The following is a 110,676-nucleotide window of genomic DNA, read 5'->3' as shown; positions in this document are numbered from 1 at the left end:
CTATGGCTTTTATTATTTTCGAAATGCTCTTTGATGAAACATTGATATCATCCATTGCCTTGAGCATATACTTCATTTTCTCATTGCCAATTTCCGCGACCTTCTTTGACTCCTTTGTGATGGTATCAACTTTTCCGGCGTTCTCGGCGTTAAGCTTGGTCTGCGATGCGATTTCCTCAATTGCCGCTGTAAGTTCTTCGACAGAGCTTGCCTGCTCGGTCGCGCCCTGCGAGATTTCCTCGCTTGATTCTGAAATCTGTACGGCGCCCGATGCCACCTGCTCGGAAGCTATTCTTATATCAGAAAGCAGCTCGCTCATATTGTCTGAAACGGTAAGAAGAGTATTTGCGAGCGTTCCGAGCTCGTCTTTCCTGTCAAGCGAAATTTGTATGTCCAGATCGCCTTTCGCGAGCCTTTCCGAAACTCCGACAAGTTTTTTTATCGGTTTCTGAAAGCCTTTGGCCAATATCATGGCGGCTATGATACCTAAGATTACAAGAACGATACTGCACAGGATCATTATCAAAGTCAAAGAATTGATTTCCGCAAAAACCTCTTCATGCGGAGCCGAAAGAGCGATTGACCATTCTGTTCCTTCAATAGGCGAATAGCCGAGATACTTTATGACACCTTTATATTTATAGCTGCCTGTTCCGTTTTGGCCGGACATCATCTTGCGTGTGAGATCGGCCAGCTGTTGCATATCTGCATCTGTTTTTGCTTCATTAATCGTGTTGTAGAATGAATCAACAAGCGAAGCATCTTGATGTCCGACTACTGTTCCGGCTTTGTTTGTTGCGTATGCATAACCGGTTTTGGCATATGTGATTTTACTCAATATGTCCGAAAGCTCGTGTCCGCTTCTGACTATTGCTATTATTCCGATAATGTTTCCGGATGCGTTTTTTATCGGAGAAGTGAACACCATTATCATTTTTTTATCGGTGTTCCTGAGAATTGGATCGGAAACAAAGTTATTACCTTTTAACGCTTCCTGAAAATAATTTCTATCGGAAATATTTGTTTCTACGTTATCGGCCGAAAATGTATTGCCTTGAATATCTGAAACCATGATATCCAGATGGCCTTCATCGTTCTTTACCTGCTTTAAAAGCGTGATGATCTTTTCTTTATTCAATGTAAGATCGTAAAATATTTCGTTTTGCGCAAGAGCGGTCAATTCACTGTAGTATGTTTTAATTCTTTCTGCTACCACCGCGGATGACTGTTCGGTTATTTTAAGAAGAGATTCGTTGAGCGAATTTGTCAACGCAGACTGAGAAAGATTGGTGGCTATGAAGCAGAAAATTACGCATATACATAATATAAAGACTGAGATGTATACGCATAATTGGGTCATAATACTTTTGAATTTCATTTTTTTACCTTCCTTTTCTTTTTCAGCCTTATGTTTAAAGTGTTCTTCCGTGAATAGAATAGCCAAGGCTGGATGTGAATTTACTGATTTCTTTGGCACTGTCGGCAGTTCATTTGATCGCTTTGCGAGTTATAGTTACAGATGCAGAAGAGATTGGAGCGGACGAATTGCGTATGGTCTCTGTTATTAAAACGGAAATTAAATAATACTTTTATAAGAAATAAAAGCCTACATACTGGAGCATTTTTTCTCTTTATAGAGGTAATCATATAATTGCCGCGTTAAATAAATACGGAAAACCGGAAAAGTTGTCGGGAACTTGTAATATGTTGATTGTTGTTAATCTGTATTGCTGAGCATAAGTTGTGTTGTAGTCTTTTTAATTATGCTTTAATAACTGCTTGAGTACTAAAATAACAATGATTTCCAATTCTAAGCTTGTGATATAATTCACAGACCGGAATTTTGAATTGCTTTATGCCTAAGCGAAGAGATATGAAATAAAGTTGTATCACAAAAAAGTATAAATATATGTCGATAAAATCCGCATTTGGGAATATGCCGAGAGTCATTACTTTTTAATCTTATATCATATTTCGTCAAATGTGAAAAAATATTAACCTATTTATGAAATAATTCGTGAATAAGTTAAAAATTATGTTATAAGGTATTGAAAAAAGAATAAATATGTGCTACAATTTATAACATCTTGATGAATAATTGATTATAAATATTTTATTTATATCTTCAAGATTGATTTATATAAAAATGCGTTGTGTTTTTATAAAATGTTTAAATTCAATTCTGACAATAATATTGAACCAAATAATACATTATTTAACATTTACAGTAAGATGGAGAAGTACAAATGAGCGCAGCTGCAGATAACGTAAATATTGCTCTGCTACAGAAGAGTCTGGATTTAGTGTGGTACAAACAACAAGCTACGCAAAATAATATAGCAAACCACGATACCCCTGGATATAAAAGGAAATCGGTAGAATTTGAGGATTTGTTGAAATCTGTTCTTGATTCGAAAACGGGAAGCGAAGAAGAGCTTGTCTCTGAAATATATAAAATAATGCCCGGTATTTCCGAAGACAAATCGACATCAGCGAAGGAAGACGGAAACAATGTCGATCTGGAACAGGAAAATATCGAGCTTGCTAAAGAGCAGCTTCAATATGAATATCTTGCGAACTCACTGACCTCTCAGATAAACAGGCTTAAATATGTAATAAATGAAGGGAAGAGATAAAATGGCTTTTTTACGTACACTGGATATAAGCGGATCGGCTCTTACTGCTCAAAAGCTCAGAATGAAAGTAATAGCTCAGAATCTTGCGAACGCAAGTACGACAAAAACCGAGTCTGGGGAAGCATATAAAAGAAAGCTTGTGGTTTTTAAAGAAAAGTCAGATGTGAATAGCTTTGAAAATGAGCTTGGCTCCTCATTGGCCGGAGTTGAAGTCTCTGCGATTGTCGAGGATAATGACGATTATAAGCTGGATTACGACCCGCAGAATCCAAATGCCGATGAAAACGGTTATATAAAAATACCCAATGTAAACACGCTGGAAGAAATGATCGATATGATGTCGGCATCAAGATCGTATGAGGCGAACATTACCGCCTTTAACGCGATCAAGCAAATGGCATCCGCGGCTTTAAACATTGGAAAGTAAATTATCGCAGGATGGAATTTTCATATCTCACCGCAGACAGTATTAATTTAATAAATACGGCAATTTGTGTCTCGCATAAAAGGCATTATTAATTGCCGTTTTAATAACCAAATAATCAAAAAACGGAGGGCATATCATGTCAATATCCGCGATAAACACGTCACAGTTTATTGAAAGTATAAATATAAATAAATCAGAAGATGCTTCTTCATCTGATTTTATGCCGTTTGAGGAGCTGCTCGGCAAAGCTATCAGCGCGGTCGGAGAAACGAATTCAACTGTCAATTCGGATATAATCAATCTTGCCCTGGGCGATTCGGATGCGCTTCACAATATAACAATAGACGCCGCAAAGGCAGATCTGGCTGTACAAACGCTTGTGGCTGTAAGGAATAAGGCGCTTGATGCATACAATGAAATAATGCGTATTACGCTATAGATGAAATTGCATATAACATATAAACAGCTAAAGTATATCGAAATATGGTTGGAAGGTGCGATGTGAGTATGAATATGTCGATTTCAGGCTTTTTTAACCAAATAGGCGGATATTTTGGCAAAATGAGTAAAAAAAAGCGTATAACAATTATATCGGTTATTTCGGTTGTCATTGTCGGAGCCGTTATTGTCGCCGCAGTATTAAATAAAAGCAGTTATACAGTTTTATACAGAGGATTGTCATCATCTGAAGGCGCGGAAATTATGCAGATTCTCGACAAATTGAATACTGACTATAAAGTTGACGCGAGCGGTGCAATTTTGGTACCATATAAGGATGAAGCTGTTTTGAAAATGCAGCTTGCCGCTGAAGGATATCCGAAAAATTCGCTTTCATATGACTTATTCACAAATGCATCCAGCTTGATTACAACCGATTTTGAAAAGAAGCAATATCTGATTTTTCAGCTTCAGGACAGGCTTCAGGACGCAATAAAAACCTTAAACGGAGTCAACAACGCAATTGTAACGTTGAATATATCGTCTGACAGCTCGTTCGTGTTAAAAAAGGATGAGACCGAATCGACGGCATCGGTTGTGCTTGATTTAAGCCCGTCGGCGCAGCTTTCTTCAAAACAGATCAGAGGTATAGAAGCGCTTGTATCGAAAAGCGTCTCCGGGTTAAGCGCTGAAAATGTAGTGATAATCGACGGCGACGGCACGATATTAAACAATAACAACGAACCTGGAATCGGCGAGGCTTATACTCAGCTTGAACTGATAAACAATATAAACAAGCTTTATGAAGATAAAATATTTTCCCTGCTTGAGCCCGTACTTGGCAAAAATGGATTAAGCGTTTCAGCAAACGTTGTAATTGATTTCACCACGAAATCAAAGGAAGAAACCGTTTACACTCCTGTGACGGGAGAAAGTGGGATTATTTCACACAGCGAATTTGATAACAAGAGCACAAACGGCGGAACGGTTGCGGAAGGCGCGGCCGGAACGGAATCGAATACCGGAACTCCGACATACAAGGAGGATGACGGTACTGAATCCGGCTCAAGCGCGAGTGCAAGCGGTTCGACTGATTATCTGGTAAATCGCATGATACAGACGATAATTGACAACGGCGGAACAATCAAGGATATGACTGTCGCTGTAATGATAAATAAAAGCGATCTTTCCGAGGAGACGGAAGAACAATACCGTGAGCTTATCGCATACGGTACGGGCATATCATCACAAAAGGTTGCGATAGCGCATGCTCAGTTTCTTTCCGCTGATAAAGAGCCAGAAAAACCCGCGGAGGATAATCCGAAAACCATAGCTGATCTGCTGGGCATCGATGAGCTTATGCTGTATGTGATAATTGGCGCTGCTTTATTTATTATCGTTGTGTCGATAATTATTATCTCAGTAATAAAAAGAAAAATAAAAAACAAAAAGCTGCAGCAAATAATGGCTGAAGCCTCAAAAGCGGCTCCCAAAAAAGTAACGGATATTCCGGGCGAAATAGTTCTGGGCGATACGCGGGAAAAATTACTTAAAAAACAGATTAAAGACTTTTCAGCGTCAAATCCTGAAATTGTTGCGCAGCTGTTAAGATCCTGGATGAAGGAAGATGACGCAAAATGACGACTTCAAGAGTTAAAAAATCAGAATCATTGAAAAAAGCAGCAACCGTCGTGCTTTCTCTGGGCGTTGATTATGCGTCCAAGGTTTATAAATACCTGCATCCGGATGAAATTGAGCAGATTACAATTCAAATTGCCACATTGGATAATCTTTCGGCTGAGTCCGTTGAGTCCACGATGGATGAATTTTATAACCTTTGCCTCGCGCAAAAAATAGTAACCGAAGGCGGAATCGAGTACGCAAAGGCCGTCCTTGAGAAAGCAATGGGCAGTACGACCGCGGCCGGCGTTATCGAAAAGGTGACAAAATCGTTAAGAACGAAATCATTCGACTTTCTTTATAAGGCTGATCCCAAGCATCTGCTAAGCATCATTCAGAATGAACATCCGCAGACCATTGCTTTGATCCTCTCATATTGCACATCCGAGCAGGCTTCAGAAATACTGAGTGAGCTTCCGAGAGAAGTCCAGCTAGATGTGGTAGAGAGAATAGCCATGATGGACAGCACCTCGCCTGAGGTTATCAAGGATATCGAAAAAATGATAGAGCATAAGCTTTCGATAGGCGAGTCTCTGGGCACGACCGAGATCGGCGGAATAAAGTACATAGCGGAAGTGTTAAATACGATAGACCGAAGCACCGAAAAATTCATAATGGAAAAGCTAAGCGAAAAGGATCCGAAGCTGTCGGAGGAAATAAGGAACAAGATGTTCGTATTTGAAGACATCACGACGCTCGATCCTATGTATATCCAGAAATTTCTTCAGGCCGTCACCAACTCGAACGATCTGCTTATCGCGCTTAAGGGCTCTGCCAAGGAAGTGGCCGATGTATTTTATGAAAACATGTCGCTCCGAATGAAGGAGACAATGGAAGAAGAAGCAAAATACCTGCATGGTGTAAGGTTATCCGACGTCGAAGAAGCGCAGCAGAAGCTTGTTGCTTTGATCAGAAAGCTTGAAGAGGCCGGAGAAGTAGTCATATCCAGAGGACGGAGGGATGAGCTAATTGTCTAAGCTTGTTAAATATGATCAGGTTAACCTGAACCCGCCTTATTATGTATGCGAAAACAGAGAAGGCAAAACCGAGAAAGCAGTAAGCGAAACAACCGATGCCATTATTGAAAAGGCAAGCCGTCTTTCGGAAAAAATTATTAAAACTGCAGAAGAGAAAGCAGCAGAAACGCTAAAAAAGGCATATGAAATCGGGTATTCCGAAGGATACGGCAAAGGAAAGGAACAAGCACTGAGCGAGGCTCAATGCTCTTTGGACAGCATAGAAAGCCTATTTAAAAATATAGACACAAAAAAATCCGAAATAATTAAAAGCAACGAAAAAAACATTATAAAGCTTGCCATTCAAATAGCGGAAAAAATAATAAACAAGGAGCTTTCCGAGGACGAGGGAGCTTTTACCGGTATATTCAAGAAAGCAGTTGAAGATTTATTTGATGAAAAATGGATAAAGCTGACTGTTTCTGAATACGAGACCGGCTTTACGACTTCAAGCGGTGAGTCTTTGCTCGAAATAGCAAACGGAGCTGACAGAGTGGATGTTTCCGTCAATAAAGGCGCTCCTCGCGGAACCTGTGTAGTTGAAACAGAAAGCGCGGTTATGGATGCGAGCGTCTCGGTTCAGTTAGATATAATCGAAAAAGCGCTGTTGAGCGTTTAGATCAGACATATGGATTTTGATGTATATTTTAACAAAGTAGATAAAACGGACACTATAATCCACAGCGGAAAAATTGAGAATATTGTTGGCATGGTTATCGAGAGCACGGGACCGAATGCTGATATCGGAACAGTCTGCAGGATATATAATTCAAAAAGAAATTCATATACATATGCGGAAATCGTCGGCTTTAAGGAAAAAAGAGTATTGCTGATGCCTTATGAAGAGCTTAACGGCATCGCAAAGGGGAGCATTGTCGAATCAACCGGTGATATTTTAAAAATACCGGTCGGAGATCAAATAATCGGAAGAGTTGTAGACGGATTCGGGAATATCATCGACGGAAAACCGGGCGTTGTGTGCGGCGAATATTATCCTGTATACAACAAGCCTTCAAATCCGTTTGAAAGAGAGCGCATCAGTGAAAGAATTACTATAGGAGTAAAAGCAATTGATTCGCTTCTTACCTGCGGAAAAGGGCAGAGAATGGGTATATTTTCCGGAAGCGGAGTCGGAAAAAGCACTCTAATGGGTATGATATCCAGAAATATAGAAGCTGACGTAAACGTAATCGCTCTCGTGGGAGAAAGAGGCAGGGAAGTAAGGGATTTTATCGAAAAAGACCTCGGCGAAAGCGGAATGAAGAAAACCGTGCTTGTTGTTGCGACATCAGACCAGCCGGCAATGATGAGGTTAAAATGCGCCCTTACCGCAACGACTATAGCCGAATACTTCAAGGACAAGGGCAAGGATGTGCTTTTAATGATGGATTCTCTTACCAGGTTTGCGATGGCGCAGAGAGAAATCGGGCTTGCCGCAGGCGAGCCGCCGGTGGCGAGAGGCTATACACCTTCGTTGTATTCCATTCTTCCTAAGCTGCTTGAGCGCACGGGGAATTTTAAAAACGGTTCTATTACCGGCATTTATACGGTGCTGGTCGAAGGAGACGACATAAACGAACCTATATCCGACACCGTAAGAGGTATCATAGACGGTCATATTGTTTTATCGAGAAAGGTGGCAATGCGCAGTCACTATCCGGCCATAGATATACTTGCGAGCATCAGCCGTATAATGAATGAAATAGTATCTCCGGAGCATATACGCACGGCATCGGCGATACGTTCACGGCTTTCAGCCTATTATGACAATTTCGATCTGATAAGCATCGGCGCGTATAAAACCGGAACAAACACAAAAATTGATGACGCCATTAATAATATCGACAGGATTAATGATTTTTTAAGGCAAGGCGTAGAAGAAAGATTCAGTTTTGATCAAACATATAAAATGATGAACGAAATCATAAAATAACTGTATAAATTTTTGTATAGGACTGAAGCTGAATATGAAAAAATACAATTTTCCGCTCGAGAAGGTTCTCGAATATGACACACATTTGCAGAATAAGGAAACAGACAATCTGAATTATATAAAAAATGAATACCGTTTACTCGAGATCAAAAGGTCATATTTACAGGAGAATTATGAATTTTCAAAGAATAAATATCAGGAATACTGTGCGGATGGAATAACACTGCAAAAAGCTGCCGTTTTGAGGACTTTTATAGGCAGACAGCAACAGCAGCTTCTCAGCCTCGAAGCAGAAATGATTGATAAAAGAAAGCAAATTGAGCAGCAGATTGAAAGGCTTCTTGAAGTTACAAAGGATAAAATGACAATAGAAAAGCTCAAAGCTAGCTCAATTCTTGAATATGATGCTATGGTCAGAAAAAAAGAGGAGGTAATGATAGAAGAATTCATAGCAAATAAAGCGGCAATTGTCAATACCTAAAACAGAGGAAAAATAGTGAAGGATGTGATATTATATCTGAACTTGCTGTCAAAACAACCATGCCGGCGATTCCGGCGGTTCCCTCGACAGGATCCCCTGAAGGCGCAGAGACTGAAATAAACTGTGTGTTTTCCGCGCTTTTAAAGTGTATTCAGGATTGTTCCGATAACGGCGGGCAGCGAACCGATGAAAGCGGCGAAGGAGAAGCCAAGCAGAAAAAAGATGCGAAAAATGTCGGATTTAGCGGATGCGAATATTTGGCCTATACTATGGCATTTGCTGGACCGCCTGAGTTTCTGCCGGAAGGTGCTCCTGATTTTCAGCCGGAAAGCATAGCCATCGATAATCTGCCGGATTCTACGACACCGGTTCCTGCAGATACCGGGGAAAAGCAAAAAACCGATGGAGAGCAAACCGTATTCATGCAGACAAGAGCAAATGTTTCGGCGCAAAATGCAGCTGAGCGGGAATTAAAAATGCCGGTGGCTGCGTCCGGAGGACAGGCTTATAGCACGGCCATGTTAAAAAAATCAGATACCATTCCTGGGGAAACGAAGTCTGTAAATATACCGGATTCTAAATCGGAAGAAGCCGCAAAAAAGCTTGATCAAACCGAGACAGCTGCCGTAATTAACGGGTATTCGAATCCGGCGGAGCTTCGCATATATAACGGAAATAAGATTTCATCAAAGCTCACCTCGGAATCATTAACATCACAAGCGTACGAAAAACCGGGAACAGCGGAAATACATAAAAAAATCATATCAGAAAAAGAAAACGCCGGTCAAAAGGAATTCAAATCAACTGATGCCGATCCCGGTTTTGCGTATACTGAACAGGAAAAGAAAGCAAAGTCCAGCGAAACAGGATTTTCGTTACCTATATCACTTGAGCGAATGCGAAACACCGGTAATCCGGAATCAATTTCTGAAAAACCAGGTAACACATCAGAAAGCCCGGTAATTCAGATCGCTGATTCAGTCAAAGATAATATCACGGCCGGAAGAGACAATTTCACGCTTCGCCTTAAACCCGAAGGACTCGGAAATGTGACAGTGACAATGTCGTTCAAAAAAGAAAAAATAGAAATGAGAATCAAAAGCGATACCGCCATGACAAAAGAGCTGATTGCCACTCAACTCGGTGAACTCAAAAACGAGCTCGAGTCAAGCGGATATAAGATCGATACGCTTAATGTTGAATCTCAGCCGCATCAACAGACTCTGTCGGATCCCAATACGGGTTCATATTCCCATCAGCGTAGAGATACCGAATACAGAGGCAGCGAAAATGAAAATGGTAAAAGGAAAAACCTTTATGAATCCGATGAAACGAGCAACCGGATTCCGCCGCAGCTTATTTATAAAAACAGAACGATAAGCTACAAAATATAGAGCAAAAATACTATTCAGCTTTTTTCATATAGCGGTTTTATAAAAATACAGCTTATAATAACCGATCAATATTTTAATTAAGGATAAATTTATTTATCGCAAAGAGATAAATGAATCAACGTAATAAAATGAGTGTTGATGCCATAAGCTCGCTTGTTAATAACATAAATATAAGTAATAAGGAAAGCGAAAAGAAGGGCGTGGATGCGCTGTCGATCAACGATTTTTTTCAGTTAATCGCCGCGCAGCTCGAGAATCAGAGTATGTACGATACGGTCGACAATACGCAGTTTCTATCTCAGCTTTCTCAATTTACATCCCTTTCTCAGATGAAAGAAATGACCTCTGCCATTAATTCCAATTATGCGGCTTCTCTGCTTGGAAGGCCCGTATGCGTGAACAGCACAGATCAATTCGGCAATAAGAAAACCGTTACCGGGACAGTGGAACAGATAACCTTCAGCGGTGGTATTCCATACCTTTACGTGAACGGCGATTTTTTTGCGCTCGGAGACCTTACGGATATCGGCATTCTTTCAGAGAATGCAAATGAAGAAGCTGCCGAACAGGGAGCGGGCAACGGAGAGGAAATTATAGAGCCGACCGAAACATCGGATACTTCTCAGGACGCAGCAACCGCGGTATAGGAAAACGATAATTCAATTAAAAAAATAATTTATTTAAAGCTTACGGAGGGCTATAAATGATCAGATCTATGTTTTCGGCAGTGACCGGACTAAAAAGCCACCAGACTATGATGGATGTTATAGGTAACAATATAGCAAACGTAAATACTGCGGGATTTAAGTCGAGCCGCGTGCTTTTCAACGATCTTTATTACCAGACTTTATCAAGCGCGAGCAAGCCATCGGCCGGTATGGGTGGCGTGAATCCATCACAAATCGGATATGGCGCCGCTGTCGGCTCGGTACAGGTCCTCAACACGAGAAGCGGATATAAGCAGACCTCCAGAGCTCTTGATATGTACATATCAGGCGAGGGATATTTCACCACCAGCGATACGACAGGCAATATGAATTATACAAGAGTTGGCGCGCTGGAGTTTGACACGGAAGGTAATTTACTCGATTCCAACAATAATTATATCATGGGGATCACCGCCGGCTCAATTCCTCCCTATACTGCCGCCTCACTTCAGAAAATAAAAATTAATAACTTTTCAAATTACAACGAAATTTCTATTTCCGCCGACGGGACCTTGACCGGAATGAACACTCAAACATCGACTATCGATGTTCTGGGTCAGCTGGCAATTGCCGTATTCAATAATCCTGACGGGCTGTCGCAGGAAGGCAGCCAATATTTTAGGCAAACGGGGAACTCAGGTGTGCCGACATATACTACCGCAGGGGGCAAGCTTGCCGGTCCACTCATTTCCGGCGGACTTGAAATGTCAAATGTGGATCTTTCCAATGAATTTACCGACATGATAGTTGCCCAGAGAGGATTTCAGGCAAATTCCCGAGTTATCACGACTTCGGACCAGATTCTTGAAGAACTTGTAAACCTCAAGAGATAAGAAATCAGCTTCCGGCGGGTTTGTTGACGCGGCAATTAAAAGATACGCTTAAAGAGAGAAAAGGCTCTGATATATGGGCTTTTCTCTCTTATAAATAATAAATTATTCTATTGCCGTTTGATATTACCGCCTGAAATATGGAAATGCCGTTTATACGGGGAGAAAAGAAAACATGATTGAACTTACGAAATTTAACAAGGAAAAATATTTTCTTAATTCTGATCTTATAGAAATTATTGAAATAACCCCTGATACCATGATAACAATGACAAACGGAAAAACTCATTATGCACTTGAAACTCCTGATGAAATTATAACCAAGATTGAAGAATTCAAAATAAAAATATTAAAAAATGCGAACACCGCAAATAAGCAGATATCAAAACGTAAATAAAATCCAAATTCATTTAGCGCTTATTGGTTGTAAAGGGAATAAAAAATGCCGGAAATATTATCTCAAAATCAAATAGACGATCTTTTAAATGAACTGATGGGTGAAAGCTCGGAAAAAGAAATTGATACGGGAGATAAAAATATAAAGCCGTACAATTTTAAAAATCCGAAAAAGCTTTCGAGAGATCAACAAAAGGTGCTTACCGGTATTCACGAGATTTTCGCGAGGCATCTGGCTTCATATTTTGCCGGACTTACAAGAAATTATTGTGAAATAAGCGTTGCTTCGGTGGAAGAACATCCGTATTACGAGTATAACAACGCGCTGCCGGATATTATGATGACTGGAATTATCGATATCAATATTTTAAAAGGTTCAATGCTTCTCGATATGTCCAACTCAATAACCTTTGCTCTCGTCGAGCGTATGCTCGGCGGCAATATTGAGGAAAGAGAAATACCGGAGAGGGATTTTACGGAAATAGAATATTCGCTTATTGAGAGGATTTTCAAGAAAACGACGACATTTGTCGAAGAAGCCTGGGCGCATATTCCGGGTGTTTCCGCTTCTGTGAGGCAAATAGAAACAAATACAAGATTTATCAAGTCGATTGCAATGGACGAGGTAGTCGCGGTCATTGTGTTTGATGTTAAGATAAACACGGTCAAGGGTACAATAACCTGCTGCATTCCGTGTTTGAACATAGGTTCAATACTTGACTCGTATAACTCCGATCAGATCGAAAAACATGACGAAGATGCTGAAACATTAAAGCAGAATAAGGATGCTATATTAGATAAGCTGAACGAATCTGTTATCAACGTGTGCGGTATTCTGGGAACGGCTACAATTACCATGAAAGAAACTCTCGACCTGCAGCCGGGTGATGTTTTAAAGCTCGATCAGCATATTGACAGCCCCGTTTTATTGACGGTAAACGGGAAAAAGTGGTTTTATGGTCAACCTGGCATAGCAAGGAATCAGATAGCCGTCAAAATAAAAAAGAATTATTGCAAGGAGAACCCTTTCCGTGATTAACACCAAAGCAAACGACGTTATGGAAAATACAAGTTTAAGCCCGGACGAGACAGACGCGATAGGCGAAATTTTAAATATAAGCATGGGCGCCGCCGCAACGGCGATATCTATTATGCTTGACCGTCAGGTTAATATAACTACGCCAAATGTCAAAGTGGTGCAAATCAATGAGCTTGAATACAAAGAGCTGGAGCCGGCAGTTGGTGTTGAAATAGAATATATCGAAGGCTTGTATGGCTCAAACATCATGATCATGAGCATAAGGGACGTAAAGAAAATTGTCGATTTGCTCATTGGCAGTGGAGGAGACGAAAGCATTACCGACGATAATCTTGATGAAATACAAAAAAGCGCGCTCGGAGAAATCATGAACCAGATGATGGGCTCATCCTGCACGGCTTTGGCGTCGTTTCTGAATACGACTATCAATATTTCGACTCCTAAGCCGCTGGATGTTTCGCATATAAAGGAAAAATTACAATCATCGAGTAAATCTGATCACATAGTGAGTATATGCTTCAAATTACAGGTAGAAAATTTGCTTGACAGCGAATTTATGACGGCGTTTCCCATTGAGTTTACAAAGGAGCTCATACAAAAAGCATCTGTCTTTGATGAATCCGGTAATAATACCCCGTCTGATTCCGACAATAAGGGGGATACGGAGATTCCTACGGTCACAGGTCATGTGCAGGTTCCTGATGCCGCCTTTTCCGACGAGAGAGTTCCGGCGCAGCCTGCCGCCAAGGTAAATACCGAGCCGCCTGCCGCGGCAAAAAAACCATCCGTTAATAATCCTCAGCCGGCGGCACGAAGCGTTCGTGAACCGCCAAAAAGCACTAAAAATGTGTCGCCTTTGCAGTTTGGTTCTCTGGGAGATGAAAATTCAGACAAGGACACTTCATCTCAGGTTGATCTCGGACTTGTTTTAGGGGTTGAGCTAAATGTTACTGTCGAAATTGGGCGTCAGAAAAAGCTTTTAAAGGACGTGCTCGCGCTCAGGCAGGGCTCTGTTGTGGAGCTTGATAAACAGGCGGGCGAACCGGTGGATGTGATGGTAAACGGACAGCTGATAGCAAGAGGCGACGTTGTCGTTATAGACGATAATTTCGGAGTCAGGATAACAGAGATCATCAATAAACCCGAAAATTGACTGTATATAAAAATATTATATTAGGTGAGTGAAAATTATTGGATGACATATATTCTCTTTTAATGCCGCTTCTCGCTGCGTCAGCTGTGATAATCGGAGCATATCTGACCGCAAGGTGGCTCGCAAAAAAGCAAAAAGGCTGTATGTCAGGAACAGGATCAAACATAAAAATATTGGAACGAGCTGTCATAGGAAAAGAAACGTATCTTTCGATAGTAAAGGTCGGAGATAAAACTCTATTGCTTTCCATGACGGGTCAGCGCGTGGAAATGCTCTGCGAGCTCGATCCTGACTCATTGAAGACGAACGAAAGCAAACATCCGGAAACGGGTTTTTTCAATGTTTTATGTTCTTCTTTGCAATTACCGTCCATGAAAAAGCATCAGGATGCGAAATCGTATGACAATCGGGATGATCGGGGCGGCGAAATTAAATGAAAATAAAGAGAACATTTAAAATAATATCTCTTTCCGCCTTAATGGCTCTTGCATCAGCAATCGGATCTGCTGCGGCGGATGACACGCCCGCGGGAATATCGGTGAATCTCGGCGGAAGCGATACCTTAGAGATACTTCTGACGCTCACGATTATCGCGCTTATTCCTTCGATTTTAATAATGATGACAAGCTTTACACGCATCATAATCGTGCTGTCCTGTTTAAGAAACGCTTTGGGCCTGCAGCAGACGCCGCCAAATCAGGTTTTGATAGGTATTGCGCTGTTCCTGTCGCTGTTTATTATGACGCCCGTATTGGATAAAATTAATACTGATGCATATCAACCTTATAAAAGCAAAGAAATAACGCAGGAGCAGGCGGTCGACGCGGCTGTGAAGCCGCTGCGCGAATTTATGCTTAAAAACACGAATAACGACGACCTTAATATGTTTTTGGATCTCGGTGGTTACGGAACTCCGGAAACATTTGATGAAATTAAAACGACTGTAATTATCCCGGCGTTCATTACCAGCGAACTGAAACGCGCTTTTACAATCGGATTTTTACTTTATCTGCCTTTTCTTATAATTGATATGGTTGTTTCAAGCACTTTGATGTCACTTGGAATGATGATGCTGCCCCCTTCGATGATATCGCTGCCGTTCAAGCTTATGCTTTTTGTGCTGGTGAACGGATGGGATCTGATCATAAAATCACTGGTAATAAGCTTTAATTAAAGGTCTATAGAGGAGAAGGAATGTCGCAGGGAGATATTATTTCGATAATAAAGGACACTGTAATGACCGCGCTTCTGATATCGGCTCCGTTTTTACTCGTCAGCGCCGCAATCGGGATAATAATTTCCGTGTTTCAGGCAGCGACTCAGATACATGAGCAGAACATAAGCTTTGTGTTCAAAATCGTCGCCATAGGAGTGATGCTCGTATTGCTTTTCTCATGGCTCAATACGACTATGATCGATTTTACCAACAGAACTTTTGCGAGCATACAAAGCCTTGTATAGCCTGCGGTGTTAAAGTATGTGGGAGAGCATTTCATCGTATTACATATTATTTCTGCTTGTATTAACGAGGATGTCAGGAGTTTTCCTATTCAATCCTTTTTTCGGACGTAAAAATGTACCCGCCATTATAAAAATCGGACTGGCTTTGCTTATTTCAGTTTTAATAACACCGACGCTCGGTTTGAAAAACCCGGAAATAGGCTCACAGATAGTATTTATAATAATGCTGATCAAAGAGCTGTTTATCGGATATGTGATGGGCTTTGTCGTAAATCTGCTTGTTGCCTGGGTTCTGATGGCCGGTGAAATGAGCGATATTCAGCTCGGGCTTGGTATGTCAAAGCTTTATGATAATCAAACGAACGTTTCGATGCCGGTTACCGGAGCTGTATTTAATATCATGCTGACGCTGGTGTTTTTTGCTCAGAACGGTCACCTTAACCTGATAAAAATCGCATCGCTTTCCTGTATGGCTTTTCCTCTCGGTTATGAGCTTGTAAATCCGGAAATAGGCAGTTATCTGACGCTTCTGTTCGGAAACATACTGCTTATGACCGTGAAGCTGGCGGCTCCGATAATAGCTGTTGAACTTCTGACGGAGATCGGAATGGGCATATTTATGCGCAATGTTCCTCAGGTGAACGTGTTTGTCGCAAGCATTCAGGTAAAGCTCATGGTCGGGCTGATAATTTTTATTTTTGTTTTGCCGGTTTATTATGAGTACCTGGGTAAATCCATCGATTTCATGTTTGAAAAACTTGAACAAAGCATAATTCTGATGTTGAAAAGCTGAGGCGGCACCGAAGGAGGCGATATTATAACTGACAGCGGAAAAACAGAGAAAGCAACCCCTAAAAAGCGGGAAGACGAACGAAAAAAGGGCAATATTTTTCAAAGCAAGGATGTTATAAACTCGCTTTCGCTTATTGCCGCTGTATTTGTAATCAAAATTTCCGCTTCTTCCATATACGGATCAATAAAGGATATAATGAAAAACGGCTGCTCGTCCACGCTGTCAGCCGATAATATTAATATAAATTCTATATCGCGGATTATGACCGGCTTTGTATATGACACGCTCCGGATAATTCTGCCTGTATGTGCCGCCGCAATGCTCATATCCGTTATACTGAGCGGAGTTCAGACAAGATTTAAATTCACCTTCAGTCTGCTCCGGCCAAAGCTTTCGAGAATAAACCCTATATCTGGGCTTAAAAATATTTTCTCCGCAAAATCCTTTGTAGAGCTTTTAAAATCCCTGATTAAAGTTACCGTGATAGCGATTGTTTTATATACAGAGATCAAGACGGATATAAAGCAGATAATTAATTTACCCGCGTCGGAGACAGAAGAAATAATAACATGGATCGCGAAAACCGCATACGGAATCGTAATGAAAACGGCGGTGATAATGGGGATTTTCGGAGCCGCGGATTATCTTTATCAATGGTGGTCATACGAGCGCAAGATACGTATGACAAAGCAGGAAGTAAAGGATGAATATAAAAAACTTGAAGGCGATCCCCAGGTAAAAGGCAGGATCAAAGAAATACAGCGAAAATTATCGGCCATGCGTATGATGCAAATGGTTCCGAAAGCCGACGTGGTCATAAGAAATCCTACTCATTACGCGGTCGCATTAAAATATGAGCAAAAAAAAGATGCGGCGCCGATAGTCATCGCAAAGGGTAAGGACTATGTCGCGTTTAAAATTATAGCAACAGCTGAAAAAAGCGGAGTATATATAACCGAAAACAGACCTCTTGCGCGCGGATTATACGAATCCGTTGAATTGAATCAAAAAATACCGGAGCAGTACTATAAAGCTGTGGCTGATATCCTGGCTTTCTTATACAAATTAAAGAAAGAAAAAGCGTAAACAACCGCGGATTTGGTAAAGGCGAAAATGAAAAAAGCATTCGACAACATTCTTACAATTTTTATTATCGGCATAATATTTCTTATTATTATACCGTTGGGCACTATGCTGCTTGACGCTATGCTGATCATAAACATATCGCTGTCGATGATAATACTGCTTATCACGATGCATATCAAGGAGCCTCTTGAATTCTCCGTATTTCCGTCCGTTTTGCTTATATCGACATTGCTTAGAGTTTCGCTTAACGTGTCCTCGACAAGGTTGATTCTCGGAAACGGCGGAAACGCGGGAAATGTCATAAAAGCCTTCGGGCAGTATGTAATCGGAGGGAATCCTGTAGTTGGATTTATCATATTCCTCATAATCGTCATCGTGCAGTTTATCGTAATCACAAAAGGAGCGGAAAGAGTCGCTGAGGTGGCGGCGAGATTCACGCTGGATGCCATGCCCGGAAAACAGATGGCAATCGATGCCGACTTGAATTCCGGACTCATAGACGACCAGACGGCAAAGTCAAGGCGCGTAAAAATTCAGCGAGAGGCGGATTTTTACGGATCTATGGACGGCGCCACAAAGTTTGTAAAGGGCGACGCGATAGTATCGATAATAATTGTTCTGATCAACAGCATCGGCGGCATAATTATCGGGATGGTTCAGGGAAACGGATCATTTAGCGAGGTGCTTTCTATATACATAGTCGCAACAGTCGGCGACGGACTTGTATCTCAGATTTCATCGCTGCTTATTTCGACGGCAACGGGTATGATAGTGACAAGGGCATCGTCGGAAAACAGCCTCAGCATGGATCTTAAGACGCAGATAGTGTCATATCCTGTCGTTCTTCTTATAACCGGCATAATAGTGATAACAATGTCGGCGATTCCCGGATTTCCCATAGCGGTGCTTCTTGTGGTTGGCGGATCGTTGACCGGCGTGGCACTGTATTTAAGAAACAAGCAAAAATTGTCTGATAAAAAGCCGGACGAAGCTCTTCCGCAGAGCGAAACAGAGTTTTACAGAAACACCGAAAATATATATACTCTTTTAAATGTAGAGCCGATAGAAGTCGAGGTGGGATACAGCCTGATCCCAATTGTCGACGAAAGCAAGGGCGGAAACTTTATCAACAGAGTCGTGATGCTCCGCCGAAGGTTTGCGGAGGAAATAGGGATCGTTATTCCGTCAGTTACACTTAGGGATAATTCCGAGCTCGGCGTAAACGAATATGTTATAAAGCTGAAGGGCGAGAAGCTGGCGGACGGCGAGGTGCTGGCCGATCATTTTCTTGCAATGAATCCTATTGACGGTGCCGATGAGATAGAAGGCATCGATACTGTAGAGCCCGCCTTTGGAATACCTGCAAAATGGATAAACGCAGATAAGCGGGAAACGGCGCAGATGAGCGGCTATACAGTTATAGATCCGCTTTCCGTAATAATGACTCACCTTTCTGAAATGATTAAGAGACACGCGCATGAAATGCTTGGCAGAAAAGAACTGAATTCTTTGCTTGATAATTTGAAAAAAGCAAACAAAGATTTTGTGGATGAAATAATACCGTCAATGATCAGCAAAGGTGATCTGCACAGAATACTTTGCAACCTGCTTTCCGAGGGTATACCAATCAGGGATTTACAGACCATCATAGAAACAATAGCCGAACATGCGCAGACGATAAAGGACACAGATATACTGACTGAATACACACGGCAGGCACTGAAGAGGACAATAACAAGAAAATACGCGCATGATGGCAACATAAAGGTTCTGACAGTAACTCCTGATACAGAAAATATTATTATGAGCAGCGTAAAGAAAAACGCGAACGGCTCTTATGTATCTTTGGCCCCCGATGTCATGCAAAAGCTTTTGACTTCGCATATGAAAGAAGAAAAGAAGATGAAGGATCTGGTCGGCGACGTGGTCGTGCTGACTTCTCCGATCGTCAGATTTTATTATAAAAAGCTGATAGAACAATTTTCATCAGACGCAGTTGTTCTGTCTTTCAACGAAATAAATTCAAATGTCAGTATTCAAGCACTGGGAACCATATCTGCGTAAGAATACAGAAAAGAGGCTTAAGCGGTGGTAACAAATTACAGAAAAGCACAGACGGGCAATATTGATGCTTCCGTTTGGCAAAGATATGAAGCAACCAAGGATATCGGACTCAGAAATGAAATTCTGATGTCGTATCTCTATATCATAACCTGTAATATTAAGAAAATGCAGTCGATTACTAAAAGCCGCGACGATCTTGAGGATATGACCAATCAGGGAGTTCTGGAGCTTATCAGCTGTATTGAACGGTATGATTGGAAAAGAGGAATACAGTTTGATTCATATGCCTCGATAAGAGTAAGAGGATCAATAATTGACTACATAAGAAAAAAGGACTGGATTCCAAGAGACACAAGAAAAAGGGTCAAGCAGCTTGAAGAAGAATATAACGCGCTTGAGAATAAACTCGGAAGGCAGCCAAGCGACGTTGAACTTGCCGAAAGGCTTGGCATATCGGAAGCTGAAATTAACAAAATACGATATGAATCAATGACCTTTAATGTCATGGCATTCGAAGAGCTGCTTGCCGACAACGACATGACTCTTTTGGATATCACGGAAAACGATGACGCGCAGTCTCCAGACGGTATGCTGATCGAAGAGGAGCTGAAAGAAAAGCTCGCAGGGTATATTGACGAACTTGGTGAAAAGGAAAAGACCGTCATCTCGTTGTATTACTACGATGAGCTGAAGCTGAAGGAAATCGCTTTTGTTATGGGGCTGACAATATCGAGAGTATCGCAAATTCACTCCAAAGCCGTTTCAAAGCTGAGAGAAAAAATGCAGAAATATATGGACATATAATATAGCGGCAAAAGCTGTTTATTATTAAAACGGCATCTAAATAAGTCGTGTTTTATAAGAGAGAAAAGCCCATATACCAGAGTCTTTTCTCTCTTTAGCGGTAATTATTTAAATGCCGAGTTAATAACTTCACGAAAATTCGCGTTTTTAAAGGTTGCCTTTACAATAATGAGCCGTAACGGCAGTGAAAGGATTTTTTATGGATAACGCAATATATTCGGCGGTTACAGGAATGCTTAATCGCGCAAGAACGCTTGATATCACCGGAAATAATATCGCTAATATAAATACCACTGGATATAAACAACAGGATATGACGACATCAGCGTTTAATGAGTTTGTCACATACAGAATATCAAACGGTAAAAAGACAGAGATAGGCTCGTTGACACACGGCTGCATCGCCGATTCGGCTTATTCCTTAATAACGCAAGGGACGCTTGATCAGACCGGCCGGGCGCTTGATTTTGCCATAACAGGCGATGGCTTTTTTAAAGTTTCGGATGCGTCCGGAAATGAAGGTCTGACAAGAGATGGGAATTTCTATGTTAATGCCGACGGATATCTGACCGCCTCGTCAGGCGCGTTTGTAATGGGAAAGCAAGGCAGGATAAATATTGGATCAGCTGATGGTATAAGCGTCTCAGAACAAGGAGAGATCATGTCAGACGGCAAATATATGGACATCCTTGATATAATCTCACCTGAGGATATCACCGCTTTACAGAAACGGCAGGATGGGACATATTCATACGCCGGAAATGATGCAGGCTTTGGCGGAAAGGTCATACAGGGAAGCCTTGAGCTTTCCAATGTAAATATCATAAGCGAGATGACATCGATGATTGAAGCATCGAGAGCTTTTCAGTCGTGCAGTCAGGCTGTGAAGATAATTGATCAGATGAATCAGAAAACTGTGAATGAAATCGGAAGGGTTTGATGAAAGGAACATATTGTTATGATTAACGGTTTTTATTCGGCCAGATCAGGCGCCATCGGTTCTCAGAACAGTCTTGATATCACAGCCAACAACATAGCCAACGTAAACACACAGGGCTACAAGACTCAAAGAGCTGTTTTTTCCGAGCTCATGTCCACAACTGTCAATGGCAGCGATATATCGGTCGGAAACGGAAGCAGAGTTTCGGCGGTGAACAGAGACACAGAAAATGGCGCTCCGGCCAATATGGGATTAACCCTTGACGCGGCCATACACGGAGACGGATATTTTGCGGTAAAGGGATATGACGGAGAAATATCATATACACGCTGCGGAAATTTTCTTTTATCTGAAGAAAACGGCGCGAATTATCTCGTGACTTCATCAGGAGAATATATTCTAGGCGCAGACGGCGGTAAAATAAAAGTTGAGAACGGCAGCGAATCGGACAGCATATATAAAGCCGCGCTTTACAGATTCGACAACCCGGAGGCAATGATGTTATTGGGCGGCGGCAAATATGCGGTAAGTGAAAATTCGGGAGAAGCTATACCAGACAGTGAATCAGAAATCACGGTACACACGGAAGAACAGTCAAACGTAGAGATCATATCCGAGATGACGGATATGATCCGCGCGCAGAGAAGCTTTCAGTATAATATAAAAATGGTTCAGACTGCTGATGAAATCGAGCAAACGGTAAACAGTCTCAGAAACTGAACGTTAAATTATAAAAATCTAAAATTTTCTCAATAATTGCCGATATAGACTGTGTAATTCAAGAGGTGATATAGAATGAAAATAAACCAAATCAAAGAAGATAAAATTTACAATTCCATTATAAAAGAAAAGGCTCTTGCTCCGGAAAACGGGCATGGCGTTTCGGGCACGGCTCAATGCGCAAAGAAGGACAGCCTTGTTATTTCTGAAAAAGCCAAAAGCCATTCGGAAGTCAAAGGCATTGTAAGCGCGGTGATAAACAAGGCTGAAAAGCCGGCATCTTCCGAAAAGCTGATGCGTCTGAAAAGTCAGATAGCAAGCGGCGAATACAACATATCCAGTTCGGATATCGCGGAAAAAATATTAAGGCAAAAGAACGGGAGTGGTATAATATGAGCCCGGCTGATCTGACAAAGCTTTCAAAGCTGCTTGATAGCCTTTCCCGTCATTATTCAAAGCTTCAGGATATGGAAAACGAAAAAACGAAAGCTCTGATGTCCGGAGATATAGACGCTTTGAACAAGCTGATGAACGACGAACAGGCAGTTCTTATGGAATGTCATAACACCGAAGAGGCCAGGAAAAAGCTTTGTATAAATTCAAAATATAAAACGCTCGGTGAGCTGATGGAAAGCTCTGAGGAGTACGGATGCCTTCTTGGGCCCGTTTTTAAAAAGCTTTCGGACACGCTTAACAGTGTTAAAAAAGCAAACATGCTCAATATGAGACTTTTGGAGGTAAGAAAATCCACCACTTCTTATTTACTTGAGCATATCGGAATATCTGATCAAGAAACCGGGTATAAAAAATCTGTTCGGGTAAAGGCCTGACAGTACTGATACGGAGAAGACATGAGATCAACTTTTTATGGGTTTGAAATAGCGAAGAGCGGGATACAGGCCGCCCAGACAGGTCTTGACGTGACCGGTGAAAACATGGCGAACATATCTACGGAAGGGTATTCCAGACAGGTTGTCGATCAATTTGCAAATCGTGATAATTCTGACAGCTACAAAATATCTCAGAATGCGAATACTGTCGTCGGAATGGGCGTTACCGTTAAAGGGATAAAGCAGATACGCGACAATTTTCTTGATATAAGATACCGCGACGCAAATTCTGAATATCAAGCTTTTTCAAAAGGCGCATCAGTCATGACAGACATCAAGAATATTTTGGACGAGACACAGACCGACGGGCTGAATGTCATGCTTAAGGAGTTATATAGCAATCTTCAGGTGCTATCGCGCAACGCGGGAGACGTTGAAATTTCGAGCCTTGTGCGTTCATCCGCCCGGAAGGTGACCGAAACACTTAATCAATATGACAGCCAGCTTGACACCATAACCGCACAGCAGACATTCGATATGAACGTTGCGGTGGAAAATGTCAATACTCTTCTCAGTAAAATAGACGGCTTGAACGATACCATGAAGACGGAAAAGCTTCAGGGAAATACGACAAACGAACTCGAAGATCAGAGAAATATATATCTGGATCAGCTCTCTTCATTTTTAAATGTTTCGGTTGAAAAAAACGCGGACGGCTCCGTCAGTATTAAAACAGGCGGCACATATCTGTTAAACGCTCAGACAGATACTGTATCAACACTTTCCGTTATAGCTGATCCGGGAAATTTACATATAGAAAACGAAAACGGCGCGACAATCGGAGTCACCGGCGGATCGTTTTACGGACTTATGGAGGTATTAAACGGCAAAGGCTGTTATGCCGCAAGCGGGGAGAATTCATACCGCGGAGTTTTATATTATAAAAGCGCGCTTGACGATTTTGCAAAAGCCTTTGCGAATACCATTAATACATTGAATGGTGTCGGAAAGCCTCTTTTTGACGGGACTGCGGCAAAAGATATTACCATATCCGATGACTGGATTGCGGACGCGAATTATATTACCGCAAGCCAAATCGGAGGCAACAACGGAGCAAACGACAATATTCTTAAAATGATCAGTGCGATGGATAGTATAACCGGTGTATCACCTTACTTTAATGGCACCTTCGGCGATTACACTCTTTCATTGATGAGTGATGTAGGGATCGATCTTGATTATAAAAATGTTATGTCAAAATCAAGCAATCTTGTGCTTGCTTCAATATCCAACCAAAGGGAATCTATCATGGGTGTTTCTTTAAATGAAGAAACTGCAAGCCTTTTACAGTATCAGAAAGCCTTTGAGGCTTCTTCGAGGTTTATGACGACGCTTGACGAGGCTCTTGATGTTATTATCAACAGAATGGGCGTCGTCGGACGTTGAATCAGCTTGCGCAAATAATAGGAATATTATTAACTCGGCAATTAAATAATTACCGCTAAAAGAGAGAAAAGGCTCTTATGTACGGACTTTTCTCTCTATAAAGACAAGACTTATTTAATTGCCGTTTTAATTATCAAGAGGTATTGTTAATATGAGACTGACAAACAAGCTAATATCTGGCAATTATGTGAAAATGCTTAACAACAGTCTTTCCGATCTCAATGAAGTGTCGGAAAAAGTGTCGGCCGAAAGGAAATTCCTGAGTATTTCAGAGGATCCCGCCACGGCAATAAGAGCGTTCAGAATCAGAGACAGCCTTGCCCAAAATGAAGTTTACAAGAATAATCTGTCAGATGTACAGGGACTTTTAGACGAAGCGGAGAGCACGATATCAATAATAAACGATGTGACTACGGAAGCAGTTGCTCAGGTATTACAGGGTATTACCGGGACAAGCGATCCCTCCGCTCGCAAAACAGTGGCAAATGCGCTCAGAAGCTTTCAGACGACAATAATGAGCGCGGCAAACGCGAAATATTCTGATGATTATATGTTCGGCGGTGAAGCAACGGATGCCATGCCTTTTACGCTCGGTGTTGGCGGAGCTCTCCTGTACAGAGGACAGGATGTTGATACAGCCACGTTTTCAAAGGAATATAAATTTATAGATATCGGTATAGGATTAAAAATTGACGGGAGCGGAGTGGTATCGCCGGATTCCGCAATGAACATCGCCTTTTCCGGCGCGGAAATTCTCGGCACTGGAGTCGACGCAAACGGGATAACCAATAATCTTTACAATCTCCTCGGCAATATTGCCAATAAGCTTGAAAGCGGAGATCTCTCAAATATAAAGCAGTATTCGGATAAATTAAATGACATAGCCGACAATGTAAGGTTGAATTATGTAAGCATAGGTGAAAAAAGCAATTTTGTTACATATTTTAATGACAGACTTGCAAACAGAAAATTGACCGATTCAAAAAAGCAAAACGAGCTTGAAGTTCTCACGCTTGACGAAGGTGCGCTTATGTACAGCGAGCGTGAGCTTGTATACAATGCGTGTCTCCAAATGGGAACGAAAATCCTTCAGCCGTCTCTGCTTGATTATTTACGATAATATATGTTCAGTTATCCTGTTTCGCTTAAATTCAATATAACAAGAGCAAAGGCATTGATCGAATCGAAGCGAGCCGAAATAAATATCAGAACTACAAAAAACGGCTATACCATGGAATCGCATCCGATAAAAATGAATATCGACAACGAGCAGTTTTTCGATTCAATAGGAATTAAATCCAATAGAAAACAAGCCGAGGAAATTGTTCAAAAAGGCAAACAGGCTGTATATGAATTCATGGAGCGGAAGGCGGAAGAAAAAAACGCACTGCTCGGACCGCATAAAATGACAATTGCGGAGGCGCGCTCGGGAAGATTTATTAAAAATCCGCAGTTGTTTTTGGAATTCATTCCTGATGCGAAGCCTGAAATAAGTTGGACCGAAGGCTATAATGATATAAATTACAAAAAAGACGATCTGGATATTTCATGGAATCCCGGAAGCGTAAATATAGAATATGTACCATATTCCGTTGAAATCAGCGTGGACAGATGGTCGGATGGCTGAAACAAGCTACGATTTTTGGAAAATAATAAATTCGAATAAGGATAGATTTTTAATCGTCTGCGATTATTAATCATGGTAATTAATATGATGATAAATACAAAGGATTATGGCATTCTTGATATAAATGAAGAAGACATTATTTCATTTCCGAAAGGCGTGTATGCTTTTGAGGAAAGCAAGAGCTTTGTTATAATCAATTCCGGGAATAAATCTGGCTTTATGCAGCTCCAATCGATCGAGAACGAAAATCCCCGTTTTATCATCCTTCCCGCTGAAAATATTATTAAGGATTATAATCCGGATATCCCAGAGGACATGATAAAAATACTAAAAGCCGACACTGCCGATGATTTGTGCTTTTTTGTAATCGCCGTAATACCGAGCAATGTAAAAGCTTCAACAGTAAATTTAAGAAGCCCGATCGCTGTGAATTTTAAAGAAAGGCTCGGAGCGCAGGTGATACTCGAAAACGGAGAGTATCCCGTCAGATTCAAATTATTTGAAAACGAAAGGGCGTAACAGCTATGTTGATCATTAGCAGAAAACCCGGAGAGAGCTTTACCGCCGGAGATGAAATTAAAATTACCATTCTCGAAATCAGCGGTGATAAGATTAAAATAGGAATTAAGGCTCCGCCTGATATAAAAATAATGCGAACAGAGGTCATAGAAACCGAGAGAAGCAATATGGACGCGGTATTATCTGAAGGAATGGCCGATTTGGAAATATTAAAAGATAAATTGCGGGAAATAGGAATAGATAAAAAATAAAGAAATAAAGCGGTGAGCAATAAGCTCGCCGCTTTTTGTAAAATATATATTAAAAAAACGATTTGATAAACGATATATAATGTAAGAGCAAAAGCTCCGAAAAGCTTAGACAGAATAGGCTTTTAAATACAGGGAAAGGAATCCCGTATGAAAATTTCAAGGAGGAAATGAAATGAGAATCAACCACAATATCTCAGCAATGAACACCTACAGACAGTATAATGTAAATACTGCCAATGCCAACAGCTCAATGGAAAAGCTGTCGAGCGGATACCGAATCAACCGCGCCGCCGATGACGCCGCAGGTCTTTCAATTTCAGAGAAAATGAGAAGCCAGATCCGCGGTCTTACTCAGGCAACCAGAAACGCAGAGGACGGCGTATCCTTCATCCAAACCGCAGAAGGCGCTTTGAACGAAGTTTCAGATATGCTTACAAGGCTAAAGGAGCTTGCGGTTCAAGTTCAGAACGGAACCTACAGCAACGATGACAAAGCAAACATCGGCGCAGAAATGAAAGCTCTCGGCACCGCGATTACCGGCATCTATGTTAATACAAAATTCAATGGAATTGCGGTTTTTGGAGCACAATCAGGCACAGATACTCTTGCAGAAGTCACTTCCGGTACTGCGGCGACAATAGCGTACGGCGAAAACGGAACTCAGACCGTTACAATCAACTCCGCAATTACAAGCGAAGTCAACGACTTGACATTACTCACCGCGGCGGCAACGACCGGTGCTGATGCGGCTACGAAAGCCGCCAATGCGGCTTTGGTGTCGGTAACAGCAGTTGAAGACGCCATAACCGAGGTCAATACGACAAGAGCAGGATACGGCGCACAGCAGAACCAGCTTGACCATGCCGCAAACAACCTTTCGACCACGAAGGAAAACCTCCAATCAGCGGAATCCCGCGTGCGCGATGTGGACATGGCGGAAGAAATGATGGAATACACGAAGAACAACATTCTTCTTCAGGCTGCACAGTCTATGCTCGCTCAGGCAAACTCACAGCCGCAGGGCGTTCTCCAGCTTCTTAAATAATAGGAGTTAAAACTAAAATCAACAGGAATGGAATCCTGAAAAAATATTCACGGAGGAATGAAAAATGAGAATCAACCACAATATTTCGGCGATGAACACATATCGCCAGTATAGTGTCAACACCTCGCATGCAAACAGCTCTATGGAAAAGCTGTCAAGCGGATACCGAATCAACCGCGCAGCAGATGATGCCGCAGGCCTTTCGATATCAGAGAAAATGAGAAGCCAGATCCGCGGGCTCACACAGGCGACCAGAAACGCAGAGGACGGCGTATCCTTTATTCAGACCGCAGAAGGAGCTTTGAACGAAGTTTCCGATATGCTTACAAGGCTCAAGGAGCTTTCAGTTCAGGTATTAAACGGAACCTACAGCGCAAATGATAAAAATAATATCGGCGCCGAAATGAAGGCTTTGGGCACTGCGATTTCCGATATATATGTCAATACAAAGTTCAATGGTATAAAGGTTTTCGGAACACAGACAGCTACGGGCGGTATACTTGCATCGAACGACGGATCAGCTACGGCAGCAGCGATAAAGTACGGAGAGGACGGCGGACAATCCGTTAATATTCTTGATGCCAAGACGTCATCTATGTTCGCACTTACAACGGCGACAGATGCAGCAAATACAACTCCGGCTGGTGTAACAGTCACGCTTGTTGAAGACGCCATAACCGAGGTCAATACGACCAGAGCCGGATACGGCGCACAGCAAAACCAGCTTGACCATGCCGCAAACAACCTCTCAACCACAAAAGAGAACCTCCAGTCGGCAGAATCCCGTGTACGCGATGTGGATATGGCGGAAGAAATGATGGAATACACGAAGAACAACATTCTTCTTCAGGCTGCGCAATCAATGCTCGCTCAGGCAAACTCACAGCCGCAGGGCGTTCTCCAGCTACTTAGATAATAGAAAATAAAATAACAGGAACGGAATCCTGTAGAAATATTCACGGAGGAATATAAATGAGGATCAACCATAATATTTCGGCGATGAACACATATCGCCAGTATAGTGTTAATACCTCGCATGCAAACAGCTCTATGGAAAAGCTGTCAAGCGGATACCGAATCAACCGCGCGGCTGATGACGCAGCAGGCCTCTCAATATCCGAGAAAATGAGAAGCCAGATCCGCGGACTTACCCAGGCAACCAGAAACGCAGAGGACGGCGTATCCTTTATTCAGACGGCAGAAGGCGCGTTAAACGAAGTTTCCGATATGCTGACAAGGCTCAAGGAGCTTTCAGTTCAGGTATTAAACGGAACCTACAGCGCAAATGATAAAAATAATATCGGCGCCGAAATGAAGGCTTTGGGTACCGCAATTTCCGATATATATGTCAATACTAAATTTAACGGAATAACAGTTTTCGGTGCTCAGGAAATTATTACCGATGTTGCAGACGGTGTTGTGGGGGCTCTTTTAACCAATGCCGGAACAGATACGGCAGCTGCGATAAAATACGGCGAAGACGGCGGTCAAGCAGTTAACATTCTTGATGCCAAGACTGCGGCAATAAATGACCTTACGGAAGTGACCATTGCCGCGGCTGGAACTCCGGCTGGTGTAACAGTCACGCTTGTTGAAAATGCCATAACCGAGGTCAATACGACAAGAGCCGGATACGGCGCACAGCAAAACCAGCTTGACCATGCCGCAAACAACCTTTCCACCACTAAGGAAAACCTCCAATCTGCTGAATCCCGCGTACGCGACGTTGATATGGCGGAAGAAATGATGGAATACACGAAGAACAACATTCTTCTTCAGGCTGCACAGTCTATGCTTGCTCAGGCAAATTCACAGCCGCAGGGCGTTCTCCAGCTTCTCAAATAAAAATAATAAATAAAATAACAGGAATGGAATCCTGTAAAAATATTCACGGAGGAATATAAATGAGAATCAACCATAATATTTCGGCGATGAACACTTACAGACAGTATAATGTAAATACTGCCAATGCCAATGGTTCAATGGAAAAGCTGTCAAGCGGCTATCGAATTAACCGCGCGGCCGATGACGCAGCAGGCCTCTCAATATCAGAAAAAATGAGAAGCCAGATCCGCGGACTTACCCAGGCAACCAGAAACGCAGAGGACGGCGTATCCTTTATCCAGACGGCTGAAGGAGCTTTAAACGAAGTTTCCGATATGCTTGTCCGTTTGAAGGAGCTTGCTGTTCAGGTAAAAAACGGTACTTACAGCGCAGATGATAAAAATAATATCGGTGCTGAAATGAAGGCTCTCGGCACTGCTATTGGCGATGTTTTAACCAACACGAAATTCAACGGTATAGCGGTGTTTACTACAGGCGCTGCAATAAAATACGGCGAAGACGGAACTCAGACCGTTACAATAGCGGCCGCGACGACAACTAATTTTACACTATTGAAAGCTGAGACAGATACAGCTAATACGGCTCCCGCCGATGTAACCACTGATCTTGTGGAAAATACAATTACGGAAATGAATACAAACCGCGCGACCTACGGCGCACAGCAAAATCAGCTTGACCATGCCGCAAACAACCTTTCCACCACGAAAGAAAACCTCCAATCGGCGGAATCACGTGTTCGCGACGTTGATATGGCAGAGGAAATGATGGAATATACGAAGAATAATATCCTTCTTCAGGCTGCACAGTCTATGCTCGCGCAAGCTAATTCACAGCCGCAGGGCGTTCTCCAGCTTCTTAGGTAAACAGCGTCTTGCTATAAAATTAAGTCTGTAGCATAATGAAATTTTTAAAAGCAGGGGCTGGATAAGTAAGGTTCATCCCCTGCTTTGAAAAAATAAATACGGAAATATTTTAATCATAAAAAAAGTATAAAGAGACCGAGAAAAATGAGATTCGTACAAACGGACAAATTAAAACCGGGCATGATTCTCGGCGCCGATATACGGGGGCCGAAAAACGAGCTTATGCTTGCGGCGGGTCAGGTGTTGACTTTACAGCAAATCACAAGGCTCATGAATAACGATTTTGCCGGATTATATATAACCGATGTGTATCCTCAGAAATCGCCGGAAAAGGGAATCATAAGCAAAAAATTGAAGGATAATACGGTAAGCGCTCTGTCGTCATTTTTGGAAATGGTCAGTAGCAGAAAAAGCGAAAGCGCTGTTCGTGTATATGACGAGCTCAAGTATTATCTGAACGAAATTATTGACGACATATCAAGCGATACAAACGTAATGGCAAATATTGTTGATCTCAAGGTTTACGATAATTATACATATTATCATTGTGTAAATGTCGCGGCGCTGTCAATTATGGTCGGGGCTGCGGCAGGACTTAACAGGAGCGGGCTCTATAAGCTCGGAATGGGAGCCATTCTCCATGATTTGGGCAAAATATTCATTCCAAAAGATATACTCAATAAGCCCGGGCGACTTACAAATGACGAATATGAGCAGATAAAAAAACACTGTCAGCTCGGAGGCGATTATCTCCGTAAAAATTGGGAAATTCCTGTCGAATCTGTCGTGGGCGTATTAACGCATCATGAAAGGTGCGACGGCTCCGGATATCCTTACGGGCTTCCTTTAAATAAACAGACCATTGAAGGAAAGCTTATCGCCATATGTGATGTATACGACGCCATGACATCCGAAAGGCCGTACAGAGCTTCGCTTTCTCCGTCCGAAGCCATAGAACACATTATTGGAAATTCCGGGACAATGTTTGATCCGGAATTGATTACAATTTTTATTAAAAAAATTGCGCCGTATCCGATCGGCTCAAGAGTAGTGCTTAGTAACGGAATTAAAGCTACTGTTGTGAGAAACTACCCTAAAGGTCTGACCAGGCCTATGGTAGAGATTGACGAGCCGTTGAATGTCGGCGGTTCCTTTGAAAGGAACATCTTGGATTTATTTAACGATGTTTCATTGCTTAATATAACGATTATCGGCCTGGATAAGTAAACGTGAAAATTCACTGGAGAGGTTATTTCATATGATAAATGTTCTGATAGTAGATGACGCTGCATTTATGAGACTTGCCATTAAAAATGTACTTGTAAAAAATGGATTTATGGTAGTGGCAGAGGCAAAAAACGGACAAGAGGGAGTAGAAAAATACCTTGAGTTCAAACCTGACGTAATAACAATGGACATAACAATGCCGGATATGACAGGAATAGAGGCATTGAAAAAAATTCGGGAAATAAATCCGAAGGCAAAGGTGATTATGGTTTCCGCAATGGGGCAGGAAAGCATGGTAAAGGAAGCGATAATAAGCGGAGCGAAATCCTTTATCGTAAAGCCGTTTAAAGAAGAACACATTACACAGACGATTCTGAAGGTTGCCGCGACCAGCTGAAAGAGCAGGCATAAAACTTAGCAGTAAAAATGAAAGGCATGGTCATAAAAATGTCTGAAAATACCGCAAATGATTCCCTTGTTGACATGTTTATATATGAGACTTCTCAGAACACCGAGCAGCTTGAACAGATTATACTCAACACAGAAGCAGCCGGGAGCTTCGCGGAGAAGTCAATAAACGAAATATTCCGCATAATGCACACAATAAAGGGCTCCGCGGCAATGATGTCATATGTCAATATATCGACAACCGCCCACAGAGTTGAGGATTTGTTTTATTACATAAGAGAAAACCCCGGGGCAAAGTATAATTGCTCCGATATATCTGATCTTATTCTGTCTTGTATGGATTATATAAATAAAGAAATCGATAGAATACGGAGCGGCAGCGAATCACAGGAAAACGACTGCGCTCTGCTCGTTGACAGAATAGAAAAAACTTTAAACGCAACAAAAAACGGAGCTATTACGGAGGAGATTGAAACAAAGACGGAATCAGCTCTTGTAATAAATAAATATAAAGCCGTTATTTTTTTTGAGCAAGGCTGCGAAATGGAAAATATAAGAGCCTACTCGATCATTCTGGCGCTTAATGAATTTACCGATAAGGTAACTTATGAGCCGGCGGATATAATAGACAACGATGAAACCGCCAAGCAGATAAGAACAAACGGGTTTATCATACATATAGAAACAGAAAAAACATATGACGAGCTGTTTGCTATATTGAAACAGACGACATTTCTTCGCGATATGGAGCTCACTGATGAGAATAAACCTGCTCCGGCAGATAACGAGCAGAAGCAGATCCAAAACGTGGATCCGATTGTAAAAGTAGAAAAATCCGATGTTAAATCCGAAAAAGATGAGGATAACGATAAGTCAGCAAAAGATTATCATCAGCAGCCGCAAAGCATAATCAGTGTCGGCGTATCAAAACTTGATAAACTGATGGATCTTATGGGAGAGATAGTTATCGCAGAAGCGATGGTTGTAGAAAATCCGGATCTTGCCGGCTGCGAGCTTACCAATTTCAGAAAAGCTGCGGTTCATCTCAGAAAAATACTTCTTGAAATGCAGGACATGGTTATGTCGCTGAGGCTTGTGCCTCTTGCCACGACCTTTCAAAAAATGCATCGTATAGTAAGGGATATGAGTAAAAAGCTTGGCAAGGATGTAAGGCTTCAGTTGATCGGAGAAGATACAGATGTCGATAAAAATATAATTGAGCATATATCTGATCCTTTGATTCACCTTGTCAGGAACAGCATAGACCATGGTATAGAAAGCATGGAGGACAGGATAAAAGCCGGGAAACAGCCATACGGTACGGTTACCCTTGAAGCGCAAAATGCCGGCAGCGATGTTTTGATATTCGTCAGCGATGACGGACGCGGGCTTGACAAAGAAAAAATATTGAGTAAGGCGAGAAAAAACGATCTTATACACAAGCTCGAAACAGAATTGACCGAAAAAGATATTTACAATATGATTTATCTTCCGGGCTTTTCTACAAATGAAAGCGTTACGGAGTACAGCGGCCGAGGCGTAGGAATGGATGTTGTCATGCAGAATATTACTTCTGTCGGAGGCTCCGTTTCTGTAGACAGTGTTGAAGGCAAGGGCATGACGGTAATGCTTAAAATACCGCTGACGGTGGCTATCATCGACGGCATGAATATCGGAGTTGGAAACGCGAGATTTACAATACCTATAACGGCAATCAGAGAATCATTTAAGCCCTTAAAGAAAAATATCTTCAAAGATACGAGCGGAAACGAATTTATAATGGTGCGGGGTGAGTGCCTTGCTATAATGCGTCTTCACAGCCAATGGGATATAGAAACAAAAGTAACCGAGCTTGACGACGGCATACTGATAATAATAGAACAGGATGATAGAAAGCGCTGCATATTTGCGGATGCTCTTATTGGACGGCAGCAGGTAGTGGTTAAAACGCTTCCTCAATATTTAAAGGGGATAAAGAACCTCGAATGCCTGTCGGGATGCACTCTGCTCGGAGACGGAAGTATTAGCCAGATACTTGATACAAGATGGCTTGTAAACGCGGATATTAATACAAAGGAGATAGAGATATGAACAGAACTTTGGCTCCCGAATTGGTTGAGATGGAAGAAGATACTCAATACGGAAGGTATCTGACATTTAATCTCGGCACTGAATATTACGGCCTGGAAATTAAGTATGTTACCGAAATAATCGGAATGCAGCTGATAACCACGCTTCCCGGACTTCCGGCGTATATTAAAGGAATTATAAACCTTCGGGGTCGGATAATTCCGGTGATGGATGTAAGACTGAGATTCGATAAGGAACAGCTGGAGTATAACGACAGAATATGTATAATTGTGGCATGCTTCGACGGTGTCGACATTGGTCTTATTGTCGATAGGGTATCGGAGGTTCTTACGATTCCCGACGCGGATATTGTACCTCCGCCGGAGATAAACAAAACGAGCAACAAGTTTATCAAGGGCATTGGAAAGGTCGGAAATGAAGTCAAGCTTTTACTCGATTATCAGAAGCTGATTGACCATGACGATATTTTAGCGATTATCACAGATTAAAACAAATTTTTTATATGCTTTGAAAAGCTCCGTAAATCCGGTTTGAATATTAAAACCGGATACGACGGAGCGTTTTATATAATGCCCGCTCTAAATTGGTCGACTCCCGACCAATTTAGAAAACAGGCGGCAATCAATGAATGCTGAACTCCAAAATCAATGATTCTGGAGGGCTTTGGCTGGTTTTTCAACTGCCAAAACCTATGCCGTTCAAAAACGGCATTATTCAGTAGAGTATAAGCTGGTTTTCACAAAAAGTTGGGATTGGGAAAAATAAAGAGATTGTTTCTTCAAATATTCTATGGTATAATCTGTTGTGATTTCTGATAAGGAATGTCATGAGTTGCTTGACGGAAATGAGTTATCAAACCAAAATCTCTTGAAATCCGTGATAATTCATAATATGGTAGTCGCGGTTGTATTTTACTTTGTGACTGTCGGCCGGCTAATTATAGTTATTTTAAAGCTATACAACTAAACTGTTTTAGGTTTACAACCGATATATTATACAGCGCAGAATATTGTTCTGCGGTATAATAGCGGAAGTATAAAAAATATTTATTAATTCGGCAATTGAATAATAACCTCTGAAAGAGAGAAAAGGTTCTGGTGTATGGGCTTTTCTTTCTTTTAAAACAAGGATTATTTATTTTCCGTTTTAATAATAAAAAAACAAAAACCAAAAATAATTAAGCTTAAAGCTTATATGAAAGGACAGTTTATCATGTCGAGTAAAGTATCATCAATTTCACGTTTAACAGGGCTTGCTTCGGGTATGGATACCGAAAGCATTGTCGCAAATATGATGAGCAAAAGCAAAGCAAGAATAGATAAAGTAAAACAGCAGAAAACAAGACTTGAATGGAAACAGGAGTATTATAAAAGCACATTGACAAAGCTTAATAGTTTTCAAACCAAGTCCTTCGGCACCTCAGACAGTAATTTAAAATTATCGCTCAGCAAGCTCAGCGCCACATACAGTTCTCCGTATGTGTCGGTGACACCCGGCTCTGATGCGGTGAAGGGAAATATTTATATAAGCGATATCGTAAGCCTCGCGAGTTCCGCCTCAGTAAAGAGCAGCAATACAGTCAGCTCGGATCCTGTTATATCGGTAAATACCGGAAATCTTTCTGAGCTGTCTGGGAAAAGCATTGATGTGACTCTTGACGGCATTAAAAAAACACTCACCTTTTCCGAAAAAACTTATCTTTCTTCTCAAGATGTCGTAAACGAGCTTAATTCTCTTCTGAGCGCTTCTTTTGGAGCGGGCAGGGTTGATTTGTCCCTTAACAACGACAGCGTCACACTCAGTTCAAAGAACAGCATATTGTCAATAAGCCTTACTGAAACAGCCGAAAACAATCCGACCGGAATACTTGATTTTGGCGGATATGCTACAAACAGGCTTGATTTAGTTTCGGCGCTTGCGTCGTCCGGCTTTTCTTCTTCTCCGGCCTCAGATCCGGACACTGGAATTGCGTTTAAAATAAATGGAGTTTCATTTTCGTTTTCTTCCGATGATTCTGTAAGCAAAATAATGAACGGAATAAATTCAAGCAGCGCGGGAATCAAAGTATCATATTCTCAGCTTGAAGATAAATTTACACTTGTCTCAGACGATACCGGGGTTGCTTCTTCTGTCAGCTTTGAGGATACAGCAGGTTCATTGATGAATTCAATGTTTGGCACCGGAGTGTTAAAATCAGGAACCGATGCCGTAATAAAGCTTAATATGTACGGCTCGTCAGAGCCAAGCGATCAAATCACCGTGACACGTAGCACAAACGCATTTGATCTGAACGGAAGCACGGTAAAGCTTCTTGGAAAAGCAGCGGGTGATACCGCAGAAAATATCAGCATCGGCCTGAACTATGATGTAGATTCTATTGCCGATAAAATTTCATCATTCATAAGCGATTATAATGAGCTTTTAGGTTCTCTTACGACGCTTACATCAGAAAAAGTTTACAAAGATTATGATCCTCTGACAGATGACGAGAAAGAAAAGCTATCAGAAAATGAAATAAAAACATGGACAGAACAAGCTAAAAGCGGCACTCTAAGGAACGACACATATCTGACTTCGATTGAAACAGATCTCAGAAGCAGTATGTATTCAACTATAAGCGGCCTCGGATCACTGTCATCAATCGGTATCACAACCGGCCTATATTCCGAAAAAGGTAAATTATACATAGATAAAGACAAGCTGCGCGCGGCTTTAAGCAAGGATGCCGAAGGTACGCTTGAGATGTTTACAAAAGAAAGCGATATATCATATTCTTTGTATTCGACACCCGAGCAACAGGAAACGCGTTTCAATGAAAACGGCGTTTTATCGAGAATTTCGGATATTATTAAGAAAAATCTAAGCAATGTCGGTAAAAAAGGCGCGCTTATAACGCTAGTCGGAAGTCCCGATTCATCTTATAACGCTGAAACGGAATACAGTAAAAGAATCAACGCTCTCGACACTAAAATTGATTTCATGGAAGAAAAGCTCACAAGCGAAGAAGACCGTTATTGGAGACAGTTTACCACCATGGAAAGCGCGATTGCAAAGATGAATTCGCAAAGCTCATATATAACACAATTATTTAGTTCAAATAAAAACTAACCGTATAATGCGAGAGGTGGATTTTCTATGACTTCATCAGCATCACAGTGCCAGAAATACAGGGAGCAGTCGGTAAATGCGATGACTCCGGGAGAACAGATTATTCTGCTGTTCAAACAGGCAACCGTGAATATATCAAAAGCAATAAAATGCATAAACGAAAAGGATATTTGCGGAGCGCATAACTCTATTGTTAACGCGCAGGACATATATGCATATCTTTCAGACATACTCAATATGAGCTTTGAAGTTTCAAAAAGCCTGTATGCTTTATATGATTTCATTGATGATAGACTGCTGCAGGCTAATTTAAACAAGGATGTCGCTATCCTCGATCAGGTTTTATCAATGACCAGAGAATTATGCGCGACCTGGGAAAAGGCCGAGTCTGAAAGCCGCAATGCTGCCGCTCTCAAGGAAAAGAGCCAAAAAGCATGAACGGAGAATTACCTAAGCAAATATCAGAGCTTGAACAGCTTGTGCAAAGAAAGAATGAATTGCTCAGGAATTTCCCCGTAATATGTATCAGCGGTCTTAACCGGCTTGAACAGGATGATATAGAAGGCTTTTCAAAAACGCTGGATGACCGTCAGCTTCTTATTGACAAACTGATTGGACTGGATGACGAATTCCGTAATAAATTTGATCGTCTGAGCGATGAATACAAAAAAATACTCGATAATTTAATGAAGCCGGAATTTGAAAATATATCGTTTCCCGAATGGTGCGGAGAGCTTCGAAAGAAACATGCCGAAACAAGACAGCTTATTAATACATGCAGGTCGATTAATGAGCGATTGAATCAACATGCTTTGGCATATAAAGATAAAATTATATCAAATATGCATGCCGTGAAGGAACGCGAAAAAGTATCCTGTGGGTATGATATGACCGAAAAAACAGTCAAAAACTCAACTTTTTATCTTAAGAGCGATTAAGTTTTAAGACAGTCCTTTTTTTACAAGAGTGAAAAGCCCACATACCAGAGCCTTTTTCTCCTTTAGTGGTAATTATTTAATTGCCGAGTTAATAATTATAGCCTTGTGATAAGCTCCGATATTTGGAGCTTTTCAATCACATATAGTTATTATTTAATTGCAATTATAATAATTACCGTTTTATGATAATCTCTGTTGAAAAATGTCGTCTCGGGAGTTTATATAATGGATATAGCAAGCATACTTGGACTTATTATCGGATTCGGCAGTATAGCCGGCGGATACGCAATGGATGGCGGAAACGTCGGTAAGCTTTTAATGGCCAGCGCATTTGTTATAACACTCGGCGGATCATTAGGAGCCGTATTTGCCTGCTACGGAATGAATCAGCTGAAGAATCTTCCCAAAATGCTTATAGAAGTACTTATTAAGCCTAAATCCACAATTCGGAGCACAATGGATTATTTATTATTCCTTTCAAAAACCGCGCGCGAAAGCGGACTGCTTAGTCTGGAAAAGTTAATATCAGCGGAAGATCCCAAAAAGAAAACTGATCCGTTTCTAAAACGCGGTATACTGATGGTTGTGGACGGAACAGATCCGGATAAGATCAGTGACATCCTAAGCAATGATATATATGTCTTTGAGCAAAACAGAAGCCAGAATATTCAGATGCTTGATTCATTCGCGGCGTTTTGTCCGGCATTCGGAATGGTTGGAACAATTATAGGACTTATTCAGGTCCTTGCGGCGGGAATGGAAGATCCGAACGCTCTTACAAAAGCGATCGGCGTTGCCTTTATTACAACTTTATATGGTGTTCTTCTTGCAAATCTTATTTTTATACCGACAGCAACCAAGCTCAGAAGCAGACTCGCGAATTACAGACTTGAAAAGGAAATGATTATCGAAGCTGTCTGCTCAATAAGAAATAGTGTGAATCCTAGATTGCTGAACGAACAGCTTTCATCGTACCTTATTATAGAAGGAAAGAATAAAACAAAAGCGTCTAAAGACCAATCCGATAACAAAGGTCAGATGAAAAAATGAAAAGACGAACCAACAGCTCACCCAGTATTGACGGCGGAAGATGGCTTACTACATATTCTGATTTAATGAACAATCTGCTTGTTCTTTTTATCGCGCTTTATGCAATGAGCGCAGTGGATGCCGAAAAATACAAAAAATTAATGTCGAGCTTTTCGGAAAACTTCGGCGGCGGAACAGCCATAGTCGAATCACAGCCTACAGACACTTCTCATACAGATGAAAGCGATTATATATATGTGCCGCCTTTGACAAAAACTGATCCTACTGATGCGGTTGATATTCCAGAGGATTCTGCGCAGACAGGAGGCAATGTTGTTCAAAAAGATGAATTTGACGAGTTGTTCCATAAGATAAACACAATTTTGAGCGCACGAGGATACGAGGATAAAGTATCCGTTGAAAAAATGGACGGGTATATTTATTTCCGCTTTGTTGAAGGAGTGTTTTTTTACCCCGATCAATCGGTATTAAAGGAGAGCAGCTATCCCATAATAGAAACCATTGGCCAGATATTGAATGAATCGTACGATATGATCGCTAACATTGATATTGGAGGTCATACGGCGAATATAACATCAAAACCACAATCTGACACAGATTTCTTTTCGTGGGAGCTATCATCTGGAAGATCGTTGTCTGTGTTAAAATTTCTGGTTCAAAAATGCGAGCTTCCGCAAGCAAAAATGTCAATTACCGGATATTCGTGCAATCGTCCATATGTTGAGGGAAATTCCGAAGAATACTGGGCGCAGAACAGGCGAGTAGAAATAAGAATATCAAAGAAGAATTTATAATTCTAAAAAACCAGCCGAAGTATAATCGTATCGGTTGGTTTTTTCAAATTGTGCATGATTCCAAATTATCGTCAATCAAAGCGGTTTTCCTTTGTAAAAATTATGTTGACAAATATTTACTATTGTATTATAATGACATACGAACTTGGGGACGGCACCCATAAATAAAAACGGCAGTTCAGCAGATTTATTAAATAATTCGACAACAGGGGGAAGACACCCATAGAAAAAAACATTTTTGTTATCGATGAAAAAGGCAGCAGTTACGAAGCGACCTACCCGAAACGGGCAAAAGGTCTTGTTAAAAATGGCAGGGCACGCTTTGTTGATGAAAATACAATATGCCTTGCGTGTCCGCCAAAAAACATTTTGGAGGAACATAAAATGAACGATAATATAAACAACACAGAGAATAAAAACGAAAAAAGCAAAGAAACGGCGACTCAGGATCAAACGTTTACGCTTGAATATGTGCTTAAGAAAATAGATACGATCCGTATGGATACAGAACATATTCATGAAGCAATCAATACAATAGGAAAAATGCAAAACAATGAGAGTGTTAACGGTGGCTTTGGCGACCAGGCAAAAGCTGAAGCAGTTGCGGCAGCTGTACAATCAAGAGAGACGACCAACCAGCAGCTCTTAAAACTTTACGAAAAAATGTATGATGACTTAAAGCCGCAACCACAATCTCCATTTAAAGAAAAAGCTTTAGCAATGGCGATGACAGCTATGGATAATGGTTGCTTTGATGAATTCAGCAGCTTATTGGACACACTTCGGCACAGTTAAATAGTTATTGCGCCTGCTTTATGGCAGGCGCTTTTTAATACATTTTCAGCGGTCATAATTCATTATAAATTAATAAAAATCCGCTTCCATTTTATTATATGGAGGCGGATTTTTTAAAGTCAATGCTGTATGGGTTTTGCCCCTTCCTTGCCGGATTTTGCTTTACCCTGGATTTCGGGAACCGGGGGAACATCGTTTTTCGGTATATGTGTTTTCCGGTTGCTCTCTGTGCCGTGCGGATCCTTCGGATCAGGTCTTCTCATGCCTTGCTTTGCCATATTATCACCTCGGGAAATAGTATTTCGTGTTCGTATGTTTTTATTCAAATGATCTCGGATTTTATTATTAACTCGGCAATAAAATAATTAACGCTAAAAGAGAAAAAAGGCTCTTGTATATGGACTTTCCTCTCTTATAAAACAAGGCTTATTTAAATGCCGTTTTAATAATCGGGAAATACTCATAAAAAAGACGTTTAAAGCTATATTTGTTAAAGGAGTTCAAAAAACATAAACATATTTATTATTTTCGGCATACCATATTAATAAATATAATTAAGAGGTATGCCAAATGAGAGAACTGAAAGACGATAAAGTGTTTGCACAGTACAGAGATACAATAAATCCATATGAGCCTGTAATAGGAAGGAAATATACCATAACACATTCTGATATAACAGCGGATCTGTTTGTTTATATAGCTTCGGATTATGCTGAGGATAAGGTCAGTAAAATGCGTGATGAAGTGAGAATTTCCTGGACTCAAAAGAACAGAGGTTTTATTTTAACAGGTTCTGTTCTTGTAGACGGCAAAGGCGTTATCGGAAACCCTTTTATCCGAAACAAAATTTTTTATAATGAAATGCCGACTGCATTACAGGCTTTGCGTCGCGCGGATCGGTTTTTATTCGAGAAATACCCGACGCTTGATAATTCGCCTGTTTTGATTCATTTTATTTCAAATAATCCGAATTATGACAAAACATATAATTTCAAAACTATCGGAGATTATAAATAAATTTTCTTCAATGTATAATATTATGCTCCGCTTGCATCATCGGATAGAGGGTAATACCCGCAAAATATTTTATTAACCTGCTTACATAACAAAAAAAGCCCATAAGCAATAACGGTATGTATATACCGGCAGGCGTATGGGCTTTTATGTATGAAATTTTATTGTTCAGGTATTATCGTTTTACCACATCAAAATTATCTTTAATTAATAGCCAGTTCTGAGGGAAAGGAATACCCAGTTTCCAATAGCTGATGCCTCTGAGAGCAAGCTCTTTTATCAGATTGAATTTTGCCTGAATGGATCTCGCGTCTTCAAACCAAACGGTATGACGTTTTCTGTTGGTATCCATATAATCAAAATAGGGTGCCTGAGCTGTGGTATCATAGCTGATCGAAACTTTATTATCGGCAGCCAGTAAAATAGCTGTCTGCGGGCTTATTGCTCTCGCCGTGCTGCCTTTTACAAAAGGCAGAGTCCAATCATATCCATACAAATTTTGTCCCATCATGATCTTTGAAGCGGGTATTTCCGTCAGAGCGTATTCAATGACACGCTTTACCTGCGGCAGAGGAGAAACAGGCATAGCGGGTCCGCCGCTGTATCCCCATTCGTAAGTCATAATTACAACAAAGTCGGAAACCTGTCCGTGAACTTTGTAATCATGTGCTTCATACCATGAGCCCTTTTGGGTGGCGCTTACCTTTGGCGCCAGAGCTGTTGACATCAAAAATCCTTTCGGGCTTAATCTCGCCTTGGCTTTTCTGAGAAAGGTATTATAGTCTTCGCGTAGTTCGGGAGGCAAATGCTCCAGATCAAAATGAATATCTTTAAAGTCCAAACGAGTTGCGGTAGATATAATATTATCAATGAGTGTATTTTGCAGAGCATCGTCAGTCAGGATGACCCGGCCAAGCTCTGTACTGAACTGGCCGTCTTCAATATTGGTTACCGCCATTAACTGAATTGCGCCGCTATTATCCGCAATTTCTCTGAAATTGTTTAGCGGAGGCTCTTTCAAAGAGCCGTCTCTTTTGATTTGAAAGCTGAAAGGTGCGAGATATGTCAACAGCGGGGCCGCTTCTCTCACGGATTGCTCCAAAGAAGACGAGACAATCCCGGTTGCAGGCTCCGCGTAAGCGTTTATTTCCGCGCTCCTTTTCGGAAGAGGAGGAATGTATAGTTTAAATCCGATAGAAAGCGGTTTTTCAGGTTTAATATTATTTATTTTTGCTATTGTCTGATAAGTCGTTTGAAAACGTAAGGCGATTTTGTAAAGGCTGTCACCAGGTTGAACCCAATAATAGCTTCCCACTATGGGTATCACCAGCGCCTGACCTGTTACAAGACGGTCAGGATTAGGCAGTTCATTAGCCAATGCGATTGCTTTTACTGTAGAATTATATATTTTTGCAATGCCCGTTAAATTTTGCCCGGCTTGAACAACATGAATCTGCATATTGGCTCCTTTAATAAATTGGTGTTTACATTATTTATGCGGCAAATATTAAAAGCTCTGTTATATAATATTTCTATTACTTGATTGCCATTTAATAATAATCATATGAGTTATTGCCGTAATGTATTACATAATGCAGATGCTTATGATTTTAATAATACATTTTCGGGAAAGAGGCTGGCTTAATGCATTTCACTTAATCAAGCTAAAATCTTGTTATATTAAAATATAATTTTAATGGTTTATATTGACATATAAGCAATAATATGTTAATATATCATGCAGCGGTATGGATTTTATTGGACATGATTTAAAAGTCTTCATTAGAAAAGAAATTAAATACGAGGATTTATAACGATTAAAAATGAAAACAGTTTAACCGTTATCATACAAATCTTGATAAATGCAACTTACTTATACCGAGAAGACATATCCCGGATATCAACCATAATTAAAACGGTAATTAAATAGTATTATTATTTAATGCCGGGTTAATAGAAAAATATTAAGTGAGGTAAATTGAAAATGAAAATCAAAAAGAGCTTATTTCTTATTCTTGCGCTTTTATTTGTAATGGCTTCATTTCCGTTTGCGGTTTCAGCAAGTGTTGAAAGAATGCAGGATGCGGCATGCGTCCGGAAATTCGACGCTAAACCAACTGTTGACGGCGTGATTTCCGAGAGCGAATGGGGCAAGCCTACCCGTACAGTTAAAGACGACGGTACGCTCTGCAGTGTAATTTCAATGAGAGTCGGAAATACAGGCAAATTTGCCGATGCACCCAAAAACCCCGATCAGACATATGATATTTGGCTGCGTTGGGATAATGATTTCTTTTATATGGCAGTTAAAACTGCAGATAAAACCCATTTTAATAAATATGCAGATAAAGCCGATAGCGGAAACGTCTGGAATGGCGACGCGCTTCAAATAAGCTTTGATACCTTGGGCGCGGGAAACGCATTTGCATCGGATGCCGATAAAATAATGTTTGCTCTTGCCACAGACGGAACACTTTATAAACATTCATGGTCATGTGTTTTTTCAAATGTGGAAGGCAAGGATACATTACTTAAAATCAAGAATGACGGAAGCTATACATCGTATGAAATTGCTATTCCGTGGAACGATCTTATGAGCGGCGATTTACTTAAAAAGGTCAAAGCAGATTCAGTATTCGGTCTTACCACAGTTGTGCTGTCCGCAACAGACGGCGATTATGACGGATGGCTTTCATGGGGCGACGGTGTCTGCGCACCTCAGGAAGACAGTTCACGTGTCGGTTTTAATAAAATCATTCTTTCGGATTTATCTGCGTCAGATACCTCCGCGGATCCGGCATTTTCCAGATACACAGTTACTTTCAAGAATGATGACGGTTCTGTCATTTCCACACAGAAAGTATTTGCTAACGAAGCGGGAATCGCTCCGGCTGCTCCTAAAAAAGACGGCTATAAGTTTTCAAAATGGGATGTTTCTTTTTCAAAAATTACAGCTGATACGACAGTCACCGCTCAGTTTATAAAAATTTACAAAGTAACCTTTGCGGATTATGACGGAACAGAGTTAAAAGCAGTAAATGTCGGTGACGGAGAAAAAGCAACACCTCCAAAGGATCCGGCACGTGAGGGATATACATTTACGGGATGGGATAAAACATTTGATGCGATAAATTCGGATACAACGATAACAGCGCAGTATACCAAGGTTGAAGAAGCGAACAATGAACAGACCGGAGAAGTAATAACAACCGATGAGGCAACTGCTACAAACGAAGCGCCTGTAAACAATGAACAGCCTGTTGAAGAGGATACTCCGGATAATACATGGCTTTACATAGTGATCGGTGTTGTCGTTGTTGCGGTTGGTATCGGTATTTTCTTCGGAGTAAAGAAGAAAAAGGCATAAGCATAAACAGATTATTATTTCGGCAATAGACTTTTAAATCAAAAATAATCATTTGTCAAAATTCAAATAAGCCGCTTGATACTATTATCAGGCGGCTTGAGTTATATTGTCATAATCATTATAATGGAAAACTTAAACAGTGTTTTCCTAAAAAGGCGATCACAACTTTCTGCAGTAGGTTACATTTTTGTTAATAGGATTTTTTATATACTATTGTTTATATATAATTGCTTCCATATTAATTATTCATACAATGGTTAAAGTTGGATGTATAAATGTTAAAACAATCGTTACAATAATTAATTGATATTTCTACAAAATTTGATACAATATAATTGACAATAGGATATCATCTTCAAGTGAGCTTCATCCGCATAAGAATTGATTTGTATAATATGGAAATGAGGCGAATGAGATATGACGTAATAACCGAAATGTAAGTATAGACGCTTTGCTTTGAGGGAGGGTAAACATGGTCTTAAGAAAAATAGGAACATGCATGATAATTGCCGCTATTTTGCTCACCGGTTGCCAGAATAAACCGACAAATAACGACACAGAACAGAATGTTCCGGATATGTTAGAAACTGTTGACACAGAGCAGAGCAAACCGATAAACACTTATAATCAAGAACAAAGTCAAGAATTCGATGAACCTCTTTTAGCATTACCATCCGAAGAAACCATAATATATCAAGGACACGTGCCTGTATCTTCATATGATTTAATAATATGCAAATCACCGACTGATGAATATTCGATTTATGTAACTGATAGAGGTTCTGTTGAGTGTAGAACCTATACAAAAATGAACTTGCAAATACCTGAAAATATAACATATGACTCTTACAGATTGCTTCCGATAGTAATCGGGACTGGTGGAAGTTGTGACGCAGAGGTGATTGTAGAATTTATGAGCAATGGCGTAAAGAGTTATCATGGTTTTGATGCCGGCTTTTTTGAAGACTCATCAAATAATTTCTTTTATTATAGCGAGTTAGATGAAAATGATGTTTTATATTTGTTTGAAATAATAACTGACGATATTAATAATGATTGAAAATTGAAAGGAGAAAAACATAACAAACACAGAATTTCATAAAGAATATACTGTTCTAATTTTATGGAACAGCTTGATAATATATATGATCAGCTTTCCTATACCTCCGTTTCAAATTTAATAATTACTACCAATTATAAACTCTATACATGCGGTACCTCCTTTTCTAACTAACTCATTCCGTAAATTCATAAATATATTTGCAGTGTTAAATGAATAATAATTCCATATTAGTCAAAGAATATTGTATCAAAACGAAAGGAGAGCCGTACCCATGGATAAAAAGAAGAATTCTCATCTCGAAAATGCTATGGACAACGCCCCGGTCGCATCGGTAAATGACCGAACCGGTTATGTAAATACTCCTCCCGAAAGCAAAGCGGAGGCTAATAACATCGCCGAGCTTGTCAATGCGACTGTTACTCCGGGCGAAAAAAAGGATAAGTCCAAAAAAGAATCTAAAGAGAATAAAGAGAAAAAAGAAAAGAAGAAATAACAGCTCAAAGCAAGAAACGACACCCGATTCGATGGGTGTCATTTCTTATACCGGCGGTTTTATGTGAAAAAACAAGTATGAATAATATCTGAATTTTAAAGTGTGACTAAATCACAGTAAATATATATAAAAAGGGTATAATAAAGGCGTACCAAAAAACAGTACACAAATATTAATTGTATTAAAAGGAGATAAAACAATGTCAGTATTAAAAATCACAAAGAAAAATTTCGAATCGGAAGTCAAGAATTCAGATAAACCCGTACTTCTCGATTTCTGGGCAAGCTGGTGTGGTCCGTGCAGAATGGTATCACCAATAGTAGACGAAATCGCCGGCGAGATAACCGATGCCAAGGTCGGAAAAGTCAATGTTGACGAAGAGCCTGAGCTCGCGCAGGCATTCGGCGTAATGAGTATACCTACGTTAATAGTAATGAAGGACGGCCAGATAGTAAAACGCACGGTAGGCGCAAAGCCCAAGGAAGCAATTCTTTCGATGCTCGGCTGATCCAATCCGAATACAGATGATAGTTATATGCAAGCATCCCTTCGGATTCAAAGCTTATAACGCCATTTTTCTCAACCGTTCTTTATCAATTATCTTAACTCCTCCTCTTGAAACCTCGACGAGCTTTTCAGAAGAAAAGTATTTCAGCATACGCGATACGACCTCACGGGCAGAGCCCATATATCTGGCTATCTGTTCCTGAGTTAAATCAACAGTATCAGGCGATGAATCGTTACCGCTTTTTTTGGAAAGCTCGTCGATTAAAAATACAGCGAGACGTTTGTCCATACTCATAAAGAGAATCTGCTGCATTGCCCACATGACATCTGAAAAACGCTCCGTCGCGACTCGCAGCGCAAAATTCTCGACATAAACACATTCGTCAGCAAGCTGAGCCATTACCTGAGAGCTGATTATATACACTTCGCTTTTAACCTCCGCATCCACGAACACGTCAAATGTGATAGTTCTCAATATACATGAGCTGGACAGCATGCAGATATCTCCTGGAAAAAGCCGATAAAGCGTAATTTCTTTTCCGTCTTCGGATAGCATATATGAGCGGGCCTGACCGCTTTTTATAAGTATGACCCCAGTGCATTCACCACTCGCCCCGTGTATATTCTGTCCATTTTCATATACTGCGTACGTTGTATGACGGCATAAAAGCTCACGCTGATCGTTATTCAGCTTTTCCCAAAAAGGAAAGTATTTCCCGAAAAGCTCGGCGCATTTAAAATCAGGCATAAATGATCCCCCGTGTATAAAATTTACAAATGTAATATTAAAAGGATAATAAAAAATGAAGGTTCTTATTATTGGAGGCGTGGCAGGCGGCGCATCGGCCGCGGCAAGGCTCAGAAGACTTGATGAAAAAGCAGAAATAATAATTTTTGAGCGAGGAGAATATATTTCATACGCAAACTGCGGATTGCCTTATTTTATAGGCGGAGAAATTAAAAATCAAGCAGCTCTTCTTTTGCAGACTCCGCAGAGTTTTAAAGCTCGCTTTAATATAGATGTTCGTGTAAAAAATGATGTTGTTGAAATAGATTCAAAAAGCAAAACAATTACGGTCCGTGACCTTTCAGATGGAAGCGAATACATCGAAAGCTATGACAAGCTGGTCCTTTCACCCGGAGCCGAACCTGTAAAACCTCCGATCCCTGGTATAAACTCGGATAAGGTTTTCACTCTCAGAAACATACCCGACACAATAAAAATCAAAAGTTATATTGAAAACTCTCATCCCAAAACCGCCGTAATAACCGGTGGCGGATATATAGGCGTAGAAATGGCGGAAAACCTCAAAAAGGCTGGGCTTGATGTAACCGTTATTGAGCTTGCTGATCATCTTATCGGCGCGCTGGATTTTGATATGGCCGCCGATGTGCACAGCTATATTGCCGAAAGCGGAATAAAGCTGTTATTGAACAGCGGGGTTAAAGAGATTACAGAAAAAGATGAAGGCCTTGATATTGCTGTTTCGACAGCGTCGGGCGACAAAACGATCGGCGCGGATATGCTTATCATGTCTGTTGGCGTACGACCTGACACCGCTCTGGCAAAGAAAGCAAAAATAACGGCCAATGCGCACGGCTCGATAATAACGGACAGCCATATGAAAACAAGCATACCGGATATATATGCTGTCGGTGATGCAATTGAAGTTAATAATTTTATCACCGGAAAGAGCGCGTTTATTCCGCTTGCCGGGCCTGCAAACAAACAGGGAAGGATCGCCGCAGACAATATCTGCGGGATAGAAAGCGAATACAATGGCACACAAGGCTCTTCTGTGCTCAAGCTGTTTGACATGACCATCGGCACAACCGGAATCAACGAAAGTTCGGCAAAAAATTCCGGGTTAGCTTATGATAAAACCTATATTTATTCGGGTTCTCACGCCGGATATTATCCAGGTGCGAAGAACATGTCGATAAAAGTCATATGGGATAAAGATTCTAAAAAGCTATTGGGTGCGCAGATAGTCGGTTTCGACGGTGTGGACAAGCGAATGGATGTCCTCGCGACAGCTATCCGTTTTGAAGCCAAGATTACAGACCTGACAACCCTTGAATTATGCTATGCGCCTCCGTTCGGCAGTGCTAAAGATCCGGTAAATATGGCAGGTTATGTCGCGGAAAACGTCATATCAAGAAAAGTAAAACAATTTTTCTGGCATGATGTCGCCAAATTACCGCGTGACGGAAGCGTTACGCTGCTCGATGTGCGTACCGTGGCAGAATTTGAAAACGGGCACATCGGCGGCTTTATAAACATACCGGTGGATGTTTTAAGATCAAAGCTAGATCAAATTTCCAAAGATAAACCTGTATTTGTTCACTGCCACAGCGGGCTTCGCAGCTATATCGCCTGCCGGATTCTCTCTGGTAACGGATATGATTGTTATAATCTCGCTGGCGGATGGCGGCTTTACGCAAATATAGAAAAAACGCTCAAGTCATCAGGAATAAACAAAATTGAAGATTACCCGTGTTATTCATGCAGATGATCGATGCTTTTTTCACATGTCATAAGAAAATCCCTCATTACAGGCGATAAAAATTTATTCTTGTGATAAATAATGCATAGCTGTCTGTCAAGTCTGAGCTTTTCAACGGTTAGTTCCGAAACCTGACCTAATTTAATATATTGTTTAACAAGCACATATGGCAGCACGGAAATACCGAGGTTGTTGATCACGGCCATGATCAATGCCTCGGTGTTTGTGCTTTCCCACAATGGTTTAACTGTATAACCAAGCATGGCCATGGCGTTCTCAAACATTTCACGGGTTCCGCTGCTTCTTTCTCGGAGTAAAAACGGCTCTGACGCGAAACGTTCGATATCAATGAAGGGTTCTTTAAGCAACGGATTATCTGGTCTGCATACGACTGCAAGGCGGTCAAAAGAGATCGGTCTGCAGATAATATTATCCGAATGAACGATACCTTCGATAATGGCAAAATCAAGCTCGTTTTTAAGAAGCATTTCTTCTATCGTGTCTGAATTATTCACGCATACAGACACAATAAAATCATTATATAATCTCTTAAATTCTGCGATAATTGAAGGCATATAAACCGTTCCGACCGTATTCGATGCTCCCACTCGGAATCCACCGAGGGCATCGGCGTTTTTTACCTGCTTTTCCATTTCATCAAATAACGCCGTGATATGCCGCGCGTAACCGAGAAAGGTTTTACCCTGCTCCGTTATATACAGCTTATGTGAAATTCGGTCAAACAGTGTTATTCCATAGTATTCCTCAAGTTCGTGTATGGCGCAGCTTACCGCAGGCTGAGCCATGTAAAGCTTTTCTGCGGCTCTTGTCATGTTATTTTCATCGCATACATTTACGAATATCTTCAGATGCCTGAGTGTCATACCGCCTCGTCATATTGAAAGCATTATCTTCACTATGTTATTATATTATTTTACTTATATTAAGTCAAGTGTTAAAATTATAATCACATAATGACAAAAAAGCTGCTAAGGACATTTATAAACGATTCGAACAGGAGAATTCATGAAAAAGGATATTACATTTTATTTAAAGCTTTTTTATTATACTTTTAAGCTCAGCGCGTTTACTTTCGGCGGTGGATATGTAATCGTTCCTCTTATGAAAAAACAATTTGTTGACAAGCTTGGCTGGATAGATGAAAAAGAAATGCTTGATTATATAGCCATTGCGCAAAGCTCTCCCGGAGCAATGGCCGTGAATGTGTCAGTGCTTGTCGGCTACCGGCTTGCCGGACTCGGAGGAGCTTTTGTCACAATTCTCGGCACGGTAATGCCGCCGCTTATTATCCTGACTGCGATTTCGTTTTTTTATACAGCTTTTACTTCCAATGTTATCGTTGCAAATGTGCTTCGCGGCATGCAGGCGGGAGTATGCGCGGTCATAATGGATGTAGTATATGATATGGGAAGCAAAATAGTAAAACAAAAAAGTGTATTGCTGATATTTGATATGCTGTTTGCTTTCTTTGCCGTATTCGTTTTAAACATCAATGTTATTTATGTCATATTGGCCGCCGCGGCTTTGGGTCTCGTAAGTATAATAAACCCAAAACGCCAAAAGGAGGATAAGGAAAAAAATGATATATCTTGAGCTGTTTATTTCATTTTTACAAGTCGGATTATTTAGCATAGGAGGCGGATACGCAGCTCTTCCTCTCATACAGGCTCAGGTGGTAGAATTACACGGCTGGATGGATATGACCGAATTTACCAATCTTATCACCATTTCACAGATGACACCCGGACCTATAGCAATTAATTCAGCGACTTTTGTGGGTACGAAAATTGCGGGATTCCCAGGCGCTATAGTTGCTACACTAGGATGTATTTTGCCATCATTTGTTATTGTGCTGCTTTTATATTTACTTTACCGCAAATATAGAAGGTTGAAGTCGGTCGAAGGTATTCTTTCTGGTCTTCGCCCGGCTGTCGTTGGACTTATTGCGGCGGCAGGAGCTAAAATTCTTGTACTTACGCTTTGGAATGAGGGAGCAGTATCGCTAAACATTGATTTTTTACCGGTATTGGTTATCGTAACAGGGTTTTTCATGCTGAGAAAATGGAAGCTGAACCCAATAGCCGTAATGCTTGCCGCAGGCGTGATCGGTGGCGTTGCATACAGCGTCATTAAATAATATAAAATTATTAACTCGGTAATTACACAATTTACAGCTTTAAGAGAGAAAAAGGCTCTGGTATATGGGCTTTTCTTTTTAATTGTCTCGGCATTTAAATAATTATCTTTGAAGAGAGAAAAGCTCTTACAAATGAAGCTTTTCTCTCATATAAAACATGGCTTATATAAATGTTGTTTAAACGTATACTTCAGTCGTTGATGCAATAATAAGGACAGACACATAACCCGTTACCAAATGCAGACATCGCACATGATTTTATTTCCTGTTAAGTGATAATTATAAACTTATTATTGACAACATGGGTATAATATGTTAATATATTTTTGTTCAATATAATATGTATTTCTTAATATTTTAATTTATAATCTTAACGGCAAGTTTATTTATTTGCCGATATTGACTCAAAATATTTATTATAAATACGCGTTATTATTATTTTATATAAAGAGGTACGCCATGAGAACAAAATCAAGCATACGCATAGTTCTTATTCTGCTGATTTCCTCGCTTTTAACCGTCATGCTGTTTATTTCGGGATGTTCTCCTCAGGTTCCCGGAACAGTATCCACCAAATCATCACAAACCTCTACCAAGACAAATATTGAAACCGGTGACAATCAGGCGGAATTTACGCCTGTGAAGGATCTTGATTTCGGCGGTAAAGAATTTGTGATACTCCGTCCGAAATCAGCGGGCTGGGCTCAGTATAACGATTTCACCGCTACGAGTGGCAACACGGATGACCCTATAAACGACGCAAATTACAATCGCATGGAAAAGCTTTCTGAATTATATAAAGTCAAAATTACCGAAATTGTCTCAGGCACCTCTGTCGCCAACGATGCCTCTGCCGATATCAACAGCAACAGCGGCACATATGATCTTATACATATCGAGTTGAGCGATGTTGCGCCGCTCGCTCAGAATGGTTCATTTGTAGACCTTATGTCTCTTAAATCAATGAATTTGTCAAACCCATGGTATACGCAGAACTTCGTAAAGCAGCAATCAATAGCAAACAAGCTGTATTTCGTTCTTGGCGATATCTCCACAGTCGACAATGACGGGCTTTCCGCTTTGATGTTCAACAAGGGGATGGTCAGCGAACGAGGCCTCACGAGTCCGTATGAACATATCAAGAATAACACATGGACAATAGATGTGCTTCATGAAATGTGCAAGGATGTATACAAAGATCTCAACGACGACGGTAAAGGCACCGCTAAGGATCAATGGGGATATCTGACCGATTATTCCGATGCGATAGCGCAGCTTAACGGATGCGGAATGCATATCTGCGAAAAAAGTGCGGATGACCTCCCGGTTTTATCAATATACAGTACAAAAAATATAGAAATCGTACAAAGTGTAATAGATCTGTTTTCAGATCCGACATCAACTTTTCATGTATCTAAGATAGCTACCTCAGATACCGACGGACGCAGCCCCTGGGAATACGGCAATACAATGTTCACCGAAAACCGCCTGATGTTCCGTTCAACTGCAGTTTACAGAATTATTCAATGCCGAGTTATGGAAGACGCATTCGGAATAATTCCTTATCCTAAGTATGATTCGGAACAGGCAAATTACGCTCACAGCTTCAGTTATGCGACTCCCGTTATTGCTATTCCAAAGTATTCCGAAAATGCCGAAGCCGCAGGCGCGGTTATAGAAGCGCTTTCATATTACGGAAGAACCCTTGTGCTGCCGGCATACTATGATCGTGTCCTCAAAGGTATTGTTGCCCGTGATGAGGAAAGCCGTTTCTGCCTCGATCTAATATTCGATACAGCAGATTACGATCCTGGTATAGTTCTCGGCATCGGCGGATTTGATGTAAAATTCGCCCAAATGACTAGTACAGGTAAAAATACCTTCGCATCGGATTACGCCGCCATAGAATCCGCTGCAACTAAACAGATACAGGATTATATAGACGCATATCAAAGCATATTGGAATGAATATTTAAAAATCCCCGTCTCATTGAGTTTGCTCAAAGAGTTTACCTCTTTTTTGAGTCATCTCTTTGAGACGGGGCCACTTAAAATATTTTGGCTTTTTTTATAAAAGCACTTGATTTTTTTCTGTATTTCATGTATACTAATCAAGCTTGATTTAGTCACGGAAAGATGGCTGAGCTGGTCTAAGGCGCACGACTGGAAATCGTGTGAACGCTAATACCGTTCCCAGGGTTCGAATCCCTGTCTTTCCGCCATAACACGCCCTTGATTGGGCGTGTTTTTCAAAAGCGCGGCTGTTTTCCCGGCCGCATTAATAAGGAAGCATAGCTCAGCTGGTTAGAGCGCACGGTTCACATCCGTGAGGTCGAGGGTTCGAGTCCCCCTGTTTCCACCACAAAGGTAGTCAGTCAATGATACAAATTGACTGACTACCTTTTAATTTTGCCTATTAGAAAAGCCCGTAGTACAAGGGAAAAGCGAGACAAGGGGGTGCAAAAAGCCCGTCCTGTCTCGTTTTTTTATTTGATGCTGATTTTTGCTCTTAAGTTTACAAATAAATTTTGCACCCCTCCTCAAGCGGCAACAGAGGCAAAATTAAATTGTATAGGGCAAAATTAAAAGGTTCAAGATCGTCAGGCTAATCTAATTAAAGCCATATGTCACATAGGCTAATTACTTTTGTGATGTCTTTTGCGATGAGTATTTTGTGCTTTTTCGATGCCGTTTTCCATCTTCGCCTATCTCAACATTGGTCCGTTCTGCTTTGGTTGTCTGAACTTTTTCAAAGAGATCAAGCGTTATGATTGGCTCATGGTGGTTTTCACGCTCGTATGTCCCCTTTTCTCCTTTGACCACAGAGAAACCACAGTATTTTTTGTTTGACAGGATGATATCGATGGTACGCTTGCTCCAGTTACTCTTCCCGGTTGGTGACATGATTCTATCCGCCTCAAGCGCAGCCTTAATCTTTAGAACACTCATCCCACATAGGTACATGGCAAATATCCTGCGAACGACAGTAGCTTCCTCAGGCACGGTAATAAATGTAGAAGTCTCATCTATTTGGTAGCCATAGCACGGTCGATCATATATAGGTGATGAGCCATCTTCGATTTTTTTACGTATACCCCATTTGATATTCTGACTAAGATTGAGGTTTTCGGCTTGTGCCAGCCCGCTGAATATCGATATATATAATTCGCTTTCTGGCGATTGGCTATCAATAGATTGCTCCTCAAAATAAACATGAACGCCATGAGACGATAGCGAATGAACGGCGGTAAGTACATCTTCTGCGTTCCGTCCAAACCTGCTAATGCTCTTTGTTACGACTTGATCAATGATTCCCTTCTTGGCGTCCTCAATCATACGATTAAACTCAGCACGGCCAAAAGTGTTTGAACCGCTCTCCACATCAATGTAGATGTCCGCTATTCGCCAACCGATGTGGCTCATCACATATTTCGTCAGATATGATGCTTGTGCAGCAAGGCTATGAAGTTGAGCGCTAGATGGCGAACTGACATGGCAGTATATGCCGACTTTTTTTATTCCCGCAACATCTTTTCTCGCAGAAATTACAGTAACCTTTTTCTCCATAACACCGTTCCTCTACGCAAAAAACTGGATAGAACTTGGTTTTCTATAATTACTCAATATTATCGTGGTTTCGTAAGTTGCACCGTGCGCACATGAGCTGAATATTTGCTGCCGTCATGGATGATCCGCCCTTCGAAAATGGGATGATATGATCTTACAAGTATTACTTGATATTGTAACAACAATTTGATTATTGATTATATTACTATTACTTGTTATAATAAAATCACACCGGTGAACAAATAGTGGAGGTGCGATTATGCAAGTTAATTTAGGAGAAAAAATCAGAGTGTTACGTAAACGAGACAGTCGGACACAGGAAGCACTGGCGGACGCGCTCGGTGTAACGAGTCAGGCCGTTTCGCGCTGGGAGGCAAATGGTGGGTATCCCGATATGGAGATCATTCCGTCGATTGCGAATTATTTTCACATCACGATTGATGAATTATTTGGATATGACAACGACCGCGACAGTAAAATGAAATTAATTATGTGTAAAGCGGACGATTATCTGAATGCGCAAGGGGATATGATGCCATGTGTCGCTCTGCTTCGGGAGGCAATATCAGAATTTCCGTCCGAACCGCAGCTTTTAGTTCGCCTCGGATACGCGCTCACACAGCTTGGATGGCAAAAGTACGGCGCTCGCGGAAAGACAGTAGACGGCAGTGATTACACACAGAATGATATTGAATACAATTCGCAAAATGAATACTGGCAAGAAGCATTGTCTTTGTTTGAACGAGTTCTTGTATTGAATATTGACTCTGAAGATCGGATGGCAGTTATTACAGTTGCTATTCGCTTGTATGCTTCTATGGGCGCAACTGATAAAGCAGAAGCTATGGCTTTGCGACAGGATTCCGTTACAATATGTCGTGAGATTCTGCTTTCTGCCGCGGCCGAAGGAGAAAAGCGTGATTTATACCAAGGCGAAGCGCTTATTGCACTGATAAGGCAGCTTAAAAATGTTATGGAAACTGCAGTTATGTCAAAGCTGTCAATGTGTTGGAGCGAATCCGGCATACAAAAACTTCTTGATGTTGCCCATTTATATGAATCAATTCTTGATGATGGAAACTGCGGAATTTGTCATGCCGATTTACGTGAACTGTATTTGTGGAGCGCAATATTTACCGCCCGGCAAGGAAATACAGAAAGAGCAATGGAATATTTCAATATCGGATTTACACATGAGAAGAAATATGAAGCGATACGCAACACCGGCTTGTATCACTATACAGCGCCACTTGTTTCAAAGGTCACATTTCCGAGTGATAATTTTCCAACCGTACCTGGGGGTTCATGGAAGGGATGGCTTTCAGCCGCGCCCGAAGATCTGATTGAAGCAATAAAAGCTGACGACAGATATTCGGAATGCTTCGTGTAATATTTCAGCCCAGCTTCGGCGGGGCTGTCTCTTTACTCTTATAGTGGGAGTGGTATTCATATTGCCATTATGTTGATTTCATGCTATAATGTACCAGATAGCGAGGTGATATCGTTCAACGATTCAAGTATAAAATCTACGAACTGTCCGTCCGCGCGATACTTGCTAATGCGGAATTGTAGTACGGAGAGTATACATTTCATCTGAGCGCGACTGAAACCGAAAATACAAAAAGTCCGGCGCGTCGCATGAGCAGGATGACAGCGCGCTGTTTTTCAGACGATGTGCGAGCTGCATAAGTAGGACACTCTTTCTGAATGTCCTGCTATATGGTGCGGGTGACAGGAATTAAACCTTATTCCTTGAAGCGTTCCTCATTGAACATTTTAATTTTGCCCCTCGCCGTGCCAACATAATGGGGTGCAAAATGCCAAGGGGGTAATAATAGCCTACTTGAAATTATAGGAATTATTACCTATGTCATTATTCTACACCCAAAAAGCTTAATATACAATACTTTTCACGAATTATGAGTTGGTTTGGGTTCAGACCCTTACACAGCCTACAATAATCACAAAGGTACTCAGTGGACAATACAATTCCACTGAGTACCTTTTTATTTTGCCTATTAGAAAAGCTTGTAATACAAGGGATTTGCCCCGTAGGGGTATTCAAAATCCTTTGTATTGCAGGCTTTTTCTGCGTTATGGGGTTTCCCTAGCACTTCCGGTGTAAGGGAGAATTTGAATACCCCTAGAGGAAAAATAAAATAGTTCTATAAAAAATAACAGGGTTCAATGAAAAATAAAAGTGTATGATTTGCTCTGCCTAAACACCTTGGCTTAACAGTGTTAGTTGGGCTATTCATTCTTTTTGCCGAGTGCTTCGTGGATTTACGGTAATCTAGTCCCTTGAGTCGTCCGGTTTCTGCTATTGAAATCTGCAAAAAATGTTTATTAACAGTTATGGGTTATTCCTCACTTTCAATACTGTCATCTTCACAAGCATTTTTAAGATCATCTTTCAACGTGGTTTTAAATATCTTATAGTCTTCACTCCAACTATCCCATAACTTTACAACATTTGTAGCAAATCTCTTCTTTGACTCAAAAAACTCTATTTTCACCAATGCATTTTTAATTATAGTTGCAGCATTTTCAACAATAAATTTAAAACTTGCACGCTCTTCCCTTTCTAAGATAGAAAGTTCATTTATTGAATTTTCACCGCTGTTAATTATCTCTATTCTGTTTTCAATATCCTCTGCCTGCTTTTTTATTGCTAATAACTCCATACGATCCACACGATAATTACAGATTCCATCATACTTTGAACTGTAGCATGTTAGATAATAATTGTCCTCATTAAAAACCAGTGCCATCGGCTCTACAATGTATCGCTCCTTGCTTTTACGATATACCTTTTCGCTGTGTTCATTAAGGTCAAAATAGTAAAATGACACCCTCTTTTTTTGTTGGAGCGCTTCTTCCAAAAAACCTACAGTTTCGATAGATATCGTAAATTTCAACACCATTGTTAATAGCCATTCTCCGCAAATCGGCAGAAACTCTTTGTACAATGCGTGATCTTGGTAATTCACCTTTGAGTGTCTCATGATAGCTTTCATGGAGAATAACCGCTTCGTATATATCCCACTTGGGCTGCTGCATAGTATCACCTCGGCTATGTCAGACAGAATGGGGCAGTCCTTTAAGAATGCTGAAAAGCTTATACGTACAGAGGCAAGCCATTTTCATAATGAAGCTGAAAAGGCGGCATACAAAGCAGCGGGTGTGAAGGAATATGAATTCATGGCGACGCTGGAAGTCCGTACGTGCTCTGTATGCGGTGATCTGGATGGTAAGCATTTTCCGGTCGATAAAGCGCAGACGGGCGTTAATTTCCCACCTATGCACCCTAGCTGTAGATGCACAACGATTGAATACGATCCGGATGATGAAATGGACTGGTATAATTCAGGCGAGGAAATGCCGCGAAATATGACATACCAAGAGTGGTATGATTACCAGACAGCCGCTTATGGAGAAGGATACGTTGAAATCGAGCGGAAAAAGGTTTATAATAAAAAAGCGGATACGGAACAATACGACTCTTACCGAACAATTCTTCCTTCAGAAGAAATACCTGAGACACTTGAAGCGTTCCAAAATATGAAGTATAAGAACGTTGAAAAATATTCATATATGGCGGCTAAGACTCATTTATATAACAGTGTGTCAAAACGGGAAATACTACCGAATGCAGGAGCAGCGTCTACGCCATCGGAAAAAATCCAGGATTATCTTTTAAATAGTAACCACCCACGCGGAAAAGACAAAGCTCACGTAATAAATAAAGTTTTAGGTTATCATTATCAAAACTGGAATGAATTTTCTGACAAACTATTTAGGGAAGTACAAAAGTCGCCGGCAACTAAGGGCATTACAACGAGATATGGTACCAAATATACAGTTCCTGTTATTATGTACGGAAAGAAAGATCGTTACCTACACTTGAATACCGTATGGCAAATAGATAGTGAATCGGATATTCCACGTCTGATAACCGCAACATTTTACAAGAAAAATAAATGAGGTAAAAGACTATGTTAAAACTATATGATATAGTTGTTTTAAAAGAAGACGATCCCAAAACCAGAATAAAAAGAGGAACAGAAGGAACAATTGTTTACATTCACGGGAATGGGGAGGCTTACACTGTCGAATTCTTTGACTCGGACGGCGACACTTTTAAAACGTCTTTTGATAAGGAATTCACGGAAAGCGAACTTCAAAAAAAATAGAAAACGTCGACCATATGGCCGGCGTTTTCTTATGCCCTTTTACGCAGACTAAGGCGTCACCATTCCCGGTGGCGTCTTTTTCATACACACAAAAGCCGTAACCGTCCGGCGCACAGACGGAGCCGCAAAGCGTGTGGAAGTCACGAAAAAGACAGCGGAGAAAGGAATCTTATGCTAAGCGAAAATATTAAAACTATTCTGGGAACGGAACTTACGACTCAGGTTGAAACAGCGTTGAAAGGCAAGGGTAAGGATGGAAAGGACGTTGACGTAGTAGTCGGAAATGACGGGTCTTTCGTCCCCGCCGAGAAGTACAACGGCGCAAACAGCGGAAAGGCAAGCGCTGAAAACGCTCTGAAAGCTGCCGCCGAAGCTTTAAAGGCAATGGGCGGTTCCGGAGATCCCGCAAAACTCGCCGACGATGTAAAGGCTGCCCAGAACACAATTACTACGCTGCAAACAAACCATACGGCAGAGATCAAGAAGATTCAGAAAAACACGGCTTTGAAAATGGCGCTTGCCAGCCAAGCACATGACCCAGCTGATATCATTTCACTTCTGGATCTTGAAAAGATCGATGTCGATGATTCCGGTAATTTGAAAACTGACCTTGATGGCTTGATTAAACCGATCAAGGAATCAAAGGCCTATCTATTTAAGGAACAGGAACAAAAAACAGACATTAAAGGAGCAAAACCCGCTCCGGGTGGAAATCCGCCGGCAAAAGCCGCTCCGGAAGGCCCGGTTATTTTTTAATAACAACTTAAAAACAGGAAGGATTGATTTTTAATGGCAAGAACAAAAGCGATATCTCTGTTCGAATCCGGTTCGACTAAAGTCGACTTAAAAGATGTTTCCGGCTTCGTAATTGGGAATATCCAAAAAGAAACATTGTCCAGTGGTTTGAAGTCACAGGCTTACACTGGAAACCCCGCCGCTGGTTCTGTTGAATTCAAGAGATTTAAGAACAGCGCTTCAAAGGTATACGGAACAGCAAGAGCCGCTGGAGCTGGCGACAAGCTGAATATTCCGCCTACTACTGTAAACCTTGACCAGCATCGCGAAATCGTTGAAGAAGCCGCAAAGTTTGATCTTGACACATTCGGTGTCGGAAACATTATGACAAGACGCGCAGACAACCATGTTGACACCGTTGTTGCGGAACTTGATGAAGCTTTCTTCCAGACTGCCGTCATCGCCGGCGCATCATATGAACCCGCTTCTGGCATAGATACGATTGAAAAGAAGCTGGAAGACATGATTCAGAAACTTGAAACCGTGAAAAATGACTATGTCAGAGGTATTCCGAGAAGCATTATGCGTCTTGTGTGCTCCCCGTCTTTCTACGGTGAGATCAGAAATTATCTCGATAAAGGCGTAAATAATGCCAACGTAAACACAGCGGCAGAAGAATTCTCTGTTTTTCACAACGTAAAAACTTACTCCAGTGTAAATCTCCCTTACGGGATTGAAGTTATTCTGATGATTGACGGCGCAATCGCTCAGCCTGTTGTGACTTACCCTTACAAAGATCCTGAAAAGATCCCACTCTCCAACGACTACGGTGTGGCCTTCTTCTATGATTATGGAACAAAGGCACTCACCCCTGATCTGATTTTCTTTTATGAAAAGGGCGCTGGTACTCTCGGAACCTTGACAGTTGCTTCTGCCGATGCAGAAGCGGCAGGAAATACTGTAATTACAGTTACAGAAACAGCACTTCCCGGTAGAAAACTTGTATACAAGACTCATGCCACAACCGCGCCAGCTGTCGCGTATAACGATGTATTGACGACTGGTTGGACTGATCTTCCCGCTTCTGGCGAGCTCGCAGCAACCAACGGGTACAAGATCACCATCGCGGAAGTTGATGTCGATGACAATAAGGCAAAGAAAGCCGGAAACGCAACTATCGTTGTTGCTTAATTAAGTTATAGTATAAGGCGGTGAAATACGTGTTAGAACAAATAATGAATTCACTTGAAGGATTGACTGACCTTGAAAAGAACCAACTTTTTCATACTCTTATGTCGCCGACTTATTCCAGACTTGAAAAAATTAAGGTCCTGCTCGGTATAACAAGTATGGATCAGGATGGGGTTCTTGAATTTGTTATTCAAACGATTGAAGATATGGTCTTATCCTATACCGGGCAGGACACGCTTCCAACACCTCTTGAAAAAGTTCTCATTGTCATGGTCGTCAGTTATTATAAAAGCGCGGGACTCGGCGACGCCTCAGCTACTGTGGGTCCGGTGGCGTCTGTAAAGCGTGGCGATGTGCAAACATCATTTGCTAATGCTTCCGGCGCTTCCGGATCGGCGCAAACTTTCAACATGGGGGCTGACGGCGGCGACTTTTTCGGATGGAAGACAGTACTGAACGAATATCGAAAATTAAGGTGGTGATCAGATAATGAGCTTCGGATATGCCGCTGCCGAAAGGGCGGCCATTGAACGAACATACGAAGATACTGCCATAATATCAAGAACAACGCCACAGACAGGAACGAATAAGATCACGAAATCCGTTCCTTCTGTGGTTTATTCTAATATTATTTGCGCACTTTCGAAAGGGTCCGATAAAAGTGAGCAGACGAAAGCGCAGAACAAAATCGACTACGATGCTGTAGTTTTTTCTCCACCTGACTTTTTGATACTCCCAGGTGATAAGATTGCCCTGAAAAGATTTGGACGATCTGACCCAAACAGTTCGATTGTATATAATTTTGAAGTTGTCGGCCGCCCATCGATTTATGAATCCGCAAAAATGGAACACAACCGGCTTAATGAGCATCTTGAACGCGATCACGGTCAGATCGTAGTAAAAAACCATAAAAATGATTAAGAAAACGGAGGTTGAAACCATGGCAAAAACAGCAAAAAGTCTTGTCGATTATTGCAAAGCACAACTCGGTAAACCGTATTGGTACGGTTCGTTTGGGCAGTTTGCAAACACAAGCGATCTAGACTGGTATGCGAAGACATACCCGGTGTACTGGTCAGACACTCGCGTCGCCCTGGCAAGAGAAAAGCATATCGGTCAAAAGGTACACGATTGTGTAGGGCTCATCAAGGGCTATCTGTGGAGCGTTGACGCAAACAGCCCGGCAAAGTACCGCGAAGATCAGGACGTTTCTGCAAACGGCATGCGCACGAAATGCACAGAAAAAGGCGATATCAACACAATTCCCGAAATACCCGGCACGCTTGTCTTTATGTCCGGTCATGTCGGCGTGTACATAGGGGGCGGGGAAGTCATCGAAGCTCGCGGCTTCCAGTATGGCGTAGTTAAAACTCGGCTTGCAGATCGTCCGTGGAAGTGGTGGGGTAAATGCCCGTGGATTGATTACAGCGTCTCATCGGCAGCGAACCAGCCTCAGCTCAAAGCCGGCGACCGTGTGACGATTCTCCCCGGTGCAAGGTACATCAACGGCAAAAGCGTTCCGGAGCGGTTCATCGGCAAAGCAATGAATGTGATGAGCCTGAAGGATGGAGCAAATGCGCTGATCCTTCAGCTTTTCAGCCGGATCGCGCTCCAGTTTCTGAAAAAGATATGAATGTCGATAAGGTTGTATACAGCATATTCTCGTTTTTAGCCGTGTTTACGATAGTATGCCTGATTATATTCATCATTGTCGGAAGTGAGCCGTCAACGCTTATTTCATGCGTATTTGGGGCTTGCGTCGGCGAGCTTAGCATACTCGGATACCTTCACGGTAATAAGCGAAAATACAATAACAAAGAGCCATATCTGAAAGGATATGCTGACCATATCAAAAATACTGAAAAAGAAAAGGGAGAAGAACAAAACAATGACTTACACGATTGATTTCACACAAATAATCCTTGCGATTATGGGTATTATCGTAACGCTGGTATCGACCTGGGTCGCAAAGGTCGCGGTACCATGGTTAAAGGATCGGAGACTTTTTGATACAGCGAAATCGCTTTGCGCAGTCGCGCTTACGACTTTTGAAACGAATCAAGGCAAACAGAAATTTAATTATGTTTATGGAATCCTTGTAGATCGCTTCGGCAAATATTTCGACGAAGCAAAAATTAAAGAATCGATTCAAGCGGGGTATGTCGAACTATGTAAGGATTTAGGGAAATCGCCTTCACCGGCAGCAGTGGAGATTAAATAAGTTTTTTTATAAAAAGAAAAGCGGGCAAGCATCAAAGTTTGTCCGCTGTTTTCACTATTTGATAAAAAATCAAGATAACACCGTAATTCTTTTCTTATTTACTTAAAATAGTATTGAGTTTAGTTCCTTACGCATTTAGTTTTGTGTTTGATTTTTTTTAATTTGGGATTTGACTTTTAATAGTTCTTCATAAATCTCAACAATAGCAAGTTTATTATTTAAATCCTTTTCATCTATTTTTTTTACAGTTTTAATGCTATCTGTGGTTTCAAAAAACTTATCATCATTATCAGGCTTTTTTATAATAAGGGATGTAAGTTTTTGGTTTTCTTGATCATTTATTTGCTCAGATGCAATTTGAAATGCAATTTCTTCGGAAGATAGGCGATCTATTGGGTTTTGGCAAATCATTGAATCAACAACTTTATCAAGAAAGCTATATTTTGAGTTTACAGATTTTATTGTCAAATAATTGGCTCCTGCTATTACCTTTCCTGTAAACATTTCATTAAGTATTAAACCCGTAGCAAATATATCAGCACTTCCATCAACTATGGAATCCCTAGCACGTTGTTCCGGTGCTGCATATTGGAAATTTGCAAGACGATCACACTTTTTTGTTTCAACCGCTGTCACAAGCTCCTCTGAACAAAAATGAGCGATACCAAAGTCCGCAAGCACAACAGTGCCATTGTCATCAATAAGGACATTTTCAGGTTTTATATCGCGATGCCATATATTTTTTTGATGAGCATATTTAATAGCATCAAGTAATTGATAAAACATTGGTAATACTTCATCTGCTGGAATACGAGAATTCATTCTATCCCTTAATGTCATTGGGTATAATGGCATTACATAAAAAATAATGTTTTCATCATTTTTATGGTAAACTCCGTGGTCAAGAATATGTATGATGTTATTATGATTATTATTTTGGCAAAAAGCAAGTTCATTCTTAAATCTTTTGAGTTTATCTTTGGTTGTTAGATTTCGGTCAATAGCTTTAAGAGCATAAACTTGCTTTGCTGAATTATAAACGCGGAAAACGGTGCCACTACCGCCTTGGTTAATTTGTGATTCAATTTCATATTCGTCAAAAGTCGTTTCGACAATTATACCCTTTTTTAGCATGACTTACCTCTTTATGTAGTTATAAATCAGATATTTAACATTATATAACACTTTATCCCAAAAAACAATATATAAAATAAACCCCGTCTTGCGATCGTATAAATCGTAAGACGGGATTTTTTGCTTTTCGGTTTATTCGTTAACCGACAACGGCGCCGTTAATACGAACACAATAGGTGTCACGATGATTGTGATACCTTGTTCGGATAGGTGCATCATGGTGGAGGCGACGGGAACAAAATTCCTCATACATTACCCTCTTTTATCATGTGTATTTGTCTAATTATACACTATATATAGTGTTTTATGCGGTATATTGACCGCTATTTTTCATTCCTGTTTTTTCCTGTTTAAATTTTTCGGGGATTTTTCGGGGGCGGAGAGCATAAAAATAGAGCGATATTATAGGGCTGACTATAATCCCGCTTCGCAAAAGTGATACATTTTTATCGGTAGTAAGTTTGGTAGGACTATGTAGTAAAAATGTTGTATTGTAGTCATAAATAGTAAAAAGAAAAGCCTCAGAGCATAACATTCCAGGACATATGGAGAATAAAATTTTAGTCGAAAGACTATCCTGCTATTTTCCGGCCTATATATACATTTACCTTGCTATTTATATAAAATATTAAAAATAACGTCGAAATATGTTGATTTTTTACATTATTGGTATATAATGGTGTTTAAAATATATAACAAAAAGCTATAAGTGAAAAAAGTATTTAATAATTACTTTATAGCAACAATTAGCAGTTTGTACAACCAGCATATCATAGCGATAATTTGACGAAATAATGTATAATCGAAAGGAGATTAAAATGGCAAAAGCACCTAAAGAGGAATTTATTTCTTTGATTTCAGAGGATAAAACTAAGCCGCGTCCAAGACTAAATAAACTTGTCATCAAAAATTTTAGAACAATTGGTAATAATCCTCTTGAGATATATTTAAATGATATAGTGGTTTTGGTTGGCGCAAATAATACCGGGAAAAGTTCGATCTTACGTGCCTATGAAATTGCTATGAATACGGGTTCTAAGGACGGTTATTTGACCATTGATGATTTCCCTAACAGCAAAGTTGAAGTTGGTAGATTACCTGAAATTGAAGTCCATACAATTATTTCCGAAAACAAGCCTGGTGAGCAGTGGATAAAAGATTTGGGTAATGGAGAACTATTAATCAGGGAAAAGTGGACATGGGACAATCCAAACGCAGAGCCAAAACGGCAAGGATTCGATGTAATTGCTAATGATTGGTCAGAAAAGGTGCCCTGGGGAGCACCTAACGTGGCAAATGCATATAGACCAAAACCGCATAGGATTGATGCATTTTCATCACCTGAAGCTCAGGCGAGTAAGATAACCGGATTATTATCTAACATTATCGTAGATAATCTTAAAAAAGTAACTAGTCTTGAAAACACTTCCGGAAAAACGGATTATGAAGTTTTGCTCAGCCAGATAGCTACTTTTCAGAATTGTATCACTAATTCGATTGAAGGTCAAGTTCAGTCTATCGAAGAGAGCATTAATAAATATCTTAACGAAGTTTTCAAGAATTATGTAATAAAGCTTGATGCAAAACCAGAAAGTAATCTTGATAAAACATACTCACCATTTAAGGAAGCCCCAGGGTTGTATATGGGGCCAGCAGATGGCTTTTTATCGAAGATAGAAGGGCAAGGAAGCGGCGCAAGGCGAACTCTTCTATGGACTGCATTGAAATATATCTCTGAAAATGGAGATAAGACATCGGAACGACCACATGTTTTGCTTATTGACGAGCCAGAGATGTGTTTGCACCCAACCGCAATAAGAGATGCGAGGAAAGTTCTTTATGAGCTACCCAAAACCGGCAACTGGCAAGTTATGGTCACAACACATTCACCAATTTTTATAGATCTTTCTCGTGATAACACAACAATAATACGGGTCGATAGAAGCATATGTGATGAAGTAAACAGTACAATTCTTTTCAGGCCTGAAAAAGCACAGTTAAGTGAAGACGATAAGGAAAATTTGAAATTATTAAATGTGTGCGATCCATATGTACATGAGTTCTTTTTTGGCGGTAGAATTGTTGTTGTAGAAGGAGATACAGAATATACAGCATTTTCACAACTGAAATTATATTATCCAAATGAATATGAGGATGTTCACATCATTAGAGCGAGAGGAAAAGGGGTTATACCATCAATTGTGAAAATATTAAATCAGTTTACTGCTAATTATGGCGTTTTACATGATGCCGATACAGAGAAATCTGAAAATGGAAATGCCAATCCTGCATGGACAGTAAATATGAATATATTATCTGAAATAGGTAAAAGCTCAAATTCGAGTCAAACACTCCTTATTGCATGTAAACAAAATTTTGAGGACGCGTTATTAAAGCAAAAGATTAGTAAAGATAAACCTTATTATGCTTTAAGCCAAATGAAAGCTGATGAAGTTTTTAAACAACAAGTGAAGGATTTATTCGACGCACTACTAGACAATTCAAAAGAACCACCAGAAAATTGTGTAAGATGGAGCAATATTGAAGAACTCAAATAAATTAAGTTTTAAATTCATTAAACTAAGATGAGCTTCTCATTTTGTTTAATCGGCGGACAGGCTTGTTTAGCAATAAAGGGAGATTTAAAAATTAACCTATAATGGAAAGGAGAAACATAAATGCTTGAATGGTTTAAGTGGTTCTTTGATGGATTGGGAACTGAATTAATAGGCTTAGCAATTGGCACAATACTTGGAGGAATAGTTGGTTTTCGCATTGGCAAGCATAAAAGAAAATTTGTTCAAGAACAAGAAGCCGGCGCTAAATCAGAACAATACCAAAAGGGTAATTTCTGTCAAAAAAAACATAATACAAAATCCGAAGATGTAATGGCTTCCTTTACTCAGAAACAAACTGCTGGAGACAAGTCGAATCAAATACAAATAGGAGGTCAAGATGATGCTTGAAAAACAGAGGCAAGAAGCAGGAGACAACTCTAAACAAATTCAAGCAGGTATGGTTATTATTAATAGCGGAATTGATGAAAAGCGCGCTCGCGAAATAGTTGATGAAAAACTACACGATGTAATGTCTGTATATACGGAAGATGCGTATGCAGTCGCAAAAGAAAGAATTGAGCATTTTTCTAACGAACTTATCCCACGTTTAGTGAAGAATAATCTTTTAGTGGAGCTTAAAGATCCAAGCATACAAATACTTCTTTCAGAAGCACAGAAATCGGCAGCTTCAACTGAACGCACAGCCGATTATGAATTATTATCGGAGTTACTAATTCATAGAGCAAAAAATGGCCTTAATCGCAATATTCGAGCTGGCGTAAATCGCGCTGTGAAAATAGTAGATGAGATTACAGATGAAGCTTTGTTAGGAATTACAGTTTCCTACTCTGTTTCCCGGTGGATACCAACTAATGGATATCTAGATGATGCATTGAATAAACTTAATTCTCTTTTTGGCAAAATTATATATGCACCTTTACCAAAAGGAAGAGAGTGGATTGAACACCTTGATGTTCTTGATGCTATAAGGATAGAATCATTAGGCAGTTTAAAGAAACTAGATCAATATTATACCAAGATATTATCAGGCTTTGTTGATGTCGGCATTGATAAGCAGTCAGAAAATTATCAAAAGGCAACAGAAATAATCAAAAATGCCAATTTACCAAATGATATTTTATGTGACCATGAGTTGATTCCAGGATTTGTGCGTTTGCAAATAATAAATATCAATAGATTGGATTTACTCTCTTTTTACCGTCTGCTGAAGATAGATTCAAATGGACGAGAGACGATGCTGAAAACTATGATAGAAGTTACTGATAGCCAAAAAGAAGCGATTAAGAAAATATACACATTGTATAATAGTAACTCGGAACTCAAATCTCAAAATATATCAAAATTTATGGAAAAATGGGATGAACATGAGAATTTAAAGCAGTTGAGAAATTGGTGGGATGCCATTCCTGTACTTTATACAATTACCCCCGTGGGCAAAGTACTGGCCCACGCAAATGCTCAAAGATGCGATCCGACACTTCCTGCACTTGACTAAAGGACTGAAATTATATTTCCCATTATGTTTATTATAAACATTCCCTTTTAACAAAAAACTCGGGTAAGCTTTTTGCTTACCCGAGTTTTTGTTTAAACTCTTGCTTAATGATCATTTATTGTAAATTCAAACGTGTAATTCATTGCTTTGTCCTTCTGCTTCTTCGTCCTCCTTTTCCATAAATTCCGCGTAACCTTTGAGATACGGCTCGTTCTGCTGCTCAAAGCGGGAATTCTTTATTTTCTCCCGGTTCTCGAATGCCGCCTTACAGAAATACCCGACAGCTCCGGCGGTGAGCGGAACGGCGAGATACATCAAATAGCCGGTGAGATCGATGCTGTATGTTGCCAGGTATATTTGAATCAATAACACAATCCCGCCGTATAGCCCGCCGCATATCCATACGCGGACGGCCGTAACGACGAACCATTTTGAAAACTCCGTCAGATTCTGCATTGATTCGGGGAGCAGCTTAGGCGTTTTCATTGCTTTTTTATGTACTCATAAGCGATCCGACTGAAGAGCTGAAGGATCAGCGCGTTGCCGTTTGAGATTGAAAGAACATTGAACGCTTTGCCGATGAAGCGCTCCGGAACGCTCTTTCCGTTAATGTACTTCGCGCCGGGGAGGATCGTTATGCGGTCGCCGGCTTTAATCTGAGCCTGATTCGCCGCCGATAAGACGCTGTAATCAATCCACGGGCATTTACCCCACCACTTCCAGGGACGATCATAGAGCTTTGTCTTTACGACGCCGTACTGAAAGCCGCGCGCTTCGATAACCTCGCCATTCCCTATGTAAATCCCGACGTGGCCGGACATAAAAACAAGCGTACCGGGCGTTTCAGGAATTGTGTTGATATCGCCTCTTTCCACGCATTTCAAGCGCATGCCATTCGCGGAAACGTCTTGATCTTCGCGGTATTTCGCCGGACTGTTTGGGTCTGAGCTCCACAGATAGCCTTTTATCAGTCCGACGCAGTCGTGAACCTTTTGCCCGATATGTTTTTCCTTTGCCAGGACGACGCGGGAATCGGTCCAATAAACAGGATATGTTCTTGCGTACCAATCGAGATCTCGCGCGTTTGCGAGCTGTCCGAAAGAGCCGTACCAATACGGGCGGCCGAGCTGCGCTTTCGCATACTCGACAAGCCCCTTTGCTGTTTTTGACATGAATTTTAACCTCCGTTTTATTTATAAATTTTGTGACGATTTTTATTGAACATATTCAATCACGATAAGTCCGTTTCCGCCTTTTCCCGATTGTCTTCTGAATGTCATCGTTGTCGAGCCGTCGAAATACCACCGTCCGCCGAGACCGCCGCCGCCGAAACCAGGAGAAATAATTGACGTGCCGGATATGTCCGCGCCATTGCCCGAAAAGCTTTCCGCGCCTCTGTATAATGCCTGTCCGGCATATGAATAACCATTTTCGATTCCGCTGACATAAGAATTGTCTGCGCATATCATGCCGGCTTTTACAAGCATCAGCGCTGAAGAATAAAGGCCCGCGGCTGAAGGCATTGGCGAAGAGGTTAGTCTTGATCCGCCGGGAGCGGTTATAATGTTCTCACCGGAGCCGAATGTCGTCGCACCGCCGGGTGAGTTATGAAGCGTTGTGTTCTTGTAAATCGTGTTAAAATTGCTTACTGACGTCGTGCCGTCAAGCGTGAAAAAGCTGTTTCCGGCTCCTTCACCTCCTTCGCCTATCGAAAGAGGAATTATATCGTCTTTGATGAGATGTAAAATAGCTTCGCAGTATGCTCCGGAAGGGCCTCCGGCGCATTCGTATGTAGCGTTGCTTACAAAATATGAAGTGTTGAGCGTTCCGCCGCCTCCCGCTCCCTGGAGGCGTACTTTGTAATATCCCGTTCTGGGGACGGTAAAGCTCGCGCTACCTGCTGTTTTAAATATTAAATAAGCGTTTGATACCGCTATAGCCGAGTTTATTTTGTCCGCGAGAGCGGCAGCGAGCATTGATTCGCTTAAAGAACCGTCGGGGATCGCACCGACAATTAATCCTTGCGTTATTTCGTCGATTTTTATATTCAGTGACGCGAGTAACGCTTGAATGTTGTTTCCGTCAATACCCTGTACGCTCGCGCCTATTTTCCCGGCGCCGGTTGCGGCTTCCAGTTCGCAGATTAGGGTTATTAGTTCGTTTGCGTTCGCGTTGTGGAGGTCGTCAAGCAACGCTTTCAGTGTCGACGCGCTGCCTGATATGACATCCGGCATGCTTCGGAATGTTGAAAGGTTGTTTTGCGGTCTTGAAAATGCCATAGTTTAATCTCCTTTTAATTTTTGATATAAAAGAGAGCAGCTATTCCGCCGCCCTCTTTTTCAGATATTCATTTCGCCATGTTTCAAAGGTTTGCCAGTCATATCCGAGATTTAATCGAATCATTTCTTTCATGAGGTTTACTAACTGCTTTTGTTCGCTTTCGCCCTCTGTTTTTATATAATTCTCGAAAATCTTGAGATATAACGGTCTCAGCTGTTCCGTAAGCTGTGAACGTATGGCGGCTTTTGTCCGTCCTTTTGATACAAGCTCTTCTATTACCGTTTTTTGAGCGGAATACATTTTGCTTGATTCATTTGAATCTCCCGCCTCCGCTCCGAAAGTAACAAGCTGAGCAAGATCATTATAGCTGTATGCCGGAACATATGTTGCGTTAAAATATTTCGTCACCGCGCTTTTCGCGACGTCCTCCGGGATTCCGTCCTTTACAAGCAGCTGAATATTTTTATCATATGTGATATCGTCGTCGGTGCGTTTTGCTTCCGCTGCTTCCTTTATACGCGCATCGTCCGAAAACGCGAGCGCCGTTTTTATGCTTGACACATATTCCGCTTCTTTGTCTTTTTTTATAGCTTCGGAAAGTCCTTTTTGATACGCCGTTTCTTCTCCGGAAAGGATATCCTCCGCCGTATCAATGTACTTGCGTTTTATTAAAAACGTATTTCCGAAGTTTTTACCGCTGAATGCCCGGTATGTCGCGTCCATATCACGCATAATTGTTGATATCGGATACCCGGATACGGCGCTGATCCCTTTTGATATTTTCAGAGTGACGTCATAATCGCTTGCTTTTGTGTCTCCCGCCGCTAAAGAAATCGCAGCTTCTCCTGCCTCTACCAATGCCTGAGCGCCTGCCATATCCATACGGTCTACGGTATACCCTTCGAGCATAGACATAACGTCGCGGAAGCGCGGCAGCCATGAAAGCGGGTTCAGATCTCCCGACCATCCAAAAAGGTTCTGTTCCATTTTGTTTTCAAACTTAGCTCCGAAATCCTTTTCGTCATCGTCGTCTCGTAAAGCACCAACAAGGCTTTTCATGGCGTTTGCCGCGAGAATTGCGATATAGCTTGCCGTTATTGCCTTGACAAGCTTTTTTGCGTTCGCCTTGCTGCTTTTATTCGCGAATGTGTCCATTGCTTCATATATGACGTTATATGTCGTCGTAGGTTCGCTCATAAATGAAGTGGTTATTTTATTAAAGGTTTCATTGCTGCGCATTAACTGACTGCGGTGGAAAACGGTATCAATGACCTGCGTTTTGTCAATAACCTCATCGAATAAGCCTTTCACCTTCGAATTAAATTCTTCCGAGTTATATTTCAATTCCGGATGTTTTCGCTTTACATTTTCCTCGCACGCGTTCCATAAATAGCCCCACGTTATTTCATCAGCACGCGCCGCCGGCTGCATCAACGTATCTTTTATTTTTTCGGATAAGTTTTGCTGACCGGTTATGATCTTTTTTATGCTTTGCCCTATTCCGGTTTCGTAATATCCATAGCTTTTCCAAAGCGCGAGAGAGCTGTATTCCTTTGCCTTGCGTATCGCCGGAGCGAGCCGCGCCACGCCTTTTATGAGGTCCTGCGCGTCGAGTATCGCTCCGGCGCGGAAATATGCCGTCGGCTGCTGAACGATAACGGATATATTCGCTCCTATCATGGCGGCTTTGTATTTTCCGAGAGAGCTGTCAATGAACGAAGGATCATTCGTCTGCTTGCCGTTCAGATCGACTATGAACCTCGTGTAATAATTGACAAAATCTTTTCCGAAGGTTTCTGTCATTGCGCTTCTTAGCGTTCCCGCGCCTTTTTCGGGGACATTCCCGCGCAACTCATAGTCTTTTTTAAAATTATAATTTATCCACCGGTTGCTGTCCTCGACCGCCGCGGCATATGCGTTATATGCGGCGACGTCCGCGACATGTGTTGAGAATACAGAGAAGACATCGCCGAGCATAATAGGATTACTCGCGTCCGGGACAAGCTCCTTTGAAAAGCCTGGGTGTTTTGCGGAAAGCTTCGCTTTATCGTCGAGTTTATTCGCTTCGTTTATAGCGATATATTCTTTTAACGTGCGTATGGTCCAGTAATTGGCGTCCTTGTACTTCTCATATCCGAAGAGCTGCATGCTTGTTTCGTTTCCCCAGCCGCCGACGACCTTCGCCGCGTACTGCTGAAGCTTTTCCGCGAGCTTTTTCTCCTTTGCGCTCAGAGTGTCGGTTATTTTATTTATGTCGCCCTCTGTCAATATTGACGCTTTCTGACTTTCAATTTTACGGCGGACAAAATCGTTTATTATGCCTCCGCCCTCTGTTTCTACTTTTACGCCGCCCTCGAGGATATGCTGTAGCGCCTGTTTCCGTCTTGAAAGAAGATACAAATCCATAATCTGAGACTTGTTTAAGGTTATTTCGCCGCCACCCTCGAGCTTATATGTACTTTTCAACGCCTTTGTACCGGTGATCTGATCAAGGTCGCTTTGCTTTATGTCAATCTCTTTGAACAGGTCACTGACAAATTGCTGTGAATCCCTGATATGATATGTCTTGCGTTCAAAGCCATCAAGCAGAGAATTATATATTGATTCCCCGACTTTCCCTGTCGATCTGAACCATGTGCCGGCTTTTATCATGCCGGTACTCATAAAGCTTGCCATTTTGCCCGCGGATAGAATTGCGGGGCGGTTTTTCTTTGCTTCTATTTCTTCATAGCTTGCGCGTCCCAGGTCGTTCGCGTGTGCGTATCTTTTATTCGCGAAAAGCTTGTTCGCGCTTGTGACTGTGCTGTATAAGCTGCTGATTATTTCATCGAGCAGCTCTATCTGCTCAACCGGCATTTTGTTGAAGGAATTTTCTTCGAACTGGTTGAATTGTGATATCTTGTTCAAAATGTCATAGTCGAATGTATAGGTTATGCCGTTTTCGGAATTACTTCTTTCTGATGAAAGATATTCGGTAACGACATTCGCAAGCCCTTGTTTTATCCCATACGCCGCGTTCGATTTCCCTAAATCAAACATATTCAATAGCTCAGCGAGCGGCTTCTGCATCGGCTGCGGGACATACTTCTGACCGGCTTCCTTTGGATCAGAAAGCCATTTTGTTAAATTCGAAGTTCTCGAAAGTATCTTTTCCCGCGCTTTTGTCATGCGCTCCTGTTTATCCTTGCTTTTGATATATTCGGTCAGGCTTTTATTTGCGGCGCGTTCCTCTTTTGTTTGGAGCCATGAAATAATAAGCTTGTATTGCTTTTCCGCTTCGGCAGCGTCGGCGACTTTCTGACGGAGTATGCTTTCGCGTGCTCTCGATTTCGACAAGGTTTTTTCGGATTCCAATAATTTCTGATATTCTCTGACCTGATAATCAGCGGATACCTTGTTTTTGACGGCTGTTTTCAATGTGTTCACATCGTCGGCGGTCATTTCGCCGGCTTTTAGTTTGTTCAAAGCGTCCGCCATTACGTTTTTATATCGAATCGTTTCGACTGCTTGCGAAAATTCCGGGCTTACTTTTTTATCTGCGTATTCTTTGTTTACCTTGTTTACCGCCGATTCTTCGGCGGCTTTCATTGCCTGGTTGTATTTTCGATACCATTCGGCATTTCGTACCTGGGTATTTGCTTTCGTGCCGACCGCGGAAATAGAAGATTTTTCATCCGTTTTCACAGACGTATCATTTTCTGAATTTTCGCGTATACTAGTCTTGACTTCCGGTGTATTTTGTGGTATATTGGGGTCAACAACAGAAGCTGTGTTCACTCCATTGTAAGAGTTATTGCCCTCGGGTAATATACTCGGAGCTGGCACAGCTTCTGCTTTTTTATTCATTTGTATTGTGTATATGTATTTTTGCTTGGCATATTCATATTTAATATTTGCAATAACATCAAATAATTCGCCATCCACTTGCACTGTTTTAACATAATAATCCCAATGATCCGTATCTGCATGCTTATCTTTATCCCTAGAAGAATTATTATATTTTGAATTTTCCAAAAGCAAGAAAATATCTCCCGATGCGCCAAGATTTGTTCTTGCATTATTGCCTTTACTATCAGAGTTTTGATCCCCATATACCATTTTCCCATAATCAGGTGAAAACAAAGCATATTCATAATGTCCGTTTCGATAGAATTTAGCCGTTCGTATGCAATATTCTTCCTCAAGTCTTTCTATAAACAACTTTTTCCTATCTTTGTATCTCATTTTTTTTACTTCAGGATTTGTTTCATATACTTCGATTCCGTCTTTATTAACTCCGTTGAATGAAAACTTTGTCTCCCCGTTCTCCGCCTCCGCCGTAAGTTCTTTTGCGGCGGGGGAATATGAACTATTTGCGTCTGATGACGTGTCATTTTCATTCACTGACGTATCATTTTCTGAATTTTCGCGTATACTATTATTGACTTTCGGTGTATCTTGTGATATATTGGGGTCAGAAACAGAATTACTCACGGTTGTCTCGCCATTTTTAATGACAGCACCGTCAATGATGTGTAATTCTGTTTCTATCTTTATCATTTCGTGTAGATAAAATTTACTATTCATTTTTTGATGAGGATATGCTTTTACAATAACTCCTACAATAGAATCAACATTATTTATTTTACCTTTTCCTGCAATTACATATGTATCATATGATCTATTTTTCCAGTTATCTTGATAATCAATGATGTTACCATTTTCAATAACATTTTTTATAGCTCCAACGGCTAACATTTTATCTTTCCCGAAACCATGAAATATAGTCGTCTTAGCGCCAGCATGCTTAAGTTCAACTACTCCAAGACGTGGATTAAATGCTCTGTTTCCTATCTCATCAAAATAATTTGATATAGATTCCGTTTGGGTCTTCGCCTCTTTTAACACAGTTTTGCTTATATCGAAAATGTAATTTGAGTTAATAAATTCATTTTGTTTTTTCCGTAACAATGCAATCATATCATTATTATCGCCCAAAGATATATCGAATGAAATAATACTGGTACCATTTTGCGGCTCTGTTTTGTTCTCCGTCCTATTCTGGTCGACCTCCGCAAGAGCTTTCGCGTAAAGCAGCTTCGCTTTTATAAGCATGGCCTTTTCTTTATTGCCCGTTGCTTCGGATATAATCCCGGAGAGCCATGAATATATACGCTGTCCTACGCTTTTGCTTTGCCCGACAACTTCATTTATGGCGGTTTCGTCCGTCAAAAGGTGTTCGGCGACATAATCGGCGACTATTTCGGACTTTGCTCCGGTTTCATCAATAGTCACGCCTCTTTTGGCATAAATACCTATGGTATCGGAAACGAGCTTGTCAAAGCTCGTTTTTCCTTTTTCAGTCAAAAGTTTTTTGATTATAAAATCGCTGAACTTTACATAGCTCCCGGAAGCTTCAAGGGTATGAGTGAGTTCGTGAGATACAATTTTTTCAAGAACTCTGCCGCTTTTTGCGTTGATATATATTTTCCCGTTGGAAAGATAACCGTTTTTAATTACGCCATTGTTTGCGTCTTCTGAATAGAATATAATTTCGCGCCCGAGCCTTTCGCCGATACGGACAGCTGCGTCTGCGGTTTCGCTGTCCACATTTTCGACACTTGCCGTATATAGCGTTTGTGATCTGCGTTTATCTGTTACAGTTTCGGTTTCCGATACCTTGTTTGCGGATGGTGCTTCTCTGAACGCGGGGTTATTGTTCTGCCCCTCTAAAACCGCGTTATTTTGCGATTTAAGCGCGTTTTCTGCGGATAATACGTTTTCCTTGCTTTCCGTGCTTTCGTTAAAGCCCGGCGCGGCTTGCGGGTTAAGCTCTGTTCCCGCCGTGTTATCTGCGGATAATTCTGTAAGCTTGCCTTTTTCCTTTAATACTTTTTCAGCCTGTTTTTTGGATTCGTCATATATCTTTTTTTCTTCCGATGTAAGGTTATTTACTTCCGTAAGAATTTTTTCGTTACGGACATCGGAGGCTATGCTGTGAGCGGAGAGAATGCCGGCGCTTGTCGCTCCGAGGAGGAAAGCATACCACGCCTGTGGTGTGGAAAGCTTAATTTCGTTTTTTTCGTTGAGTATAATGTTTCTGACAAGCGGATCGATTAATTCCTGAAGACCTTCTTCTGTTCCTTCACTGAGCATATTGAAGCCCATACGGACAAAGAATTTCGCGGTCGCGCTTGTTATGTTTTTTGTCGCAAGTTCGGCGGCTTTGCCGCTTGCGATACTGCCATAACCGGGCAGACCGCCGAGAGCTTTTTGAAGTCCGACCTCAAGCGCAGTGTTTACAATGGCGTATTCTGCCGCCTGTCCATGCGTGGCGCCCTGTTCAAGTGTTGCGTTATACACATTTCCGTATATCTGAGAAGCGAACGCTGCCGATTGTGCCGCCTCTGATATTGCGGATCCCGCGCCGGCGGTCGCAAGACCGACCGCTATAGGTATAACCTGATTCGCTATGGTTTCGCTCGCGTCGTATATAAATCTACCGACTTTACTATCAATGCTTTCTCTTATTGCCGGTGAAGCTTTTACCGCCGCTGAAGATGATTTTGTATCGATATAGGGTATATCTCTTAGATTTGGATTTGCGGCTTTCTGTGCTGAAAGCATTGTGTCCGCGAGCGCAGCGGGAGTGTTTCTTATTCCCTCTATTGAATTCAAAAATCCTGAAGGCACAGACGAAAGAAAAATCTTCTCGGCCGTGTTCATTCCGCTTCCGGCTTCCGCGATATCGGCTGCGGAGCGTTCCCGAAGTTCGGGGAGCTTACGCCGGGCCCAGTCAGTGGCGGCATATACACCGTAATCGTTGTATACTTTGTTATATTCCTCCGCTTCGCTGTCCGTCATATATTTGTAAAGGTTATTTTCAGAGCTGATATAATGCAGTTTGTTATCGCTTCCGCGCTGGAACCTCGGGAGGCTTGAATCGGAATCGCTTACGGAGTCAAGATATTTTGAAACGCTGTTATTTCCGGATGAAGCGGACTTATCTACGTTGTTTTTTGTTCTTACTGCATTGACAGCATTGTATATAAGATCGCTTTCGCCTTTATTGACTGTACTTTTATTTTTTTGTCTGGAAGCTTCCTTTTCAGCGATTTTATAATCTGCAATTTCTGAATATAGTTGCTCCGGCGTTTTTATATGATATATATTATTTCTTTTGTTAAGCAGTTCTTCAATTCTGCTTTTTGACATATCAATATTTGCAAAATCTGCATAAATTTGCTCTGGAGTTTTTTTAAGTGCATCATTGTAAATTTGATTTTGCGCTTTTTGAGCAAACGTGTTTTTTCTTTTTTTGAGCAGTTCTGACAATTCATTATTTGTCATATTATCCCTCTTGTTTCATCAAATAAAGAACACCGTTAATTTCCTTCGGTATCATTTTTCCTGAGTTTACGGCTTTTATTATGTCTTCATCACTCATATCTACAAAATCGGCGTTTGTCCATGTCCCGAATTCATCTTTTATATATTGCGGAGGTTGGTTTGTTCCGCTTGTCTCTGATACATTGCCCGAAGATTGTGGAGATACATTAGCCGTTGAAGATGGAGTATAATTTCTGTTGTTTCCTTGATACATGATTGATTTTGACAAAGGATTTTCTTGTTTCTCTGTATTTTTGTTTAACACATTTGGAATTGTTATTTTATTGTTTTTTTTCCGTTTATCAAGTTCATCAATTACATCGTTATAGAATATCAATTCGTCGTCCGTTAACTTATCCTGATCAGAATTCTTAAAATCGTTATACAATTTCAAAAGATAATTATAAGGCATGTCTTTAGTAGAAGGATATTCTTCATATTTTTTCGCCACAAGCGTGCCGTCTTTTGCTTCGGTTATGCCCGCTTGAATTTTTGCCGCCTCATATTCATTTTGAGTAACAAGACCTTTCGAGAGAGCTTCCTTAAATTTCTGCTCGAATACCTTAAATTTCTGCTCGAATACCTTTGCGTCGGTTTTCCCTAAATAGTCTTTTGACGCTTCAATAAGAGATTTCGTGTAATCTCCTAATTCCGAAAAGCTGCTATTCGCTTCCTGTTGTGCGAGCGTCTTCTGATAATTTGATATGCTTCCGGAAGGAGAGCCGAGAAGCTTTTCGAGTTCGGAATAATCGCCGGTATATTTTGCGATATTGATTGCTTTGTCATATGCCGCGGCTTCCGCGTCGGTCTTTGCCTGTGCCGCGGCTTCGGCGGCTTTCTGCTCAAGCTGCTCCTGATATATATTGCGTTCATATGACGTCTCATCCGCATAGCGCGTGTCCGAGACATTGTCACGGGTTTTATTGTAATCGAATACAGATTGCTGATATTGTCGGTCAAGCTCGTTCTGCTGCTTTTGATATGCGAGCTGATCGGCGTACCGATTGTCGGTTATGGTATCACGCGCCGCGTTGTAATCAAAGTTCTTGTCATACTGTTTGTCGCCTATGATATCGCGGGCGGCGTTATAATCAAAGCTCTGCTTATACTGCTGATCTGATACGCTGTCACGTTGTTTCTGATAGTCGAACTGTGCCTGATAGTTATTCTGCGCGATAATTTTGTCCGCGAAGTCAATCGCGTACTGCAATTCTTTATTACCGTAATTTTGATTTATGGTGTTCTTTGCGTTCTGCCGTTCGGCGCCGATCTGCGAGAGCTGATTCCCGTATGCGACGGAAGGCTTGATAGCTGTCGATTCCGCCATGCCGCCCGTCTGCCCGGTGCGTGCAAGCGTCGCCGGCATGTTTGCCTCTGTCTGACGTTTATTGATATACGCCTGCCGCTCGAGCGTGTTATAGCCGTTGTCGGCGGATTCGAGCTCTGTCTTTTTCATGGCGGCAAGCTTTTGATTCGTCTCTTCCTGGAGCGACTTATACGGGTTTTCAAGCGTATATGCTGCTGTCGGTGTATATGCTGCTGCCGGCTGTGAATAAGGGATATACCCTGATCCGTCGTCGTTGGTTGTGTATCCGGCTGCTTTACGTATATTCTCCGCGCTGTTTCTTGCCGCCGCCATTCCGGCGTTATCTCCGGACGCGTCCGCCTGCGCCCATTGCTGTTTATATTTGAGCAGTTCCGCGTATGCGTTCGGGTTCTGATCCTTTAAAAGATCATCGTTATAAAGGCTGAGAGCCTTGTACGCGTTTGTGGTTGCGCTTGCCATATGTTTATATTGTCCTCCTGTATTTTTATTTGTGATAGCCTTTTTCGTATGTCTCGAACGCAAAGGAATATAGCCCGAACGGCTCATTTATTGTCGAGCCGTAAAGCTTAAAGCTTATTTTGTCGAAATTGTTCTGCGAATATGGGAATGATACCTTTTTCGGCGTTGCGTCGGTTGAAAAGGAAAGGTTCGCGAGGTTTATGTCGTTGAAGTCCCAATAGCCGAACGCGGCGCTTTCGCGCGTTACGGTGCTCCATTGACCTTCCAACTGTACCGAAAGGGAAAGCGTCGTCCTGACGCTTGCTTTCGCGCGTATCGCGATATGCCTCAGACACTTTGACATATAAAAAACGTCCCCGACAAATTCCGGGAACGTCCACGACCACGAATAAGTCACTCCGTCGTCGTTATAGCTAGTGCTTTCATTTTCATTTGTATAAAACCGCATTATTTTTCCGTCGGCTGTCCCGAAATACAGATGATCGCCATCGGGGAAGAATGCCGTCGCCGGTACGTGATTCCAAAAGAAAGCGTTATACTGATATATATTGTTCAATACATTGTTTTCGCCGACCGGGTTCAGGCGGTCGAGAACATAGACATTGCCGTTGACCGCTATAAAGTAATAATATTTCCATACGCACGACGCCGCGTATTGTATGTTCGGTTCTGCGAGCAGCTTGCGCGTAACGCGTTCGCCTCGTAAAGTTTCGACCTGGAGGCCGGATATATCGCGGTATGCTATGGCGTTGATTCCGAGTGTTGAAAGGATAACCGGCTCGCCGAATTGCTGAGCGGTATATTTTGCTATACACCCCGCGCCGTGAATGACTTTATCGACGGAGATCTGCGTAATTATGATGTTTTGTATTGCTGTGGCGTCTTCGTACACGCTGAGTATATAGTTGTCGCCGCTCCGGTCGTCCTTATGAGCTACAAGCTGATTTGACAGGGAATTGAGCGCCATTATCGCGCTGTCGTCCTGCCCGAGCACGGCATACTGAAGATCGCCCCAATATGTGATATCGTTTATCGCCGACCAATACAGATGATTTTTATACGACGGGTTTCCGGACAAAAACCACTGATTATCATATCCATTTACACCAAAGCCGCGGGAAACGGAGCAATGTGTTATTTTCCACCGTTCAGTTGTGCGGTTTTTACGGATCGTAATCAATACATTGTCTTCCTGGGCTACGACCGGAGCGCCGGGCGCGGTTGTGAATGTGACTGTTCCGGTGGCCGCGTTGAGTGTATAACCACTTGACATTGTCGTCCATACGACATTTCCGTTGACATCAAGGCTTGCGGTTTTGATTACGCAGTAATCCATTAATCCGGTCGTTACAAGGTGGTATACTGTGCTTGTGCCGTCGCCGATAAAGCCCTGTGTGAAATAATCGGATATGAGATTAAACTGTTCGAACTGTGTTCCGCCGCCCTTCGGAGGCGTGTTTATAGTGACTGTCGGTATCTTGCCGACGACTGCGGAAAGCGTCGTGCCGTTGAACTGCCACAGCTCCGTACCGTCGAGAATATACAGCTTGCCGCCGGATTGCCGCCATTGTGTTGCGGACTGAGCAAGACCGCTTGCGGCGAGCGTTACGGGCGTTCCCGCGCCCTCTACGCATTTATATAGATTTGTACCGGCATGGACATATATATACCCGTTATACCGTGTCATGCCCCACACTTTACCCGAGACGGTGAAAACCTTTTCATATCCCATCCGGCGACGGACTTTGCCGTATTCGTCGCGGATCATATTCACCGCGTCCGGAGAGAAGACCTTTTCGAGATTCGCGCTCGCTCGGCCGAAGTCGACGGAAAGGAAGGTATCGTATACATACTGTTTACGGTTTACATTTCCGCCAAACTTCTTGATTGTAATCATATTCTTAACCGTCCCTTCGGAATAACGACGGAAAGCCGCGGGCTGTTTTTGTTTCTTTCCGCGATCAGCTCCGCGCGGCGCTGCTCAAATTCGTTTACGAGGCTGAGGCCGTAATCGCTGTTATTGCCGTAATCGTACATAATGCGGAGTCTGCCCTCAATGTACATTGGAATTATAGCGTATATTTCGGGATCTATAGTAAGCGCGGTGCCGTCCGCTATATTGTCGGCAAGGCGTGTTGTATATGCGTTGTAATATATTTTAATGGTGCCCGAGACGTCGCCGGGAATGATAATGATCTTATCCGCCTCTGTGCGGTAATCGTTATATGGTTCATTGTCGAGCGTTATGCCGTCCTTCGAAAAGCTATAAAAATCACTTACGAGAGCGCGCATATCGTATCTTATATCGTTTTCGCTTAAAATTTTAACTGCGTCGTATGATTTTACGATATATATTGCCGTGGCCGCGCACATTGCGAGCCCCTCCGACGCAAGCATGGGGATCGCCTTATTATAGTTTTCGATAACGCTTGTTGAGTTTATGCCGGACGCGGTTACGTTCGCGCCCTCTCCCATTCTCAGGAGTACGTTTCTTTTTAATTCGTAATATGTCATTTTTCTTGATCCCCTTCTAAAATAAATTCTGATAGCCGGAAAGCGCGGGAAGCAAATGCCTCCCGCGCCTTGCCTTTTATTTCATGAGTATTGCCGAGAATTTCACGTCTGTACTCGACGGGATTATAAGGATCTTGCCCTTATTTGTCCCGCTCACGTTTTTGAACGCACCGCTTTCGAGCTGAATAACCTTTTTCGCGCTTGCCGCGAGAGATACCGTAAGATCATTTGCCGCCTGGATTCCGTTGCCCTTTTTAATGATTGCGGATTCCGCGTTGACTGAATCGGTGTTTTCGATGTAGATAAGCAACTTGTCGTCTCTTCCGGTGGCGTCTATTGTCACGCCGTCGGCGGCGACGGATGCCGCGACCGCTGCGGGAAAATCTGCGGTGGTGTTGAATGCTGTTAATGCAGCGTTTGTGATTGCCTGTATTGCCATGTGTTTATCCTTTCTGTTTCGTTATGTATTCATCAAGCGGTATACTTGACGTTCATAACGATCATTTCTTTCGGGCGGATGATTTTTGCTTTGTAAAGTACAAAGCCTTTTACGGCGTCTGCGAAACCTTTCTCCGGGCGGTAAGGCTCAACATGCGTCATAGGATTTACGAATGCGATAGCACGCTTAGTCCTGACCATGATTTTATCTACCGCGCCGGCGGAAGCTGTCGCGACGTTGTTGCTCATTTTGACGGTTATACCGCCGTACATGCCGACTTTACCGTTTTTGATTATGCCGCTGTTGTTTGTATCGAGCGACGCATACGCCCTTTTCATAAGCATATAAAAACGGGGAGTGACCGTCATAATGATATCAGCTGAGGGCGATACGTTATTTTCATACAGCTTTTGAAGCGCTGTATCGACTTTTTCAAGGATAATATCTGCTGTTGCCTGGTATGCGCTTGCGGCGTCGAGGATCGCGCTCGCATCGTTTGCCAAAGACGCGATATGCGCGTCCATTTTATCCGCAAGCTTTTCGCTTGTTTCGGCGTGGAGTGCTTCGAGTATATTTCCTTTTGCCTGTGCCTTGTCGATATCACCGACCTTATAATTGAAATGGCTGATATGATCGACAATAAGCGTCGCGCTTGTGTCCTCAATTTTTTCCGGATCGCCGAGAGTTATATCTTTATCCTCTGTGTCCGTTATAGTTGGGGAACCAACGCCGAGTATACGGACCTGATCTCCGAACTCTTTGACATCGCCTTCGTATTTTCTGTTGCAGTCCTCTGCAAATACGAACTTTTTTTCAAGTTCGCGGTTTATCCCCTCTGCCCATACGGTGGGGATGAAGTTATTATATGCCATTGATTACTCTCCTTTTCTTTCTTCCCTCCGGGGATTATCTCCGGAGGCTTACCATTTTTTCTGAGAAGCTATGATTTTGTCATAGTTCTTGTGAACTTCTGACGAGGTCATTTTCTGAACTTCTTCTCGTGTGAAGAAGTCTTTTTCCTGCGTGCCGGAGGAACGCACGTCGCCGGTCGATTTCGGAACGGGCTTTTTATTAGCTTCATTCATGATTTTCAATGCGCCGTACACCTTGACGGGGTCAAGGTTTTTCCCCGCGGCCATCATGGAAACAAAATCCTCGCCGAGTTCGTTGATGTTTTCCGCTTTGACTTCCGGATATGCCGCCTTTATCGCGATAAGATCCTTATTCAAAGCGCTGTCTCTGATGAGCTTTTTAAGGTTCTCATTTTCGGATTTCAGGGTTTCCGCTTCCGTCCGCTTTTCGTATGCGGCCTTGATTTCCTCACGCGGCTTCCCGGTGGCAAACGCCTCCGCGTTTATAGCCATTTCGTCCGGGGTTTCGCCGGTGATGTTCATTGTTTTGAGCGCGTTGCGCAGCGTATCAGACGCTTTTTTCGCGGCTGCCGCCTCTCTTTCGGCTGCTTCGCGGTCTCGCCTCTGACGCGCGTATTCCGCGTCGTGCTCATAGTCTCTTTTTGCGCCGGGATTTACGGGATCACCGGTCAGCGTGGATTCATCTGCGGTCTGTGCCGCTGCGGATGATGTGTCCGCGCTTTGGGCATTTGCGACTTGCCCCGCGTTTGCCGGATCAGCGGCCGCCGGCGTGTTTACGCTGTTATTGGTTTCGTCCATGAATCTCCTTTTTTCGCGTGGATCGCGATTGTCATGTTTTCGCTTTCGGCCTGCGTATTTTTAATATTTAAGTATAAAAAAAGCAGCTGCTGTTTTGCAGTTGCCTTTTTATTCGGTTGTGTTGTCCGGGTCCTCTGTTTCCTCGCCGCTGTCTTCCTGCCTGGGCGGAGGCGTTTCCGCTTCCCGCGGCTTTATTTGAGGCTCAATATAATTAAATCCGGAAGTATTTATTTTTGCGGCGGTTTCCGGAGCTGCCGTTCCCGGAGGAGCAGAGGACAATTCGGCTGCGGTTTTGCCGACCGCGGTAAATATCGCGCGTGCGATATCGACGAAGGATTCGCCGCCTATATACACGCACAAGGCGATAACGGCCGTTTTGACAAGCTCGACGGTCATTTCGTCAAGTTGTTCGGAAAATATCGCAGTAAGTATGCTGCCGAGCGCGGCGATAATTCCCGCCCACAGCTTACGCGAAGAAAGTTTCTGTTTCCAGTTGATCATGATTTTGTTTCGTTCTCCTTAAATAAAATTCCGCGCCCGGTTATCGGGTGCGGTTAAAGTATTGCGCTTATAAGATAGCCGATTAATCCTCCGGCGATAGCGGCGATGCAAGTACTGACAAGCCCGTCCCAGCGCTTAATAGGGCGGTCCTCGAGCGCCTTGATTCGGGATTCATGCGATTCGATCATTTTGTTTGTGTGCTTGAGTTCAATTATTAAACCGGCTATCGCTTCACATAGTTTTTCTACACTTTGGATCCTCTCCTTATCCCGCTCGAAACGTTCGTCAAAGTTTTTATGTATCTGATCGCACATATCGCGGGTCATAAATTCGTCTGCCATTGATTATAATGTTTCTCCTTTCATTTTCGGTATAGTTCAAAATATGATTTTATTGACTGTGGGAGCAGCTTCCACATGGAAGCGGAAAACATATTCGCGATTTCGCGCATTCGGTCTGTCGCTCCGGTGAGTTCCGACTCGATTGCCGCTTTCGCGGATTTAAGGGACGCGATTTCCGCGTCTTTGTCAGAGATTTTCTTTTCGTTTGCCGCCTTTTCAGAGGCTTTGGAGCGGTTAAACGCGTATACCCTCTCGATTAAATCGGATTTTTTCATGTCGTGCCTCCTGTGCTGCCGGAAATAAGAGCTTCGACCGCCGCGCGGAGTTCGGCGTTTTCGGCTTTAATCTTTGCAATTTCTTCCTCAAGCGTCGGAACAGGTTCAGGAGCGTTCGACGCGTCTGCTTCTAAGTCTGCTATTTCTTTGGTAGTCATTTCAATGTATTCGCCATTAATATATTTTTTCATGCTCTCACACCTCTTAAAACAATTTTTCCAGAATCAAGGGTAATCGTGGTTTGTGGAGATTTAATCACTATTGTATTTATACATTTGACCTCAGTATATAACAAATGCGGAGGATTATTATAAGATATAGGGTGTATATTATGATTAAGCGATCCATTAAGCAAGGATGTATAATTGACATATGCTCCAACTGCTCCTGTAATATAGTCAACCTCTAAAACTTTCGATGCACTACCAATATAGGCGTGAGCATATAAAGTAAGATTTCCTGTAGCATATCCCATTGAAGACGCCCATCGAGCGGGTGCTACAACAGGATTAGCATCATACCATAATTCAAGATTTACATTACTTGTTGTACTGGCAGTTACCATAAGATACACATAAAGTTCTTTTAATTGCAAAGCTTCTCCATCGTCGAACTGATTAATAGTAATGCTTTGCACGGACTCTGTTATATCTATAATTTTCTCATAATCAAATACCGTTCCACTCCCGCCGGCAAGATTATTGTTTGTCAATCCTTTTATTGTGACTTTTGTTCCCGCCGGGAATACGGTAGTGCCATAACATTCAACTTTAAACGATGTTATATTCGTCCCATCCCACCACGGCATGTCGCTGATTTTGATATAAGTAGTGCTGCCTCCGGCGCGATACATACTTATCCAGGTATCGCCTATTTTTCTAAATGTGAAGCTGGTTTGACACGGAGCGTTTGTTTTTACAAAACCTCCCACAAGCATAGAGTACTTTGATCCGTTTATTGTGAGATATATATAAGCTGTCGAAGCTGCTGCCGCGGGGGCTTCTAAAATAATATCAAATTCGGCAAAGCCTCCGAGATTCGTATATTCGACGCTGTTTGCCGCGTCTGAAAGGGTATCGGAATGAATATAGGCTTCGGAGATCCCGGAAGGAACCTCGAACACAAGACCGCCGTCCGCGCCGACCTTCCAGCACTTTCCGGCATTGGAAGCGCCTTGATTTATATTCGCTTTTGAGGTTATTTCGGATACTCCGGCTAAATCATAATCGAATTCCTCTTCCGTTCCGGTATACCCGCCGGCGACTGCGGCAGCATACGCGCCCGCTCCCGAGCTCTCGCCGCGGTACTGCGACCATGTATAACTATTCGCGGATTTCGGAGGCGTTGATTCCAGGCCGGCATATATCCCGAGATAATATGTTGTGTCGTCGGACGTTGATTTTATATCCGCGTCCTCCGGTGTTCCGGTTGCGGAATACACAAAATGTACATATGTACGCTGTCCGCGCCCGCCTCCGCCGCCGCTGCCGCCGGTTGTCTTCGCGATATCATAGAGCTTTACCGCGTCTTTTTCGGCTTCACCCTCGAAATATACCCATATCGCGCCGTCGCGCTCGAACAGTTTAGGTTTATATATTACCTTTACCGTCTCGCCGGGTTCGCCATCCTTGCCGTCTTTACCCGGAGCGCCGTCTTTCCCGTCGCGTCCCGGCATTCCGTCCTTCCCGTCACGTCCAGGTTTGCCGTCTTCGCCATCTTTGCCCGGTTCGCCATCCTTGCCGTCCTTGCCAGGATCGCCGTTCTTGCCGTCTTTGCCGTCCTTCGGCACATAAAAATCATGGACTTTGTTGCCTTTGAGAAAAATAGAATTGCCCTTGACTGAAAACGCGTCTATCGCTTTCCACAGATCGATAAGCAGCGCATATTTCGCGTTTCCGTTTGCTCCGGAGATTTCGCTTTTTACGGCTTCAATTTCCGTTTTATTCGCTCTTACCCTCTCGGCGAGCGTTTTAATGACCTCGCGGAGACCGTTATCGTTATTCATTGCCTATAAGCTCCTTATAGTCTATTTCACCCTTTCCCTGCGGGGCTTCTATTTCGCGCCTTTTACGTTCGACTTCAACGGCTTTTGATTCCATATCGAGATCCTTCAGCTTTTGCTCGCGGTCAAAATCCTTTGTCTGCATTGCATTTGTCAGAGCAACGAGCTTTTCCTGTGCCGCGGCGCCGCCCTGTGCGGCTGCGGAAGCTTCTTGAAGCTGTGCCTGAAGCTGTTGAATTATCTGCGTCAGCTCCACAATCTTTTGAGCGGCCGCGTCTTGCTGCTGCTTTTCACGGCGGTCGAGGATCTCTTTGAGTTTTGTCTTCGGTACTGCGCTGTCGTCGTCGAGCGCGTCGACGTATTCGTCAATAGTGATTGCCTGAGCGTTGAAAAGCTCCTGAAGCGTTAATTCCGCGGACAATTTGCTGTATGGATTGGACGGAGAGACGTCAATTTTAACGTATATTTTCGCTGCGCGGAGCTCATCCGCGCTCACGATTTCGGAAGATTCCGTACCGTCCTCGCCCTTTGACACGATCTCCATACCGTTGGGATTATACGCGAGCCACATATCAAACCATATGTGAGCGGTATCCTCGATAAACTGCTTATATGCCGCGACCTGGGCATTGACATTGAGCGCTTTCGCCTCCCGCGCCGCATTGATCGCCGCTCCGGAGGCCTGTTCGGGGTTGATGTTTTCGAGATTGTCGCCGGCGCCGGACAGCTCGCGGGTTAATTGTATAAGCTCCTGCCATACGTCTTTTGCATATGGCGATATCTGCGGAGCCTGAAGATACTGTATAAGCTCGGTTATATTTTTACCGCGTGAATCACGCATTGCGATTTTTGCGCCCGGTGTTGAAAGATTTTCTATTGAGGGTTGATCAATAGCCTGCGCATTGTATGCCAGTTTCGGGAATGCGGTTTCCTTGACATTTTGATCAAAGCGGTAATAATTCACATTGACGGAGATCTGCGCGGGAATCAGATACCATATGTCGCCCATGCCACGCGCCTGACCTTTTATCGGGTTCCAGGTATATTTTGCTATCGGATACAGCGTCATACCCTCTATCGGTTCTTCTTGCTGATAGACGACGGTTTTCGTGCTTCGACAAACGTTTACGATTCCGTCTTTTTTCTGAAAGCGGATTATCGTAGTGATTTTTTGCTTGTTGTCGACCTCAATTTCGCCGTTAATTTCGTCTTCCGTTTCGTCGTCGTATGTAATGCGGTCGATTTCCTCCTGCGAAATGCCGTTTCCTTTCGCTTCGGCTATAACATCACGCAGATATCGGCGTTGAATTATGAGGATATACGGCTGCTCCTGGATTAACGGGTTGTTTTCGTCGGCGAGCATGACATTCGTCGTGTCGAGCTGCCGCACCTTGATTTCACGCCCGATATAGTTGTCGCTCTGACCGTTGTCACCCTCTCCGGAGTCAAAGAAATACAGAAAGCTGTCGCCGGCTGTGAACGCGTCCTGGATAACGTCCCATACGACCATATCCATTTTTGTCCGCTCCCACACGCGTATTGCGTGTGCGTTGAGTTTGTCGCATAGTTCGGTATATTGCTGCCGGTGTTCAGAAAAGTCCATTGAGCTGTAATGGATTGTCATGTTGTTCTGCCCGACCATTGCGGTTGAGTTTTTCATGATCGGGCGTAATATGTTAAGTACAGCAGGGTTTTCGTCGCCTGTCGGCACCTCGTACCATTGATCACCGGCAACAAAATGAAAGCATTTATCGGCGCGGTTGTTTAGGTTTATTTGATTAAAGTAATCCTTGCCGTCCTGGTACTGCCGCCATATTTCGGTATAGCTGTCCTCGGCTGCGGCTGTATTCGCGGCTTTGTTTTTACGGTTAAATATGCTCATATTTTGTCACCTCACTTTATTTCCTGCATCGGCTTGCCCTCGGCATATTTATATATATTTTCCTGCGCTATGCGCTTTTTCCGCGCCTCTTCGGTTTCGGTTTCCGGTTTGATTTTCGGCATTGCCGCGGGGAAGCTGACGCTTAATCTGTCAGTTTTATTACGCGCTGCGTCACGGAGCGCTTTGTTATAGCCAATTATAAAGGCGGAAATGATCAAAAATGGCGTCGCTATGCACAGCGCCGCCGAAAGGATCATATATGTCATTGTGTTTGTTTTTTACCTCTCGATAAATTTTAGATAATAACGGTCTTGCCCTTGTCGATCCCGGGCTTTTTGGATTTCTCGAAAACATCGTCGAAAGCGAACACCTTCTTTTCGTGTTTCTTCCGCTTCGCGTAATAGTCCTCTTCCTGCGGGATCCAGTCGAAGCAAGCGTACCGAAGCGCCGCCATTGCGTCGTCTCCGTATGCTATCGGTATATCTGTGTAACGTCCTTGCGGATCCTTTTTCCAGCTCCACGTTGATATCTCGCGCAGCGTTTCCGGGCAGTCCGGGCTTATATAGATCTTCCGGTCTTGCAACCATTCGATGGAATAGGACAGGCTGCTTCCTTCATGGAGCTGCTTATTTACGCCCATTGCGTTATACCCGGCGTCGTACCATTCCTGGATACGATCCGGCTCCGCGCTGTCGCATAAGAGCGGGATTCTTTTATTTAATTTCCCGTCTTCGTTGGCCGCGCGTATCATCCCGCGGTTTGTCGTCATGTATTTATATATTTCGCGGGTTATGTATATGTCGCCGTCTTTTATGCCGACATCCAGGAGCGCGGAGGCGTGATTGAATCCGAAGTCCTGTCCGTACCGTTCATCGTCAAAGGTTATCCCGGTAAGATCCTTGACCTCGTAATTGTTAAAGACAAGGCCGCCGATATTGCCCCATTCACCCATCCCGTATATTTTATATCTTTCCGGATTCCGGACGCGCATAAGCTCCATACGGGCGTATTGTCCTGGATCCGCAAAAGCATTATCGCGGTATGTGGATTTATGGCAATATACATTCGGGTTAATCGCGTCAAAGAAATATCCCTTAATCCAGTGAGACGCGGAGACGGGGTTAAACGTAAACCGCATCTGATAAAACAGATTATCCGGGAGGCGGCCACGGAGACGGTCGTCGAGGGTATCATAATCCTCCTGGGACAGCTCCGTCGCCTCTTCACACCATATGTCGGTTATGTTTCCTTTCAGCGCGGTAATGGATTTCAGCTTTTCACGCTGACTTTCATCTTTACACCCGCCGAATAGTATCATATTGCCGTTTACGCAGCGAATCATAAGCGGGGACACCGTGCATTTAAAATACGCTTGCAGTCCCAGGCGGTTTATTGCCTTTGTGAGCTCACTGTATGTGCTTACGCGGTTTGTGAGATCTGTTTTTCTCACGCATAACAGGTTCCGGCCGGGCTGTGAAAGGATACGGATGATATAAAACTGCGCGGTATCATAGGATTTTCCCGATCCCGCTGATCCGCGCATCATTATATATCGTTGTCTCTCCGTCCACAGCGGTCGGAAGATCTTACTTGATATCAAGTCAGACATGTTTACATTTTATTCCTTTTGTTCTTCTCCTGGCGGCTTTTCATCCTCCTGCATGCTTTCATCCGTTGGCGGATCCATGCTTACGCCCTCCGGCGGTACCGGGTCGACGAAGGTTATCTTTATGTCGCCGGTTCCGGAAGCTTTGCCGCCGGGAGAGTTCCCGGACGTTTTAACGTTCATATCCTCGCCCAATATTTTATACGCCATTTCCCAGGCGTCAATTTTTCCGTCAATCATATCCTGCATTAATCCGGCTGCTGCCGCTATTATCATGGCGTCAACTTCGGGAAACATTTCTTTCAACGCAGCTCCGCGCGGTGACATCGATTGAAACGGAAGATTCATAGCTTCAATGAGCGCCTTTTTTAGACTACTTTTCTTCCGTCGGGCAGCTCCGGAGGCTTTGCCGCCGTTGCTTGACATTTTTCTTGCTTCTTCCTCGGTTCGCTCCGTGACCGGAATTAAATTTTTTATCGGCAATTTATCGCCTCCTTACATCTTATCTCGCGCGAGCAAAAATTATAGCCGCGAATTATCTTCGCAGCTATTGATGCTAATATTATATCACGATTTTCGCGAAAAAGTGTCTCATCTTTAAAAAAAGTGTCTCAATTTTCGCCCTTTTTGCAAAAACGGGTTAGACTTTCCCTGACCTTTGAGCGGGTTTTTGAAAAATATTTGAGTACGCATTTAATCATTCGACGGTTTCGAGGTTGCTATGTAATGTTTCATTGCCCGATCGACAAGGCGGTAAAATGTCGCGCGTGACATATGCAGTATTGACGATGCTCTCACCGCCGTCATGCCGGGAGAGTAATAAATTAAAAGCGCGTTTCTTTCGTCTTCCGGCAACGCTTTCAGCCTGCGTTCGATACCTCGGACACAGGCTATAATTTTTTTGTATTCGGCTATTGCTTCATCGTGCTTCTCGATGTTCGCGATCATGCGATCGTCGTACCTGTTCCCGCCGCCGTGTGCCGGCGCGGTTCCCATGCTCACCGTGCGAGGGTTGTACATGCGCGCTTCAATAGCGGATATGATCATCCGCTTTTTTTCCGCCTTTTGCTTTTGTATAATATATTCCCTTAATCCCTTTTCCGCCTCGGTATATACCGGGGCTTTACTCACGCAGCTCATCCTTTCGCTTTTGATTATTTTGATATTGCTTTATGTATCCCGTGGTTAATGCGTCATAATATTTGGGTCCAAATACGGCGTCTTTTTTGTACATGAAAATTGTGAGGAACGGAAGTCCTGTGTATGTGCTTCCGTCTTCTTCAGCGCGAGCTGTCGGGACGATTTCCGTCACGATCCAGCCTGGGAATAAGTCCTGAGCATATTGCAGATCGTCCGGATGAGCGTCCATGTACTTACTGTCGCGTACTCTGATCTCGCCTGTATGCCGCTTCGGTTCCGGGCGTTTGAGATTCTTCGAGCAGTTCCACCGCCTGTATGTATCGCGTTTTTTGAGCGGATTATTTGATACATAATGCGCGAGGCCGCGCAGTCCGTTTTCGTCAAATTCCAACGGACGCGGATTCGCGTAGCCGTGTTCCTGCCGCTTTTTCCACAGAGCGACAAGAATCAGCGGATCTGATTGCCAGTTGATAGTCAAATGATGATGTATACGGCCGCCGCGCCGCCCTTTTTCCGTGATGTATATGTACTTGATCAGCTTCGGATCCATGATATTGGTTTTTCTGCAAAATTGCCGTATCTCGCGGATATAGTCGCCCATATCCTTTACGCCGAGATCAATGTTTTCCGGTTCTATCACATAATCAAGCTTCAGCTCCCAATCGTCAGACGTAAAATTGGCGTTGAGCAGATCAGAAAGCTTATTCGCCGCGTTCTTTTGGTTGAGTTTTTTCATGGTCTTCGTTGTCGGACCGTTTTTATGTTTCTTTTTACCGCCTTTCCGGCGTGCCGGGAATACATGACACCTTCCGTAATTCCCGGCTTCATACATTACGTCTATGTTCGGCATAATTTTCACTTCCCGCGGCTCCGGCTTGCTGCCGTCTGCCTTGATCTTGTCTTTGCTCCAAAAGCTGAGGAAAAGCCCGGCTCTGCTTCCTTCTGATAAGGTATTGCCCTGTCCGGGCTTTTCCTCAACTTTTGACTTCGTATATACGCGCCACTGGCGCCCTCTCATACATTAAGCTTTTTTATGGGATACGAGGCTATATATTTTTTAATCCGCTAAAGATTTTTACGATATGTTATTACCCAATGCAAGCCCCGAATGCTCCGCCGAAGCGGAGCATTTTTTTAAATTCGGGATTATCCTACATATATATAATATAGAGCATCAAAAATATTTTTTATCGACGTTTTCGAAGTCGGTCACGCGGTGTCCGCAGTATGAGCAGAATTTAACTTTATCGGTTTCGAGATTGCTCTCCGGGTCCTTTGTTTCTTTTCCGCAGCTGCTGCAATACCAAATGCCGTCTTTAACCGCGTAATAGTATTTGCATTCGGAGGCATTGACCGCCGCTTTATTTGTCAGGCTATACGCGCCCGTCAAACCATTGATGATTCTTTCGGTTTCCATTATTGCCTCTTTGCTTTCTCCTTTTAAAATTTGCTTCATGCGCTTGCGCTTGAATGCAGCGATTACAATTTTCAGCTGACTTGCTATTTCCTTCGGGCTTATTGGCGCGTCAATATTTATCTTTAGTTCCTTAAACATACGTTATTATATCTCCTTTATATTTCTTACCGCCATTCCGGCGAGTTCAAGCTTTGTTCTTGTCAGCAGCAGTTCCGCGCGGACCGCTTCGGCGCCGATCCCTGTTTTTTTCGCTATCCATTCAGATATGAAGGGCAGGGCAGGCGGCTCACCATGTCCCAGGAGAAAGCGGAGGATATACGCCCTCAATGCTTCTCGTGCGCTGCATCCCGGACGTTTTCGCGTAGATCTGTATATGTATGCCGCAAGGTTCCGGCTGCAATCCGCCCCCGTTGCGCGGCTTATTCTCAGCGCCTGGTTGTCGAGCCATTTCGCCGCCTTTTGCTCCGCCGCGCATTCCTTACAGCCTTTGCACGGGCATTTCTCACAGTCGCCCGGAGGCCATCCGCAGGCGTCGTAATATGCCTGGTTCGGGCAGTTGTCACACAACATGTGATCGCACATCATACGGCAAGTTCAGCGGCTTCTCCGCGTTTTACACCTGCTTCGAGGTTTATCTGTGCGCGGAGGCCTGTGCCGGTAACATGATTTTGCAATGCTTTGATACTGACGCCGAGAGCTTCGGCTATGTCATTCCACGGCGCGCCGGCAAGGCGCATATTACAAATGAGAGTGTCCTCGTGCTCTGAATATCTTCGCTGCTTTTTTACAGTGGTTTGTATTCCGGCAATACCGGGATCTTGAGATACTGCTTCCGGTTTGTAAAGGCCGCCGCGTTCGAGCGCGGAGAGTATTACGCCTCGCGGGACAGCGTTTAACTGAGCAAGGATATTTATCTGCGCTTTTTGATCAGCGGCGTTTCGGTATGACCGGCATATCTCCGCGTCAGTCATGAGCTTGCTCTTGACCCTTTCACCTTTTGTCATGTTTTTATACGCTCCTTTAAATCTTTTTTGCATGCTTTGATGTAGCATAGCAAGTGTTATATACTTCTTTCTTCCACTCCGGCCAATTTTGAGCGTCGTTGCGAATTCTATGGTATTCCGGTGAGTATTTGTCGCTTGCTTTATCAGGAGGAATATTCTTGATTTTCATATTATTTCTCCTTTGCTTTTTCAATTATATTTACATTTAATATTTCGAGCGACCAATACAACACCCCGGGTTCAGCTCCCCACTCCGGGCGGCCTGTGCGCTGCCTATGCGGTATAACATCGCATATGACAGACGGGGCATTGCTGTTGTAACCATTTCTAAACATTACTGCTATTTGTTTCTCTTCGTGTTTTCTAAACAAACTGTCGTAATGTGGATTATTCGAGCGATATTCTTCACGCTTTTCTCCGCTTTTGATTTTATCAAACCATAAGCATTTTATAGGGAGAGTAATCATTTTTGCTCACGCTCCTTTTCTCTTGAATCCGCGATCTGTAACGGAGCGTCCGGCAGCTGAAGGACAACGCCTTGTTTCTGCGCTATAGATAACAACAGCTGTTTCGCGGCTTCGTATTTCCCTTGTAATTGCGCCACTTTGCTTTGATACATTTTCTCTTGTTCCTGATACAACGCTTGATTTGCCTTAAGTCCAAACATAAAATCATCGTATCCGGTCAGCATGGCGCGGCTCTCAACAATGAGCTGCTTTTCCTCATCAAGCCGCAGTCCCTTTAATTTTGCGTATACAGCCGAGCACAGATTTCCGTAGCGATGCGTAATGACGTCCCACGGCACCGACGGGGTGACAGTTTCAAGCGCTCTGCAATTCCAATAAAAATCATTTCGGTCGAGGTCCGCTAGCTCTGCCTCATATGCTTCTGCAGCGGTTTTGTATTGATCACTCCAACCATTTAAAACATTTTCGACAAACAGTTTTTTAAAGCCGATCCGCTTTGCGAGGTTGTCATTGCATAGGATTTGATAAATCCACTCGTTGGCGTCCTCGTCGGAAAGTTGCCATGCAGCCACATCCATGAGCCATATATTATTGCCGCAATCGGTTGTTTCCTCCCACCGCTCAACGAGTTTGCAAGCGTTGTCGGTGTAGTAATAATCCTGTCCTTCCCAACTAACATCCGAAAACATATCCGCAAGAATGCCTATTTCCTCGCCGCTTGACATTTCACGCAAAGCATCATAGATATCTGTCGCTGATTGATATTTCGGTGTGCCGCCGTATGGATCTCCGCTATTCATGCTCATAATTTTTCCCCTTCCGCCTTTTTAAGCTTTTTAATTTTCCACTGGCGGGAATGGATACCCGTCTTTTTCATAATGAATTGTTATCCCTTTATTTACTGAGCTTGCCTTTTCCTCGGACACGCCGGGGCTTTTGTCTGAATTGTTGAGTATAAAAATATGCTCGCATACTGAAAGCATAGCGATACATATAGGCATAATTTCTTTCTGTTCCAGTTTCGGGAGCATTATCCCGACCGCCGCGGGATTTATGATTTCATCCCATCCGCAGGCGCGGAGGCAGGTTTCCGCTTGCTTGAAGCGGAATACATAATCGTTCGTGCCGCGGATCGCGCCGGCTATGTAGATTCTTTTTTTCATCTCTCCCCGCTCCTCCACATCACATATACACATCTCATCACCCAGGCCCACAGGATCACCGATACCGTTATCCCCGCCCATACGGGAGCGGCGCCCAGGCAGAGTGCCGCGAGGATCCCTATTACCGCCGCGGCGATATACGCCGCCGATCTGTACTTTGCTTTCATGCTCTCTGCCTTTCTTCAGCTCACTCGCCTTTTGACACATTCGTCTTTGACCGTCTTTTTCTTTACAAGCTCCGTCAGAGCGCACCGCCGCGCTGAGGCATATACCTGCTTCGGATACAGCGTAAACTTACGCAATGACCAGTTATAATACGCGATATACAATGCGATATCGGTACGGTTGCCGTTCTCAACGGCGTATTCCTCGATTTCGAACCGGTTGCCGTCTATGTTTTTGATGATCTCATATTTTATTTCCATTTCTCTTTACCTCGAATGGTATTACAATGGATTGACTATGTACGGTAGCTTTCAAGCATTCAAAACGAAGCTTACCGGCCGGATCTATTGACGTTAATCCATTAATAAAATCGTTCAGAACATACGCGATAAACGGAACCGCCGAATGCGGTACACCGCCATTGAAAAATTCGTCGAACACGTCGCCGTACAGATTCAACGCTTGTGTTGTAAATTCGTTGAAATCCACGCCCTTGCTTGCGGCTTCCTCAACAAGCTCACAAAATTTCTTATTCGCTTCCTGGAATGTCATACGTTTGCCCTCCCGCGCGGCGGTTCCGCCGGCACAAATATATTTTTTACTTTCCCGCCCATCGGAATGGATATCGTATATCCGTATGCCGCGCGTGCTGTCGATTTCGTTCTCGGAGCTTCCCGAACTCCGGTTTTTGTTGTTTCTTTCATGTTTTCCCTTTCCGCCTTATGGCACTTATGCAAACAGCTTTTTAAGCTTTTTATATCTGTCTTCGACGTCGTTTATGTCGATTCCCCACATGAGATATGCGAGCTTCGTGTTTACTCCATGCGCCGAAAACGACGCTATATCTTTTTCGCGCATTTTATCTTTAACGAGCATTTTCATTGCGGATATCTTCGAATTGCATATTTTTCCGAAAAGCTCCTTTATATCCGCGGTGTTTAATTCGCTTTTGCTATAGTAAAGCCGCATAGCGGTTTCAAGGTCTTTCGGCTGAGGTATACTTACCGCCATTTCCCGCGCCTCCCTTTATTTATTCGCTTTCGTAAAGCGATCGATGATTTTACCGCCGCATTTGCGGCATACCGATATGTTATCAACCGTCACGAGGTCTTTTGCTGTACCGCATATTACACAATGCGATTTCAGCGGAACAAGCGTTATTCCTTCCGTCGTCGCCTTGATGTATAAGGCGTCACCCTCTTCGATGCCGTTCTGCTCCCGGAGCTCCTTGGGTATCACTATCCGGCCGAGCGGGTCTATGTTTCGCGCAAATTCTTTCATTGTTTCCTTTTCCTTTCCTTTTTCCGCGAGGTCATACCTCGCTTTTTAATGTTATAAAATCGTAAACATCAAGTTCCGTAATAGCTAATAGCAATGCAGAATATTATCCCAAGCGAAAATCCAAGAAGACACCCGCCATAATAACTAAGAAATGAAACATTCTTTTCATGGTTAAGTCCTATATAAACAAGTAATGAACCTATTACTATAACTATAGAGCTAACAATTTGCGCTATTGCAGCATTTAAAATCATTAGCTTTTCTCCCTTTCATACAGTCGGCATATTTCTGCGAATTGTTTTATGTCTGTAATAGCTTGATCAATGTTGACCGGTTCTTGAAGTTCGGATTTTGTTTCAAAATCATCTTCATTGAAATTCTCTTTAATAAGCTTTTCTAATTTCAATTCATATAATTTCGATTCGTTCATTGTTTCCCTTTTACTTTCATTTTCTTGTAAGGTCATGCCTCGCATGTTATTATCGTGATAATATATAGACGCCTCCAATATGGAGACAGAAACGAGGTTGGTTATTTTGTCAACATTTTTGATTCTGTCTGTGCTGTATATAATGAATTGTGGAGGGAAAGTCGGTGACAGCACACCGGCTTTTCTTTTATTCATCCGGAGGCGCCTATCTATTATCACGATGTTGGTTTTTCCGCGAGGTCACGCCTCGCATACTTTATATTTTTTACTGTCTTCGGATAACAATCTTATTTCTGCGTGGAATTTTAAACGGGATTCAACTGTTTTAAGTACATCTTCCGCATGATCATAGCTGAGTTCCTCTCGGGCAAAGATTTTAATTATCTCATCTACAATCTCAGGAATTTTATTTGCGTTGCTCTGATATTTTTCGCTGTTAATAATTTTTTCCGATTCGTTTTCTTCCCGATCTCCCGAAATATCAGTATAATCATCTTTGCTAATGTTTTTGTATAAGAACTTTTCTAATTCGGTCATTATCTTGCCCTGTCCATTTCTTCCGGGTTCTGCCGATCTGCCGTCTTCAGAGCCTTTTCTATTACAATGTTTCTTGTAATGCGCGATAGTTCTTCTTTGCTTCTTTCAAGGATCCATTCCATTCTCTCAATGCTTATACCTTTTGCCAGGAGATGATCGATTATCTCGCGGGCGATCGTAACCTCCGCTTTATAATCGTTTCGAAGATCCCATTCATGATTCGGTTCTTCATAATGAGCTTTGATTTCTTCGGGTTTTAAAAAGCTTTTCATTTGTTATCCTTTCTTTCCGCGAGGTCATGCCTCGTTGTTTTTGTTTGTGGGGGTTATGCAATATCAGAAAAATACGAAGCGTTTACATCTAAAGCTTTGCAAATTTCAAAGTACTCTTCAGCAGATAATTTTCGCTTTTCATTCAGAATTACTGAAAAAATACTGTTTTCAATATTCGCTTTTTCAGCGATTGTTTTATACTTTATGCCTCGTTCATCCAGGTATTTTTTTATTTTTGTCCCTATCATAAACATTCTCCTTTTTTCGTATAATTAAGAGCCGCTTATCTTGATACTATTATAATTAAGCATTGCTTAATTGTCAATGGGTTTTCCAAAAATATTTAAGAATTGCTTAATTTAATATTGATTTTTCTTAAATGTTGTGATATTCTTAAGTCATAATGAACGAAAGGTTTCAAATTAATGGGAATTATAAGAGACGAAATAGCGAAGAATATATTATATTATAGGAAGAAAATCGGAATGTCACAAAAGGATTTTGCTTCAAAAATGGGTGTGAGCCCTCCCTCGGTTTCGAATTGGGAAAGTGGAACGAATTCAATAGATATCGAGAATTTGTTCAAAGCATGTCAAATTCTCGGAGTTTCCATAGATGATATTTATGGTAAATGCAGAATTTCTGAAGAATATCAAGGAGAACAAAAAAAGCCCACCGCCAATGGCGATAAGCCGTATGACGATGAGCTAAGTCAAATTATTTCTATTTACAAAGAGCTATCCGTTGAAAATCGTGCCAAATTTCTTGAACTGAGTCGCCTTTATTCAGACGCATTGCGCAGTAACGATAAAAAATAACATCTTTTTCGCTATCAGTAGCATTTATATATAAATCAAGCAGGCATTTATATTCAGGTAGCATGACTTTGTCTCCTTTCCGACTTCCGGAAAGCCTTTATGCGCGCTTGATTATTATATCACTATAATTTATTATTGGCAATATTTTCATTATATGTCATAAAATATAATATTTTGGGGGTATATATGAAAAAGGCAGTTTCATTTTTATTGGCAGTTTTCATTTTAATCATTCCGCTTGTTTCGTGTTCTTCCGATAGTCAGGCGCCGCAAAACAGTTCAATATCTGTCGAATACATTACATCTCCCATTGCATGCGGCAAAGTAGCAAGTATAAAAATAAGTGGCAAACCGGCAACCAAATATTCAATCAAGGTTTATTACAGATCGGGCGCGAGTTCCGCGGCCGGTCTCAGGGATACCGTTTCAGATAAAGAAGGGTTCGCTTATTGGTCGTGGAATATAGGCTCGAGGACAACGCCGGGCGAGCATAGGATTGTAATCAAAGGCGGCGGCGATACTTTAGAAACTTATTTTACGACAATATAATTTATTCGGAGGGTTTATATGTGTTTCGGGAAAAAGCTTTCTACTTCAGATCGATTTATGAGATCAGTTGGCAACTCATGTCACAAAATATTTGATTTGCATCGCAATAATATAAACTTAGATTCATATTATATTATCCGTATAGAAACATTCATTTTGATGATAATGAAATACCGTGTCGCTATGATAAATCATAGAAGCGACATTATTGTTGATAAGGTAACGAATGAAAATATAAATAGAGCTTATAATACACTCATATCTGAATGTAAGCGTATCGCTCCATCCAAGATAATGGATATTATTAATTACAGGATCTCTCAATATGAAGATGTAATAATTAATGAGAATGATTATGTTGGTAGTATTTTTACTCAATATGTTGATAACCCGAATGTGAATTACATGAGAAAATCTAAATTAGGCAGAGTGTTTTTATATTATGGTGACGCAGTATTTTCATCAATGATTTCGCATGAAGTACAAGAAAGCATTGAATATGATACTATAACATTACATAGTGTTTTCGATGAGGCATTATATTCAAGAATTTCTATTTCGCTTGTAGACATAATAATCAAAGATAAAGTTGTCCTCGGTTATGATGATTAAATTCAATAGATTGTAAGGAGATAATATGAGCTTCAAACAATTCAATCAATGGCTTAATTCTCTGCCAACAGGGACGAAATGGTTTAAGATTTTTTATTATTTTATTATTCCTTTGCATATGCTTTCGATTGTATCTGCTTTCATACACTTTACTTTAGCATTGCAATTTTATGATTCATTTTGGGTTTACATAATTTTAATCTTTTTTGATATAACGGATTTTATTATTTGTATAACAACGTTTATCAAAGCAAAAGGAACATTGTTGCGTTCTTATAATCAGATTATTATATTTATATATGCTGCCGCTATATATATGACAATATCTGATGTATTATCGTATTTAGCTACTGTTATTGATAATGTTGACGGGAATTATAGTTATGCTTTAGTCGGAGCAGTAATATTTGTAAATATTAATATTCCGTATTTTAAAAAACGCAAGCAATTTTATTATTAAGCATCACAATAAAAAATGCCTCCAGCTCAAGGGAAGTGAGCGGGAGGCGGGCGGAAAAAGGAATTAACTTGTATCTTTATTATATCATGCCGTAATATTGTTTGTAAAGGTAAAACATAAATATATTTTGATATAAAGAAGGTTTAATATGCCTATAAATAAAACAGGCGTTAAAAAGGACGGAAAGCAGCAGTACCGCGTTCGCGTTAATTATACGGATAGGGAAGGGAAATCAAATCAAGTTGAAAGAATTGCATACGGTTTGCCTGAAGCGCGAGAACTTGAGGCGAAGCTTCGTGACGAATACACTTCCGGGGATAAAAGCACGCTGCGGATGACTGTTGAAGAACTCATTAAGGAATATCTTAAAGCGAAGAAGAACGAAGTACGCGCGACGACATTTGACAAAACGCGGCGTAATATGGAACGATATATAATCCCGGAGCTCGGCAAGGTTCGTCTCGATCGGTTGGGAGTTCAGCGTCTCCAGGAATGGAAGACGCTTTTTTCTGATAAGGATTTGGCTTTCAGGTCAAAGCAGAATATTTATAAAGAATTAAGCACATTATTTAATTACGCCGTACGGCTTGAATATATGCCTAAGAATCCGTTAAAATCAATCGGCAACTTTAAAGAAGTATATTTTGAGAAGCCTGCCGAAAAGCTTAATTATTATACAGCTGCTGAATTTCTTTCATTCATCAGCGCGGCAAAATCTGCTGCCGAAGCGTCCGGGGATTGGAGATATTACGTTTTTTTCAATGTCGCGTTTTACACCGGTATGCGTAAAGGCGAAATAAACGCTCTGAAATGGTCAGATATAGACGGAGATATAATTCATGTTCGGAGAAGCATAGCACAAAAATTAAAAGGAGAAGATGTTGAAACACCGCCGAAGAATAAAAGCTCATACCGCGATTTACAAATACCTATACCGCTCAAGAATATCCTCGATGAACATAAAAAGCGGCAGTCAGCAAATGCCGTTAATTTTTCGAATAACTATCGCGTATGCGGAGGCGAAAGCTGCTTGAGAGATTCGAGCATTGAAAATTTCAATCAACGGTTTGCCAAAGCTGCAAAATTGAAGCATATACGCATACATGATTTCCGGCATACTCATGCCTCGCTGCTCGTGAATGAAGGTATTAATATACAGGAAATAGCGCGTCGCCTGGGTCATTCGAAGATAGAAATTACATGGAATACGTATTCGCATTTGTATCCGCGTGAAGAAGAACGCGCCGTTGCGATATTAAATAAAATTGCGTAAACGCTTAAATTTCGGGGATTATTCGGGGATGAAGCGTAAAATAAATAAAAAATGTCGCTATAGCAAGCGACATTTTTTATATGGTGGAGGCGACGGGAATCGAACCCGTGTCCGAAATCACATTCACGAAACTTTCTCCGGGTGCAGACTGTGTTTTGATTTCCCCGGTCATCACGCCCGCAGACAGGCTTGAGCCGGGTGAGCTTCATAAAATCATGACACGCCGCAAAGCTTAAGTGTGTTCACGTTCACCGCTAAATTACGCCCGTTCAGATGCCGCGGTGCTCACCTGGCGGACGGCCGCCTTAAATTAGGCAGCGATTGCTAATCTGTTATCAGCGTTTAAAATTAAGTTTGCAGTTTTTAAGAGATTCTGCGACTCTACCCGCTTATTACGCTTCAACAACCCCGTCGAAGCCATTACGCCCCCAAATATATGCTTGTAAAAGCATACAACTGAATTATAACACGTATCGTAAAAATTTGCAAATTAATTTAATATTAAATTACTGTTACAGAAAATTGCAAGTTTAATTGTCGCAGTTTTATATCAGTTAAGATTAAGTGAGAAATATTTTTTTATTTCCTATCCCCCGCGGGGGGATTGGAAATTTTTCGAGCCACCTGATCTATGCCACTGTCATTTTATTAGCGGATTTGTATCCGAAAATTTTTCGCGGATAATTATTGACCTAGTCCTCTATTCGTTGCAGTTCTTTTTATGTCAGATGTATAGTACGGATCATCGGTTGTTCCATCGTTAATTACTGATAATTCGTTTGCCGTGAACACATGGTTACAGGTGGAGCATTCATATAATCCGTTCAGGCAGATTATATCAACCGCATCTGATATTATCGGCGCGCCGAAGACGAATATCAGCGCTATTGTAAATATTATGCTTATTATTCGTTTTTTCATATTGTTTTCCTTTGTTTTGTTGGTATGTTTTTTGGGTCTCAAATGACATAGTGTGATATCAGAATATTCAATATTAATTTTGCCACACTAAATAATTTTTAAATCCAATTATTGAATGTTTTTTTACTTCGTCAACAAATATATCATTTACAAAAATCGCCGATTTAGGTAAATCAATAATTTAAAAATATTATACCCTTTTATAACTTCCGGATTAAAAGCATATTCCTTGAAATACATAATTCTATTAACATCATGAGAAAATGTTTTATGATGACTTTCAGATACTTTATCCTCATAAAGCTCTTCCATAATGCGGTTAAGCTCAGGAAAACGTGCTTCGGAGGCTTTTAACTCAGCCGACAAAGAAAATATCTGCTGTTCATCCGAAGCAATGACAAGGAACAACACCCTTGGCGATTGGGTTACTTTATGTTGTGGAAACAGGATGACCATTTTCATCCCGAACGTTAACAATAAACTGCGAATGTTTACCAATAGTAAATATGTATCGAACATTTTTATCAAGCAAGTAATAGGTCTCACTGGTTAAAACAAATAGCGCTTCTTTATGTTTAGCAACAATCTTAAAATCCAACCGGTTAACTCTCTTAATTTCACCATCTTTTTCATATTTCGTTCGTTCGGTCAGAAAGCTTGATTTAAAAGGGTATTGCTCCATGAATTGAAGTTCGACTTCAATAAAGCTTTTACAAATTAAATCAAGTAATACGCTTATGCCTATTCTAATAATGTTGTAAGCCAAAGACATTAACCATACTCCAATAACCACTATAGCTGCTACAGTTAAAAAGTTAAACTGGATTCGTATTGAAATAAAATCAGTTACAACAACAACAGCTAATACTATAGCTACAATTATTATAAACTCGACAAGATTAAAAATAGAGTGCTTTAATTGACGAAAATACATACCATTCTCCTTATTTGGGTATAACTTCCGTTGTAGCGCCTGAAACAAATGCTGCTATGACAACGTCATAACCATATTTTTCAATTAACTGATCAACTTGTGCGGCTTTTCCTCCAGCAGATATAGTCTGTCTAATGGCTGTAAGATCTCGGTTGGTAATTTTGTTTATACTGCTTAAAAATAGTTTTTGGCCTTCTTTAGTTAAACCAGCAAAATATTTCTGTGTCAGCCCCGATAAAACCTTTGACGCTCCATAGCCAAGTGCTCCAGCACCAGCTCCTACAACTAATGCATTTACAACATCATCTATAGATTTAATATCACCGACTATTGCCCTACCTGCCAGCGTACCTACTGCACCTGTAATTATTGCTGAACCTAACGCTCCTATAGACGGTATACTAATTGTTGCGATAGCACCGCTAACCGCTCCTGAGAGCATTGCCTTTCCGAGTCCATCAGACCAATTTTTGCCATTTGTAAAGTTTCTTGCAACTTGGAAACCTCCACTTACGAGAGCGCCTACGCCCGCTCCAATAGCCATTACTATAAACCACGCCACTTCGCCCTCAGAATCTATGTACATGATCGGATTTTCCATGCAGTAAATATATAAATTTCCGCTTTGCATAATTGCAGTTATATCCGGTACATAGGTATAAGTATTTAATTCTAATGGGTCTTGGTAGTTACTATTTTTTACGGGGTAATCTCCATATATCATGTTGCCCGTATTCCAGTGGGTATCTTCACTAAGGAAGCGTCCTATACTTGCGTTATAATACCTCGCCCGGAGATATATCTCCCCAGTCTCCTTATCATAATACTCCCCGCAGTATCTGAACGGGTTGGCATCGCCAGGAGCTATATTCCTCTCAACGCCGAAGGCGTCATAGTCATAGGATTTTGTTACAGTAGCAGACGAATTTTTAAGATCTAATTAAAGCAAAGAAACTCATCTGCTATTTTTTCATTATTTGTGAAACATATTTTAAAATACCCAATATTATGATCGTTAATAAAAAGATCATATATAATATTTATTAAAGGTTCGCTCGGTTCCGGCAATTCCGGCAGTCGTAGTTCATAATTTATTCCATATATACGCAGTTCTATATTATCAAAATTTCCGAATTCCTTTTCATATTCCTCATAATCTTCAGGTTCACTTATTTTAAAATTTTTAATAACTTTTTTGTAATGTTTTAAGCATTTATTTTCGTATTTATGGTAAAAATCATAAAGATCTTGTTCAATATTTATCATTCTTTATTTTTTCTATTGATTTTACTCTTAATGATGAGTCTTTTCAAAAACCTCCCAAATTATTTCGCCTGTCTTTGCTTTATTTCCTAACAATCGATATGCTCCACTCTTTGATATTACCTTTACTTCATACATAAAACCTTTAATACCTTTTCCCTCTAATTTTTTTATCCCATTTCTTCCTGCCTTTCCAGCAAATTTTGTCATTGATTTTAAAAACTTTTTAGATTCTTTTTCTCCAATAGTTTCAATCATTTCTTTTGATGCTTTTTTTGAAACATATCGCCAAACATCATCAATTGATGGAGTAACAAAGCCTGCTATAAAAATTGCTCCACGTAAAATCGGTCTATTATCTATTTTAATATCTGGTTGAAATTCTTGAGCTAAATATAACCAATAATCTCTTTCATCTACAGAACAGTCGCCCAAAAAGTATTCATCTGCCAATGCACCAGAGATAATCTTAGCATTATCTAATAGCCACCCCAATCCGCTTGAATAGATATCTCTAACTCTTTCTGCTTCTTCGTGTATATCGTTTCTCGCCTCGTCTGAGTCGGCCATATACCAAAAATATGTCAATTTTAATAAATAACTTTGAACTGTGGAGGAAAATTTAGAATCTGTCTCCTCCCAATATCCTGTTGGATCTATAAATAAAATTGGATCATTACTACAATAGGTATACCAGTTTAGACCACTCCCTATGGGGTCTTCCTGCGAAAATCGTCCCGTCACCGGATCATAATACCTCGCCCGGAGATATAGCTCCCCGGTCTCCTTATCATAATACTCCGCGCAGTATCTGAACGGGTTGGCATCGCCGGGAGCTATATTCCTCTCAACGCCGAAGGCGTCATAGTCATAGGATTTTGTTACAGTAGCAGACGAATCTGTAAGATTCACCACGTCACCGTGAGCGTTATAGAGGTAATACGTTCTTACGCCGTCCACATCGGACGCGATGAGGTTTATGCCGCGGATATATGTGACCGTAATGGCATTGTTCTGCATTTCGGCAACGATATTGCCGCTGTCCCAGATATGAACGGTCGTTGTCGTGCCGTCAGACTTCGTGCTTCTGAGTCCGTCCGGACGGTAGGTGTAGGTCAGAATTCCGTCGCCTGTGAGCTGCCCAAAGAGGTTATACATCGAAGTTTGAGTAACGCCGTCCGTCGTCTTTGTCGTCTGGTTTCCGTTCGCGTCATAACCGTAGGTGGTTGTCGTCGTTATTCCGCCCTGCGTTTTTACTTCCGTGATAAGGCGGTTGTTCGCGTCGCAGGTGTACGCGACCGTATATTCTTCCGAGCCTGTGACGGTTAAGGTGAGCCTGTTGCCGCGCTTGTCATAGGTATATGATAAGCTTCTTTGAGTAACCCCGCCGACAGCTTCGCTTTCGGTCAACAGCCTGCCTAAATCGTCATAGGTATAGGTAGTCGTTCTGCCTGTGTTGTCGGTCTTTGTCGCCTGATTGCCGTCAAGGTAATAGGTGTAGGCGAAGGAAGAGATAATCGAGTTGTCGGATATCTTTTTATTTGTTACACCTGTTACAAGGTTCGCCAGGTTATAGGTATAATATTCGCCTGTGCCGTTGGCGTAAACAAGGCTTGACCGGTTGCCGTTGTCATCATACGAATATGTGGCGGTGACGGCTCCGCCTTCGCTGACGGTGTACAGCCTGTTACAGTCATTTGAATTTGCTTTTTCAAGCTATTTTATTACTCCTTTCAAACCTTAGGAGGATAAAATGTCTTTAAAATAATCCTCAATGGCAGTGCTTCCGGGGAAAAAATCTTTTAGGTATGGTGCTAGTTTTGTTTTAACCGTTGAGTATTTATCAGAATCGCCTTGGGCGCCCAAATAAAGCATCCTAGATATTAGATTTTCAGGCTCTATCTGTGTTGCAAGAAGCAACATATCTTTACCTCTTTCTTCCCATTCACTATACAAACCATCTGCCTCACCATTATAAAAAAGATAGGGGAACAATGAAATCATATAACCAGTCATCCAAAGAAAATTTCCATTAGTATTAAAGTGCGTTAATCCATACTGTGTAATATTAATCAAAGTTTCTTTAAAAGAGTCAAAGGACAGATTTTTATTTTGAATACAGCAATCCCATTCGGTTAACTCATACCAACACTCAGAGAGAATCCGGCATAGTTTAGTAGCGTTACTTTTATCATTATACCATAGATCGTATAGCAACTCTCCTGCTTCACCCCATTTTTCAGCTTGTTCAAGTTCTAATAATCCCTTTACTTCAAGGAAAGTTATCATTTTATCACCTCGTTTTGACCCATGCATCGACAATGCGTGTTACCCCATTTATAACTCTTGTCGTAACTTCAATGGTCTAGCAATGAGTATAAAGACAAAAGTAATAAGTTATTATTTATTTATAAATAATATTTTTTCTGCTATTAATATACAATCAGATTTTGATTTTTTAAATATGTCACCAAAATTTAATTTGAAAATTTCATAAATTCCTTCAGATAAATTTTCTAAATTAATATTATCATTAAGTAGTTTTTTTATTTCTTTTATTTCGAATGCATATTCATCTTCAGGAGCGTGCAATAAAAGATCAATTGGATCCCACTCATTTATGATTAATTTTATAGAGTTCATTTGAAGTTCACATATTTCCATAATATATTAACAATTTCTTGCATATTTTGATCAAAGTAATTACTTCCGTAAGCTGTAATTACTTGTCCTGCTTTTGATAAAACAACCACACCTTGGCGAGCAACATATAAAAATTTATCACCTGATTGTTGTAACACTTTAGCTGTTTTAATCCATGTATCAACCATGTTTTGAGTAACGCCACGTTCCAACATTCTTTCTAAACCATGAGGTGTAGTATTTTCCCAATCTATACTAATATTAGGGCTTTTTACTAGTTTACCTAGTTTACCAAATTGCGTTCCTAATGCTGGTGCAGCAGTACTAAATGCATTTACAAATATCTTAAAATTATCAGATACAAATTTACCACCGGAAGCTAATCCTCCTGTCCCTACCGTAGCAATTAATGCATTTCCACCAGCAATTACAGCACCAGTAGAAGCCGTCACACTTCCTGCAAGTGCTATACCTGCTGCCGCTCCGCCTGTTAGTCCAATTACACCGCCAATAGCCGCTCCGGCAACAACGTTTTGCCATCTTACTTTACCATATTTAATTTGTGAGTAGATAGCACCGCCTATACCTCCCAGAACAGCGCCTATCGCTGCCGTCACCAGCATAAATATGTGACCGATTGCATCTTGGTAAAGAATCGGATTACTGCCGCAATAAGTATAAAGGTTAAGGCTTAGTGGATCTGGAATCTTTTGTCCATTCGCCATTTCACTGAACTGTGACGTTACAGTATCTTCCGAGAACATCCTACCCGTTGCAGGATTATAATACCTCGCCCGGAGATATATCTCCCCGGTCTCCTTATCATAATACTCCCCGCAGTATCTGAACGGGTTGATATCGCTGGAAGCTATGTTCCTCTCAACGCCGAAGGCATCATAGTCATAGGATTTTATTGCAGTCGCAGACGAATCTGTAGATTCACCACGTCACCGTGAGCGTTATAGAGGTAATATGTCCTTACGCCGTCCACATCGGGAGCGATGAGGTTTATGCCGCGGATATATGTGACCGTTACCGCATTGTTCTGCATCTCGGCAGCGATATTGCCGCCGTCCCAACTACATCGGCGCGCCGAAGACGAATATCAGCGCTATTGTAAATATTATGCTTATTATTCGTTTTTCCATATTGTTTGTCCTTTTGTTTTTAATGTCATAAACTTCAAGAGTTATTTTGATTCTTGAACATATCGGTACACTCCATCTCCTATGGTTTCGTACTCTATCCCATTCCAACGCTGATGTTCTTCATACAAAGAATCTATATGAGTCCAACAGATTTCTCGTTTATTATTCATTTTATTTGCGGGTCCTTGGCAGTTTCCGATGTAAGTAAGGTATTTAGCAGGATAATATGATTTTTTTGGTAAATATATCAATGCACTCATCCATATTGGATCTCTATTCATATTAATTCTTTTAGGGAAATCAATTGGCAATATGCGTAATCCTTCTATATCTTCCAGAGTGGGAAGTTCGTCAAATATTCGATCCATAACTTGGACTCGCATTGCGAGTACCTCTGGATAAGGAATCATTCCCTCACCAATCTTTTGAAACAGTATATATTTACCGCCATATCCG

General features: G+C 41.8%; 127 protein-coding genes, 2 tRNA genes, 1 other RNA gene and 1 pseudogene. 74 read left to right on the top strand and 57 right to left on the bottom strand.

The genetic code is table 11. The features are described 5' to 3' along the window. Positions 1 to 1,378, bottom strand: a 1,378-nt coding sequence (locus VB118_05220; protein ID MEA4832003.1) for a methyl-accepting chemotaxis protein, incomplete at its 3' end; no start/stop codon positions are given. Between the two features lie 868 nt (positions 1,379 to 2,246). On the opposite strand from VB118_05220, the gene flgB reads away from it, so the two are divergent. The 44 genes from flgB (at position 2,247) to VB118_05000 (ending at position 40,835) form a co-directional block, all read left to right on the top strand. Continuing rightward, a complete protein-coding gene (gene flgB, locus VB118_05215; protein ID MEA4832002.1) occupies positions 2,247 to 2,636 on the top strand; it encodes a flagellar basal body rod protein FlgB in 390 nt (129 codons plus the stop codon). Position 2,637: 1 nt separating this feature from the next. Beyond that, positions 2,638 to 3,063 (top strand): flagellar basal body rod protein FlgC, encoded by a 426-nt coding sequence (flgC, locus tag VB118_05210; protein ID MEA4832001.1) that lies wholly within the window; start codon positions 2,638 to 2,640, stop codon positions 3,061 to 3,063. Between the two features lie 136 nt (positions 3,064 to 3,199). Then, a complete protein-coding gene (fliE, locus tag VB118_05205) occupies positions 3,200 to 3,502 on the top strand; it encodes a flagellar hook-basal body complex protein FliE (protein MEA4832000.1) in 303 nt (100 codons plus the stop codon). A 68-nt stretch (positions 3,503 to 3,570) separates the two neighbouring features. Next, complete coding sequence (fliF, locus tag VB118_05200) at positions 3,571 to 5,142, top strand: flagellar basal-body MS-ring/collar protein FliF (GenBank protein MEA4831999.1); 1,572 nt, start codon at positions 3,571 to 3,573, stop codon at positions 5,140 to 5,142. Next, positions 5,139 to 6,158, top strand: a complete 1,020-nt coding sequence (fliG, locus tag VB118_05195) for a flagellar motor switch protein FliG (protein MEA4831998.1) — start codon at positions 5,139 to 5,141, stop codon at positions 6,156 to 6,158. Before fliF ends, fliG begins: the two co-directional genes overlap by 4 nt. Next, positions 6,151 to 6,816 (top strand): FliH/SctL family protein, encoded by a 666-nt coding sequence (locus VB118_05190; protein MEA4831997.1) that lies wholly within the window; start codon positions 6,151 to 6,153, stop codon positions 6,814 to 6,816. The genes fliG and VB118_05190 overlap by 8 nt, the downstream gene beginning before the upstream one ends. Positions 6,817 to 6,825: 9 nt before the next feature. After that, positions 6,826 to 8,130 carry a flagellar protein export ATPase FliI gene (gene fliI, locus VB118_05185; GenBank protein MEA4831996.1) on the top strand — a complete coding sequence of 435 codons (1,305 nt, stop codon included), beginning with the start codon at positions 6,826 to 6,828 and terminating at the stop codon, positions 8,128 to 8,130. Between the two features lie 34 nt (positions 8,131 to 8,164). After that, complete coding sequence (locus VB118_05180) at positions 8,165 to 8,611, top strand: hypothetical protein (protein ID MEA4831995.1); 447 nt, start codon at positions 8,165 to 8,167, stop codon at positions 8,609 to 8,611. 59 nt (positions 8,612 to 8,670) lie between these two features. Further along, on the top strand, positions 8,671 to 10,005 hold the full coding sequence (locus tag VB118_05175; protein MEA4831994.1) for a flagellar hook-length control protein FliK: 1,335 nt from the start codon (positions 8,671 to 8,673) through the stop codon (positions 10,003 to 10,005). A 110-nt stretch (positions 10,006 to 10,115) separates the two neighbouring features. Beyond that, complete coding sequence (locus tag VB118_05170; GenBank protein MEA4831993.1) at positions 10,116 to 10,652, top strand: flagellar hook capping FlgD N-terminal domain-containing protein; 537 nt, start codon at positions 10,116 to 10,118, stop codon at positions 10,650 to 10,652. 56 nt (positions 10,653 to 10,708) lie between these two features. Next, on the top strand, positions 10,709 to 11,545 hold the full coding sequence (locus tag VB118_05165) for a flagellar hook-basal body complex protein (protein ID MEA4831992.1): 837 nt from the start codon (positions 10,709 to 10,711) through the stop codon (positions 11,543 to 11,545). Between the two features lie 172 nt (positions 11,546 to 11,717). Next, a complete protein-coding gene (locus VB118_05160) occupies positions 11,718 to 11,939 on the top strand; it encodes a flagellar FlbD family protein (protein MEA4831991.1) in 222 nt (73 codons plus the stop codon). Between the two features lie 45 nt (positions 11,940 to 11,984). Continuing rightward, positions 11,985 to 12,977: a flagellar motor switch protein FliM gene (gene fliM / locus VB118_05155; protein ID MEA4831990.1), complete on the top strand. Its 993-nt coding sequence runs from the start codon at positions 11,985 to 11,987 to the stop codon at positions 12,975 to 12,977. Further along, entirely contained in the window at positions 12,970 to 14,130 is a 1,161-nt protein-coding gene (gene fliY / locus VB118_05150; GenBank protein MEA4831989.1) for a flagellar motor switch phosphatase FliY, read from the top strand. The genes fliM and fliY overlap by 8 nt, the downstream gene beginning before the upstream one ends. 38 nt (positions 14,131 to 14,168) lie before the next feature. Further along, a complete protein-coding gene (locus VB118_05145) occupies positions 14,169 to 14,567 on the top strand; it encodes a flagellar biosynthetic protein FliO (protein ID MEA4831988.1) in 399 nt (132 codons plus the stop codon). Beyond that, positions 14,564 to 15,304 carry a flagellar type III secretion system pore protein FliP gene (fliP, locus tag VB118_05140; protein ID MEA4831987.1) on the top strand — a complete coding sequence of 247 codons (741 nt, stop codon included), beginning with the start codon at positions 14,564 to 14,566 and terminating at the stop codon, positions 15,302 to 15,304. The genes VB118_05145 and fliP overlap by 4 nt, the downstream gene beginning before the upstream one ends. A gap of 20 nt (positions 15,305 to 15,324) precedes the next feature. After that, the gene (locus VB118_05135) at positions 15,325 to 15,591 is read left to right on the top strand and encodes a flagellar biosynthetic protein FliQ (protein ID MEA4831986.1); all 267 of its coding nucleotides are present in this window, start codon (positions 15,325 to 15,327) and stop codon (positions 15,589 to 15,591) included. A 16-nt stretch (positions 15,592 to 15,607) separates the two neighbouring features. After that, positions 15,608 to 16,384: a flagellar biosynthetic protein FliR gene (gene fliR / locus VB118_05130; GenBank protein ID MEA4831985.1), complete on the top strand. Its 777-nt coding sequence runs from the start codon at positions 15,608 to 15,610 to the stop codon at positions 16,382 to 16,384. 21 nt (positions 16,385 to 16,405) lie between these two features. Further along, a complete protein-coding gene (gene flhB / locus VB118_05125; protein MEA4831984.1) occupies positions 16,406 to 17,470 on the top strand; it encodes a flagellar biosynthesis protein FlhB in 1,065 nt (354 codons plus the stop codon). 27 nt (positions 17,471 to 17,497) lie between these two features. After that, a complete protein-coding gene (flhA, locus tag VB118_05120; protein MEA4831983.1) occupies positions 17,498 to 19,534 on the top strand; it encodes a flagellar biosynthesis protein FlhA in 2,037 nt (678 codons plus the stop codon). Between the two features lie 24 nt (positions 19,535 to 19,558). Continuing rightward, a complete protein-coding gene (locus tag VB118_05115) occupies positions 19,559 to 20,338 on the top strand; it encodes a FliA/WhiG family RNA polymerase sigma factor (protein MEA4831982.1) in 780 nt (259 codons plus the stop codon). A 199-nt stretch (positions 20,339 to 20,537) separates the two neighbouring features. Further along, positions 20,538 to 21,278, top strand: a complete 741-nt coding sequence (locus VB118_05110; protein MEA4831981.1) for a flagellar hook-basal body protein — start codon at positions 20,538 to 20,540, stop codon at positions 21,276 to 21,278. Positions 21,279 to 21,296: 18 nt separating this feature from the next. Then, positions 21,297 to 21,998: a flagellar hook-basal body protein gene (locus VB118_05105; protein MEA4831980.1), complete on the top strand. Its 702-nt coding sequence runs from the start codon at positions 21,297 to 21,299 to the stop codon at positions 21,996 to 21,998. A gap of 75 nt (positions 21,999 to 22,073) precedes the next feature. Beyond that, positions 22,074 to 22,394 (top strand): flagellar biosynthesis anti-sigma factor FlgM, encoded by a 321-nt coding sequence (locus tag VB118_05100; GenBank protein ID MEA4831979.1) that lies wholly within the window; start codon positions 22,074 to 22,076, stop codon positions 22,392 to 22,394. After that, positions 22,391 to 22,828 (top strand): flagellar export chaperone FlgN, encoded by a 438-nt coding sequence (flgN, locus tag VB118_05095; GenBank protein ID MEA4831978.1) that lies wholly within the window; start codon positions 22,391 to 22,393, stop codon positions 22,826 to 22,828. Before VB118_05100 ends, flgN (VB118_05095) begins: the two co-directional genes overlap by 4 nt. A gap of 21 nt (positions 22,829 to 22,849) precedes the next feature. Beyond that, complete coding sequence (flgK, locus tag VB118_05090; GenBank protein ID MEA4831977.1) at positions 22,850 to 24,274, top strand: flagellar hook-associated protein FlgK; 1,425 nt, start codon at positions 22,850 to 22,852, stop codon at positions 24,272 to 24,274. Between the two features lie 151 nt (positions 24,275 to 24,425). Beyond that, positions 24,426 to 25,394, top strand: a complete 969-nt coding sequence (locus VB118_05085; protein ID MEA4831976.1) for a hypothetical protein — start codon at positions 24,426 to 24,428, stop codon at positions 25,392 to 25,394. Between the two features lie 3 nt (positions 25,395 to 25,397). After that, positions 25,398 to 25,901 carry a DUF6470 family protein gene (locus VB118_05080; protein MEA4831975.1) on the top strand — a complete coding sequence of 168 codons (504 nt, stop codon included), beginning with the start codon at positions 25,398 to 25,400 and terminating at the stop codon, positions 25,899 to 25,901. Between the two features lie 84 nt (positions 25,902 to 25,985). Next, positions 25,986 to 26,420, top strand: a complete 435-nt coding sequence (gene fliW / locus VB118_05075) for a flagellar assembly protein FliW (GenBank protein MEA4831974.1) — start codon at positions 25,986 to 25,988, stop codon at positions 26,418 to 26,420. A gap of 5 nt (positions 26,421 to 26,425) precedes the next feature. Next, positions 26,426 to 26,671 (top strand): carbon storage regulator, encoded by a 246-nt coding sequence (locus VB118_05070; protein ID MEA4831973.1) that lies wholly within the window; start codon positions 26,426 to 26,428, stop codon positions 26,669 to 26,671. 172 nt (positions 26,672 to 26,843) lie between these two features. Then, positions 26,844 to 27,716: a flagellin gene (locus VB118_05065; GenBank protein ID MEA4831972.1), complete on the top strand. Its 873-nt coding sequence runs from the start codon at positions 26,844 to 26,846 to the stop codon at positions 27,714 to 27,716. A 64-nt stretch (positions 27,717 to 27,780) separates the two neighbouring features. Further along, the gene (locus VB118_05060) at positions 27,781 to 28,632 is read left to right on the top strand and encodes a flagellin (protein ID MEA4831971.1); all 852 of its coding nucleotides are present in this window, start codon (positions 27,781 to 27,783) and stop codon (positions 28,630 to 28,632) included. A 56-nt stretch (positions 28,633 to 28,688) separates the two neighbouring features. After that, positions 28,689 to 29,561 (top strand): flagellin, encoded by an 873-nt coding sequence (locus VB118_05055; protein MEA4831970.1) that lies wholly within the window; start codon positions 28,689 to 28,691, stop codon positions 29,559 to 29,561. A gap of 59 nt (positions 29,562 to 29,620) precedes the next feature. Continuing rightward, positions 29,621 to 30,424 (top strand): flagellin, encoded by an 804-nt coding sequence (locus VB118_05050; GenBank protein ID MEA4831969.1) that lies wholly within the window; start codon positions 29,621 to 29,623, stop codon positions 30,422 to 30,424. A 144-nt stretch (positions 30,425 to 30,568) separates the two neighbouring features. Then, entirely contained in the window at positions 30,569 to 31,651 is a 1,083-nt protein-coding gene (locus VB118_05045; GenBank protein MEA4831968.1) for an HD-GYP domain-containing protein, read from the top strand. 31 nt (positions 31,652 to 31,682) lie between these two features. Next, positions 31,683 to 32,048 carry a response regulator gene (locus VB118_05040; protein MEA4831967.1) on the top strand — a complete coding sequence of 122 codons (366 nt, stop codon included), beginning with the start codon at positions 31,683 to 31,685 and terminating at the stop codon, positions 32,046 to 32,048. Between the two features lie 50 nt (positions 32,049 to 32,098). Beyond that, entirely contained in the window at positions 32,099 to 34,150 is a 2,052-nt protein-coding gene (locus VB118_05035) for a chemotaxis protein CheA (GenBank protein ID MEA4831966.1), read from the top strand. Next, a complete protein-coding gene (locus VB118_05030; protein ID MEA4831965.1) occupies positions 34,147 to 34,638 on the top strand; it encodes a chemotaxis protein CheW in 492 nt (163 codons plus the stop codon). The genes VB118_05035 and VB118_05030 overlap by 4 nt, the downstream gene beginning before the upstream one ends. Before the next feature lie 724 nt (positions 34,639 to 35,362). After that, the gene (gene fliD, locus VB118_05025; protein MEA4831964.1) at positions 35,363 to 37,258 is read left to right on the top strand and encodes a flagellar filament capping protein FliD; all 1,896 of its coding nucleotides are present in this window, start codon (positions 35,363 to 35,365) and stop codon (positions 37,256 to 37,258) included. A gap of 27 nt (positions 37,259 to 37,285) precedes the next feature. Next, a complete protein-coding gene (fliS, locus tag VB118_05020; protein MEA4831963.1) occupies positions 37,286 to 37,696 on the top strand; it encodes a flagellar export chaperone FliS in 411 nt (136 codons plus the stop codon). Then, on the top strand, positions 37,693 to 38,196 hold the full coding sequence (flgN, locus tag VB118_05015) for a flagellar export chaperone FlgN (protein ID MEA4831962.1): 504 nt from the start codon (positions 37,693 to 37,695) through the stop codon (positions 38,194 to 38,196). Before fliS ends, flgN (VB118_05015) begins: the two co-directional genes overlap by 4 nt. 225 nt (positions 38,197 to 38,421) lie before the next feature. Continuing rightward, positions 38,422 to 39,246, top strand: a complete 825-nt coding sequence (locus tag VB118_05010; protein ID MEA4831961.1) for a MotA/TolQ/ExbB proton channel family protein — start codon at positions 38,422 to 38,424, stop codon at positions 39,244 to 39,246. Further along, entirely contained in the window at positions 39,243 to 40,040 is a 798-nt protein-coding gene (locus tag VB118_05005) for a flagellar motor protein MotB (GenBank protein ID MEA4831960.1), read from the top strand. The genes VB118_05010 and VB118_05005 overlap by 4 nt, the downstream gene beginning before the upstream one ends. A 384-nt stretch (positions 40,041 to 40,424) precedes the next feature. Then, complete coding sequence (locus VB118_05000; GenBank protein ID MEA4831959.1) at positions 40,425 to 40,835, top strand: hypothetical protein; 411 nt, start codon at positions 40,425 to 40,427, stop codon at positions 40,833 to 40,835. A gap of 119 nt (positions 40,836 to 40,954) precedes the next feature. Here VB118_05000 and VB118_04995 read toward each other — a convergent pair whose 3' ends face one another. Then, positions 40,955 to 41,113 (bottom strand): hypothetical protein, encoded by a 159-nt coding sequence (locus VB118_04995; GenBank protein ID MEA4831958.1) that lies wholly within the window; start codon positions 41,111 to 41,113, stop codon positions 40,955 to 40,957. Between the two features lie 292 nt (positions 41,114 to 41,405). On the opposite strand from VB118_04995, the gene VB118_04990 reads away from it, so the two are divergent. Then, entirely contained in the window at positions 41,406 to 41,852 is a 447-nt protein-coding gene (locus VB118_04990; protein MEA4831957.1) for a staygreen family protein, read from the top strand. A 172-nt stretch (positions 41,853 to 42,024) separates the two neighbouring features. On the opposite strand, the gene VB118_04985 is transcribed toward VB118_04990, so the two are convergent. Next, positions 42,025 to 43,308 (bottom strand): glycoside hydrolase family 18 protein, encoded by a 1,284-nt coding sequence (locus VB118_04985; protein ID MEA4831956.1) that lies wholly within the window; start codon positions 43,306 to 43,308, stop codon positions 42,025 to 42,027. Positions 43,309 to 43,833: 525 nt separating this feature from the next. On the opposite strand from VB118_04985, the gene VB118_04980 reads away from it, so the two are divergent. The 4 genes from VB118_04980 (at position 43,834) to trxA (ending at position 47,280) form a co-directional block, all read left to right on the top strand. Beyond that, the gene (locus VB118_04980) at positions 43,834 to 45,216 is read left to right on the top strand and encodes an InlB B-repeat-containing protein (protein MEA4831955.1); all 1,383 of its coding nucleotides are present in this window, start codon (positions 43,834 to 43,836) and stop codon (positions 45,214 to 45,216) included. Positions 45,217 to 45,688: 472 nt separating this feature from the next. Continuing rightward, positions 45,689 to 46,276 carry a hypothetical protein gene (locus VB118_04975; protein ID MEA4831954.1) on the top strand — a complete coding sequence of 196 codons (588 nt, stop codon included), beginning with the start codon at positions 45,689 to 45,691 and terminating at the stop codon, positions 46,274 to 46,276. 274 nt (positions 46,277 to 46,550) lie between these two features. Further along, positions 46,551 to 46,772: a hypothetical protein gene (locus VB118_04970; protein MEA4831953.1), complete on the top strand. Its 222-nt coding sequence runs from the start codon at positions 46,551 to 46,553 to the stop codon at positions 46,770 to 46,772. Between the two features lie 199 nt (positions 46,773 to 46,971). After that, positions 46,972 to 47,280 carry a thioredoxin gene (gene trxA, locus VB118_04965; GenBank protein ID MEA4831952.1) on the top strand — a complete coding sequence of 103 codons (309 nt, stop codon included), beginning with the start codon at positions 46,972 to 46,974 and terminating at the stop codon, positions 47,278 to 47,280. 54 nt (positions 47,281 to 47,334) lie between these two features. On the opposite strand, the gene VB118_04960 is transcribed toward trxA, so the two are convergent. Then, positions 47,335 to 48,027, bottom strand: a complete 693-nt coding sequence (locus VB118_04960) for a Crp/Fnr family transcriptional regulator (protein ID MEA4831951.1) — start codon at positions 48,025 to 48,027, stop codon at positions 47,335 to 47,337. A 55-nt stretch (positions 48,028 to 48,082) separates the two neighbouring features. Between VB118_04960 and VB118_04955 the strand changes: the two genes are divergently transcribed. After that, positions 48,083 to 49,795, top strand: a complete 1,713-nt coding sequence (locus VB118_04955) for an FAD-dependent oxidoreductase (protein ID MEA4831950.1) — start codon at positions 48,083 to 48,085, stop codon at positions 49,793 to 49,795. Here the strand turns inward: VB118_04955 and VB118_04950 are convergent. Then, positions 49,780 to 50,670, bottom strand: a complete 891-nt coding sequence (locus VB118_04950) for a LysR family transcriptional regulator (protein ID MEA4831949.1) — start codon at positions 50,668 to 50,670, stop codon at positions 49,780 to 49,782. The genes VB118_04955 and VB118_04950 overlap by 16 nt on opposite strands. A gap of 142 nt (positions 50,671 to 50,812) precedes the next feature. Between VB118_04950 and VB118_04945 the strand changes: the two genes are divergently transcribed. From VB118_04945 to VB118_04925, 5 genes are all read left to right on the top strand, one after another. Beyond that, positions 50,813 to 51,400: a chromate transporter gene (locus VB118_04945; protein MEA4831948.1), complete on the top strand. Its 588-nt coding sequence runs from the start codon at positions 50,813 to 50,815 to the stop codon at positions 51,398 to 51,400. Continuing rightward, positions 51,387 to 51,944: a chromate transporter gene (locus VB118_04940; protein ID MEA4831947.1), complete on the top strand. Its 558-nt coding sequence runs from the start codon at positions 51,387 to 51,389 to the stop codon at positions 51,942 to 51,944. The genes VB118_04945 and VB118_04940 overlap by 14 nt, the downstream gene beginning before the upstream one ends. Before the next feature lie 459 nt (positions 51,945 to 52,403). Next, complete coding sequence (locus VB118_04935) at positions 52,404 to 53,912, top strand: hypothetical protein (protein ID MEA4831946.1); 1,509 nt, start codon at positions 52,404 to 52,406, stop codon at positions 53,910 to 53,912. Positions 53,913 to 54,074: 162 nt separating this feature from the next. Next, a tRNA-Ser gene (locus VB118_04930) sits at positions 54,075 to 54,166 on the top strand. A 63-nt stretch (positions 54,167 to 54,229) separates the two neighbouring features. Then, positions 54,230 to 54,306, top strand: a tRNA-Val gene (locus tag VB118_04925). 278 nt (positions 54,307 to 54,584) lie between these two features. Here the strand turns inward: VB118_04925 and VB118_04920 are convergent. Beyond that, complete coding sequence (locus VB118_04920) at positions 54,585 to 55,511, bottom strand: recombinase family protein (protein ID MEA4831945.1); 927 nt, start codon at positions 55,509 to 55,511, stop codon at positions 54,585 to 54,587. A 259-nt stretch (positions 55,512 to 55,770) separates the two neighbouring features. Between VB118_04920 and VB118_04915 the strand changes: the two genes are divergently transcribed. Then, the gene (locus tag VB118_04915; GenBank protein MEA4831944.1) at positions 55,771 to 56,901 is read left to right on the top strand and encodes a helix-turn-helix transcriptional regulator; all 1,131 of its coding nucleotides are present in this window, start codon (positions 55,771 to 55,773) and stop codon (positions 56,899 to 56,901) included. 165 nt (positions 56,902 to 57,066) lie between these two features. Here the strand turns inward: VB118_04915 and VB118_04910 are convergent, their stop codons facing one another. Together VB118_04910 and VB118_04905 are read right to left on the bottom strand one after the other, a co-directional pair. Beyond that, positions 57,067 to 57,198: a hypothetical protein gene (locus tag VB118_04910; GenBank protein ID MEA4831943.1), complete on the bottom strand. Its 132-nt coding sequence runs from the start codon at positions 57,196 to 57,198 to the stop codon at positions 57,067 to 57,069. A gap of 673 nt (positions 57,199 to 57,871) precedes the next feature. Then, a complete protein-coding gene (locus VB118_04905) occupies positions 57,872 to 58,528 on the bottom strand; it encodes a WYL domain-containing protein (protein ID MEA4831942.1) in 657 nt (218 codons plus the stop codon). Between VB118_04905 and VB118_04900 the strand changes: the two genes are divergently transcribed. From VB118_04900 to VB118_04860, 9 genes are all read left to right on the top strand, one after another. Further along, positions 58,515 to 59,495, top strand: coding sequence for a minor capsid protein (locus VB118_04900; GenBank protein MEA4831941.1), 981 nt, complete (start codon positions 58,515 to 58,517; stop codon positions 59,493 to 59,495). The genes VB118_04905 and VB118_04900 overlap by 14 nt on opposite strands. 11 nt (positions 59,496 to 59,506) lie before the next feature. Further along, positions 59,507 to 59,704 carry a DUF4926 domain-containing protein gene (locus VB118_04895; protein MEA4831940.1) on the top strand — a complete coding sequence of 66 codons (198 nt, stop codon included), beginning with the start codon at positions 59,507 to 59,509 and terminating at the stop codon, positions 59,702 to 59,704. A gap of 171 nt (positions 59,705 to 59,875) precedes the next feature. Then, complete coding sequence (locus tag VB118_04890) at positions 59,876 to 60,460, top strand: phage scaffolding protein (GenBank protein MEA4831939.1); 585 nt, start codon at positions 59,876 to 59,878, stop codon at positions 60,458 to 60,460. 33 nt (positions 60,461 to 60,493) lie between these two features. Then, entirely contained in the window at positions 60,494 to 61,630 is a 1,137-nt protein-coding gene (locus VB118_04885; GenBank protein ID MEA4831938.1) for a hypothetical protein, read from the top strand. A 29-nt stretch (positions 61,631 to 61,659) separates the two neighbouring features. Next, the gene (locus tag VB118_04880) at positions 61,660 to 62,112 is read left to right on the top strand and encodes a phage head-tail connector protein (protein ID MEA4831937.1); all 453 of its coding nucleotides are present in this window, start codon (positions 61,660 to 61,662) and stop codon (positions 62,110 to 62,112) included. Between the two features lie 7 nt (positions 62,113 to 62,119). Next, complete coding sequence (locus VB118_04875) at positions 62,120 to 62,551, top strand: hypothetical protein (GenBank protein MEA4831936.1); 432 nt, start codon at positions 62,120 to 62,122, stop codon at positions 62,549 to 62,551. Positions 62,552 to 62,570: 19 nt separating this feature from the next. Next, positions 62,571 to 63,263, top strand: coding sequence for an NlpC/P60 family protein (locus VB118_04870; protein MEA4831935.1), 693 nt, complete (start codon positions 62,571 to 62,573; stop codon positions 63,261 to 63,263). After that, a complete protein-coding gene (locus VB118_04865) occupies positions 63,260 to 63,535 on the top strand; it encodes a hypothetical protein (GenBank protein ID MEA4831934.1) in 276 nt (91 codons plus the stop codon). Before VB118_04870 ends, VB118_04865 begins: the two co-directional genes overlap by 4 nt. Beyond that, positions 63,519 to 63,851, top strand: coding sequence for a hypothetical protein (locus tag VB118_04860; GenBank protein ID MEA4831933.1), 333 nt, complete (start codon positions 63,519 to 63,521; stop codon positions 63,849 to 63,851). The genes VB118_04865 and VB118_04860 overlap by 17 nt, the downstream gene beginning before the upstream one ends. Positions 63,852 to 63,986: 135 nt before the next feature. On the opposite strand, the gene VB118_04855 is transcribed toward VB118_04860, so the two are convergent. After that, on the bottom strand, positions 63,987 to 64,985 hold the full coding sequence (locus tag VB118_04855; GenBank protein MEA4831932.1) for a serine/threonine-protein kinase: 999 nt from the start codon (positions 64,983 to 64,985) through the stop codon (positions 63,987 to 63,989). An 818-nt stretch (positions 64,986 to 65,803) separates the two neighbouring features. On the opposite strand from VB118_04855, the gene VB118_04850 reads away from it, so the two are divergent. From VB118_04850 to VB118_04840, 3 genes are all read left to right on the top strand, one after another. Continuing rightward, positions 65,804 to 67,543, top strand: a complete 1,740-nt coding sequence (locus VB118_04850) for an AAA family ATPase (protein ID MEA4831931.1) — start codon at positions 65,804 to 65,806, stop codon at positions 67,541 to 67,543. 120 nt (positions 67,544 to 67,663) lie between these two features. Then, positions 67,664 to 67,951, top strand: a complete 288-nt coding sequence (locus VB118_04845; GenBank protein MEA4831930.1) for a hypothetical protein — start codon at positions 67,664 to 67,666, stop codon at positions 67,949 to 67,951. Next, positions 67,941 to 69,059 carry an LPO_1073/Vpar_1526 family protein gene (locus VB118_04840; protein ID MEA4831929.1) on the top strand — a complete coding sequence of 373 codons (1,119 nt, stop codon included), beginning with the start codon at positions 67,941 to 67,943 and terminating at the stop codon, positions 69,057 to 69,059. Before VB118_04845 ends, VB118_04840 begins: the two co-directional genes overlap by 11 nt. A 126-nt stretch (positions 69,060 to 69,185) precedes the next feature. On the opposite strand, the gene VB118_04835 is transcribed toward VB118_04840, so the two are convergent. The 37 genes from VB118_04835 to VB118_04655 form a co-directional block, all read right to left on the bottom strand. Further along, entirely contained in the window at positions 69,186 to 69,545 is a 360-nt protein-coding gene (locus VB118_04835) for a hypothetical protein (protein MEA4831928.1), read from the bottom strand. Then, the gene (locus VB118_04830; protein ID MEA4831927.1) at positions 69,542 to 70,231 is read right to left on the bottom strand and encodes an NlpC/P60 family protein; all 690 of its coding nucleotides are present in this window, start codon (positions 70,229 to 70,231) and stop codon (positions 69,542 to 69,544) included. Before VB118_04830 ends, VB118_04835 begins: the two co-directional genes overlap by 4 nt. A 42-nt stretch (positions 70,232 to 70,273) precedes the next feature. After that, positions 70,274 to 71,338 (bottom strand): hypothetical protein, encoded by a 1,065-nt coding sequence (locus VB118_04825; protein ID MEA4831926.1) that lies wholly within the window; start codon positions 71,336 to 71,338, stop codon positions 70,274 to 70,276. Between the two features lie 40 nt (positions 71,339 to 71,378). Then, entirely contained in the window at positions 71,379 to 78,668 is a 7,290-nt protein-coding gene (locus VB118_04820) for a hypothetical protein (GenBank protein ID MEA4831925.1), read from the bottom strand. Position 78,669: 1 nt separating this feature from the next. Beyond that, positions 78,670 to 80,493, bottom strand: coding sequence for a hypothetical protein (locus VB118_04815; GenBank protein MEA4831924.1), 1,824 nt, complete (start codon positions 80,491 to 80,493; stop codon positions 78,670 to 78,672). A 25-nt stretch (positions 80,494 to 80,518) separates the two neighbouring features. After that, positions 80,519 to 82,390, bottom strand: a complete 1,872-nt coding sequence (locus VB118_04810) for a hypothetical protein (protein ID MEA4831923.1) — start codon at positions 82,388 to 82,390, stop codon at positions 80,519 to 80,521. Beyond that, positions 82,387 to 83,007, bottom strand: a complete 621-nt coding sequence (locus VB118_04805) for a hypothetical protein (protein ID MEA4831922.1) — start codon at positions 83,005 to 83,007, stop codon at positions 82,387 to 82,389. Before VB118_04805 ends, VB118_04810 begins: the two co-directional genes overlap by 4 nt. A gap of 76 nt (positions 83,008 to 83,083) precedes the next feature. Then, positions 83,084 to 83,446, bottom strand: a complete 363-nt coding sequence (locus tag VB118_04800; protein ID MEA4831921.1) for a hypothetical protein — start codon at positions 83,444 to 83,446, stop codon at positions 83,084 to 83,086. A gap of 32 nt (positions 83,447 to 83,478) precedes the next feature. After that, the gene (locus VB118_04795) at positions 83,479 to 84,318 is read right to left on the bottom strand and encodes a hypothetical protein (GenBank protein MEA4831920.1); all 840 of its coding nucleotides are present in this window, start codon (positions 84,316 to 84,318) and stop codon (positions 83,479 to 83,481) included. 48 nt (positions 84,319 to 84,366) lie between these two features. Continuing rightward, positions 84,367 to 85,116 (bottom strand): hypothetical protein, encoded by a 750-nt coding sequence (locus tag VB118_04790; GenBank protein MEA4831919.1) that lies wholly within the window; start codon positions 85,114 to 85,116, stop codon positions 84,367 to 84,369. A 108-nt stretch (positions 85,117 to 85,224) separates the two neighbouring features. Next, the gene (locus VB118_04785) at positions 85,225 to 85,617 is read right to left on the bottom strand and encodes a hypothetical protein (protein ID MEA4831918.1); all 393 of its coding nucleotides are present in this window, start codon (positions 85,615 to 85,617) and stop codon (positions 85,225 to 85,227) included. A 53-nt stretch (positions 85,618 to 85,670) separates the two neighbouring features. Further along, entirely contained in the window at positions 85,671 to 85,958 is a 288-nt protein-coding gene (locus VB118_04780) for a hypothetical protein (protein ID MEA4831917.1), read from the bottom strand. A 20-nt stretch (positions 85,959 to 85,978) separates the two neighbouring features. Then, positions 85,979 to 86,233 (bottom strand): hypothetical protein, encoded by a 255-nt coding sequence (locus VB118_04775; GenBank protein MEA4831916.1) that lies wholly within the window; start codon positions 86,231 to 86,233, stop codon positions 85,979 to 85,981. Beyond that, positions 86,230 to 86,424 carry a hypothetical protein gene (locus VB118_04770; protein MEA4831915.1) on the bottom strand — a complete coding sequence of 65 codons (195 nt, stop codon included), beginning with the start codon at positions 86,422 to 86,424 and terminating at the stop codon, positions 86,230 to 86,232. Before VB118_04770 ends, VB118_04775 begins: the two co-directional genes overlap by 4 nt. Then, the gene (locus VB118_04765) at positions 86,421 to 88,238 is read right to left on the bottom strand and encodes a hypothetical protein (protein ID MEA4831914.1); all 1,818 of its coding nucleotides are present in this window, start codon (positions 88,236 to 88,238) and stop codon (positions 86,421 to 86,423) included. Before VB118_04765 ends, VB118_04770 begins: the two co-directional genes overlap by 4 nt. Further along, positions 88,231 to 90,117: a hypothetical protein gene (locus tag VB118_04760; GenBank protein ID MEA4831913.1), complete on the bottom strand. Its 1,887-nt coding sequence runs from the start codon at positions 90,115 to 90,117 to the stop codon at positions 88,231 to 88,233. The genes VB118_04765 and VB118_04760 overlap by 8 nt, the downstream gene beginning before the upstream one ends. Before the next feature lie 11 nt (positions 90,118 to 90,128). Beyond that, entirely contained in the window at positions 90,129 to 90,383 is a 255-nt protein-coding gene (locus VB118_04755) for a hypothetical protein (GenBank protein ID MEA4831912.1), read from the bottom strand. Positions 90,384 to 90,412: 29 nt separating this feature from the next. Then, the gene (locus VB118_04750) at positions 90,413 to 91,663 is read right to left on the bottom strand and encodes a PBSX family phage terminase large subunit (GenBank protein ID MEA4831911.1); all 1,251 of its coding nucleotides are present in this window, start codon (positions 91,661 to 91,663) and stop codon (positions 90,413 to 90,415) included. 72 nt (positions 91,664 to 91,735) lie between these two features. Then, entirely contained in the window at positions 91,736 to 92,206 is a 471-nt protein-coding gene (locus tag VB118_04745; protein MEA4831910.1) for a hypothetical protein, read from the bottom strand. A gap of 210 nt (positions 92,207 to 92,416) precedes the next feature. Beyond that, complete coding sequence (locus tag VB118_04740; protein MEA4831909.1) at positions 92,417 to 92,854, bottom strand: hypothetical protein; 438 nt, start codon at positions 92,852 to 92,854, stop codon at positions 92,417 to 92,419. Beyond that, positions 92,847 to 93,881 (bottom strand): hypothetical protein, encoded by a 1,035-nt coding sequence (locus tag VB118_04735; protein ID MEA4831908.1) that lies wholly within the window; start codon positions 93,879 to 93,881, stop codon positions 92,847 to 92,849. The genes VB118_04740 and VB118_04735 overlap by 8 nt, the downstream gene beginning before the upstream one ends. A gap of 156 nt (positions 93,882 to 94,037) precedes the next feature. Further along, positions 94,038 to 94,418 carry a hypothetical protein gene (locus VB118_04730; protein MEA4831907.1) on the bottom strand — a complete coding sequence of 127 codons (381 nt, stop codon included), beginning with the start codon at positions 94,416 to 94,418 and terminating at the stop codon, positions 94,038 to 94,040. A gap of 6 nt (positions 94,419 to 94,424) precedes the next feature. Next, positions 94,425 to 94,865: a hypothetical protein gene (locus VB118_04725; protein ID MEA4831906.1), complete on the bottom strand. Its 441-nt coding sequence runs from the start codon at positions 94,863 to 94,865 to the stop codon at positions 94,425 to 94,427. Next, positions 94,862 to 95,284, bottom strand: a complete 423-nt coding sequence (locus VB118_04720) for a hypothetical protein (protein ID MEA4831905.1) — start codon at positions 95,282 to 95,284, stop codon at positions 94,862 to 94,864. Before VB118_04720 ends, VB118_04725 begins: the two co-directional genes overlap by 4 nt. 16 nt (positions 95,285 to 95,300) lie before the next feature. Next, positions 95,301 to 95,453, bottom strand: coding sequence for a hypothetical protein (locus tag VB118_04715; GenBank protein MEA4831904.1), 153 nt, complete (start codon positions 95,451 to 95,453; stop codon positions 95,301 to 95,303). A gap of 1 nt (position 95,454) precedes the next feature. Next, positions 95,455 to 95,751: an ASCH domain-containing protein gene (locus VB118_04710; GenBank protein ID MEA4831903.1), complete on the bottom strand. Its 297-nt coding sequence runs from the start codon at positions 95,749 to 95,751 to the stop codon at positions 95,455 to 95,457. Beyond that, the gene (locus VB118_04705) at positions 95,748 to 96,557 is read right to left on the bottom strand and encodes a hypothetical protein (protein ID MEA4831902.1); all 810 of its coding nucleotides are present in this window, start codon (positions 96,555 to 96,557) and stop codon (positions 95,748 to 95,750) included. The genes VB118_04710 and VB118_04705 overlap by 4 nt, the downstream gene beginning before the upstream one ends. A 30-nt stretch (positions 96,558 to 96,587) precedes the next feature. Continuing rightward, the gene (locus VB118_04700) at positions 96,588 to 97,121 is read right to left on the bottom strand and encodes a DUF4406 domain-containing protein (protein MEA4831901.1); all 534 of its coding nucleotides are present in this window, start codon (positions 97,119 to 97,121) and stop codon (positions 96,588 to 96,590) included. Further along, the gene (locus tag VB118_04695) at positions 97,097 to 97,339 is read right to left on the bottom strand and encodes a hypothetical protein (GenBank protein MEA4831900.1); all 243 of its coding nucleotides are present in this window, start codon (positions 97,337 to 97,339) and stop codon (positions 97,097 to 97,099) included. Before VB118_04695 ends, VB118_04700 begins: the two co-directional genes overlap by 25 nt. Further along, the gene (locus tag VB118_04690) at positions 97,323 to 97,631 is read right to left on the bottom strand and encodes a hypothetical protein (GenBank protein MEA4831899.1); all 309 of its coding nucleotides are present in this window, start codon (positions 97,629 to 97,631) and stop codon (positions 97,323 to 97,325) included. Before VB118_04690 ends, VB118_04695 begins: the two co-directional genes overlap by 17 nt. Then, positions 97,628 to 97,783, bottom strand: a complete 156-nt coding sequence (locus VB118_04685) for a hypothetical protein (protein MEA4831898.1) — start codon at positions 97,781 to 97,783, stop codon at positions 97,628 to 97,630. Before VB118_04685 ends, VB118_04690 begins: the two co-directional genes overlap by 4 nt. Before the next feature lie 25 nt (positions 97,784 to 97,808). Continuing rightward, positions 97,809 to 98,090, bottom strand: a complete 282-nt coding sequence (locus VB118_04680) for a hypothetical protein (GenBank protein MEA4831897.1) — start codon at positions 98,088 to 98,090, stop codon at positions 97,809 to 97,811. 15 nt (positions 98,091 to 98,105) lie between these two features. Then, positions 98,106 to 98,360, bottom strand: coding sequence for an AbrB/MazE/SpoVT family DNA-binding domain-containing protein (locus VB118_04675; protein MEA4831896.1), 255 nt, complete (start codon positions 98,358 to 98,360; stop codon positions 98,106 to 98,108). A 253-nt stretch (positions 98,361 to 98,613) separates the two neighbouring features. After that, positions 98,614 to 98,985 (bottom strand): hypothetical protein, encoded by a 372-nt coding sequence (locus VB118_04670; protein ID MEA4831895.1) that lies wholly within the window; start codon positions 98,983 to 98,985, stop codon positions 98,614 to 98,616. A gap of 45 nt (positions 98,986 to 99,030) precedes the next feature. Continuing rightward, positions 99,031 to 99,327: a hypothetical protein gene (locus VB118_04665; GenBank protein ID MEA4831894.1), complete on the bottom strand. Its 297-nt coding sequence runs from the start codon at positions 99,325 to 99,327 to the stop codon at positions 99,031 to 99,033. After that, on the bottom strand, positions 99,327 to 99,599 hold the full coding sequence (locus VB118_04660) for a hypothetical protein (protein MEA4831893.1): 273 nt from the start codon (positions 99,597 to 99,599) through the stop codon (positions 99,327 to 99,329). Before VB118_04660 ends, VB118_04665 begins: the two co-directional genes overlap by 1 nt. Positions 99,600 to 99,652: 53 nt before the next feature. Beyond that, positions 99,653 to 99,847, bottom strand: coding sequence for a helix-turn-helix transcriptional regulator (locus tag VB118_04655; GenBank protein ID MEA4831892.1), 195 nt, complete (start codon positions 99,845 to 99,847; stop codon positions 99,653 to 99,655). 177 nt (positions 99,848 to 100,024) lie between these two features. Here VB118_04655 and VB118_04650 point away from each other — a divergent pair, with 177 nt between their 5' ends. The 5 genes from VB118_04650 (at position 100,025) to VB118_04630 (ending at position 103,311) form a co-directional block, all read left to right on the top strand. Continuing rightward, on the top strand, positions 100,025 to 100,417 hold the full coding sequence (locus tag VB118_04650) for a helix-turn-helix transcriptional regulator (GenBank protein ID MEA4831891.1): 393 nt from the start codon (positions 100,025 to 100,027) through the stop codon (positions 100,415 to 100,417). 186 nt (positions 100,418 to 100,603) lie between these two features. Continuing rightward, complete coding sequence (locus tag VB118_04645) at positions 100,604 to 100,966, top strand: hypothetical protein (protein MEA4831890.1); 363 nt, start codon at positions 100,604 to 100,606, stop codon at positions 100,964 to 100,966. An 18-nt stretch (positions 100,967 to 100,984) separates the two neighbouring features. Further along, positions 100,985 to 101,578 (top strand): hypothetical protein, encoded by a 594-nt coding sequence (locus VB118_04640; protein MEA4831889.1) that lies wholly within the window; start codon positions 100,985 to 100,987, stop codon positions 101,576 to 101,578. Between the two features lie 25 nt (positions 101,579 to 101,603). Further along, positions 101,604 to 102,038 (top strand): hypothetical protein, encoded by a 435-nt coding sequence (locus VB118_04635; protein ID MEA4831888.1) that lies wholly within the window; start codon positions 101,604 to 101,606, stop codon positions 102,036 to 102,038. A 148-nt stretch (positions 102,039 to 102,186) separates the two neighbouring features. Further along, positions 102,187 to 103,311, top strand: a complete 1,125-nt coding sequence (locus VB118_04630) for a tyrosine-type recombinase/integrase (GenBank protein MEA4831887.1) — start codon at positions 102,187 to 102,189, stop codon at positions 103,309 to 103,311. Positions 103,312 to 103,392: 81 nt separating this feature from the next. On the opposite strand, the gene ssrA is transcribed toward VB118_04630, so the two are convergent. The 10 genes and pseudogenes from ssrA to VB118_04580 all read right to left on the bottom strand — a co-directional run bounded on the left by ssrA (position 103,393) and on the right by VB118_04580 (position 109,986). Next, positions 103,393 to 103,741, bottom strand: a transfer-messenger RNA (tmRNA) gene (gene ssrA, locus VB118_04625). Between the two features lie 254 nt (positions 103,742 to 103,995). Next, positions 103,996 to 104,232, bottom strand: a complete 237-nt coding sequence (locus tag VB118_04620; GenBank protein ID MEA4831886.1) for a hypothetical protein — start codon at positions 104,230 to 104,232, stop codon at positions 103,996 to 103,998. Positions 104,233 to 104,379: 147 nt separating this feature from the next. Then, positions 104,380 to 104,688, bottom strand: a complete 309-nt coding sequence (locus VB118_04615; protein ID MEA4831885.1) for a hypothetical protein — start codon at positions 104,686 to 104,688, stop codon at positions 104,380 to 104,382. Further along, complete coding sequence (locus VB118_04610) at positions 104,663 to 105,166, bottom strand: hypothetical protein (protein MEA4831884.1); 504 nt, start codon at positions 105,164 to 105,166, stop codon at positions 104,663 to 104,665. Before VB118_04610 ends, VB118_04615 begins: the two co-directional genes overlap by 26 nt. A 10-nt stretch (positions 105,167 to 105,176) precedes the next feature. Further along, positions 105,177 to 106,049 (bottom strand): annotated as a pseudogene (locus VB118_04605) (RHS repeat-associated core domain-containing protein). 53 nt (positions 106,050 to 106,102) lie between these two features. Then, positions 106,103 to 106,432, bottom strand: coding sequence for a hypothetical protein (locus tag VB118_04600; GenBank protein MEA4831883.1), 330 nt, complete (start codon positions 106,430 to 106,432; stop codon positions 106,103 to 106,105). 27 nt (positions 106,433 to 106,459) lie between these two features. Further along, positions 106,460 to 107,944 carry an RHS repeat-associated core domain-containing protein gene (locus VB118_04595; protein MEA4831882.1) on the bottom strand — a complete coding sequence of 495 codons (1,485 nt, stop codon included), beginning with the start codon at positions 107,942 to 107,944 and terminating at the stop codon, positions 106,460 to 106,462. Positions 107,945 to 108,169: 225 nt separating this feature from the next. After that, the gene (locus VB118_04590) at positions 108,170 to 108,718 is read right to left on the bottom strand and encodes a hypothetical protein (protein MEA4831881.1); all 549 of its coding nucleotides are present in this window, start codon (positions 108,716 to 108,718) and stop codon (positions 108,170 to 108,172) included. Between the two features lie 111 nt (positions 108,719 to 108,829). After that, entirely contained in the window at positions 108,830 to 109,072 is a 243-nt protein-coding gene (locus VB118_04585; GenBank protein ID MEA4831880.1) for a DUF1871 family protein, read from the bottom strand. After that, positions 109,069 to 109,986, bottom strand: coding sequence for an RHS repeat-associated core domain-containing protein (locus tag VB118_04580; protein ID MEA4831879.1), 918 nt, complete (start codon positions 109,984 to 109,986; stop codon positions 109,069 to 109,071). Before VB118_04580 ends, VB118_04585 begins: the two co-directional genes overlap by 4 nt. A gap of 38 nt (positions 109,987 to 110,024) precedes the next feature. Here VB118_04580 and VB118_04575 point away from each other — a divergent pair, with 38 nt between their 5' ends. Further along, entirely contained in the window at positions 110,025 to 110,192 is a 168-nt protein-coding gene (locus tag VB118_04575) for a hypothetical protein (GenBank protein ID MEA4831878.1), read from the top strand. Positions 110,193 to 110,261: 69 nt separating this feature from the next. Here VB118_04575 and VB118_04570 read toward each other — a convergent pair. Beyond that, a partial coding sequence (locus VB118_04570) for a hypothetical protein (protein MEA4831877.1) occupies positions 110,262 to 110,676 on the bottom strand: 415 nt, incomplete at its 5' end.

It is taken from the genome of Oscillospiraceae bacterium (assembly GCA_034925865.1).
Taxonomy (GTDB): Bacteria; Bacillota; Clostridia; order Oscillospirales; family SIG627; genus SIG704.
Note: the sequence above shows the minus strand (reverse complement) of the source record. Positions and strands in the feature narration are given on the sequence as shown.

Coding starts and splice junctions, on each gene's coding strand:
- VB118_04675 (MEA4831896.1), bottom strand. CDS start 98,360: ATGAAAGAATTTGCGCGAAACATAGACCCGCTCGGCCGGATAGTGATA.
- VB118_04915 (MEA4831944.1), top strand. CDS start 55,771: ATGCAAGTTAATTTAGGAGAAAAAATCAGAGTGTTACGTAAACGAGAC.
- VB118_04610 (MEA4831884.1), bottom strand. CDS start 105,166: ATGTATTTTCGTCAATTAAAGCACTCTATTTTTAATCTTGTCGAGTTT.
- VB118_04875 (MEA4831936.1), top strand. CDS start 62,120: ATGAGCTTCGGATATGCCGCTGCCGAAAGGGCGGCCATTGAACGAACA.
- VB118_05030 (MEA4831965.1), top strand. CDS start 34,147: ATGAACAGAACTTTGGCTCCCGAATTGGTTGAGATGGAAGAAGATACT.
- VB118_04695 (MEA4831900.1), bottom strand. CDS start 97,339: ATGGAAATAAAATATGAGATCATCAAAAACATAGACGGCAACCGGTTC.
- VB118_05035 (MEA4831966.1), top strand. CDS start 32,099: ATGTCTGAAAATACCGCAAATGATTCCCTTGTTGACATGTTTATATAT.
- VB118_04665 (MEA4831894.1), bottom strand. CDS start 99,327: ATGACCGAATTAGAAAAGTTCTTATACAAAAACATTAGCAAAGATGAT.
- VB118_04885 (MEA4831938.1), top strand. CDS start 60,494: ATGGCAAGAACAAAAGCGATATCTCTGTTCGAATCCGGTTCGACTAAA.
- flgN (MEA4831962.1), top strand. CDS start 37,693: ATGAACGGAGAATTACCTAAGCAAATATCAGAGCTTGAACAGCTTGTG.
- VB118_04645 (MEA4831890.1), top strand. CDS start 100,604: ATGAAAAAGGCAGTTTCATTTTTATTGGCAGTTTTCATTTTAATCATT.
- VB118_04715 (MEA4831904.1), bottom strand. CDS start 95,453: ATGAAAATCAAGAATATTCCTCCTGATAAAGCAAGCGACAAATACTCA.
- VB118_04600 (MEA4831883.1), bottom strand. CDS start 106,432: ATGATAAATATTGAACAAGATCTTTATGATTTTTACCATAAATACGAA.
- fliR (MEA4831985.1), top strand. CDS start 15,608: ATGTGGGAGAGCATTTCATCGTATTACATATTATTTCTGCTTGTATTA.
- VB118_05040 (MEA4831967.1), top strand. CDS start 31,683: ATGATAAATGTTCTGATAGTAGATGACGCTGCATTTATGAGACTTGCC.
- VB118_04615 (MEA4831885.1), bottom strand. CDS start 104,688: ATGGTCATCCTGTTTCCACAACATAAAGTAACCCAATCGCCAAGGGTG.
- VB118_05070 (MEA4831973.1), top strand. CDS start 26,426: ATGTTGATCATTAGCAGAAAACCCGGAGAGAGCTTTACCGCCGGAGAT.
- VB118_04775 (MEA4831916.1), bottom strand. CDS start 86,233: ATGAAAAAATCCGATTTAATCGAGAGGGTATACGCGTTTAACCGCTCC.
- fliP (MEA4831987.1), top strand. CDS start 14,564: ATGAAAATAAAGAGAACATTTAAAATAATATCTCTTTCCGCCTTAATG.
- flhA (MEA4831983.1), top strand. CDS start 17,498: ATGAAAAAAGCATTCGACAACATTCTTACAATTTTTATTATCGGCATA.
- VB118_04730 (MEA4831907.1), bottom strand. CDS start 94,418: ATGTTTAAGGAACTAAAGATAAATATTGACGCGCCAATAAGCCCGAAG.
- flgN (MEA4831978.1), top strand. CDS start 22,391: ATGAGCCCGGCTGATCTGACAAAGCTTTCAAAGCTGCTTGATAGCCTT.
- VB118_04900 (MEA4831941.1), top strand. CDS start 58,515: ATGATAGCTTTCATGGAGAATAACCGCTTCGTATATATCCCACTTGGG.
- VB118_04650 (MEA4831891.1), top strand. CDS start 100,025: ATGGGAATTATAAGAGACGAAATAGCGAAGAATATATTATATTATAGG.
- VB118_04720 (MEA4831905.1), bottom strand. CDS start 95,284: ATGACAAAAGGTGAAAGGGTCAAGAGCAAGCTCATGACTGACGCGGAG.
- VB118_04940 (MEA4831947.1), top strand. CDS start 51,387: ATGATATATCTTGAGCTGTTTATTTCATTTTTACAAGTCGGATTATTT.
- VB118_04810 (MEA4831923.1), bottom strand. CDS start 82,390: ATGATTACAATCAAGAAGTTTGGCGGAAATGTAAACCGTAAACAGTAT.
- flgK (MEA4831977.1), top strand. CDS start 22,850: ATGAGATCAACTTTTTATGGGTTTGAAATAGCGAAGAGCGGGATACAG.
- VB118_04970 (MEA4831953.1), top strand. CDS start 46,551: ATGGATAAAAAGAAGAATTCTCATCTCGAAAATGCTATGGACAACGCC.
- VB118_04945 (MEA4831948.1), top strand. CDS start 50,813: ATGAAAAAGGATATTACATTTTATTTAAAGCTTTTTTATTATACTTTT.
- VB118_05105 (MEA4831980.1), top strand. CDS start 21,297: ATGATTAACGGTTTTTATTCGGCCAGATCAGGCGCCATCGGTTCTCAG.
- VB118_04655 (MEA4831892.1), bottom strand. CDS start 99,847: ATGATAGGGACAAAAATAAAAAAATACCTGGATGAACGAGGCATAAAG.
- VB118_05110 (MEA4831981.1), top strand. CDS start 20,538: ATGGATAACGCAATATATTCGGCGGTTACAGGAATGCTTAATCGCGCA.
- VB118_04770 (MEA4831915.1), bottom strand. CDS start 86,424: ATGAAAAAATATATTAATGGCGAATACATTGAAATGACTACCAAAGAA.
- VB118_04685 (MEA4831898.1), bottom strand. CDS start 97,783: ATGAAAGAAACAACAAAAACCGGAGTTCGGGAAGCTCCGAGAACGAAA.
- VB118_04805 (MEA4831922.1), bottom strand. CDS start 83,007: ATGACATATTACGAATTAAAAAGAAACGTACTCCTGAGAATGGGAGAG.
- VB118_04920 (MEA4831945.1), bottom strand. CDS start 55,511: ATGGAGAAAAAGGTTACTGTAATTTCTGCGAGAAAAGATGTTGCGGGA.
- trxA (MEA4831952.1), top strand. CDS start 46,972: ATGTCAGTATTAAAAATCACAAAGAAAAATTTCGAATCGGAAGTCAAG.
- VB118_04905 (MEA4831942.1), bottom strand. CDS start 58,528: ATGAAAGCTATCATGAGACACTCAAAGGTGAATTACCAAGATCACGCA.
- VB118_04630 (MEA4831887.1), top strand. CDS start 102,187: ATGCCTATAAATAAAACAGGCGTTAAAAAGGACGGAAAGCAGCAGTAC.
- VB118_04960 (MEA4831951.1), bottom strand. CDS start 48,027: ATGCCTGATTTTAAATGCGCCGAGCTTTTCGGGAAATACTTTCCTTTT.
- VB118_04845 (MEA4831930.1), top strand. CDS start 67,664: ATGCTTGAATGGTTTAAGTGGTTCTTTGATGGATTGGGAACTGAATTA.
- fliD (MEA4831964.1), top strand. CDS start 35,363: ATGTCGAGTAAAGTATCATCAATTTCACGTTTAACAGGGCTTGCTTCG.
- VB118_04910 (MEA4831943.1), bottom strand. CDS start 57,198: ATGCAGCTCGCACATCGTCTGAAAAACAGCGCGCTGTCATCCTGCTCA.
- VB118_04990 (MEA4831957.1), top strand. CDS start 41,406: ATGAGAGAACTGAAAGACGATAAAGTGTTTGCACAGTACAGAGATACA.
- VB118_04735 (MEA4831908.1), bottom strand. CDS start 93,881: ATGAGAGGGCGCCAGTGGCGCGTATATACGAAGTCAAAAGTTGAGGAA.
- VB118_04800 (MEA4831921.1), bottom strand. CDS start 83,446: ATGGCAATACAGGCAATCACAAACGCTGCATTAACAGCATTCAACACC.
- VB118_04860 (MEA4831933.1), top strand. CDS start 63,519: ATGACTTACACGATTGATTTCACACAAATAATCCTTGCGATTATGGGT.
- VB118_04850 (MEA4831931.1), top strand. CDS start 65,804: ATGGCAAAAGCACCTAAAGAGGAATTTATTTCTTTGATTTCAGAGGAT.
- VB118_04670 (MEA4831895.1), bottom strand. CDS start 98,985: ATGAATAAAAGAAAAGCCGGTGTGCTGTCACCGACTTTCCCTCCACAA.
- flgB (MEA4832002.1), top strand. CDS start 2,247: ATGAGCGCAGCTGCAGATAACGTAAATATTGCTCTGCTACAGAAGAGT.
- VB118_04680 (MEA4831897.1), bottom strand. CDS start 98,090: ATGGCGGTAAGTATACCTCAGCCGAAAGACCTTGAAACCGCTATGCGG.
- VB118_05055 (MEA4831970.1), top strand. CDS start 28,689: ATGAGGATCAACCATAATATTTCGGCGATGAACACATATCGCCAGTAT.
- fliE (MEA4832000.1), top strand. CDS start 3,200: ATGTCAATATCCGCGATAAACACGTCACAGTTTATTGAAAGTATAAAT.
- VB118_04690 (MEA4831899.1), bottom strand. CDS start 97,631: ATGACATTCCAGGAAGCGAATAAGAAATTTTGTGAGCTTGTTGAGGAA.
- VB118_04700 (MEA4831901.1), bottom strand. CDS start 97,121: ATGTGTCAAAAGGCGAGTGAGCTGAAGAAAGGCAGAGAGCATGAAAGC.
- VB118_04590 (MEA4831881.1), bottom strand. CDS start 108,718: ATGATAACTTTCCTTGAAGTAAAGGGATTATTAGAACTTGAACAAGCT.
- VB118_04840 (MEA4831929.1), top strand. CDS start 67,941: ATGATGCTTGAAAAACAGAGGCAAGAAGCAGGAGACAACTCTAAACAA.
- VB118_04855 (MEA4831932.1), bottom strand. CDS start 64,985: ATGCTAAAAAAGGGTATAATTGTCGAAACGACTTTTGACGAATATGAA.
- VB118_05080 (MEA4831975.1), top strand. CDS start 25,398: ATGTTCAGTTATCCTGTTTCGCTTAAATTCAATATAACAAGAGCAAAG.
- fliG (MEA4831998.1), top strand. CDS start 5,139: ATGACGACTTCAAGAGTTAAAAAATCAGAATCATTGAAAAAAGCAGCA.
- VB118_04830 (MEA4831927.1), bottom strand. CDS start 70,231: ATGTCAAAAACAGCAAAGGGGCTTGTCGAGTATGCGAAAGCGCAGCTC.
- fliI (MEA4831996.1), top strand. CDS start 6,826: ATGGATTTTGATGTATATTTTAACAAAGTAGATAAAACGGACACTATA.
- VB118_04980 (MEA4831955.1), top strand. CDS start 43,834: ATGAAAATCAAAAAGAGCTTATTTCTTATTCTTGCGCTTTTATTTGTA.
- VB118_04755 (MEA4831912.1), bottom strand. CDS start 90,383: ATGACATATATGATCCTTTCGGCGGCGCTGTGCATAGCGACGCCATTT.
- VB118_04865 (MEA4831934.1), top strand. CDS start 63,260: ATGAATGTCGATAAGGTTGTATACAGCATATTCTCGTTTTTAGCCGTG.
- VB118_04790 (MEA4831919.1), bottom strand. CDS start 85,116: ATGGACGAAACCAATAACAGCGTAAACACGCCGGCGGCCGCTGATCCG.
- VB118_05000 (MEA4831959.1), top strand. CDS start 40,425: ATGAACGATAATATAAACAACACAGAGAATAAAAACGAAAAAAGCAAA.
- VB118_04780 (MEA4831917.1), bottom strand. CDS start 85,958: ATGGCAGACGAATTTATGACCCGCGATATGTGCGATCAGATACATAAA.
- VB118_05170 (MEA4831993.1), top strand. CDS start 10,116: ATGAATCAACGTAATAAAATGAGTGTTGATGCCATAAGCTCGCTTGTT.
- VB118_05160 (MEA4831991.1), top strand. CDS start 11,718: ATGATTGAACTTACGAAATTTAACAAGGAAAAATATTTTCTTAATTCT.
- VB118_04640 (MEA4831889.1), top strand. CDS start 100,985: ATGTGTTTCGGGAAAAAGCTTTCTACTTCAGATCGATTTATGAGATCA.
- VB118_04750 (MEA4831911.1), bottom strand. CDS start 91,663: ATGATGCGCGGATCAGCGGGATCGGGAAAATCCTATGATACCGCGCAG.
- VB118_04955 (MEA4831950.1), top strand. CDS start 48,083: ATGAAGGTTCTTATTATTGGAGGCGTGGCAGGCGGCGCATCGGCCGCG.
- VB118_04985 (MEA4831956.1), bottom strand. CDS start 43,308: ATGCAGATTCATGTTGTTCAAGCCGGGCAAAATTTAACGGGCATTGCA.
- VB118_04895 (MEA4831940.1), top strand. CDS start 59,507: ATGTTAAAACTATATGATATAGTTGTTTTAAAAGAAGACGATCCCAAA.
- flgC (MEA4832001.1), top strand. CDS start 2,638: ATGGCTTTTTTACGTACACTGGATATAAGCGGATCGGCTCTTACTGCT.
- VB118_04660 (MEA4831893.1), bottom strand. CDS start 99,599: ATGAAAAGCTTTTTAAAACCCGAAGAAATCAAAGCTCATTATGAAGAA.
- fliF (MEA4831999.1), top strand. CDS start 3,571: ATGAATATGTCGATTTCAGGCTTTTTTAACCAAATAGGCGGATATTTT.
- fliS (MEA4831963.1), top strand. CDS start 37,286: ATGACTTCATCAGCATCACAGTGCCAGAAATACAGGGAGCAGTCGGTA.
- VB118_04835 (MEA4831928.1), bottom strand. CDS start 69,545: ATGAAAACGCCTAAGCTGCTCCCCGAATCAATGCAGAATCTGACGGAG.
- VB118_05085 (MEA4831976.1), top strand. CDS start 24,426: ATGAGACTGACAAACAAGCTAATATCTGGCAATTATGTGAAAATGCTT.
- VB118_04635 (MEA4831888.1), top strand. CDS start 101,604: ATGAGCTTCAAACAATTCAATCAATGGCTTAATTCTCTGCCAACAGGG.
- VB118_04935 (MEA4831946.1), top strand. CDS start 52,404: ATGAGAACAAAATCAAGCATACGCATAGTTCTTATTCTGCTGATTTCC.
- VB118_04820 (MEA4831925.1), bottom strand. CDS start 78,668: ATGACAAATAATGAATTGTCAGAACTGCTCAAAAAAAGAAAAAACACG.
- VB118_05060 (MEA4831971.1), top strand. CDS start 27,781: ATGAGAATCAACCACAATATTTCGGCGATGAACACATATCGCCAGTAT.
- VB118_04995 (MEA4831958.1), bottom strand. CDS start 41,113: ATGGCAAAGCAAGGCATGAGAAGACCTGATCCGAAGGATCCGCACGGC.
- VB118_04585 (MEA4831880.1), bottom strand. CDS start 109,072: ATGAACTCTATAAAATTAATCATAAATGAGTGGGATCCAATTGATCTT.
- VB118_04815 (MEA4831924.1), bottom strand. CDS start 80,493: ATGGCAAGCGCAACCACAAACGCGTACAAGGCTCTCAGCCTTTATAAC.
- VB118_04705 (MEA4831902.1), bottom strand. CDS start 96,557: ATGAGCATGAATAGCGGAGATCCATACGGCGGCACACCGAAATATCAA.
- VB118_04785 (MEA4831918.1), bottom strand. CDS start 85,617: ATGATCAACTGGAAACAGAAACTTTCTTCGCGTAAGCTGTGGGCGGGA.
- VB118_05065 (MEA4831972.1), top strand. CDS start 26,844: ATGAGAATCAACCACAATATCTCAGCAATGAACACCTACAGACAGTAT.
- VB118_05135 (MEA4831986.1), top strand. CDS start 15,325: ATGTCGCAGGGAGATATTATTTCGATAATAAAGGACACTGTAATGACC.
- VB118_04765 (MEA4831914.1), bottom strand. CDS start 88,238: ATGAATAACGATAACGGTCTCCGCGAGGTCATTAAAACGCTCGCCGAG.
- VB118_04975 (MEA4831954.1), top strand. CDS start 45,689: ATGGTCTTAAGAAAAATAGGAACATGCATGATAATTGCCGCTATTTTG.
- VB118_04620 (MEA4831886.1), bottom strand. CDS start 104,232: ATGAAAAAACGAATAATAAGCATAATATTTACAATAGCGCTGATATTC.
- VB118_04710 (MEA4831903.1), bottom strand. CDS start 95,751: ATGATTACTCTCCCTATAAAATGCTTATGGTTTGATAAAATCAAAAGC.
- VB118_05100 (MEA4831979.1), top strand. CDS start 22,074: ATGAAAATAAACCAAATCAAAGAAGATAAAATTTACAATTCCATTATA.
- VB118_05175 (MEA4831994.1), top strand. CDS start 8,671: ATGCCGGCGATTCCGGCGGTTCCCTCGACAGGATCCCCTGAAGGCGCA.
- VB118_05165 (MEA4831992.1), top strand. CDS start 10,709: ATGATCAGATCTATGTTTTCGGCAGTGACCGGACTAAAAAGCCACCAG.
- fliM (MEA4831990.1), top strand. CDS start 11,985: ATGCCGGAAATATTATCTCAAAATCAAATAGACGATCTTTTAAATGAA.
- VB118_04825 (MEA4831926.1), bottom strand. CDS start 71,338: ATGGCATTTTCAAGACCGCAAAACAACCTTTCAACATTCCGAAGCATG.
- VB118_05005 (MEA4831960.1), top strand. CDS start 39,243: ATGAAAAGACGAACCAACAGCTCACCCAGTATTGACGGCGGAAGATGG.
- VB118_04795 (MEA4831920.1), bottom strand. CDS start 84,318: ATGGCATATAATAACTTCATCCCCACCGTATGGGCAGAGGGGATAAAC.
- VB118_04950 (MEA4831949.1), bottom strand. CDS start 50,670: ATGACACTCAGGCATCTGAAGATATTCGTAAATGTATGCGATGAAAAT.
- VB118_04870 (MEA4831935.1), top strand. CDS start 62,571: ATGGCAAAAACAGCAAAAAGTCTTGTCGATTATTGCAAAGCACAACTC.
- fliW (MEA4831974.1), top strand. CDS start 25,986: ATGATGATAAATACAAAGGATTATGGCATTCTTGATATAAATGAAGAA.
- VB118_05010 (MEA4831961.1), top strand. CDS start 38,422: ATGGATATAGCAAGCATACTTGGACTTATTATCGGATTCGGCAGTATA.
- VB118_04725 (MEA4831906.1), bottom strand. CDS start 94,865: ATGATGTGCGATCACATGTTGTGTGACAACTGCCCGAACCAGGCATAT.
- VB118_04760 (MEA4831913.1), bottom strand. CDS start 90,117: ATGAGCATATTTAACCGTAAAAACAAAGCCGCGAATACAGCCGCAGCC.
- VB118_04890 (MEA4831939.1), top strand. CDS start 59,876: ATGCTAAGCGAAAATATTAAAACTATTCTGGGAACGGAACTTACGACT.
- VB118_05050 (MEA4831969.1), top strand. CDS start 29,621: ATGAGAATCAACCATAATATTTCGGCGATGAACACTTACAGACAGTAT.
- VB118_05180 (MEA4831995.1), top strand. CDS start 8,165: ATGAAAAAATACAATTTTCCGCTCGAGAAGGTTCTCGAATATGACACA.
- VB118_05045 (MEA4831968.1), top strand. CDS start 30,569: ATGAGATTCGTACAAACGGACAAATTAAAACCGGGCATGATTCTCGGC.